This is a genomic window from Mycobacterium appelbergii, assembly GCF_032883035.1.
Taxonomy (GTDB): domain Bacteria; phylum Actinomycetota; class Actinomycetes; order Mycobacteriales; family Mycobacteriaceae; genus Mycobacterium; species Mycobacterium appelbergii.
Genome location: NZ_JAMQTH010000003.1, coordinates 346,029 through 457,262 on the forward strand (window position 1 = coordinate 346,029; position 111,234 = coordinate 457,262).

General features: G+C 66.6%; 121 protein-coding genes and 2 pseudogenes (2 of these 123 running past the window's edge). 61 read left to right on the forward strand and 62 right to left on the reverse strand.

What is annotated here, in order from left to right:
* On the forward strand, nucleotides 1-1,031 hold the 3' portion of the coding sequence (gene aftC / locus M1247_RS08930) for an arabinofuranan 3-O-arabinosyltransferase (protein WP_317155920.1). 274 nt of this gene lie to the left of the window's left edge; the window shows 1,031 of its 1,305 coding nt (coding positions 275-1,305); its start codon lies beyond the left edge, outside the window; its stop codon occupies nucleotides 1,029-1,031.
* Here aftC and M1247_RS08935 read toward each other — a convergent pair.
* Together M1247_RS08935 and M1247_RS08940 are read right to left on the reverse strand one after the other, a co-directional pair.
* Nucleotides 1,023-1,592: a class I SAM-dependent methyltransferase gene (locus tag M1247_RS08935; RefSeq protein WP_317155921.1), complete on the reverse strand. Its 570-nt coding sequence runs from the start codon at nucleotides 1,590-1,592 to the stop codon at nucleotides 1,023-1,025. The two genes, aftC and M1247_RS08935, sit on opposite strands and share 9 nt — an antisense overlap.
* A 74-nt stretch (nucleotides 1,593-1,666) precedes the next feature.
* Complete coding sequence (locus M1247_RS08940; RefSeq protein WP_317155922.1) at nucleotides 1,667-2,410, reverse strand: helix-turn-helix transcriptional regulator; 744 nt, start codon at nucleotides 2,408-2,410, stop codon at nucleotides 1,667-1,669.
* Between the two features lie 77 nt (nucleotides 2,411-2,487).
* Here M1247_RS08940 and msrB point away from each other — a divergent pair, with 77 nt between their 5' ends.
* Nucleotides 2,488-2,904 (forward strand): peptide-methionine (R)-S-oxide reductase MsrB, encoded by a 417-nt coding sequence (gene msrB / locus M1247_RS08945; protein WP_317155923.1) that lies wholly within the window; start codon nucleotides 2,488-2,490, stop codon nucleotides 2,902-2,904.
* On the opposite strand, the pseudogene M1247_RS08950 reads toward msrB, so the two are convergent.
* The 4 genes and pseudogenes from M1247_RS08950 to hemE form a co-directional block, all read right to left on the reverse strand.
* A pseudogene (locus tag M1247_RS08950) lies at nucleotides 2,901-3,530 on the reverse strand (class I SAM-dependent methyltransferase); the annotation flags it as partial. The gene msrB and the pseudogene M1247_RS08950 overlap by 4 nt on opposite strands.
* 95 nt (nucleotides 3,531-3,625) lie before the next feature.
* Nucleotides 3,626-4,321 (reverse strand): hydrogen peroxide-dependent heme synthase, encoded by a 696-nt coding sequence (hemQ, locus tag M1247_RS08955; protein WP_317155924.1) that lies wholly within the window; start codon nucleotides 4,319-4,321, stop codon nucleotides 3,626-3,628.
* 4 nt (nucleotides 4,322-4,325) lie between these two features.
* Nucleotides 4,326-5,711, reverse strand: coding sequence for a protoporphyrinogen oxidase (locus tag M1247_RS08960; protein WP_317155925.1), 1,386 nt, complete (start codon nucleotides 5,709-5,711; stop codon nucleotides 4,326-4,328).
* Nucleotides 5,708-6,769: a uroporphyrinogen decarboxylase gene (gene hemE / locus M1247_RS08965; protein WP_317155926.1), complete on the reverse strand. Its 1,062-nt coding sequence runs from the start codon at nucleotides 6,767-6,769 to the stop codon at nucleotides 5,708-5,710. Before hemE ends, M1247_RS08960 begins: the two co-directional genes overlap by 4 nt.
* 110 nt (nucleotides 6,770-6,879) lie before the next feature.
* Between hemE and M1247_RS08970 the strand changes: the two genes are divergently transcribed.
* Both M1247_RS08970 and M1247_RS08975 read left to right on the forward strand, forming a co-directional pair.
* A complete protein-coding gene (locus M1247_RS08970) occupies nucleotides 6,880-7,461 on the forward strand; it encodes a DUF3000 domain-containing protein (RefSeq protein WP_317155927.1) in 582 nt (193 codons plus the stop codon).
* A 1-nt stretch (nucleotide 7,462) separates the two neighbouring features.
* Nucleotides 7,463-8,710 carry an HRDC domain-containing protein gene (locus tag M1247_RS08975; protein WP_317155928.1) on the forward strand — a complete coding sequence of 416 codons (1,248 nt, stop codon included), beginning with the start codon at nucleotides 7,463-7,465 and terminating at the stop codon, nucleotides 8,708-8,710.
* Between the two features lie 7 nt (nucleotides 8,711-8,717).
* Here the strand turns inward: M1247_RS08975 and M1247_RS08980 are convergent, their stop codons facing one another.
* The 5 genes from M1247_RS08980 to M1247_RS09000 all read right to left on the reverse strand — a co-directional run bounded on the left by M1247_RS08980 (nucleotide 8,718) and on the right by M1247_RS09000 (nucleotide 14,812).
* Nucleotides 8,718-9,647, reverse strand: a complete 930-nt coding sequence (locus M1247_RS08980) for an RNA polymerase sigma-70 factor (protein WP_317155929.1) — start codon at nucleotides 9,645-9,647, stop codon at nucleotides 8,718-8,720.
* Complete coding sequence (locus tag M1247_RS08985; protein WP_317155930.1) at nucleotides 9,644-10,849, reverse strand: NAD(P)/FAD-dependent oxidoreductase; 1,206 nt, start codon at nucleotides 10,847-10,849, stop codon at nucleotides 9,644-9,646. The genes M1247_RS08980 and M1247_RS08985 overlap by 4 nt, the downstream gene beginning before the upstream one ends.
* Before the next feature lie 99 nt (nucleotides 10,850-10,948).
* On the reverse strand, nucleotides 10,949-12,853 hold the full coding sequence (gene dxs, locus M1247_RS08990; protein WP_317155931.1) for a 1-deoxy-D-xylulose-5-phosphate synthase: 1,905 nt from the start codon (nucleotides 12,851-12,853) through the stop codon (nucleotides 10,949-10,951).
* Between the two features lie 28 nt (nucleotides 12,854-12,881).
* A complete protein-coding gene (nhaA, locus tag M1247_RS08995; protein WP_317155932.1) occupies nucleotides 12,882-14,174 on the reverse strand; it encodes a Na+/H+ antiporter NhaA in 1,293 nt (430 codons plus the stop codon).
* Between the two features lie 62 nt (nucleotides 14,175-14,236).
* Entirely contained in the window at nucleotides 14,237-14,812 is a 576-nt protein-coding gene (locus M1247_RS09000) for a TetR/AcrR family transcriptional regulator (protein ID WP_317155933.1), read from the reverse strand.
* Nucleotides 14,813-14,947: 135 nt separating this feature from the next.
* Between M1247_RS09000 and M1247_RS09005 the strand changes: the two genes are divergently transcribed.
* A complete protein-coding gene (locus M1247_RS09005) occupies nucleotides 14,948-16,186 on the forward strand; it encodes an FAD-dependent oxidoreductase (RefSeq protein WP_317155934.1) in 1,239 nt (412 codons plus the stop codon).
* A gap of 25 nt (nucleotides 16,187-16,211) precedes the next feature.
* Here the strand turns inward: M1247_RS09005 and M1247_RS09010 are convergent, their stop codons facing one another.
* The 8 genes from M1247_RS09010 to M1247_RS09045 form a co-directional block, all read right to left on the reverse strand.
* Nucleotides 16,212-16,886, reverse strand: coding sequence for a hypothetical protein (locus M1247_RS09010; protein WP_317155935.1), 675 nt, complete (start codon nucleotides 16,884-16,886; stop codon nucleotides 16,212-16,214).
* A complete protein-coding gene (locus M1247_RS09015) occupies nucleotides 16,883-17,497 on the reverse strand; it encodes a hypothetical protein (RefSeq protein ID WP_317155936.1) in 615 nt (204 codons plus the stop codon). The genes M1247_RS09010 and M1247_RS09015 overlap by 4 nt, the downstream gene beginning before the upstream one ends.
* A gap of 45 nt (nucleotides 17,498-17,542) precedes the next feature.
* Nucleotides 17,543-18,049, reverse strand: coding sequence for a hypothetical protein (locus M1247_RS09020; protein ID WP_317155937.1), 507 nt, complete (start codon nucleotides 18,047-18,049; stop codon nucleotides 17,543-17,545).
* A 1-nt stretch (nucleotide 18,050) separates the two neighbouring features.
* The gene (locus M1247_RS09025) at nucleotides 18,051-18,839 is read right to left on the reverse strand and encodes an ABC transporter ATP-binding protein (protein ID WP_317155938.1); all 789 of its coding nucleotides are present in this window, start codon (nucleotides 18,837-18,839) and stop codon (nucleotides 18,051-18,053) included.
* A complete protein-coding gene (locus tag M1247_RS09030; RefSeq protein ID WP_317155939.1) occupies nucleotides 18,836-20,518 on the reverse strand; it encodes a dipeptide/oligopeptide/nickel ABC transporter permease/ATP-binding protein in 1,683 nt (560 codons plus the stop codon). Before M1247_RS09030 ends, M1247_RS09025 begins: the two co-directional genes overlap by 4 nt.
* Nucleotides 20,515-21,510, reverse strand: a complete 996-nt coding sequence (locus M1247_RS09035; protein WP_317155940.1) for an ABC transporter permease — start codon at nucleotides 21,508-21,510, stop codon at nucleotides 20,515-20,517. The genes M1247_RS09030 and M1247_RS09035 overlap by 4 nt, the downstream gene beginning before the upstream one ends.
* On the reverse strand, nucleotides 21,510-23,108 hold the full coding sequence (locus M1247_RS09040; RefSeq protein ID WP_317155941.1) for an ABC transporter substrate-binding protein: 1,599 nt from the start codon (nucleotides 23,106-23,108) through the stop codon (nucleotides 21,510-21,512). Before M1247_RS09040 ends, M1247_RS09035 begins: the two co-directional genes overlap by 1 nt.
* Before the next feature lie 168 nt (nucleotides 23,109-23,276).
* A complete protein-coding gene (locus M1247_RS09045) occupies nucleotides 23,277-24,437 on the reverse strand; it encodes a CdaR family transcriptional regulator (RefSeq protein WP_317155942.1) in 1,161 nt (386 codons plus the stop codon).
* Nucleotides 24,438-24,570: 133 nt separating this feature from the next.
* On the opposite strand from M1247_RS09045, the gene M1247_RS09050 reads away from it, so the two are divergent.
* The 3 genes from M1247_RS09050 to M1247_RS09060 are packed head-to-tail and all read left to right on the forward strand — an operon-like array spanning nucleotide 24,571 to nucleotide 27,505.
* Complete coding sequence (locus M1247_RS09050; RefSeq protein WP_317155943.1) at nucleotides 24,571-25,995, forward strand: sodium:solute symporter family protein; 1,425 nt, start codon at nucleotides 24,571-24,573, stop codon at nucleotides 25,993-25,995.
* On the forward strand, nucleotides 25,992-26,120 hold the full coding sequence (locus tag M1247_RS09055; RefSeq protein WP_317155944.1) for a hypothetical protein: 129 nt from the start codon (nucleotides 25,992-25,994) through the stop codon (nucleotides 26,118-26,120). The genes M1247_RS09050 and M1247_RS09055 overlap by 4 nt, the downstream gene beginning before the upstream one ends.
* On the forward strand, nucleotides 26,117-27,505 hold the full coding sequence (locus M1247_RS09060) for a D-amino acid dehydrogenase (RefSeq protein ID WP_317155945.1): 1,389 nt from the start codon (nucleotides 26,117-26,119) through the stop codon (nucleotides 27,503-27,505). Before M1247_RS09055 ends, M1247_RS09060 begins: the two co-directional genes overlap by 4 nt.
* Here the strand turns inward: M1247_RS09060 and M1247_RS09065 are convergent.
* Entirely contained in the window at nucleotides 27,386-28,585 is a 1,200-nt protein-coding gene (locus M1247_RS09065) for a class I SAM-dependent RNA methyltransferase (protein ID WP_317155946.1), read from the reverse strand. The two genes, M1247_RS09060 and M1247_RS09065, sit on opposite strands and share 120 nt — an antisense overlap.
* On the reverse strand, nucleotides 28,582-30,588 hold the full coding sequence (locus M1247_RS09070) for an APC family permease (RefSeq protein WP_458695202.1): 2,007 nt from the start codon (nucleotides 30,586-30,588) through the stop codon (nucleotides 28,582-28,584). Before M1247_RS09070 ends, M1247_RS09065 begins: the two co-directional genes overlap by 4 nt.
* Nucleotides 30,589-30,686: 98 nt before the next feature.
* Here M1247_RS09070 and M1247_RS09075 point away from each other — a divergent pair, with 98 nt between their 5' ends.
* On the forward strand, nucleotides 30,687-31,361 hold the full coding sequence (locus tag M1247_RS09075; protein WP_317155948.1) for a potassium channel family protein: 675 nt from the start codon (nucleotides 30,687-30,689) through the stop codon (nucleotides 31,359-31,361).
* Between the two features lie 34 nt (nucleotides 31,362-31,395).
* On the forward strand, nucleotides 31,396-32,064 hold the full coding sequence (locus M1247_RS09080) for a potassium channel family protein (protein ID WP_317155949.1): 669 nt from the start codon (nucleotides 31,396-31,398) through the stop codon (nucleotides 32,062-32,064).
* Nucleotides 32,065-32,068: 4 nt separating this feature from the next.
* Here M1247_RS09080 and M1247_RS09085 read toward each other — a convergent pair whose 3' ends face one another.
* Together M1247_RS09085 and M1247_RS09090 are read right to left on the reverse strand one after the other, a co-directional pair.
* Nucleotides 32,069-32,758: a DUF3159 domain-containing protein gene (locus tag M1247_RS09085; protein WP_410506840.1), complete on the reverse strand. Its 690-nt coding sequence runs from the start codon at nucleotides 32,756-32,758 to the stop codon at nucleotides 32,069-32,071.
* A complete protein-coding gene (locus tag M1247_RS09090) occupies nucleotides 32,755-33,126 on the reverse strand; it encodes an OB-fold nucleic acid binding domain-containing protein (RefSeq protein ID WP_317155950.1) in 372 nt (123 codons plus the stop codon). Before M1247_RS09090 ends, M1247_RS09085 begins: the two co-directional genes overlap by 4 nt.
* Before the next feature lie 134 nt (nucleotides 33,127-33,260).
* Here M1247_RS09090 and M1247_RS09095 point away from each other — a divergent pair, with 134 nt between their 5' ends.
* Nucleotides 33,261-33,959, forward strand: a complete 699-nt coding sequence (locus M1247_RS09095) for an alpha/beta fold hydrolase (protein WP_317155951.1) — start codon at nucleotides 33,261-33,263, stop codon at nucleotides 33,957-33,959.
* An 80-nt stretch (nucleotides 33,960-34,039) separates the two neighbouring features.
* On the opposite strand, the gene M1247_RS09100 is transcribed toward M1247_RS09095, so the two are convergent.
* Together M1247_RS09100 and dut are read right to left on the reverse strand one after the other, a co-directional pair.
* The gene (locus M1247_RS09100; RefSeq protein ID WP_317155952.1) at nucleotides 34,040-34,795 is read right to left on the reverse strand and encodes a DUF3710 domain-containing protein; all 756 of its coding nucleotides are present in this window, start codon (nucleotides 34,793-34,795) and stop codon (nucleotides 34,040-34,042) included.
* Nucleotides 34,795-35,259 carry a dUTP diphosphatase gene (dut, locus tag M1247_RS09105; RefSeq protein WP_317155953.1) on the reverse strand — a complete coding sequence of 155 codons (465 nt, stop codon included), beginning with the start codon at nucleotides 35,257-35,259 and terminating at the stop codon, nucleotides 34,795-34,797. The genes M1247_RS09100 and dut overlap by 1 nt, the downstream gene beginning before the upstream one ends.
* Nucleotides 35,260-35,284: 25 nt before the next feature.
* Between dut and M1247_RS09110 the strand changes: the two genes are divergently transcribed.
* Nucleotides 35,285-35,764, forward strand: a complete 480-nt coding sequence (locus tag M1247_RS09110) for a DUF3093 domain-containing protein (protein WP_317155954.1) — start codon at nucleotides 35,285-35,287, stop codon at nucleotides 35,762-35,764.
* Nucleotides 35,765-35,775: 11 nt separating this feature from the next.
* Here the strand turns inward: M1247_RS09110 and M1247_RS09115 are convergent, their stop codons facing one another.
* Nucleotides 35,776-36,078, reverse strand: a complete 303-nt coding sequence (locus M1247_RS09115; protein ID WP_317155955.1) for a DUF4193 domain-containing protein — start codon at nucleotides 36,076-36,078, stop codon at nucleotides 35,776-35,778.
* Between the two features lie 165 nt (nucleotides 36,079-36,243).
* Between M1247_RS09115 and cei the strand changes: the two genes are divergently transcribed.
* A complete protein-coding gene (gene cei / locus M1247_RS09120) occupies nucleotides 36,244-36,894 on the forward strand; it encodes an envelope integrity protein Cei (protein WP_317155956.1) in 651 nt (216 codons plus the stop codon).
* Here cei and M1247_RS09125 read toward each other — a convergent pair.
* On the reverse strand, nucleotides 36,868-37,719 hold the full coding sequence (locus tag M1247_RS09125) for an inositol monophosphatase family protein (protein ID WP_410506841.1): 852 nt from the start codon (nucleotides 37,717-37,719) through the stop codon (nucleotides 36,868-36,870). The two genes, cei and M1247_RS09125, sit on opposite strands and share 27 nt — an antisense overlap.
* A 126-nt stretch (nucleotides 37,720-37,845) precedes the next feature.
* Between M1247_RS09125 and ppgK the strand changes: the two genes are divergently transcribed.
* The 3 genes from ppgK (at nucleotide 37,846) to M1247_RS09140 (ending at nucleotide 41,233) form a co-directional block, all read left to right on the forward strand.
* Nucleotides 37,846-38,655 (forward strand): polyphosphate--glucose phosphotransferase, encoded by an 810-nt coding sequence (ppgK, locus tag M1247_RS09130; protein WP_317155958.1) that lies wholly within the window; start codon nucleotides 37,846-37,848, stop codon nucleotides 38,653-38,655.
* Between the two features lie 207 nt (nucleotides 38,656-38,862).
* Complete coding sequence (locus M1247_RS09135; protein WP_317156180.1) at nucleotides 38,863-40,260, forward strand: RNA polymerase sigma factor; 1,398 nt, start codon at nucleotides 38,863-38,865, stop codon at nucleotides 40,258-40,260.
* A gap of 109 nt (nucleotides 40,261-40,369) precedes the next feature.
* The gene (locus M1247_RS09140; RefSeq protein ID WP_317156181.1) at nucleotides 40,370-41,233 is read left to right on the forward strand and encodes an alpha/beta fold hydrolase; all 864 of its coding nucleotides are present in this window, start codon (nucleotides 40,370-40,372) and stop codon (nucleotides 41,231-41,233) included.
* On the opposite strand, the gene M1247_RS09145 is transcribed toward M1247_RS09140, so the two are convergent.
* From M1247_RS09145 to M1247_RS09155, 3 genes and pseudogenes are all read right to left on the reverse strand, one after another.
* A complete protein-coding gene (locus M1247_RS09145; protein WP_317155959.1) occupies nucleotides 41,214-42,074 on the reverse strand; it encodes an SDR family oxidoreductase in 861 nt (286 codons plus the stop codon). The two genes, M1247_RS09140 and M1247_RS09145, sit on opposite strands and share 20 nt — an antisense overlap.
* Nucleotides 42,075-42,083: 9 nt before the next feature.
* Nucleotides 42,084-42,956: a TIGR03619 family F420-dependent LLM class oxidoreductase gene (locus M1247_RS09150; protein ID WP_317155960.1), complete on the reverse strand. Its 873-nt coding sequence runs from the start codon at nucleotides 42,954-42,956 to the stop codon at nucleotides 42,084-42,086.
* A 1-nt stretch (nucleotide 42,957) separates the two neighbouring features.
* Nucleotides 42,958-43,191 (reverse strand): annotated as a pseudogene (locus M1247_RS09155) (SDR family NAD(P)-dependent oxidoreductase); the annotation flags it as partial.
* A gap of 223 nt (nucleotides 43,192-43,414) precedes the next feature.
* Here M1247_RS09155 and M1247_RS09160 point away from each other — a divergent pair.
* Nucleotides 43,415-44,221: an SDR family NAD(P)-dependent oxidoreductase gene (locus tag M1247_RS09160; protein WP_317155961.1), complete on the forward strand. Its 807-nt coding sequence runs from the start codon at nucleotides 43,415-43,417 to the stop codon at nucleotides 44,219-44,221.
* A 20-nt stretch (nucleotides 44,222-44,241) separates the two neighbouring features.
* Here the strand turns inward: M1247_RS09160 and M1247_RS09165 are convergent, their stop codons facing one another.
* A complete protein-coding gene (locus M1247_RS09165) occupies nucleotides 44,242-44,604 on the reverse strand; it encodes a DUF952 domain-containing protein (protein WP_317155962.1) in 363 nt (120 codons plus the stop codon).
* Nucleotides 44,605-44,763: 159 nt separating this feature from the next.
* On the opposite strand from M1247_RS09165, the gene M1247_RS09170 reads away from it, so the two are divergent.
* Entirely contained in the window at nucleotides 44,764-44,955 is a 192-nt protein-coding gene (locus M1247_RS09170; protein WP_217157451.1) for a DUF7455 domain-containing protein, read from the forward strand.
* Between the two features lie 61 nt (nucleotides 44,956-45,016).
* Complete coding sequence (locus tag M1247_RS09175) at nucleotides 45,017-45,991, forward strand: YihY/virulence factor BrkB family protein (protein WP_317155963.1); 975 nt, start codon at nucleotides 45,017-45,019, stop codon at nucleotides 45,989-45,991.
* On the opposite strand, the gene M1247_RS09180 is transcribed toward M1247_RS09175, so the two are convergent.
* Nucleotides 45,981-46,217: a DUF3039 domain-containing protein gene (locus M1247_RS09180; protein ID WP_317155964.1), complete on the reverse strand. Its 237-nt coding sequence runs from the start codon at nucleotides 46,215-46,217 to the stop codon at nucleotides 45,981-45,983. The genes M1247_RS09175 and M1247_RS09180 overlap by 11 nt on opposite strands.
* Nucleotides 46,218-46,294: 77 nt before the next feature.
* Between M1247_RS09180 and M1247_RS09185 the strand changes: the two genes are divergently transcribed.
* The 3 genes from M1247_RS09185 to M1247_RS09195 all read left to right on the forward strand — a co-directional run bounded on the left by M1247_RS09185 (nucleotide 46,295) and on the right by M1247_RS09195 (nucleotide 48,665).
* Nucleotides 46,295-46,696 carry a DUF3099 domain-containing protein gene (locus tag M1247_RS09185; RefSeq protein WP_317155965.1) on the forward strand — a complete coding sequence of 134 codons (402 nt, stop codon included), beginning with the start codon at nucleotides 46,295-46,297 and terminating at the stop codon, nucleotides 46,694-46,696.
* 117 nt (nucleotides 46,697-46,813) lie between these two features.
* Nucleotides 46,814-47,803: a sigma-70 family RNA polymerase sigma factor gene (locus M1247_RS09190; RefSeq protein WP_317155966.1), complete on the forward strand. Its 990-nt coding sequence runs from the start codon at nucleotides 46,814-46,816 to the stop codon at nucleotides 47,801-47,803.
* A gap of 166 nt (nucleotides 47,804-47,969) precedes the next feature.
* Nucleotides 47,970-48,665 carry an iron-dependent transcriptional repressor DtxR gene (locus M1247_RS09195; RefSeq protein ID WP_317155967.1) on the forward strand — a complete coding sequence of 232 codons (696 nt, stop codon included), beginning with the start codon at nucleotides 47,970-47,972 and terminating at the stop codon, nucleotides 48,663-48,665.
* Between the two features lie 17 nt (nucleotides 48,666-48,682).
* Here the strand turns inward: M1247_RS09195 and M1247_RS09200 are convergent, their stop codons facing one another.
* Nucleotides 48,683-49,744, reverse strand: a complete 1,062-nt coding sequence (locus tag M1247_RS09200) for a DUF4192 domain-containing protein (RefSeq protein ID WP_317155968.1) — start codon at nucleotides 49,742-49,744, stop codon at nucleotides 48,683-48,685.
* Nucleotides 49,745-49,932: 188 nt separating this feature from the next.
* On the opposite strand from M1247_RS09200, the gene sthA reads away from it, so the two are divergent.
* Nucleotides 49,933-51,339, forward strand: coding sequence for a Si-specific NAD(P)(+) transhydrogenase (sthA, locus tag M1247_RS09205; RefSeq protein ID WP_317156182.1), 1,407 nt, complete (start codon nucleotides 49,933-49,935; stop codon nucleotides 51,337-51,339).
* Here the strand turns inward: sthA and M1247_RS09210 are convergent.
* Nucleotides 51,336-52,166, reverse strand: coding sequence for a trypsin-like serine peptidase (locus M1247_RS09210; RefSeq protein ID WP_317155969.1), 831 nt, complete (start codon nucleotides 52,164-52,166; stop codon nucleotides 51,336-51,338). The genes sthA and M1247_RS09210 overlap by 4 nt on opposite strands.
* A gap of 172 nt (nucleotides 52,167-52,338) precedes the next feature.
* Between M1247_RS09210 and M1247_RS09215 the strand changes: the two genes are divergently transcribed.
* The 3 genes from M1247_RS09215 (at nucleotide 52,339) to M1247_RS09225 (ending at nucleotide 55,195) form a co-directional block, all read left to right on the forward strand.
* Nucleotides 52,339-53,382 carry a proteasome assembly chaperone family protein gene (locus M1247_RS09215; protein ID WP_317155970.1) on the forward strand — a complete coding sequence of 348 codons (1,044 nt, stop codon included), beginning with the start codon at nucleotides 52,339-52,341 and terminating at the stop codon, nucleotides 53,380-53,382.
* A gap of 32 nt (nucleotides 53,383-53,414) precedes the next feature.
* Nucleotides 53,415-54,437 carry an alpha/beta fold hydrolase gene (locus M1247_RS09220; RefSeq protein ID WP_317155971.1) on the forward strand — a complete coding sequence of 341 codons (1,023 nt, stop codon included), beginning with the start codon at nucleotides 53,415-53,417 and terminating at the stop codon, nucleotides 54,435-54,437.
* A 71-nt stretch (nucleotides 54,438-54,508) separates the two neighbouring features.
* Entirely contained in the window at nucleotides 54,509-55,195 is a 687-nt protein-coding gene (locus M1247_RS09225) for a PhzF family protein (RefSeq protein WP_317155972.1), read from the forward strand.
* A 6-nt stretch (nucleotides 55,196-55,201) separates the two neighbouring features.
* Here M1247_RS09225 and nrdR read toward each other — a convergent pair whose 3' ends face one another.
* A complete protein-coding gene (gene nrdR, locus M1247_RS09230; RefSeq protein WP_317155973.1) occupies nucleotides 55,202-55,651 on the reverse strand; it encodes a transcriptional regulator NrdR in 450 nt (149 codons plus the stop codon).
* Between the two features lie 161 nt (nucleotides 55,652-55,812).
* Nucleotides 55,813-56,292, reverse strand: a complete 480-nt coding sequence (locus M1247_RS09235) for a LysM peptidoglycan-binding domain-containing protein (protein ID WP_410506842.1) — start codon at nucleotides 56,290-56,292, stop codon at nucleotides 55,813-55,815.
* A gap of 207 nt (nucleotides 56,293-56,499) precedes the next feature.
* Between M1247_RS09235 and lexA the strand changes: the two genes are divergently transcribed.
* On the forward strand, nucleotides 56,500-57,222 hold the full coding sequence (lexA, locus tag M1247_RS09240) for a transcriptional repressor LexA (protein WP_317155974.1): 723 nt from the start codon (nucleotides 56,500-56,502) through the stop codon (nucleotides 57,220-57,222).
* Nucleotides 57,223-57,257: 35 nt separating this feature from the next.
* Here lexA and M1247_RS09245 read toward each other — a convergent pair whose 3' ends face one another.
* Together M1247_RS09245 and M1247_RS09250 are read right to left on the reverse strand one after the other, a co-directional pair.
* Nucleotides 57,258-59,471: an LGFP repeat-containing protein gene (locus M1247_RS09245; RefSeq protein ID WP_317155975.1), complete on the reverse strand. Its 2,214-nt coding sequence runs from the start codon at nucleotides 59,469-59,471 to the stop codon at nucleotides 57,258-57,260.
* Between the two features lie 155 nt (nucleotides 59,472-59,626).
* Complete coding sequence (locus M1247_RS09250) at nucleotides 59,627-60,787, reverse strand: acyl-CoA dehydrogenase family protein (RefSeq protein ID WP_317155976.1); 1,161 nt, start codon at nucleotides 60,785-60,787, stop codon at nucleotides 59,627-59,629.
* A gap of 130 nt (nucleotides 60,788-60,917) precedes the next feature.
* Between M1247_RS09250 and M1247_RS09255 the strand changes: the two genes are divergently transcribed.
* Together M1247_RS09255 and M1247_RS09260 are read left to right on the forward strand one after the other, a co-directional pair.
* Entirely contained in the window at nucleotides 60,918-63,206 is a 2,289-nt protein-coding gene (locus tag M1247_RS09255) for a molybdopterin-dependent oxidoreductase (RefSeq protein WP_317155977.1), read from the forward strand.
* A 112-nt stretch (nucleotides 63,207-63,318) separates the two neighbouring features.
* Nucleotides 63,319-64,818: a PE-PPE domain-containing protein gene (locus M1247_RS09260; RefSeq protein WP_317155978.1), complete on the forward strand. Its 1,500-nt coding sequence runs from the start codon at nucleotides 63,319-63,321 to the stop codon at nucleotides 64,816-64,818.
* Between the two features lie 66 nt (nucleotides 64,819-64,884).
* On the opposite strand, the gene hflX is transcribed toward M1247_RS09260, so the two are convergent.
* From hflX to M1247_RS09285, 5 genes are read right to left on the reverse strand one after another with little or no spacing between them, the layout of a single operon-like run.
* The gene (gene hflX / locus M1247_RS09265; protein ID WP_317155979.1) at nucleotides 64,885-66,294 is read right to left on the reverse strand and encodes a GTPase HflX; all 1,410 of its coding nucleotides are present in this window, start codon (nucleotides 66,292-66,294) and stop codon (nucleotides 64,885-64,887) included.
* A 45-nt stretch (nucleotides 66,295-66,339) separates the two neighbouring features.
* On the reverse strand, nucleotides 66,340-67,206 hold the full coding sequence (gene dapF / locus M1247_RS09270; RefSeq protein ID WP_317155980.1) for a diaminopimelate epimerase: 867 nt from the start codon (nucleotides 67,204-67,206) through the stop codon (nucleotides 66,340-66,342).
* A 4-nt stretch (nucleotides 67,207-67,210) separates the two neighbouring features.
* The gene (gene miaA, locus M1247_RS09275) at nucleotides 67,211-68,122 is read right to left on the reverse strand and encodes a tRNA (adenosine(37)-N6)-dimethylallyltransferase MiaA (protein ID WP_317155981.1); all 912 of its coding nucleotides are present in this window, start codon (nucleotides 68,120-68,122) and stop codon (nucleotides 67,211-67,213) included.
* Nucleotides 68,119-68,826 carry a class III extradiol ring-cleavage dioxygenase family protein gene (locus M1247_RS09280; protein ID WP_317155982.1) on the reverse strand — a complete coding sequence of 236 codons (708 nt, stop codon included), beginning with the start codon at nucleotides 68,824-68,826 and terminating at the stop codon, nucleotides 68,119-68,121. The genes miaA and M1247_RS09280 overlap by 4 nt, the downstream gene beginning before the upstream one ends.
* 9 nt (nucleotides 68,827-68,835) lie before the next feature.
* Entirely contained in the window at nucleotides 68,836-69,711 is an 876-nt protein-coding gene (locus M1247_RS09285; RefSeq protein ID WP_317155983.1) for a DMT family transporter, read from the reverse strand.
* Nucleotides 69,712-69,862: 151 nt separating this feature from the next.
* Between M1247_RS09285 and M1247_RS09290 the strand changes: the two genes are divergently transcribed.
* Complete coding sequence (locus M1247_RS09290; RefSeq protein WP_317155984.1) at nucleotides 69,863-71,182, forward strand: DUF349 domain-containing protein; 1,320 nt, start codon at nucleotides 69,863-69,865, stop codon at nucleotides 71,180-71,182.
* Here the strand turns inward: M1247_RS09290 and M1247_RS09295 are convergent.
* Both M1247_RS09295 and miaB read right to left on the reverse strand, forming a co-directional pair.
* A complete protein-coding gene (locus M1247_RS09295) occupies nucleotides 71,179-71,811 on the reverse strand; it encodes an Rv2732c family membrane protein (RefSeq protein ID WP_410506850.1) in 633 nt (210 codons plus the stop codon). The genes M1247_RS09290 and M1247_RS09295 overlap by 4 nt on opposite strands.
* A complete protein-coding gene (miaB, locus tag M1247_RS09300) occupies nucleotides 71,805-73,325 on the reverse strand; it encodes a tRNA (N6-isopentenyl adenosine(37)-C2)-methylthiotransferase MiaB (protein ID WP_317156184.1) in 1,521 nt (506 codons plus the stop codon). Before miaB ends, M1247_RS09295 begins: the two co-directional genes overlap by 7 nt.
* 205 nt (nucleotides 73,326-73,530) lie before the next feature.
* Here miaB and M1247_RS09305 point away from each other — a divergent pair, with 205 nt between their 5' ends.
* The 4 genes from M1247_RS09305 to M1247_RS09320 are packed head-to-tail and all read left to right on the forward strand — an operon-like array spanning nucleotide 73,531 to nucleotide 76,695.
* Complete coding sequence (locus tag M1247_RS09305; RefSeq protein ID WP_317156185.1) at nucleotides 73,531-74,259, forward strand: amino acid ABC transporter ATP-binding protein; 729 nt, start codon at nucleotides 73,531-73,533, stop codon at nucleotides 74,257-74,259.
* 24 nt (nucleotides 74,260-74,283) lie between these two features.
* Nucleotides 74,284-75,096 (forward strand): glutamate ABC transporter substrate-binding protein, encoded by an 813-nt coding sequence (locus M1247_RS09310; protein ID WP_317155986.1) that lies wholly within the window; start codon nucleotides 74,284-74,286, stop codon nucleotides 75,094-75,096.
* A gap of 22 nt (nucleotides 75,097-75,118) precedes the next feature.
* A complete protein-coding gene (locus tag M1247_RS09315) occupies nucleotides 75,119-75,799 on the forward strand; it encodes an amino acid ABC transporter permease (RefSeq protein WP_317155987.1) in 681 nt (226 codons plus the stop codon).
* Entirely contained in the window at nucleotides 75,799-76,695 is an 897-nt protein-coding gene (locus M1247_RS09320; protein WP_317155988.1) for an amino acid ABC transporter permease, read from the forward strand. The genes M1247_RS09315 and M1247_RS09320 overlap by 1 nt, the downstream gene beginning before the upstream one ends.
* A 25-nt stretch (nucleotides 76,696-76,720) precedes the next feature.
* Here the strand turns inward: M1247_RS09320 and M1247_RS09325 are convergent, their stop codons facing one another.
* From M1247_RS09325 to recA, 3 genes are read right to left on the reverse strand one after another with little or no spacing between them, the layout of a single operon-like run.
* Nucleotides 76,721-77,260 (reverse strand): phosphotransferase-like protein, encoded by a 540-nt coding sequence (locus M1247_RS09325; RefSeq protein WP_317155989.1) that lies wholly within the window; start codon nucleotides 77,258-77,260, stop codon nucleotides 76,721-76,723.
* Between the two features lie 31 nt (nucleotides 77,261-77,291).
* On the reverse strand, nucleotides 77,292-77,846 hold the full coding sequence (gene recX, locus M1247_RS09330; protein ID WP_317155990.1) for a recombination regulator RecX: 555 nt from the start codon (nucleotides 77,844-77,846) through the stop codon (nucleotides 77,292-77,294).
* Nucleotides 77,818-78,870 (reverse strand): recombinase RecA, encoded by a 1,053-nt coding sequence (recA, locus tag M1247_RS09335; RefSeq protein WP_317155991.1) that lies wholly within the window; start codon nucleotides 78,868-78,870, stop codon nucleotides 77,818-77,820. Before recA ends, recX begins: the two co-directional genes overlap by 29 nt.
* 190 nt (nucleotides 78,871-79,060) lie before the next feature.
* On the opposite strand from recA, the gene M1247_RS09340 reads away from it, so the two are divergent.
* From M1247_RS09340 to hypD, 19 genes are all read left to right on the forward strand, one after another.
* Nucleotides 79,061-79,390, forward strand: coding sequence for a hydrogenase maturation nickel metallochaperone HypA/HybF (locus M1247_RS09340; protein ID WP_317156186.1), 330 nt, complete (start codon nucleotides 79,061-79,063; stop codon nucleotides 79,388-79,390).
* Nucleotide 79,391: 1 nt separating this feature from the next.
* Complete coding sequence (hypB, locus tag M1247_RS09345) at nucleotides 79,392-80,162, forward strand: hydrogenase nickel incorporation protein HypB (protein WP_317155992.1); 771 nt, start codon at nucleotides 79,392-79,394, stop codon at nucleotides 80,160-80,162.
* 121 nt (nucleotides 80,163-80,283) lie between these two features.
* Complete coding sequence (locus M1247_RS09350) at nucleotides 80,284-81,339, forward strand: NADH-quinone oxidoreductase subunit B family protein (protein ID WP_317155993.1); 1,056 nt, start codon at nucleotides 80,284-80,286, stop codon at nucleotides 81,337-81,339.
* 91 nt (nucleotides 81,340-81,430) lie between these two features.
* Nucleotides 81,431-83,227, forward strand: a complete 1,797-nt coding sequence (locus M1247_RS09355) for a nickel-dependent hydrogenase large subunit (protein WP_317155994.1) — start codon at nucleotides 81,431-81,433, stop codon at nucleotides 83,225-83,227.
* 1 nt (nucleotide 83,228) lies between these two features.
* Nucleotides 83,229-84,140 (forward strand): NifU family protein, encoded by a 912-nt coding sequence (locus M1247_RS09360; RefSeq protein WP_317155995.1) that lies wholly within the window; start codon nucleotides 83,229-83,231, stop codon nucleotides 84,138-84,140.
* Nucleotides 84,140-84,772 (forward strand): DUF5947 family protein, encoded by a 633-nt coding sequence (locus tag M1247_RS09365; protein WP_317155996.1) that lies wholly within the window; start codon nucleotides 84,140-84,142, stop codon nucleotides 84,770-84,772. The genes M1247_RS09360 and M1247_RS09365 overlap by 1 nt, the downstream gene beginning before the upstream one ends.
* The gene (locus M1247_RS09370; RefSeq protein WP_317155997.1) at nucleotides 84,769-85,416 is read left to right on the forward strand and encodes a DUF6084 family protein; all 648 of its coding nucleotides are present in this window, start codon (nucleotides 84,769-84,771) and stop codon (nucleotides 85,414-85,416) included. The genes M1247_RS09365 and M1247_RS09370 overlap by 4 nt, the downstream gene beginning before the upstream one ends.
* A complete protein-coding gene (locus M1247_RS09375; RefSeq protein WP_317155998.1) occupies nucleotides 85,413-86,753 on the forward strand; it encodes a hypothetical protein in 1,341 nt (446 codons plus the stop codon). The genes M1247_RS09370 and M1247_RS09375 overlap by 4 nt, the downstream gene beginning before the upstream one ends.
* Nucleotides 86,744-86,863, forward strand: coding sequence for a DUF6893 family small protein (locus M1247_RS36410; protein ID WP_410506843.1), 120 nt, complete (start codon nucleotides 86,744-86,746; stop codon nucleotides 86,861-86,863). Before M1247_RS09375 ends, M1247_RS36410 begins: the two co-directional genes overlap by 10 nt.
* Before the next feature lie 13 nt (nucleotides 86,864-86,876).
* Complete coding sequence (locus M1247_RS09380) at nucleotides 86,877-87,353, forward strand: hydrogenase maturation protease (protein WP_317156187.1); 477 nt, start codon at nucleotides 86,877-86,879, stop codon at nucleotides 87,351-87,353.
* Between the two features lie 3 nt (nucleotides 87,354-87,356).
* Nucleotides 87,357-87,605, forward strand: coding sequence for a HypC/HybG/HupF family hydrogenase formation chaperone (locus M1247_RS09385; RefSeq protein WP_317155999.1), 249 nt, complete (start codon nucleotides 87,357-87,359; stop codon nucleotides 87,603-87,605).
* On the forward strand, nucleotides 87,602-89,887 hold the full coding sequence (hypF, locus tag M1247_RS09390) for a carbamoyltransferase HypF (RefSeq protein WP_317156000.1): 2,286 nt from the start codon (nucleotides 87,602-87,604) through the stop codon (nucleotides 89,885-89,887). Before M1247_RS09385 ends, hypF begins: the two co-directional genes overlap by 4 nt.
* A 16-nt stretch (nucleotides 89,888-89,903) precedes the next feature.
* Complete coding sequence (locus M1247_RS09395; protein WP_317156001.1) at nucleotides 89,904-90,674, forward strand: DUF6390 family protein; 771 nt, start codon at nucleotides 89,904-89,906, stop codon at nucleotides 90,672-90,674.
* A 37-nt stretch (nucleotides 90,675-90,711) separates the two neighbouring features.
* Entirely contained in the window at nucleotides 90,712-91,185 is a 474-nt protein-coding gene (locus M1247_RS09400) for a hypothetical protein (protein ID WP_317156002.1), read from the forward strand.
* A 36-nt stretch (nucleotides 91,186-91,221) separates the two neighbouring features.
* A complete protein-coding gene (locus tag M1247_RS09405; protein ID WP_317156003.1) occupies nucleotides 91,222-91,965 on the forward strand; it encodes a HypC/HybG/HupF family hydrogenase formation chaperone in 744 nt (247 codons plus the stop codon).
* On the forward strand, nucleotides 91,962-92,642 hold the full coding sequence (locus M1247_RS09410) for a D-sedoheptulose-7-phosphate isomerase (protein WP_317156004.1): 681 nt from the start codon (nucleotides 91,962-91,964) through the stop codon (nucleotides 92,640-92,642). The genes M1247_RS09405 and M1247_RS09410 overlap by 4 nt, the downstream gene beginning before the upstream one ends.
* Nucleotides 92,639-93,739: a hydrogenase expression/formation protein HypE gene (gene hypE, locus M1247_RS09415; RefSeq protein ID WP_317156005.1), complete on the forward strand. Its 1,101-nt coding sequence runs from the start codon at nucleotides 92,639-92,641 to the stop codon at nucleotides 93,737-93,739. The genes M1247_RS09410 and hypE overlap by 4 nt, the downstream gene beginning before the upstream one ends.
* Before the next feature lie 13 nt (nucleotides 93,740-93,752).
* Nucleotides 93,753-94,025 (forward strand): HypC/HybG/HupF family hydrogenase formation chaperone, encoded by a 273-nt coding sequence (locus M1247_RS09420; protein ID WP_317156006.1) that lies wholly within the window; start codon nucleotides 93,753-93,755, stop codon nucleotides 94,023-94,025.
* A 19-nt stretch (nucleotides 94,026-94,044) separates the two neighbouring features.
* Nucleotides 94,045-95,169 carry a hydrogenase formation protein HypD gene (gene hypD / locus M1247_RS09425; RefSeq protein WP_317156007.1) on the forward strand — a complete coding sequence of 375 codons (1,125 nt, stop codon included), beginning with the start codon at nucleotides 94,045-94,047 and terminating at the stop codon, nucleotides 95,167-95,169.
* Between the two features lie 18 nt (nucleotides 95,170-95,187).
* Here the strand turns inward: hypD and M1247_RS09430 are convergent, their stop codons facing one another.
* Genes M1247_RS09430 through M1247_RS09440 form a run of 3 tightly spaced genes read right to left on the reverse strand, consistent with a single transcriptional unit; the run spans nucleotide 95,188 to nucleotide 96,813 of the window.
* Entirely contained in the window at nucleotides 95,188-95,391 is a 204-nt protein-coding gene (locus M1247_RS09430; RefSeq protein ID WP_317156008.1) for a hypothetical protein, read from the reverse strand.
* Nucleotides 95,392-95,436: 45 nt separating this feature from the next.
* Nucleotides 95,437-95,631 (reverse strand): DUF3046 domain-containing protein, encoded by a 195-nt coding sequence (locus M1247_RS09435; protein WP_317156009.1) that lies wholly within the window; start codon nucleotides 95,629-95,631, stop codon nucleotides 95,437-95,439.
* 9 nt (nucleotides 95,632-95,640) lie between these two features.
* On the reverse strand, nucleotides 95,641-96,813 hold the full coding sequence (locus M1247_RS09440; protein ID WP_317156010.1) for a glycosyltransferase: 1,173 nt from the start codon (nucleotides 96,811-96,813) through the stop codon (nucleotides 95,641-95,643).
* Between the two features lie 40 nt (nucleotides 96,814-96,853).
* Here M1247_RS09440 and M1247_RS09445 point away from each other — a divergent pair, with 40 nt between their 5' ends.
* Complete coding sequence (locus M1247_RS09445; protein ID WP_317156011.1) at nucleotides 96,854-97,288, forward strand: limonene-1,2-epoxide hydrolase; 435 nt, start codon at nucleotides 96,854-96,856, stop codon at nucleotides 97,286-97,288.
* Nucleotides 97,289-97,705 (forward strand): DUF5313 domain-containing protein, encoded by a 417-nt coding sequence (locus M1247_RS09450; protein WP_317156012.1) that lies wholly within the window; start codon nucleotides 97,289-97,291, stop codon nucleotides 97,703-97,705.
* 4 nt (nucleotides 97,706-97,709) lie between these two features.
* Here M1247_RS09450 and pspM read toward each other — a convergent pair whose 3' ends face one another.
* The 5 genes from pspM to pgsA all read right to left on the reverse strand — a co-directional run bounded on the left by pspM (nucleotide 97,710) and on the right by pgsA (nucleotide 101,021).
* Nucleotides 97,710-98,525, reverse strand: coding sequence for a phage shock envelope stress response protein PspM (gene pspM / locus M1247_RS09455; RefSeq protein ID WP_317156013.1), 816 nt, complete (start codon nucleotides 98,523-98,525; stop codon nucleotides 97,710-97,712).
* 18 nt (nucleotides 98,526-98,543) lie between these two features.
* Nucleotides 98,544-99,371: a phage shock protein PspA gene (gene pspA / locus M1247_RS09460; RefSeq protein WP_317156014.1), complete on the reverse strand. Its 828-nt coding sequence runs from the start codon at nucleotides 99,369-99,371 to the stop codon at nucleotides 98,544-98,546.
* A 157-nt stretch (nucleotides 99,372-99,528) separates the two neighbouring features.
* Entirely contained in the window at nucleotides 99,529-99,864 is a 336-nt protein-coding gene (gene clgR, locus M1247_RS09465) for a transcriptional regulator ClgR (RefSeq protein WP_317156015.1), read from the reverse strand.
* Between the two features lie 85 nt (nucleotides 99,865-99,949).
* The gene (locus M1247_RS09470; protein ID WP_317156016.1) at nucleotides 99,950-100,438 is read right to left on the reverse strand and encodes a CinA family protein; all 489 of its coding nucleotides are present in this window, start codon (nucleotides 100,436-100,438) and stop codon (nucleotides 99,950-99,952) included.
* A complete protein-coding gene (gene pgsA / locus M1247_RS09475; protein WP_317156017.1) occupies nucleotides 100,416-101,021 on the reverse strand; it encodes a CDP-diacylglycerol--glycerol-3-phosphate 3-phosphatidyltransferase in 606 nt (201 codons plus the stop codon). The genes M1247_RS09470 and pgsA overlap by 23 nt, the downstream gene beginning before the upstream one ends.
* A 42-nt stretch (nucleotides 101,022-101,063) precedes the next feature.
* Between pgsA and M1247_RS09480 the strand changes: the two genes are divergently transcribed.
* On the forward strand, nucleotides 101,064-101,585 hold the full coding sequence (locus M1247_RS09480) for an amino-acid N-acetyltransferase (RefSeq protein WP_317156018.1): 522 nt from the start codon (nucleotides 101,064-101,066) through the stop codon (nucleotides 101,583-101,585).
* Between the two features lie 104 nt (nucleotides 101,586-101,689).
* Here M1247_RS09480 and M1247_RS09485 read toward each other — a convergent pair whose 3' ends face one another.
* Nucleotides 101,690-104,239, reverse strand: coding sequence for an FtsK/SpoIIIE family DNA translocase (locus M1247_RS09485; protein WP_317156019.1), 2,550 nt, complete (start codon nucleotides 104,237-104,239; stop codon nucleotides 101,690-101,692).
* Nucleotides 104,240-104,398: 159 nt separating this feature from the next.
* Between M1247_RS09485 and M1247_RS09490 the strand changes: the two genes are divergently transcribed.
* Nucleotides 104,399-104,713 (forward strand): putative quinol monooxygenase, encoded by a 315-nt coding sequence (locus M1247_RS09490; protein WP_317156020.1) that lies wholly within the window; start codon nucleotides 104,399-104,401, stop codon nucleotides 104,711-104,713.
* Nucleotides 104,713-105,540, forward strand: a complete 828-nt coding sequence (locus tag M1247_RS09495; RefSeq protein ID WP_317156021.1) for a mycofactocin-coupled SDR family oxidoreductase — start codon at nucleotides 104,713-104,715, stop codon at nucleotides 105,538-105,540. Before M1247_RS09490 ends, M1247_RS09495 begins: the two co-directional genes overlap by 1 nt.
* A 1-nt stretch (nucleotide 105,541) precedes the next feature.
* Here M1247_RS09495 and M1247_RS09500 read toward each other — a convergent pair whose 3' ends face one another.
* Nucleotides 105,542-106,141, reverse strand: coding sequence for a DUF2249 domain-containing protein (locus M1247_RS09500; RefSeq protein ID WP_317156022.1), 600 nt, complete (start codon nucleotides 106,139-106,141; stop codon nucleotides 105,542-105,544).
* Nucleotides 106,142-106,188: 47 nt separating this feature from the next.
* Between M1247_RS09500 and M1247_RS09505 the strand changes: the two genes are divergently transcribed.
* Together M1247_RS09505 and M1247_RS09510 are read left to right on the forward strand one after the other, a co-directional pair.
* Complete coding sequence (locus tag M1247_RS09505; RefSeq protein WP_317156023.1) at nucleotides 106,189-106,800, forward strand: helix-turn-helix transcriptional regulator; 612 nt, start codon at nucleotides 106,189-106,191, stop codon at nucleotides 106,798-106,800.
* Nucleotides 106,797-107,234 carry a hypothetical protein gene (locus M1247_RS09510; protein ID WP_317156024.1) on the forward strand — a complete coding sequence of 146 codons (438 nt, stop codon included), beginning with the start codon at nucleotides 106,797-106,799 and terminating at the stop codon, nucleotides 107,232-107,234. The genes M1247_RS09505 and M1247_RS09510 overlap by 4 nt, the downstream gene beginning before the upstream one ends.
* Here the strand turns inward: M1247_RS09510 and M1247_RS09515 are convergent.
* Genes M1247_RS09515 through thyX form a run of 3 tightly spaced genes read right to left on the reverse strand, consistent with a single transcriptional unit; the run spans nucleotide 107,231 to nucleotide 110,621 of the window.
* Nucleotides 107,231-108,907: a ribonuclease J gene (locus M1247_RS09515; protein WP_317156025.1), complete on the reverse strand. Its 1,677-nt coding sequence runs from the start codon at nucleotides 108,905-108,907 to the stop codon at nucleotides 107,231-107,233. The genes M1247_RS09510 and M1247_RS09515 overlap by 4 nt on opposite strands.
* Nucleotides 108,907-109,815, reverse strand: a complete 909-nt coding sequence (gene dapA, locus M1247_RS09520; RefSeq protein WP_458695208.1) for a 4-hydroxy-tetrahydrodipicolinate synthase — start codon at nucleotides 109,813-109,815, stop codon at nucleotides 108,907-108,909. The genes M1247_RS09515 and dapA overlap by 1 nt, the downstream gene beginning before the upstream one ends.
* Before the next feature lie 53 nt (nucleotides 109,816-109,868).
* Complete coding sequence (thyX, locus tag M1247_RS09525) at nucleotides 109,869-110,621, reverse strand: FAD-dependent thymidylate synthase (RefSeq protein ID WP_317156027.1); 753 nt, start codon at nucleotides 110,619-110,621, stop codon at nucleotides 109,869-109,871.
* A 313-nt stretch (nucleotides 110,622-110,934) separates the two neighbouring features.
* Here thyX and M1247_RS09530 point away from each other — a divergent pair, with 313 nt between their 5' ends.
* Nucleotides 110,935-111,213 (forward strand): hypothetical protein, encoded by a 279-nt coding sequence (locus M1247_RS09530; protein ID WP_317156028.1) that lies wholly within the window; start codon nucleotides 110,935-110,937, stop codon nucleotides 111,211-111,213.
* A gap of 16 nt (nucleotides 111,214-111,229) precedes the next feature.
* Here the strand turns inward: M1247_RS09530 and M1247_RS09535 are convergent, their stop codons facing one another.
* On the reverse strand, nucleotides 111,230-111,234 hold the end of the coding sequence (locus M1247_RS09535) for a FadR/GntR family transcriptional regulator (RefSeq protein ID WP_317156029.1). It continues 763 nt past the right edge of the window; 5 of the gene's 768 nt are visible here — the last part of the coding sequence; its start codon lies off the right edge, out of view; the stop codon is at nucleotides 111,230-111,232.

Here is a 111,234-nt window from a genome sequence, read left to right on the forward strand (position 1 = left end):
CGCACTATCTGTACCCGCCCGGCGGGACGCTGCTGCTGGCGCCGTTCGGGTACCTGCCGGTGGACGCATCGCGGTACTGGTTCATCTTCTTCAATACCGTGGCGATCATCCTGGCGGCGTATTTTCTGGTACGGCTGTTCAGGTACTCGTTCAACTCGGTCGCCATGCCCGCGCTCCTGCTGGCCATGTTCTGCACTGAATCAGTCACCAACACATTGGTGTTCACCAACATCAACGGCTGCATCCTGTTGTGCGGCGTGCTGTTCTTCCGCTGGTTGCTCGACGGCCGGGTGAGCCGCGAGCTGCTCGCCGGGGTGGCGATCGGGTTGACGCTGGTGGTCAAACCATCGTTGGCACCGCTGTTGCTGCTACCGCTGCTGAACCGGCAGTTCTACACCTTCATCACCGCGATCGGCGTGCCCCTGTTGTTCAATGCCGCCGCCTGGCCGCTGGTTTCAGATCCCATGGGCTTCGTCCGCAACACCGTGCCCTACATCTTCGCCACCCGCGACTACTTCAACAGCTCAATCGTGGGCAACGGGCTGTACTACGGCCTGCCGATGTGGCTGATTGTGTTGCTGCGCATCATATTTCTGCTCCTGACGGTGGGCAGCCTGTGGCTGCTGTACCGGTATTACCGGGAGCGCGACCCGCTGTTCTGGATGCTGACGTCCTCGGGTGTGCTGCTGATCGCCTCGTTCCTGGTGCTGTCACTGGGCCAGGGCTACTACTCGATGATGCTGTTCCCGTTCCTGATGACGGTGGTACTGCCCAACTCGGTGATCCGAAACTGGCCGGCGTGGTTGGCGATCTACGGATTCATGACCATGGACCGCTGGCTGCTCGGTCACTGGCCGACCACCGGGCGGTTCCTGGAGTACATGAAGATCACCTACGGATGGTCTCTGATGCTCGTGGTGGTGTTCTGCGTGTTGTACTTCCGCTACCTGGATGCCAAACAGGACGGCCGATTGGACGACGGTATCGACCCGCCGTGGCTGACCCGCCCACGCGACGCCGCATCAGTGTGAGGTGAATTGCATGACCTGGCCCGCGAACCGGGCCCGCGTCTGCACCTTAAGCCCATGTCGCCCGCTCACCTCGGTGAGCTCATCGGGGTTCACCAGCCGGAACGGTGACCGGTCGATCCGGTGGATCGCCGTCGCCAACGGTGTGCGGACCAGGTCGTAGCCGGTGAACACCCCGCCGGGCCGCAGCACCCGCGCGATCTCGGCGACCGCCTGCTCCCAGTCGACGATGTGATGCAACATCAGGCAACTGATCACGGCGTCAAACGAGTCGTCGTCGAACGGCAGGTTTGTGGCGTCGGCGCGGCGCACGGTGACACCGGGGTACGGACGCAGTCGGCGGACCGCGGTATCGACCATCTCCGGGTCCAGGTCGGTGGCCGTGATCGCCAGTCCCGGCTTCGCCTGCTGTAGCCGGGCGGCAATATCTCCACTGCCCGAACCGATCTCGAGAACATCGTGACCGAGTCGATCGACCGGTAGCGATCCGATGACGGCGGAGCCGCTGCCCCGCCACAACACACCCCGGCAGAACGCACGCTCGATTTGCGACATCGCGGGCATCGCGGACTCCCCTCTTCGCTGGTGCCACCAGCATTGACCACCGACGCCGGTATGGCTTGTACAGATCCGTCCAGTCAGCGCAGCGCGCGCACGACGTCACGGGGCGCGATCCCGGTCAGTTCGCGGCATACCCGGGTGGCGTGCGCACCATCGGCGAACCCCGCCAGATGCGCGGCGTCGGTGATCGATACGCCCTGTGACAGCTGGTCAAGGCCCGCCAGGAGCCGTACCCACCGGGCGGTCGCCGCGAACGACGCCCCGGTCTGCTTCTTGAACAGTCGTCCGAGGTAATCCGGCGACAGCGCCACCTCACCCGCCACCGATCCGAGATCGGCACGGCCGGGCATCCGCGCCGCGACGAGTTCGATGGCCCGGCACAGCTGCGGATGCACCGAACTGGTGTCCGGTGCCTCACAGAGCAGGTCGTCGATGACGAGGTCGGCGGCACGTGTCAGGTCTTGGGCGCGCACCGCCGCGCTCGTCGCCGCGGCCAGTGTGTCCACGTCGTCGACAGCCCACAACCCCGGCGTCGCTCCGCGGGCCATGCCGAGGGCGTGCAGCGCTGTCGCGGTGGGAGTTTCGGGGCTCAGGTAGATCGAGAACGCCCCGTTGGCGCCCCAGGAGCGCAAGGCGTGCCGGATACCGCCGGCCACCACCGCCACCAGGCACCGCTGGGCGGTGTCATCGTCCCCCACCAACTCCAGCGGACCATCGATTCCGACCACGACCTGTATGGCGGGGTGATGGTGGACCTCGATGTCACCGAACGCTCCCGCCACCACGATCTGGCCGGGCCTGCTGGTCCATGCACCGCGCATACTGCAGGCTAACCCGCTGTTCACCATGGTGACGTCGTACCTGGCGCAGTGCAACGGGCAGCACGTAACTTGGTGATATGACTACCCCGGGTCCCAAGCTGGAACTGACCGACGACGAGTGGCGGGCGAAACTCACCCCCGAGGAATTCGCCGTGCTACGCCAGGCCGGCACCGAGCGACCGTTCGTCGGCGAATACACCGATACCAAAACCGAGGGCGTGTACGAATGCCGGGCATGCGGCGCCGAGCTGTTCCGCAGCACCGAGAAGTTCGAATCCCATTGCGGCTGGCCGTCGTTCTTCGACCCGGCCGATTCGGACGCGGTGATCCTGCGATCGGACGACTCGCTGGGCATGCGACGCGTCGAGGTGCTGTGCGCCAAGTGCCACAGCCACCTCGGACACGTCTTCGAGGGCGAGGGGTACCCGACGCCCACCGACCAGCGGTACTGCATCAACTCGATCTCGCTGAAGCTGGTGCCGGGCGGGTCCTAATCGATGCGGGTGGCGTGCGCCTCCCAGAACGGCATGTGCACACGTCCCCCGACCAGCCACGGTTCGATGACCCGTAGCCGCTCGAGCATAGGGTTCATCTCGTCGGCCACATCGGGATTGCGCGCCGCCATGATCTCGAAGGTCTCGACGTTGACGTTCCCCTGGTAGGTGGTCAGACCCAGATAGGTGATCTCCCAACCACCGGCAGGGAGCACGTCGCGGAAGTCGTCAGCGGTCAACGAACGCGGCATCTTGAAGCCGTTGACGTTGTGGGCGCCGAACTCGTACATGTACAGCCGCGCGCCGGGTTTGGTGGCGCGGCGCAGCGCGCGGACGTAGGACCGCTGCAGCTCCGGTTCGCCGGCGAAGACGTGATAGAAAGCGGTGTCGACGACGGTGTCGAAGCGATCCTCCAAGCCCTCCAGCTTGGTCGCGGCGGGCGATGCATCAATGCCGGTGGCCGACATGCCTTTCGACGCGTAGTGGATGGCATGGTGGCCCGGGCCGGTGCCGGGGTCAAGGACTTCACCCTTGACGGTGCCCAGCGCGACGAGTTGCTGCACGACCGGTTGCGGGCCGCCGATGTCCCACGGCGTCGCGGCGGACAATCCGTGCGCCGTGCGCTCGTGCGCGGTACCTCAACCGCGAGACTGAACACAGGGTCGTTGACGGGCGCGATTAACGACCGGGAATGCAGTTCCGCGGGAAACCTGCGGGAAACCTACGGAAGCCGCGCGATGAGGTCCTCGACGCTGACGCGGGGCCCGGTGAAGAACGGGGTCTCCTCGCGGGTGTGCCTGCGGGCGTCGGTGGCGCGCAGGTCACGCATCAGGTCCACGATGCGGTGCAGTTCGGGCGCCTCGAACGCGAGGATCCACTCGTAATCGCCGAGGGCGAAGGCGGGCACGGTGTTGGCCCGCACGTCCTTGTACCCGCGGGCGGCCATGCCGTGTTCGGACAGCATGCGACGGCGCTCGTCATCGGGCAGCAGATACCACTCGTAGGACCGGACGAACGGGTACACGCAGATGTAGTTGCCGGGATCCTCGCCGGCCAGGAAGGCCGGGATGTGGCTCTTGTTGAATTCGGCCGGCCGGTGCACGGCCACACTGCTCCACACGGGATCGCTGGCCCGACCCAGCGCGGTGGTGCGACGCAGATCGGAATAGGTGGCCTGCAGCGCTTCGATCGTCTCGGCATGGGTCCACATCATGAAATCGGCGTCGGCCCGTAATCCGGCGACGTCGTAGAGACCACGGACCACCACACCGCGTTCCTCCTGCTGCTTGAGGAACGTCGCGGCCTCGTCGATCACATCGGCGCGGTCCTCCCCCAGTTCACCCGGGCTGACCGAGAACACGGAGAACATCAGGTAGCGGACAGTGGAGTTCAGTGCGTCGAAGTCGAGCTTGGCCATACCCCTATCGTGCCACGCCGCTGGTCATCAACGTCACGGCCGCACGCGTGGCGGCCGCCACACACGCCGGCACCCCGATGCCGTCGAGATAACCGCCCGCCACCGCCACTCCCGAGGGCAATCCGGCCCTCAGCTCGGCGATCAGATCCGCATGCCCGGGACCGTACTGCGGCATGGCGTCGATCCAGCGGTGCACATGACTGTCCACGGGATCGGTGGTGACGCCGAATACCGTGTCGAGGTCGCGCATCGCCCAGGCCAGCAGGTCCTCATCGCCCGTGTCACGGGCCACATTGTCGCCGTACCGGCCGAAGGACAAGCGCAGCAGTTCGACGTTGCCACGGTGCCCCCATTTTCGCGAGGACAGGGTTATCGCCTTGGCATGCAGACGATTTCGCTCGTCCCGTCCTTTCTGCTCCTCACGTCCGCCGGCAACCAGGACCCCCGACTGCTGCGGCAGCGGTGTGCCACCGGGCAGCGCCAACGCCACCACCGCCGCCGATGCCACCGGGATGCGTCGTGCTGCCGCCGCGGTCCTCGGGGCGATGTGCTCGACGAGCGTGGGCAACCGCGGCGCCGGAACGGCCAACACCACCGCGTCGGCCTGCCAGCGCGATCCCTCGTCGTCGAGCACCTCCCAGCCCCGGTGCCCCCGGACGACCCGTTCGGCGGTCACCTGCACCCACCGCACCCCGGCCCGGCGGTGCAACTCCTCCAGCAGCACCCGGTAGCCACCATCGATGGCGCCGAACACCGACCCTGCGATCGGCGGCGGAAGGGCCGCCCGGACGGCATCGGTCAGATTGCGTGCCCCCCGGTCCAACGCCGTGGCCAACGCCGGTGCCGCCGAGCGCAGGCCGATCGTCGCCGCCGAGCCTGCGTACACGCCGGCCAGCAGCGGGTCCACGGACCGCTCGACCACCTGTGCGCCGAACCGGTCGCCCACCAGCTCGGCGACCGACGGATCGGCACCCGTGCGCCAGTGCAGCGGCCGGGTGCGTTCGTCGAAGATACGGGCCACGGTGGCGTCATCGACCAGCCCGAGCAGCGATGACGCCTGCGCCGGAATGCCCTGCAGGGTGCCCTGTGGCAGCGGGTGCAACCGGGCGCCGCTGTAGATGAGGGGACGGGCCCCGGTCGTGGCGATCTGACGGCCCGCCAGCCCCAGCTCAGCCAGCAGAGCAGGCATTTCGGGGCGGCGCACGACGAACGCCTCGGCCCCGACATCCATGGGTTGGCCGCCCACCCGCTCGGTGCGCAGCACCCCGCCCAGCCGGTCGGCCGGATCCAGCAGGGTGATCACCGCATCGGGGCCGGCCGCAACTCTGAGCCGGTACGCCGCGACGAGTCCGGAAATGCCCCCGCCGACAACGCAATAGGACGCACTCACAGCGAGTGCACCAACCCCACCGCCTCGGTGATGACGCCGGGATCGGTCGTGGGCAGCACACCGTGGCCCAGGTTGAAGATGTGACCGGCCGCCCCGGCGGCGATCGCGCGGCGGCCGTCCTCGACCACCCGGCGTACTGCCGGTTCTGCCACCGGCCAGCCGGCCAGCAACACCACCGGGTCGAGGTTGCCCTGCAGCGCGGTGCCCGGTTTGACCCGGACGGCCGCATCGGCCAGCGACGTGCGCCAGTCCACCCCGACCACGGTGGCCGGATTGGTGCCCAGCGCCTCCGACATCGCCCCCAGCAACTCGGCGGTGCCCACGCCGAAATGTGTCATCGGCACACCGGCAGCGGCCATGGTGGCGAACACCCGGCTGCTGTGTGGCATCACATAGGTGCGGTAATCGGCCAGCGACAACGTCCCGGCCCAGGAATCGAACACCTGCAGTGCGTCCACCCCGGCGTCCACCTGCGCCTGCAGAAACGCGATGGTCAGGTCGGTGAGCGCCGACATCAACGCATGCCAGGTCGCCGGCTCGCCGAGCATCATGGCCTTGGTGCGCTCGTGATGGCGGCTTGGGCCGCCTTCCACCAGGTAAGACGCGAGCGTGAACGGCGCCCCTGCGAAACCGATGAGCGGCACGTCCCCCAGCTCCGACACCAGCATCGACACCGCCTCGGTGATCGGAGCAACCTGGGTCGGATCGAGGGGTTTCATCCCCTCCACATCGGACATGGCCCGGATCGGATGGTCGATGACGGGGCCGACGTCAGGCACGATGTCCAGCTCGATCCCCGCCGCCCGCAGCGGCACCACGATGTCGGAGAACAGAATGGCCGCGTCCACGCCATGGCGGCGCACCGGCTGCAGGGTGATCTCACAGACCAGGGCCGGGTCGAAGCAGGCCTGCAGCATCCGGTGTTGGGCACGCAGCGCCCGGTACTCGGGCAGCGACCGGCCGGCCTGCCGCATGAACCAGACCGGCACACGGTGTGGGGTGCGGCCGCTGGCGGCGGCCAAATACGGCGACTCGGGCAGCTCACGGCGGGTATTCATCGGCTCCTATGGTGCCACGAGCCCGCGGGCCCGGATATTGTGCGCTCACGGCGGCATCAATACGGCGCGCCTGCCCACACGCCTGCAGAGATGGACTAGCGTCAAACGCCGTGACGTCTGCCGAACCGGCTCAGTTCCGGACGGCGGTGGCGGCAATGAGTGCCACCACCGTGCGGCCGGAAATCGAGCTGGGCCCGATCCGTCCGCCGCAGCGGCTGGCACCGTACAGCTATGCGTTGGGCGCCGAGGTCCGACATCCGGAAACCGCGATCGTGCCGGAGCGCTCCGATGGCGATGCGTTCGGCAGGTTGATCCTGCTGCACGATCCCGAGGGCGCCGAGGCCTGGGACGGCACCATGCGGTTGGTCGCCTACATCCAGGCCGACCTGGACTCCAGCGAAGCGGTCGATCCGCTGCTGCCCGAGGTGGCCTGGAGCTGGCTGGTGGAAGCCCTGGAATCTCGCGCCGAGCAGGTGACCGCGCTGGGCGGCACGGTCACCGCGACCACGTCGGTGCGCTACGGCGACATATCCGGCCCGCCGCGGGCCCACCAGTTGGAACTGCGGGCCTCGTGGACGGCCACCAGCCTCGAATTGGGGCCCCATGTGGAGGCCTTCTGCGACGTCCTCGAACACGCAGCCGGACTGCCACCGACGGGCGTCACCGACCTGAGTTCCCGCACTCGCGCGTGAGATGACAGACGAGGACACAGAACTTCCCGAGGCACCGGAGCCCGAAGCGACACCGCTTCTGGCTCCGGCCGACGGCGTCCCCGAGTTGAGTGTCACGTCCAACGAGATTGCCTCAGCGGCAGCACTTCTCGCCCGGGGTAGCGGTCCGTTCGCAATCGACGCCGAACGCGCGTCGGGTTTCCGGTATTCCAACCGCGCCTACCTGGTGCAGATCCGGCGCGCCGGCGCGGGCACCGCGCTGATCGACCCGGTGAACCATGGCGGCTCCCCCATCGACACGCTGGCCCCGGTGGCCGAGACACTGGGCACCGGGGAATGGGTGCTGCACGCCGCCGATCAGGATCTGCCGTGTCTGTCCGAGATCGGGTTGCGCCCGGAGAAGCTCTACGACACCGAACTGGCAGGCCGCCTGGCCGGTTTCGAACGGGTGAACCTGGCCGCGATGGTGCAGCGGTTGCTCGGGTTGCAACTGATGAAGGGCCACGGTGCGGCCGACTGGTCGAAGCGCCCGCTACCGGCCGACTGGCTGAACTACGCCGCACTCGACGTCGAGGTGCTCCTGGAATTGCGAGACTCGATCGCCGAAGTGCTCGAGGAGCAAGGCAAAACCGAGTGGGCGGCACAGGAATTCGAGCATCTGCGGACCTATGTTGCCGCACCGACCCGACGGGACCGCTGGCGCCGGACATCCGGCATCCACAAGGTGCGCAGTCCGCAAGCGCTCGCGGCAGTACGGGAATTGTGGACAACTCGCGATCAGATCGCCCGCAGCCGTGACATCGCGCCGGGACGTATCCTGCCCGATTCCGCGATCATCAGCGCCGCAACCGCCGATCCGAAATCCGTCACGGAATTGACTGCACTGCCGATCTTCGGCGGATCCCGGCAGCGCCGCAGCGCGCAGGTCTGGTTCGAGGCTCTGCAGCGCGCCCGGGAAAACCCGGATCCGCCGCAGAGCGCCGATGCCGCCAACGGGCCGCCGCCGGCGGCGCGCTGGGCCAGACGCAAACCGGAAGCTGCCGCCCGCCTGGAAGCCGCCAGGGCGGGTCTGACCGAAGTCGCTGCGCGGATATCGGTGCCGTCGGAAAATCTGGTCACACCCGAGGTGGTGCGCCGCCTGTGCTGGGATTGGCAGCCGGTACCCGACGTCGGATCTGCCGTCGAAGAATTCCTGGTGCAGGCCGAAGTGCGGCCCTGGCAGCGCGAACTCACCGTTCCGGTGTTGACCGCAGCGCTCGCGACGACCTGATGCGCGGCTAGCGGCTGATGGCCCGCGAGACCGCGATCGCAGCCAGCTTGTCGGGGTTGCGCACCGCGTAGAAGTTGGAGATCTTGCCGTCGATGATCTCGATGAGAAACACCCCTTCCACGTGGTCTTCGTTGAAGATGACGACCGCGGGGGCGTTGTTGCAGTTCACCGTTTCGAATCTCAGGGCCGGCATCCGCTCGCGCGCGCGGAAGAAACCCATCAGCAGGTTGGCCACCTTCTTGGCACCCACGACAGGCCGCAGCACCGCGGTGGCCTTGCCGCCGTGGTCGGTGGTGAACGTGGCCTCCGGCGCGAGCAGTGTCAGCAGTCCCGCCATGTCCCCGGTCTGGGTCGCCGTCAGAAACTGCTCGGTGATGGCCTCGGCCTCCGCCGGGTCGACGGGATCGATCCGCTTGCGCCGCGCCTGGACATGCTCTCGGGCGCGGTGCGCCACCTGACGCACCGCCACCACTGATTTGCCTACCGCACTGCCGATTTCGTCGTAATCGAAACCGAACACCTCACGCAGGACGAACACCGCCCGCTCGTCGGGCGTGAGCGTCTCCAGCAGCACCAACATGGCCATCGACACCGACTCGGCGAGTACGACATCGGCTGACGCATCTCGATCGTCGAGCAGCAGCGGCTCGGGTAGCCAGGGGCCCACGTATTCCTCGCGACGGCGGGCACCGGCCCGCAGTGACTTCAGCGCCTGCCGGGTCACCAGTTGCGCGAGATACGACTTGGTGTCGCGTACCGTCGTGAGGTCCACCGTGGCCCAGCGCAGGTAGCTGTCCTGCAGTACATCGTCGGATTCGGTTGCCGAGCCGAGGATTTCGTACACGATCGTGAACAGCAGCGGCCGCAGGTGGGTGAACCGCTCGGCGTGTTCACCGGCAATCCTGCCCCTGTCGTCAGCCGGGCCGTGGGTGATCATTTTGTCGCGGCCACCTCGAGCGCCGGCTGCGAAGGCCGGTCGGCGCCCTTGAACCAGAACGCACTACCGGGCTTGCGGGCCTCGCGCCGCAGGCCCCACAGCGTGCCCTTGCAGACCAGTTCCTTGAACGCGGCGACCACGCGGCCACCCATGAAGACGTTCACCGCGGTGTCGTTCTTGCGGGCGAACTGCAGGGTCCCGGCCCGACGCCCCAGGCTGATGCACGATCCCAGGATGGCCACGTCGATCACCGCCGGAGCAGTGCCCGCAATGCGGCTCAGCACCGTGTCGGCGGCCTGCGCGCCGAGCGGCGTCGCGGACGCACAGCACATCCGCAGCGGCTGCCCGGACGGCGCCGCGCAGTCGCCTGCAGCGACGATCCGATCATCGTCGATACTGGTCAACGTCTCATCGGTGAGCATCCGGCCCAGCTCGTCGGTGCGCAGGCAGCTGTCGGCGGCCAGCTCGGGCACCCCGAAGCCGGCCGTCCAGATCGTGACCGCGCTCGGTCGTACAGCGCCGTCGGCGAACACCACCGCGTCCGGCCGCACCTCGGTGACCACGTCGGTCTCCAGCACCACGACCCCGAGCCTGGCGAGCCCCTTGGCAACCGACCGGCGGCCCGGGGCGGACAACGACGGCCCCAATCGGCCGCCGCAGACCAGGGTGACCTTGCGGCCCTGCTCGGCGAGCTCGCTCGCGACCTCGATACCGGTCAGACCGGCTCCGACGACAGTCACCGGCGCATCCGGGTGAACCTCGTCGACCGCTGCGCGCAGCCGCTGCGCATGCTCCAGTTCCGCGATGGGATAAGCGAATTCGACTGCGCCGGGCACCGATTCCGGCACCGCGCCGGTACTACCGACGGCATAGATCACGTAGTCGTAGGCGAGCGCACTGCCCGAGGCCAGTTGCACCGACCGTGAGGCGGTGTCGATGCGGGTGGCGGTGTCGACGACCAGCCGCACGCCGGCACCGAGCAATGTGCCGTAGTCGGCGGTGGCGTCGCCGGTCCCGGCGGCGAACTGATGCAGCCGGATGCGCTGGACGAATGTCGGACGGGGGTTGACGAGGGTGACCTCGACACCGGCGCGCTGTCGGAGGCGGTTGGCCGCCAGTGTTCCGGCATAGCCGCCGCCGATGACGACGACCCGTTGGGCTGCAGCGATCCCCGAGGTGTCTGGTGCGTTGTGATCAGTCATGCCCTTGAGATCCCGCGGCCGCCGCGTTTGTGACAGGACCACCTCAGATTGTGACCCATATCACGCCAACGACCAAGCCGCGGGGTGGCAGCGGAGGGGCTACCGGCTGACCTGCGACTCGGCGACGGCACTGCCGATGGCAGCCACCCACCCGGTGATCTGGCGGGCGATGTGCCGGTCGGTCAAACCGTTCTCGGCCAGCACCTCCCCGCGTGAGGCATGGTCCTGGAACCGCTGCGGCACACCCACGTCGCGGCACGGCACGTCGATCTCGGCCTGGCGCAACGCCGCTGACACCGAGGACCCGATGCCGCCGTGCACGCCGTTGTCCTCGACCGTGACCACCAGTTTGTGGTCGCGGGCCAGTTCGCCGATCACCGCAGGCACCGGCAGCACCCAGCGGGGATCCACCACGGTTACGCCGATGCCCTGGTTACGGAGCAGCTCGGCCACCGCCAGCGCCATCGGCGCGAACGATCCGACCGCCACCAAAAGCACGTCCTCCGACAGGCCTGCCGCCGGGACAGCGAGCACGTCGACGCCATCGCGTCGTTTGACGGCCGGGATGTCCTCGCCCACATCACCTTTGGGGAATCGGATGGCGGTGGGACCGTCGGAGACGGCCAGCGCCTCACCGAGTTCTTCGCGCAGCCTGGCATCGTCACGCGGCGCCGCGACCCGCATACCGGGCACGATGCCCAGGATCGACAGGTCCCAGACCCCGTTGTGGCTGGCACCGTCGGGCCCGGTCACCCCGGACCGGTCGAGCACCAGCGTCACCGGCAACTTGTGCAGCGCCACGTCCATCATCAGCTGGTCGAACGCCCGGTTCAGGAACGTCGAGTAGATCGCCACCACCGGATGCAACCCGCCCATGGCCAGGCCCGCCGCCGAGGTCACCGCGTGCTGCTCGGCGATACCCACGTCGAAGAAGCGGTCGGGGAAACGCTCCCGGAATGCGCTGAGGCCGGTCGGACCGGGCATCGCCGCGGTGATCGCGACGACGTCGCGGCGTTTGGCCGCGAGCTTGATCAGCTCTTCGGAGAACACCGACGTCCACCCGAGCCCTGCAATCTTGGTGGGCAACCCGGTTTCCGGATCGATCACACCACACGAGTGCATCTGGTCGGCCTCGTCGTTCTCGGCAGGCGGATAGCCCATGCCCTTACGGGTGACCACGTGCACGATCACGGGGGCGTTGTATCCGCGGGCATGGCGCAGCGCATTCTCGACCGCATGCTCGTCATGCCCGTCGATCGGACCGACGTACTTCAGGCCCAGGTCGGTGAACATCACCTGCGGGGCGATCGCATCCTTGATGCCCGCCTTGATGCTGTGCATGCACTGGTAACAGAATTCGCCCACCATCGGCACGCCGCGCACGGCCTTGCGGCCTTCCTCCAGCAGCCGCTCATAGGCCGGCTGCAGCCGCAGGCCGGCCAGATGGTCGGCGAAACCGCCGATAGTCGGCGCGTAGCTGCGGCCGTTGTCGTTGACCACCACCACGACCGGGCGGCCCCCGGCGGCGATGTTGTTGAGCGCCTCCCAGCACATACCGCCGGTGAGTGCCCCGTCGCCGACGACAGCCACCACATGCCGGTTGCGGTGCCCGTTCAGCTCAAAGGCCTTCGCGAGGCCGTCGGCGTAGGACAGGGCGGCGCTGGCATGGCTGGATTCCACCCAGTCGTGCTCGCTCTCACTGCGCGCCGGATACCCCGACAGCCCGCCCTTGGACCTCAGCGTGTCGAAATCCTGGCTCCGACCGGTCAGCATCTTGTGCACGTAGGACTGGTGCCCGGTGTCGAAGACGATCGGATCGTGGGGCGAGTCGAACACCCGGTGCAGCGCAAGCGTCAGCTCGACGACACCCAGATTCGGGCCGAGATGCCCACCGGTTGCAGCGACCTTGTGGATCAGAAACTGACGGATCTCCTGCGCCAGTTCGCTCATCTGCGACTGCGACAGGTGCTGCAGATCAGCGGGGCCGCGGACCTGTTCAAGCATCCCGCCAGTGTACGCACGCGCTGTGGCGTCAGTCCTGCCGAGGTTGGTAGACATCGGGCACACCATCGTGGTCTTCGTCACTGGTCTCCAGCAAGTGAATACGACGATATGCGGCATTGCGCGAGGCCAGCACAACGGCGGCGATCAGGCCCGAAGCGACCGATCCGGCGAGGATCGCGATTTTCACATCGACGCCGGCGACGCTGGCGTGTCCGAACGCCAATTCGCCGATCAACAGCGAAACCGTGAACCCGATCCCGGCGAGCAGTGCGACGCCGAGCACATCGCGCCACGCCAGATCGTCATCCAGCCGGGCGTGGGTGAACCGCGCCAACAGGTAGGTAGTCCCGAGCACCCCGATCGGCTTGCCCAGCACCAGGGCGGCGATCACCCCGATCGTGACCGGATGCGAGAGCGCCTCGGTGAACCCGGACCAGCCACCGACGGTCACCCCGGCGGCGAAGAACGCGAAAACCGGGACGGCGAACCCGGCCGACACCGGCCGCAGCCGATGTTCGAACTGCTCAGCGGCGGCGTGCCTGCCCAGAACCGGGACGGTGAAGCCGAGCAGCACCCCGGCGACGGTGGCGTGTACGCCGCTGGCGTGCACAAGCGCCCATGCCACCACCGCCAGCGGCACCAGGATCCACCACTGGCGGGCACCGCGGTGCATGGCCACGGCGAACAGCCCGATCGGGATCAGCGCGGCAGCCAGCGGACCGACCGACAGTTGATCGGTGTAGAACACCGCGATGACGGTGATCGCCAGCAGATCATCGACCACCGCCAACGTCAGCAGGAAGATACGCAACGCCGAAGGCAGGTGGGTGGACAACACAGCGAGCACAGCCAGCGCGAACGCGATGTCGGTGGCTATCGGCACCGCCCAGCCGTCCAGGTTCTCCGGGTGACCGGTGAACAGATTGATCGCGACGAAGATCGCCGCAGGCGCGATCATGCCACCCACGGCCGCGGCGATGGGCAATGCCGCCCGCGCCGGATCGCGCAGGTCACCCGCGACGAACTCCCGCTTGAGTTCCAGCCCGACGACGAAAAAGAAGACGGCGAGCAACCCGTCTGCCGCCCACGCGGAGATGCTGAGGTTCAGGTGCACCGATTCCGGCCCCACCACGTATGCCGACATCGCGTGATAGCTGTACGACCAGGGCGAGTTGGCCCATACCAGTGCCACGCCCGCGGCGATGAGAAGCAGCACGCCGCCGACGGTCTCTTTGCGCAGCGTCTCGGCGAACCGGCTGGCTTCCGACCACGACCCACGGGTCAGCAGTCGGCGGCGAAGTCGGTCGTTGCGGTCGGTCATCGGGGCGGCTCCTGAAGTCAGCACAAAACGGCGCCGACCAGACTTCCCGGCACACCCGTCGTTCACGCTAACAGCTGGTCTTCCTCGAGCACCCGCCTGATCGCCGCGAACTGTGCAGTGCCGAGCCGGTCGAGTTCCTCAGGGGCGAACTCGTCGAAATGCGCGATGGTCCATTCATCGAAGATCTGCAGCATGCGCAGAATGACGCTGTACTGCAACGCTTCTGGCAGGTCCTGACGGACCGCGCCGCAGCTTCGGCCGACACGCAGGAGGCCGTGCACCCAATCCTGGACGGCGGCCATCATGGTGCCTGAAGCCGTCGCGTCGCCGCCGGGGGCGTCGCTGTAGAACATCCGACCCAGCGTGAGCGCTGACGGCACCTGACCGGCCACCGCCATCAGGTCGGCGAAAAAACCCTCCACCCGCGGCCAGAATTGATCTCCGTCGAATTCTTCGAGTTGCGGCGGGCTGACCTTTCCGGCGATGTCACCGATCAATTCGCGCATCACAAACTCGAAAAGAGCTTCCTTGGATTCGATCACGTAATAAAACGAGCTTTTGCTCATGCCGCAGCTGGCGATAATCCGGTTGAGCGACGCATTTTCGTACCCGGCTGCGGCGAACTCGGCGGCAGCCACCTGGACGAGCTGTCGACGCCGCTCGGCAGGCATCCGGTTCAAGCGGCCTGCGTGCACAGGTTGAGCGTAGCACTGTGGACCGGGTGGTACAGACAATGGTAACGTCGAATCATCGCCGACCGGAAAGGGGCATTGATGTTCACTCCGGAGAATGTCGCGGACCAATACGAACGAGCCGCCGCCGACGATCTCAGAATCCTCGTGGTCGGCGCGGGGATCGCCGGTGTGACAGTGGCACAGCTGCTCCGGGCCGATGGCCGCCATCCGGTGCTGATCGAGCGGTCCTCCGACGGCGGGCACCCGGGATACATGCTCGCGCTGATGCCGATGGTGGACCGTGCTCTCGACGACCTCGGCGTGCGGGACAGCTACCGGGCGGCCAGTGTGGCGCTGGACCGGTACGGGTTGCGGTCACACACCGGGCGCATGCTTCGGGTGGACCCCATGGAAGCCCTGCTGGACCGCTTCGGTGACTACCGGGGCATCGCGCGGGGTGCGCTGATCGACGTTCTCAGCGGTACCGACTGCGCAGTGACGTGTTACTCCACCCTCACCGCGCTCACCGAGCAGTCCGGTGTGACACAGGTGCAGGTGACGACGGCCGGGGTGACGCGCGAGTTCGAGTTCGACCTCGTGATCATCGCCGACGGCATCAGGTCGAGTACCCGGGATCTGGTGTTGGGCGGCCACCGGGTCGGCGAAACCGACACCGGGTGGGCCGGATGGGTGGCGTGGGCGCCGACCGATACCGACCCGCAGCTGGGTGAAGAGCTCTGGGGTGCAGGATTTTTCGTCGGCACCTACCCGGTGCTCGAACAGATCGGCGTGTTTGTCGGCGGCCCGCGGGCGGATATGACGGTAGGGCCAGCCGCCTACGCCGACCGTATCCGTCGGGAATTGAAGACGGTGGCTCCCCGAGTGGATATCGCGCTTCGCGCGGTGGCCGAGGATCCCGATCCGTACTTCTGGTCCCTGACCGATTGCCGTGCCCCGGAGTGGCACAACGGACATACCGTGCTACTCGGTGACGCCGCAGCGGGATTCCTGCCGACCGCCGGGATCGGCGCGGGCATGGCGATGCAATCAGCGTGGGTGCTGAGCCGGCTGCTGCGGCGGGCGCCGACAACTCCGCTCGACGAACTGCTGCCGGCCTACGAAGCGATGCAGCGCCCACGCGTCGCGGCAGCGCAGGACAATTCACGCAGACTCGCCAAGATCATGTTCCGGCGCAGCTCGGGTCTGGCTGTGCTGCGCGATCTGGCCATGCGGACGGCGAGCGTCGAGTCGGTGCTCGGCCCCATTCAGCGGCTGCTGAGTGAGCAGCCCGATCCCGAGGCCGCCTGGGCCGGGCGTGCCGAATACCCACGGGGCTAGCGCTGGCGCCAACAGCGGTAACCGCTCAGGTGTGGTCGATCCAGCGCAACAGTGCGTACAGGAACCGGGTGGCGCCGGGCATGAAGTTGCTGCCGTGGTGATGCATCGGATCCAGCGTCGTGACGATGATCCGTCCGGGCGTGGTCACGGTGTCCTCGTAGAGCATCATGCCGGCGTCATGCAATGTGCCGTCGGCATCGGGCTCTTCGGAAACCAACAGCGGCACAACGTCGGCCGCGGTGCGCAGCAGCCCGTGGTGATGCCAGATGACCGATTTCGTCGTCAGGTACTGCCAGGATTCATGGTCGTGGCTCCTGGTGCGGATCAGCGGGTCCTCCCCGGTGAGCCACCACCAGAAATTCGTCGGCCGGAATTCCCACTCGATCCCCGGCAGCCAGGTGTGCACCCGGTTCTCGCCGAGCACCACCAAAGTTGCGCCCCGTTCGGCCACCGCGCGGAATTGCGCCGCGTGGCACGCGACGAGGTCAGGATGCAACCGATCGCCGATGATGACGGTGTCGTAGCCGTCGAGTCCGCCCTCGTCGAGATCGACGAGGTAGACGAAGTCCGGCTGATAGGCCAGCACCGCCGGGTCTGTCATCGCACACAGATGGGAGTACGAGCCGCCGTGCACGATGGCGAGCCTGCGGCCACGCTTCAGCGCGTCGTCGGTCCGGGCGAAAGGTTCGACGGCGCTCACCGCTGCACCAGCCAATCGATCAGTTGCGGGGTCATCCGCGCGGAGGTGTTCGGGTCGTCCCGATAACCCGTCAGGTCGTTACCGCCGTGCACCAGCACCTGGCCGGCGCCGAGCGGGTAGACGTAGTCGAGCGGTAGGGCATGCCTGCCGATGCGGGTCGTGATCAGCGCGTCTGCGGGCAGCTTGTCGGCATAGCCGCGCGCGTAGAAGCCGCTCACCCCCTTGCGGAAGCTGAGATCGGCGGGGTCGACCCCCTCCCACACCGGATGCGGGTCGGCGAGGCTGATCGTCAGATCCTTCGGTCCGGTGTAGGTGAGCTTGCGCCATACCCCCAGCCCGGGAAGGAAATCCGTGACGGCGTGACCCATCACCGCGATGCGGCCACCGGCGCGGACGAATCCGGTCAGCAGGTCCCGGTTGCGCTCGAGGAAGATCTGGTCGGCACCGGCGGCGATGATCAGCCCGCGAACTGCGGTCAGATCAGTCGCGGGAAGCCGGTAGATGTCGACCTCACCGAGTCGTGGCTCGGATCCGGTCGCGCCGGCCAGCTGGTGGGAGCCCATCGTGATGTGCAGGACGGGTGCGATTGACGGGGAATTCGTTTCTGACACGGCTTCTTTCCGGGTTGTGACGGTATGGCTGCGCTCCGGTGCGTCTCACCCGACGATGTCGTACACCTCGTCGGCGGGTGCGGCCAGCAGTCGGTCGGCCATCTCCTGCTTGAGGGCGTGGTGCCGGGCATCCTCGGCTTTGGTGCGGTCCGGCTTGCGAGCAAGCTGGATGAACTCGTCGACGACGAACCCGTCGCGGATTTCCAGGCGCACAGTCGTGCCGCGGTAGCTCAGAGCGAAGACATACCGCTCCAGGGTGGTGCCCCGGTCGGTGCGTTCAAGCACCGGGTCTACCGTGAAGTGCCCTTCGGTTACGGCTCGGGTGACGGCCTCGAAGGTGTCGCGGACGCCCTTGCCGCGATGCGCGGTGACGACGGAGATCTCGCGGCGTTCGGCCGGAGCGTCGGGACTGAGCACCGGCAGAGCCCGCTCGAGCACTTTGACGGCGTGGGCGACGCCACCGGGAAAGCCCGGCCCGTGGTATTTCATGACGTCCTCGACGGTGAAGCCGATGACCGTTCCGTTCTCGACAACCTCGAGTACTGGGGACATGTCAAACCTCCTGTGGTTGGGTGCTGGTCAACGGACGGCCGGATGCGGCCGCGACGAGCGCGGCGGTGTACCGGTGCGCGGGCTGGCCGAGGACCTGTGCGGTACGGCCGGATTCGATGATCCGTCCGTCGCACATCACGACCGTGCGCGTGCAGCTGCGTGCGGCCAATCCCAGGTCGTGGGTGATGTGCACGACCGCGAGGTTCTGCGTGGCGGCGAGTTCGGTCATCAGATCGACGATCTCGATCCGCAGCGATGCGTCGAGGCCGCTCGCCGGTTCATCGGCGAGCAGCAGCCGAGGCTGGGTCACCAGCGCTCGCGCAAACGCGACCCGTTGCCGCTGCCCACCGGACAATTCGTGTGGAAAGCGGTCCAGGTAGTCCGCGGTCGGCGTCAGGTGCACGCGCTCAAGCGCGGTGATCGCTGCGCCCCGGCGGCTGCGGGCATCGCCCTGCCTGTGGATGACCATCGGCTCGCTGACGATGTCCACCACCCGCAGGCTCGGCGGCAGCGACGCATACGGATCTTGGAACACCAGATGCATGCCGCGGCGTGCCCGCCGGCCGCGACGTCGACTCGCGGCGGTGAGGTCCACGCCGGCGAACCGGATCACGCCCGATGTCGGTCTCACCAGTCCGGCGACGGCACGGGCGAGGGTTGACTTACCGGCGCCCGACCCACCGACGAGGGCCACCGTTTCGCCCTCCTGCACCCGCAACGTCACCTCGGCAACCGCGGCCACACCATCGAACTCCACTGAGAGCGAGTCAATTTCGAGCAGCGCACTCATCGCATCACCTCCTGCACAGCAGGTTCGAGCCGCGGAGCCGAGTCGACAAGCCGTCGGGTGTAGGGATGCCGAGGCGCGGCCGTCACCTGCGCGACGGTTCCGATCTCGACGAGCACACCGTCCTTCATCACCGCGATACGATCCGCGATCCGTTCGATGACCGGCAGGTTGTGCGTGACGATCAGCAGGGCCAACGAATGCCGGGTCCGCAGTTCGTCGAGAAGCGTGAGTATCTTCGCTTCGCGGAGCACGTCGAGGCCGCTGGTGGGTTCGTCGGCGATCAGCACATCCGGCTCGTTGGCCAGGGCCATCGCGATGACCACCCGCTGCCTCATTCCGCCGGAGAACTGGTGCGGGTACGCGTTGACATCCTCGGCGGCCAGCCCCACCTGCCCGAGCAACTCGACGGTGCGCGCTCGCGCGGTGGCACGGCTGCCGCTGCGATGAGCCAGGATCGCCTCGTCGATCTGGGATCCGATGGTGCGCACCGGATTCAGCGCACTGAGTGCATCCTGCGGGATGAGCGAGATCCGGTTGCCGCGTATCGCCCGCAGCTCGGCGGCAGGCATGGCCGCGACATCATGCCCGGAGACCAGGACCCGGCCCGACGTGATGCGTCCCGCTGGCGGTAACAATCCCATCGCCGCGGCGGCGACGGTGGACTTACCGCTGCCCGATTCGCCGACCAGGCCGACGATCTCGCCGGCGGCGACGGTGAAGCTGACGTCGGCGGCACCGACATACCCCAGCTCGCCATACAGCACGGAGAGGCGCTCGACGACGAGCGGGTCGTGGCTGCCGATCGGGGCTTCCGGCACCGTGTCCTCGTGGCGGGGACGGCGGAGCCGGACCAGGATCGGCTGGGAGCGTTCTTCGATCACGTTGCCCAACAAGGCGAATGCCAGCACCGTGATCGCGATGGCCAGTCCTGGCGGCAGCACCCACCACAGCCAGGCATCGGTGAGGAAGGCGTTGCGGGCGTGCGCCATCGACAGCATCGATCCCCAACTCGCCGCCGAGATGTCACCCAGGCCGAGAAAGGCCAAGGTTGCCTCCAACAAGATCGCGGTCTTGATGGTGAGGACGAATTGCGGGACGACAAGGGGAATTACCGCCGGTGTGAGATGGCGGCGCAGTACGTACAGCGCGCCGGCACCCATCGCACGTTCGGCTTGGATGTAGTCGCGTTCCCGCAGGCTCAACACCTGAGCGCGTAGCTCACGGGCCAGTCCGGCCCACAGCACCGCGGCGATCACCATCACCTGAGTGCGCAGGCCGGGACCGGCGAATACCCCGATGACGATGGTCAGCGGCAGCACGGGCAGTGCCAGTACGACGTCGACGGCGCGCATCAGCACGGTGTCCACCGGCCCGCGCGCATAGCCGGCGAGGACGCCGACGATCGTGCCGATCGTGGTCGCGGCGACCGCGGCGACGATACCGACGAACAGCGAGATCCGCGCGCCGTGGACGAGCATGGACAGTAGATCGTGACCGACATCGTCACCGCCGAGCCAATGCGCCGCAGAGGGCCTCGCGAACGGCCTGGTGACGCGTTCGGTCGGGTCATGCGGTGCCAACCACGGCGCCGTGAGCGCGGCGATCAGCAGCACTGCGAGGATGCTCGCGCCGACCAGCGCGAGCCGTTGCGAGCGGTTTTTCACCCCCAGGAACGTCATGGGTTCACCGCCGCAGGCTTTTTCGCCTCGGTTCGGTCGCGGCGGACCCGCGGATCGAGCAGTGGATAAGTCAGGTCGGCCACCACGTTGGCCGCGACGATTCCGACGGTCGCGAACAGGAATGCACCCTGCAGCAACGGGTAGTCTCGCGCGGTCACCGCGTCGTAGATGAGCTTGCCCAGGCCCGGGTAGGCGAATACGGTCTCGACGACGACCGTTCCCGACAGCATCACCCCGAGAGCGAGGGTCAGTGTGGTGTAGACCGGCAGCAGCGCATTACGCAGGGCGTGCCCGATCGCAATGCGGTACTCGTTCAGGCCCTTGGCCCGCGCGAGTCGGACGAACGGTTCGTCGAGCACGCTGATCATCGAGGCGCGGGTCATCAGGAAGAAGGCGCCGATCCCGGCGATGGTCAGCGTCGCGATGGGCAGCACCATCCGAGAGCCGACCTCGACGAGCCAGTCGCCGCCCGTCGCGGTGATCGTCGCCGCGCCGTAGGACGGGAACCAGCCGAGGCTCACCGAGAAGACCGCGATCAGGATCATGCCGATCCAGAAGCCGGGCATCGCGTCAAGTGCGAGAACCGTGACCACGGTGCCGGTTTCCTTGGCAGTGCCGCGCCGCCACGCCGCCCAGGCGCCGAGCAGGGTTCCCAGCACGAACGCCAGCAGCGTAGCGATGCCGACGAGCGCGAGGGTCCACGGCAGCTTGTCGGCGAGTACGTCGACGACCGGACGATTGTGCTGCACCGACATCCCGAGGTCGCCGTGGAGCAGGCCGGACCAGAACGAGACGTACTGCTCGAGGATCGGCCGGTCCAGCCCGTAACCTTTGCGGATCTCCGCGAGCAACTCGGGAGCCAGCGTCTGCTCGGCTCCCCCGTACAGGTAGACGACCGGATCGCCTGGGGCCAGGTGCGGCAGCGCGAAGTTCAATGTCACCGCCGCCCACAACACCAGGGCGTATTGCCCGGCGCGCCGCACCAGGGCCATCAGTCCTGCGGTGCTTCCGCTTTGGCCGCCTCGACCACCTCCGACGGCAGGAACGACCACTTGTGCACGATGCCGTAACCGGGGGTCTCGATCCATCCGGCGAACGTGTCGGCGCGGTAGCCCCAGTGCTCCTCGGGGTAATACAGGGCGATGGCGGTCGGCTGCCGGTTGAACAGCTTCTGCATCTTCTGCATGGCGGCGATGCGCGCGTCATTGGTCTCGGTCGCCTTCCACTCCTCGTAGAGGGCATCGAACTCCGGGTACGCGATATCCGGATGTCTCCACAGGTTGCCGGAGCGGTGGGACATGATGAACTGCGTCGGATCGGCGACCGCGTGCGGCGAATTCGTTCTGATGTACAGGTCGTAGTCCATGTTCGCCGAGGCCTCGGCGAGTGACCCCGCGTCGAGTGGTTTGACCGTCACCGCGACGCCGGCCTCGGCGAAGTCCTCGACGATCAGCTCGGCGGCACGCACGTGCGGGGCGTCGCCGCCGTCGACGACGAGCGTGAAGGTCATCTGCTCACCGGCGGGGTTCTCCCGAATGCCGTCACCGTTGGTGTCGACCCAGCCGAGCTGATCGAGCAACGTCGTGGCCTGTTGGGGCTCATACGGGGTCGAGGCCTCCGGATCGGCGAACGGCGCGTCCGGGTGGACGTAGCCCTGGGTGGCGGGCCGACCCCGGCCGAGGGCGACGACGTCGAGCAACTGGTCGCGATCGACCGCGAAGTTCAGCGCCGCCCGAAAGTCCGGCTGCGCGAACGGTTCCCGGGTGTAGTTGAGTTTGACCTCGGGATAGGTCAGCGGCGCCGTGCTGACGACTCCGATCTCGTCCGACGCGCTGAACTGGTCCACGAGTTCCGGGGTGAGCGCGCGGTCGACGGCGTCGATCTGGCCCGAGCGCAACGCGGTGAAGGCCGCCGACGAATCACTGATGACCGGCATCACGAGTTCGCCGACCGTCGGGGCGCCCGCGAAGTAGTCGGCATTGGCCTCGAATCGATACCCGCTTGTCGGGCTGTAGTCGACAAGCTTGTACGGGCCGGTCCCGACCGGTAGATCGGTGACCTCCTTGGCCTTGGCCGGGTCCACCGTCGACCAGACATGCTCGGGCAGGACCGGCAGATCGGCGAGCGTCACGGTGCCGAGTTCCGGACACGCGTAGTCGCACACGAAGCGGACGGAGTTGGCGCCGGTGGCCTCGACACCGGCGATGGACGGGGTGTCGTTGACGTGGTGGGTGAACCGCCCGGTGGGCGCGGCGTGCATGAAGTGGAAACTGAAAACGACGTCGTCGGCGGTGAAAGGCTCGTCGTCGTGCCAGGTGACGTCGTCGCGCAGGTCGACGTCCCAGGTGGTCGCGTCGACCTGACGGACATCGGTGGCCAGCCATGGCTGCGGATCGGCTACGTACGGAGACGGTGCGAGGAGCTTGTCGTAGATCAATTCGGTCAGCTGATCCGTCTGGCCCGCAAAAATATTGAGCGGTCCACTGTCTTCGGACAACGCGACGGTCAGGGAGTCAGCGGAGGCCGGCCCTGCCGGTGTCGAATCGGTCGTGCCGCAGGCAGCCAGCAGGACCGCCGTTGCAAGAACCACCGCGGCGCCGCGCAGGCGCCGGCATCTAACCGTCAACTGAAACTCGTTTCCAAGGCTAAATAAGGTCTGGCTTACCTAACTTCATTAGCCCGGACCCTAGATGACCCGCACTCAGAATGCCAGCCACACTCGGCGTTACCACCCTGAGTGTTCAGATAATCGGTTGTGTTACACCACATTTCGGTCTGATGCGCCGAGCCGATCGATCACGCAGGTGACGTACAGTGCCACCGCCAGGCCCGGTTCGTCCAGTGAACGGTCCAGTAGGCGGGCAATCTTCTCCAGGCGGTAGATCAACGTATTGCGGTGCACGTGGAGGTTGTGGGCCGCACGGGTGATGTTGAAAGCGCTGTCACCCCACGCGATCAGCGTCTCACGCAGTGAAGTCCAGTCCCGATCGCCCAGCAGCGGGGCAAGCAGCCCTTCGACCAGGCGGGCGCGCGAGTCGATCGGCACCACCGACAACGCCTGATGCAACCGAACCTGCTCGATCTCGTGGATCCTCGCGCCGGGCTGCGCGATCGGCCCCACCTTGAGCGCATCGTAAGCGTCGCGCGCGGAGAGGTTGAGCGCGGCGACGCCCGAACCGGCCGACCCGATAGCCACCCGGACCAGCAGTCCGCGATCGGCAGCGGCCGCCACAAGGTCGTCACAGCGTTGCGCGATGGACGATTCACCGGCCGGCTCCTCGGGTGTCGCGACCGCAACCACCGTCCGGGACAGCGACGCGATGAGGTCCTCGCCGAGATGAAACGTCGCCTCGACGAGGCGAGGGATCTGCTCCGACTCGATCTCGAGCTGGGAACGGTCGAGATCGTCCCAGTGGACCAGCACGATGCGCCGCGGCACCGTCAGGTCGTACCCGAGAGTGCGGCCGCGTCGCGCCAGCTGCGCCTGCGGCATCCGAGACCGATGCCATTCGCAGATTTCCGCCAGCAGCTCGGTGGTGGCGCGTTCACGAGTCATCCGTGAGCCGATCCGGGCGGCCTCCTGCATCAGGATCTCGGTTTGCCGTTTGACCACCAGGCCGAACTGCTCGACCTCTTCCGGAGGACCGGACAGCCCGACGGTCCCGACCACGACATCGTCGATGACCAGCGGCGTGGTCACCCCGGGCAGCGTGCCGACCAGGTCATGGACGTCCTCGCTGGAATGCGACATGGTCCGCCTGCTGCGGATCACCTCGACGGAGGCTTCGTGGAACTGGCCGATTCGCGATTCGTCGCCGCTGCCGACCACGATCCCCGACTCGTCGGAGATCATCACGTTGTAGCCGATCACGTCGGTGATCTCGTTGGCGATCTGCTGGGCGAGAGCTCGTCCGAGCATCACCACCTCCCACCAGCGATTTAGGCAATTTGCCTAAAATTTGCACGGTATACCTCGGTAGTTTAGCCACTTCGACCAGTGACGTCGGTCACCATCTCTCCATACGATGATGCGAATACGACAAGGAGTTCGCATGGCGCCTATCGACTGGGCTTTGTTAACAGGCTATTTCGCCCTGCTCGTCGTCATCGGCATTCAGACGATGAAGCGGATCAAGAACCCCGACGACTTCGCCGTCGCCGGAAACAGAATCGTCTGGCCGGTCTTCTTCGGAAGTCTCGCTGCGGCGTTTCTCGGCGGGGGTGCGTCGATCGGCATCGCCGGTGCCACCATGCGTGACGGCTACGTGTACATGTTCGCCTTCTGCGCGTTCGGCATCCAGACGGTGCTCGTCGGACTGTTCATCGCCCCCAGGCTGAAGAACTACCGCGGTGCACACACCCTTGGCGACGTCATGGATGAGCACTACGGCAAGCCGGCCCGAATCGTCACCGGTGTTCTCTCGCTCGCGTTGTGCTCGGGAATCCTCGGCGCTCAGGCCCTGGCGATCGGCACCGTGGTCAACGCCACCCTGGATGTACCCACCGGACCCGCGGTGATCATCGGCATGGGGATCGTGGTGCTGTACTCCTCGTTCGGCGGCGCGTGGGCGGTGATCCAGACCGACATGCTGCAGTTCGTCTTCCTCGGTGTCTTCCTGCCGGTCGCACTGCTGATCGGACTGCATGCCGTCGGCGGACCGGTCGCACTGTTCGATCAGGTTCCGGTGAACCACCTCACGTTGCTCGGCGATTACACCCCGTTGAAGTTCCTCACCCTGTTCGTGGCCCTGCTGCTCGGCGAGACGCTGGTACCGCCATATGCCCAACGCACCTTCTCGACCCCCGATTCGCGGCACGCCAAGATCGGCTACACCATGGCGGGGTTCTTCTCGTTCTTCTTCTACTTCGTCTCCGCATCGATCGGCCTGATCGCCCTGGTGCTCTACCCCGATATCAAGACCGACGAGGCACTCCCGACCGTCGTGATGCGACTCATGCCGGTCGGCATTCTCGGCCTGGTCATCGCCGCCCTGCTGGCGGTGGTGATGTCCACCGCCAGTTCATATCTCAATTCGACGGCCGTGGTGCTGACCAAAGATATCTATCAGCCGACGCAGAGTGCACCGATACCACCGAAACGTCGGCTCGCGATCGAACGCACCGCCAGCGTGGTAGTCGGCGCAGCCGCAACGATATTCGCGCTCAGCGTGCCGTCGATCGTCGATGCGCTGCTCTACAGCTACGCACTCTGGGCACCTACGATCATCGTTCCCCTGTTCGGCGCAGTGCTCTTCGGGATCAGGTCTGCACCCGCCGCACTGTCCGCGATCGCCGCGGGCGCACTGGTGACCGGGGTGTGGCAGTGGGGCCTGGACGCTCCGTTCGGGCTCGATGACGGACTCATCCCCGGCGTGCTCGCCAATCTCGTGGTCTACACCGTCGTCGCGGCAGCCACTGCCAACCGCTACCCACGCCGGCGCCAACCCATACTCGCCGCACAAGGAGAATCCGCATGATCCTCAACCTGCTCTACTACGGCGTACCCGTCCTGGTCATCGCGGTGACACTGTGGGTCGGATTCCTCGGCTGGCGCTTCTACGTGCAGCAGGTGCTGCGCGACAATGGAGGAGACTCGGAATGAAAATTGCTGTGATCGGCGCCGGAGTCGTCGGTGTCGCCGCCGCGCACACCTTGGCCGAGCGTGGGCACGAAGTCCATGTCTACGATCGCCGGGCCGCCGTCGCCACTGACACCTCGGCAAGCACCGGAGGGCTGATCGCGCCGGGACATTCTTACACCTGGGCATCACCGAGCGCGCCGACGATGCTGCTGCGCTCGCTGCTCGGCGGAGAAGCCTCGATCAGGGTCAAGCCGCGCGCCGACGCCGCCCTGATGCAATGGGGGCTGCGGTTTCTGCGGGAGTGCACACCGTCGCGGTCACGGGCCAACACGCTGGCCAAGCTCGAAATCGCCCGCTACAGCCAACAATTGATGGACGAACTCGCGCTCCGCGAAGGGCTGGAGTTCTGCCACACCGACAAGGGCGTGCTGTACCTCTACCGTAGCGAGACGGAATTCGCTGACGCCGTAACAAGATCAGCACTGTTGCGCGACCACGGACGTCAACAGGCTGCCCTCGACGCCGTGCAGATCGCAGCGGTAGAGCCGGCACTGCGCCACGTCGTGTCGGAGTTCGCCGGTGCGATCCACGACACCTCCGACGCCACCGGCGACCCGCAACGGTTCGCCCGTGCGCTCGCGGAGGCCTCCGGCCGCCTCGGCGTCGAATTCCACCTGTCCACCCCGATCCTCGGCCTGAGCACCGACGGGGCAAGCATCACCGGCCTGCGCACCGCTGACGGTGAGATCCGTTCGGATGCCTTCGTACTCGCCGCCGGATCGGCCAGCCCGTTGCTCGCCCGGGACATCGGTGTGTACCTCCCGGTGTATCCGGCGAAGGGCTACAGCGTGACCGCGACGATCAAGGACCCCGACCGTGCCCCGTTACTGGGCGGCATCGACGAACGGTTCATGGTGGCGTGGTCCCGGTTCGGCTCCGAACTGCGGATGTCGGCCACCGCGGAATTCGTCGGCTATGACCGCAGTGCGGCCCCGGCCGACTACGCCGGTATCCTCGCCGCCGGTGACCGCTTGTTCCCCGGGGCCATCGACTGGGCAGGCGCGCACTACCGAACCGGGCTGCGCCCCGTAACGCCGGACGGGCCACCGCTGATCGGGCTGGGACGCCACGACAACCTGTACTACAACACGGGTCACGGGAACGTCGGTTGGACCATGGCGTGCGGCTCGGCCAGGATGCTCGCCGACCTGATGGACGGGCAACAACCAGACATCGATCCGACGCCCTACAACCCGGTGCTCAGGCGCAGGCACCAGCGGTCGGGGTCACCTCGTCAGTACGGCAACGCACTCCACATGGTGGGTGAGCGGGAACGAGTCGAACACGCGAAGCTCCTCCACCGCGTATCCGTGCCGCAGATACAGGCCGACATCACGCGCGAATGACGCTGCCTCACACCCGATATGGATGATCCGGGGCACATCCGCGGCGGCCAGGGCGTCGACGACCTCGCGGCCGGCCCCGGTGCGCGGCGGATCGAGCACCGCGACATCTGCGCGTCCGGTCTGAGCGGCCAGCGCACGCCGCACCGAGTCGGTGACCACCGACACCCAGGGCAGGTCCGACAGCGCTTCGCGGGCCGAACGGGACGCGCCACGTGAGGTGTCCACGGTGACGACACGCCCGCTCTCCCCCACCCCCTCTGCCAGGGCTGCGGCGAAAACCCCTGCACCGCCGTACAGGTCCCACGCGGTCAGGCCCGGCCGCAACTGCGCCCAGGCTGCCACCAGCTCGCTGTAGAGCGCAGCGGCATCGCGGTGTGCCTGCCAGAATGCCGTCACCGGCACCCGCCACCGGCGCCCGCCGATCTGCTGCACGGCCTCGTAGTCGCCTTCGACGACCCGGGTCGTGGCCTTGCGGGCGCCCTTGGGCCCGGACTGCACGACATGACGCCGGCCCTCGGCGTCGAGTGCCACGTGCAACTGCGCCCCGGGCTGCCAGTGCAGGGCGGACAGCCCGTCGACAAGCCCGTCCGCCAACTGCGCACAGTTCAGATCGGTGACCAACTCATCGCTGTGGTACCGGTGAAAGCCGGCCTTCCCCTCGGCCGTGGTGTCAAGGCGCACCCTGGTGCGCCACCCCGTGGCACCCGTGGCGCCAACGGCCTCGGCGGTGGCGGTTTCCTCGTCATGCCACTGGAATCCCCCGAGGCGCGCCAACTGGTTGGCCACCACGGCGCCCTTGAGCCTGCGCGCCGCGGCAGGCTCCACGAACGCCAGGTCGCAGCAGCCGGCGCCGTGCACCCCGGCGATCGCGCACAGCGATTCGACGCGATCGGGCGATGGGTCGACAACCTCGACAACGTCTGCGTGCCAATAAGATCCGCGCTCATCACGCACGCGGACCCGTACCTTCTCCCCGGGCAGGGCATAGCGGACGAATACCACCCGGCCGTCGTGCCGTGCCACACAGCTGCCACCGTTGGCCGCCGCACCGGTGGTCAGGGTCAGCTCCAGCTCCGTCATTCCAGGAATCCTCTACGTGCATCGCCCGGGGTCGCCCGAGGCTGCAGCGCCTTCAGGCGCTCCGACGAACTGAGTTGCCACGGAACCGATGTCACCATCACATTCGGCATGAACAGCAGACGGCCCTTGAGCCGTAGCGCACTCTGGTTGTGCAGCACCTGCTCCCACCAGTGGCCGACCACGTACTCGGGAATGAACACCGTGACCACCGTACGCGGCGATTCCTTGGTGACCCGCTTGACATAATCGAGTACCGGGCGGGTGATCTCCCGGTACGGGGACGCGATCACCTTGAGCGGCACGCTGATATCGCTGTCCTCCCACTGATGCACCAGGGCCCGCGTTTCAGCGTCGTCGACACTGACCGTGATCGCCTCCAGCACATCGGGCCGAGTGGCCCGGGCATAGGCCAGCGCCCGTTTGGTCGGCATGTGCAGTTTGGACACCAGCACCACGGCGTGATTGCGGCTCGGCAGCACGATGTCGCCATCCTCGCCGTCATCCTGCTCGTCGAGTTCGCGCGCGACCGTTTCGTAATGCTTGTGGATGAGTCTCATGATGACGAACAAACCGGTCATCGCCAGAATCGCGATCCAGGCCCCGGCGACGAACTTCGTCACCACCACCACCACGAGCACCGTTCCCGTCGCGGACAGACCGATCGTGTTGATCACCCGCGAACGTTGCATCTTGCCACGTACGGCGGGATCGGTCTCGGTGCGCAGCAGTCGGGTCCAGTGCCGCACCATGCCGATCTGGCTGAGGGTGAACGATACGAACACCCCGACGATGTAGAGCTGGATCAGCGCGGTCACCTCGGCGCGGAACGCCAGCACGAACGCCACCGCCGCGAAGGCCAGGAACAGGATGCCGTTGGAGAACGCCAGCCGGTCACCGCGGGTGTGCAGCTGACGCGGCAGGAAACGGTCCTGGGCCAGAATGGAACCCAGCACCGGGAAGCCGTTGAACGCGGTGTTCGCCGCGAGCATCAATATCAGTGCGGTCACCCCGGCGATCGCGTAGAGGCCGATGGGGAAATCGTGGAACACCGCGTCGGCGAGCTGGGCGATGAGCGTCTTCTGGTGATAGTCGGCCGGGGCGCCGATCAACTGCTCGTGCGGCCGTTCTGCCATCTGCACGCCGGTGGCCTTGGCCAGCATGATGATCCCCATGAACAGCGTCACCGAGATCACGCCGAGCAGCAGCAGCGTGGTGGCTGCGTTGCGCGACTTGGGTTTCCGGAACGCGGGGACGCCGTTACTGATCGCCTCCACACCGGTCAGGGCCGCCGACCCGGACGAAAACGCCCGCGCCACCAGGAACACCAGCGCGAAGCCCAGCACCTCGCCGTGTTCGGAATGCATCTCGAACCCGGCCGACTCCGCGCGCAGCGGATGCCCCAGCACATAGATCTGGAACAGACCCCAGCCGAGCATGATGAAGATGCCGATCATGAACGCGTAGGTCGGGATGGCGAACGCCGTGCCCGATTCCCTGATACCGCGCAGGTTGATCGAGGCCAACAGCAGGATCGCGATCACCGCGAACAGCACCTTGTGCTGGGCGACGAATGGCACCGCTGAACCGATGTTCGACATCGCCGACGACATCGACACAGCGACGGTCAGCACGTAGTCCACCATGAGCGCGCTGGCCACCGTCAGTCCCGCGGTGGGCCCGAGGTTTGTGGTGACCACCTCGTAGTCACCACCACCCGACGGGTAGGCATGCACGTTCTGCCGGTAGCTGGCGATCACGATGAGCATGACCCCGGCCACCGCGAGGCCGATCCACGGCGTCATCGAGTAGGCGCTGAGCCCGGCCACCGAGAGGACCAGGAAGATTTCCTCCGGGGCGTAGGCCACCGAGGACAACGCATCGGAGGCGAAGACGGGCAGTGCGATCCGTTTGGGCAACAGCGTGTGAGAGAGCTTGTCGCTGCGGAACGGCCGCCCTAGTACCAACCGGCGCGCTGCGGTCGAAAGCTTGGACACGAGAGCCAAGAGTAAGCCCGAAGGCAAATGCCCGCCGGAAAGCTGTAGCGTTCCGAGTGCACAGGTTGAACCAGAGCTTCTTTTTCGCCATCGGAAAGGACCGAAGGGTGCGTGTAGTCGTTATGGGGTGCGGCCGGGTAGGCGCGTCCCTTGCAGACAGCCTGACCCGGATCGGCCACGACGTCGCGGTCATCGACCGGGACAGCACCGCATTCCATCGCCTGTCCCCTGAGTTCACCGGCGAACGTGTGCTGGGCATGGGGTTCGACCGCGATGTGCTGCTGCGGGCAGGCATCGAGCATGCGGGCGCCTTCGCGGCGGTGTCCTCGGGCGACAACTCCAACATCATCTCGGCACGCGTGGCCAGGGAGACGTTCGGCGTCGAACGGGTGGTGGCCCGTATCTACGACGCGAAGCGTGCCGCCGTGTACGAACGGCTGGGAATCCCCACCGTGGCCACCGTGCCGTGGACCACCGACCGCCTGCTCAATGTGCTCACCAAGGAAACCGAGACCACGAAATGGCGTGATCCGTCGGGCAACGTGGGTGTCGCCGAGCTACCGCTGCACGAGGATTGGGCCGGGCACCGCGTCACCGACCTGGAGAGCGAGACCAGCGGGCGGGTGGCCTTCATCATCCGCTTCGGCGGCGGGCTGCTGCCTGACCCGAAAACCGTCATCCAAGCCGGCGATCAGGTGTACATCGCGGCGGTGGCCGGTCACATTGCCGAAGCCCTCGCCATCGCGGCACTGCCGCCCAGCGCGGACCTGGAGTCCGAATGAAACGCGCCGACGACGATTGTGAGGAGTGGCGCCGATGAAAGTCGCCATCGCGGGTGCAGGCGCCGTGGGCCGCTCCATCGCGCGGGAACTGCTCGAAAGCAACCATGACGTGACGCTGCTCGAACGCAACCCCGATCACATCGACGAGGACGCCATTCCGGCTGCGCAGTGGCACCTCGGCGATGCCTGCGAACTCACCATGCTGGAGTCGGTGCACCTGCAGGAATTCGACGTGGTGATCGCAGCGACGGGTGACGACAAGGTCAATGTGGTGGTGAGCCTGCTGGCCAAGAGCGAGTTCGCGGTGCCCCGCGTGGTCGCCAGGGTCAACGATCCCCGCAACGAGTGGTTGTTCGACGAGAGCTGGGGCGTCGACGTCGCGGTGTCCACACCGCGGATGCTGGCCTCGCTGGTCGAGGAGGCTGTCGCGGTCGGTGACCTGGTACGGCTCATGGAGTTCCGTAAGGGACAGGCGAACCTGGTCGAGATCACCCTGCCGGACGACACGCCCTGGGGCGGTAAGCCGGTCAAGCGGCTCGAACTGCCCCGCGACGTGACCCTGGTGACGATCCTGCGGGGGTCCAGGGTGATCGTGCCCGAATCCGATGAACCCCTCGAAGGTGGCGACGAATTGCTGTTCGTGGCCGTCACCGACTCCGAGGATGAATTGCGCGAACTGGTGCTGCACCCCGCGGCACGCTGAACTCTCAGTCGGCGAGTTCAGCGGCCTGCTGGGAATGCAGGGCCCGCTGGGCGGTGCGGATGGCCAGGTAGGTGACCAGTGCCGCGATGGCGGTCAAGGGCCAGCCCATCGCGATGCGGGCGAAGCCCAGCCAGCCGGTCTCGTCGGCGTCGTACAGGTACTCCTGGACGACGAACCTGGATGCGAACACCAACACCCAGGTGATCGTGGCTACATCGAAAGCCAGCACGGCCTTGCGCACCTCGCGCCAGGCCCGGTCGTGGGAGTTGACCCAGCCCCACACATAACCGACGAGGGGCCTGCGGACCAGCACCGAGATGCCGAACACCACCGCCCACAGCAGTGATGTCCAGATACCAAGCAGGAAATAACCTTTGGACTCCCCCACCGCGTACGCGATCAACGCGCTGACGCCTACTGCGAAGAAGCCGGAGATCGCGGGCTGCACGGAATCGCGCCGAATCAGCCGCCAGATCAAGATCAGGGTCGCCACGCCCAGGGCCGCGCCGATCGCCGGCATGAGGCCGAACGCCGAAGACACCGGGACGAAAACGACGACCGGCAGTGACGAGTAGATCAGACCGCTGACGCCGCCCATCTGTTCCAGCACGGCAGCCCCGCGGGCAGGGGCCAACCCCGGCTCACTCGGAGGGGGTTGAGATGCGTCGCCTGTGTTCTTGTCGGCCTGACTCACTTCTGAATTTCATAGTGCGGGTTGTAGATCGCCTTGCTGCCGTTCTCCAGCTTGCCGATCCGGCCGTGCACCCGCAAGGTGCGACCCGATTCGATGCCAGGGATGCGGCGTTGACCGAGCCACACCAGCATCACCGTGTCGGTGCCGTCGAACAGTTCGGCCTTGACACCGCCGGAACAGCCCTTGCCGTTGCACTCGACGCTGCGCAGCGTGCCCACCATCGTGACTTCCTGACCGCGTTGACAGTCGATCGCCCGCTGAGCGCCGGTGTTGGCGGCTTCATCGCTGAGCTCTTCGACGTCGAGTTGTTCGGGGTCTTCCGTCAGGCGTCGAGTGAGCCGACGCAGATACCCTTCGGCCGTAGCCATGGTCTCTCCTGACCTTCTGCGAATCCACTGTGGATCCGCCCAACCAACGCCACCGTAGACCTCTTGTAGCACGAATGCCACGTGGGGCACGCCCGGGCGCACAACGAATTTGACGAGCCAGGCACGATCATGTGATGGACGTCATTTTGCGCGGTGTCACAACGGTTCTCCTGCCCGGCACCGGCTCTGACGACGATTACGTCTACCGCGCATTTTCCGACGCATTACACGAGGTCAACGCCGTGGTGGTGACACCGTCGCCCCGCCCGGACCGACTCCTCGACGGTTACCGCGAGGCGCTGGACGCCGCTGCGCGCTCCGGCCCCATCGCGGTCGGCGGCGTCTCCATCGGCGCCGTGGCGGCCGCCACATGGGCGTTGGCGCACCCCCACCTGGCCGTCGCGGTGCTCGCCGCACTGCCGCCATGGACAGGTTCCCCACAGAATGCCCCGGCCGCATTGCTGGCACGTCAGTCCGCGCACCTGCTGCGCCGCGACGGGCTGTCGGCGACGGTTTCGCAGATGCGCGCCTCCAGCCCGCCGTGGCTGGCCGACGAACTGACCCGGTCCTGGCTGGGTCAGTGGCCCACCCTTTCCGATGCGATGGACGAAGCAGCCTGCTGTCCCGCGCCCAGCTGCGCCCAACTGGAGACGCTCGCCGTGCCCATGGGCGTCGCCGTAGCCACCGACGATCCGGTGCACCCCGCGGAGGTCGGCTTCGAATGGGTCGCCGCGGCCCCCCGAGCGGCCCTGCGCACCGTCACCCTCGAACAGCTGGGCCTCGATACCGGGGCGCTGGGCGCGGCCTGCGTGGCGGCACTTCAGGACGCCTAGACACACGCCCAGATCAACGTAATGGTCGCTGTCCGCGAGGGACAGCGACCATTACGTTGATCTGGGCGTGTATTGCAGGACTACCCACCTGTGATGGTGCGGAGCTGCTGCATCGCCGAGCCCTGGGCGCTACGGCGGGCCACCGGCTCGGGCGCCTGTTCCTGCGGCGGCTGTTCCTGGGCTTGAGGCCCTCCGGCGGCCTCGGCAGCGGCACGCAGCTGGGCCGCCATCGGTTCCGGTAGCTCCACCTGCAGCGGTGTGCGCACCGGCATCGGCGTGTCGCCGCGACGAATCACCGTGTCGGCCAGAGATGTCCGAGCTTCCTCGGTGAGTCTGTCGATGGTGTCCGGCGTGCCATTGACCACACAACGCACCATCCACCGGGAGCCGTCGACGCCGATGAACCGCACCATGCCGCCGTTACCCTCGCCGATCACCTCGCGGCCCCACGGCCCGTCCTGGATGGTGACGGAGGTGGCGTCCTTGCGCAGTGAGTCGGCCAGCTCAGTGGCCACCTCACGCCACAGCCCGGGCGTCTTGGGCGCGGCGTAAGCGGCAATGGTGAAGCGGCCGTTGGGCGTCACCACCCAGACGGCGCTGGGCGCACCCGCTTCATTGAGCTCGACCTGGACCTGGCCGCCGTCCGGCATCGGGATCAGCACCGAGCCCAGATCGAGCCTGCCCTGGACCGCCACGTCCGCATCGTCGAAGTCCTCGATGTCGAACGGGCCCTCGAGCTCGTCGTCATCTTCTGCCGCCACCACCGGCTCGTCAGCGACCGTGTCATCGGCCGTGGCGTCGCTCGTGTCGTTTTTACTGCGCTTTCCGAATGCCATCACAAACTCGCATGTCCGCCGGAGGAACCGTAGCCGCCATCGCCACGGGTGGTGTCGGCCAGGCCGGCCTCGTCGAACGAGGTCACCTCTACCAACTCGGGAAGTTCTACCCGCTGCACCAGCAGCTGGGCAATCCGGTCACCGCGGTTCACCACGATCGGTGTCTGCGGATCGAGATTGATGAGCGAAACCTTGATTTCGCCGCGATAACCGGCATCGACCGTGCCCGGGCTGTTGACGATCGAAAGACCCACTCGTGCAGCCAGACCCGAACGGGGGTGCACCAGGCCGACCATGCCGTGCGGGATTGCGACGGCAATCCCGGTCGGCACCAGCGCCCGCTGTCCAGGGGCCAGTTCGACATCGTGGGCGCTGTAAAGGTCGACGCCCGCGTCGCCATCATGGGCCCGGGTGGGCATCGGCAGTTCGCGGTCCAATCGGACGACCGCCAAAGAGTTGGACACGACGCCACAGATTACTCTGAGCCGCGTGTCGGACACGCGCGCAACCACCCAAACCCTGCGGTACCGGGAGCGGTTGTGGGTTCCCTGGTGGTGGATATTGCCCGCGGCCGGGCTGGCCGGGCTGATCGCCTTCGAGGTCGGGATGGGCATCTCAGGCATCCCGGAATGGGTGCCGTTCGCGGTGCTGCTGCCGGTGGCTGCCGCGGTCCTGATGTGGTTCAGCAAGACCGAACTGCGGGTGCTCGGCCGGCCCGGCGGCGACACCGAGGTGTGGGTCGGCGGCGCACACCTGCCGACCAGCGTGATCGCCCGCACTGCGGAGGTGCCACGGTCGGCCAAGTCCGCCGCGCTCGGACGCCAGCTGGATCCGGCGGCGTACGTGGTGCACCGGGCGTGGATCGGCCCCATGATCCTTGTGGTGCTCGACGATCCGGACGATCCCACCCCCTACTGGCTGATCAGCACGCGCCATCCGGACCGTCTCCTCGCCGCGTTGAACGAGTGAGTCGGACTGCGTCAGGCGGCGCAGTCGGTGCAGATCATCAGACCGTTCTTCTCGCTGGCGAGTCGGCTGCGGTGGTGCACCAGGAAGCAGCTCGAACACGTGAACTCGTCGGCCTGCTTCGGCACCACCCGAACCGACAGCTCCTCGCCGGAAAGATCGGCGCCGGGTAGCTCGAAAGATTCAGCGGTCTCGGTTTCATCGACGTCGACAACGGCGGACTGAGCCTCATTGCGCCGAGCCTTCAACTCCTCGAGCGAATCCTCAGAAACCTCGTCTGTCTCGGTGCGCCGCGGTGCGTCGTAGTCGGTAGCCATCGTTCCCATCCCCTCCGTAACCTTGCAGCTGAGCTTTGTACCAGCGTCGAACGCATTCCCCAAATGATTCGTGCCCGTATTGCCACACGTTTCAGTGTGATTTATGTCACACTATGGCCTGAGCTCCATCGCGGCACTCAGCGACCTTGGCTTTAGAGTGCAGGGGTGGTCGCGCAAATCACCGAAGGCACAGCGTTCGATCGGCATGGTCGCCCGTTCCGTCGGCGTCACTTCGTCCCCGGCATTGTGCTCTTCGCCGTGCTGGCCGTGGTGTCGCTCACAGTCTGGGTCGTCGCACTGAACCGACAGACCGATGTCCACGAGGCAACGGTGTGCAATGCGCCGCCCGCACCCGCCGATCCCGCCACGCCTGTGCTCGGCGAGCAGGTGGCCCGCTCTGCGATGACCGACGTCGCCCCGGCTCCACTGGCCGAGGCCAGGATTCGTGTACTCAACGCCAGCGGGCAGGGCGGACAGGCCGGCGAAGTGGCCAGCGCATTACGCGATCTCGGTTTCGCGCAGCCGGAGGCCAGCAACGACCCGATCTACTCCAGCGTCCGACTGGAGTGCCAGGGGCAGATCCGATTCGGTCCGACCGGTCGAACGGCGGCCGCGGCGGTCTGGCTGGTGGCACCGTGCACCGAACTGTTCCAGGACGAAAGGCCGGACGCCACAGTTGATCTGGCGCTCGGTACCGAGTTCAGCGAATTGGCCAGCAGCGACGACATCAATGCGGTGCTGGCCAGCCTGCGCCCCGACGCCACGGCGCCCGCCGATTCCGCGCTGCTGTCAAAGATCCACACCGGCGCCTGCTAGCGCGTCGTGCAGCGCGTCGGCGACGCCGGGGGCTGCCGCCGCCAGCACCGCCACGCCGCTCGGCGCCGGAAGCCACACGGTCGCACCGGCCTCCGCGGCGATCAGCGCTGCGGCCGCCCAGTCCCAGACCTGGACGTTGTCCTCGTAGTACGCGTCCAGCTGCCCGGCGGCGACCATGCACAGATCCAGCGCGCACGAGCCGATCCGGCGGACATCGCGCACAGCAGGCAGCAGGTGCGTCAGCAACTCGGCCTGCTGGCGCCGCTGTGCCGGATCGTAGGAGAAGCCGGTCCCCAGCAGCGCCATGCCGAGATCGTCGGCTGCGCTGCAGCGCAGTGGCGTCGTAACGTCCCCGTGGCGCACCTGGGCGCCTTGCCCGAGTGCAGCGGAGTACACCGTGCCCGCGGCCACGTTGGCCACCGCGCCTGCCACTGATCGGCCGTCGCGCTGAACGGCCACCGACACCGCGTAGGCCGGGATCCCGTAGACGAAGTTGACGGTGCCGTCGATCGGGTCGATCACCCAACTCAGGCCCGCACGGCCATCGAATTGGCCGCCCTCCTCCTCGCCCAGCACGTGCTCGCCTGGCCGCAGCTCTGCCAGGCGCTCACGCAGCCAACGCTCCGTCTCGGTGTCGACGATCGTGACCGGATCGGTGGGGCTGCTCTTCGCCCGCACCGTGCGGGCGTCGCCGCCGGTCGGGGCGGATGGGCCCGCCCCGGTGCCGAACACCTCGTTGCGACGGCGGAGGACGAACTCTGCGGCTTCGGTCGCCAACTGCTCGGCGAGAGCACGCAGGACGGCCGGGTCTGTGCTGTTTTCCATCACCTGTCCATCGCAGCACGTCTCCCGAAAAGCCGCGCACCGGGATGCAGGACCGCCCGCGTCGGCGTTCTTGAACTACTAGGGTGAGGGCGCGTCGCCATCCCCCTGTCCTGCGAGGAGCGCTCAATGACCGCAACCGATTCGACCACCACCGACCCGGCAGCCGCAGGCGCCTCCCCCCGCCGAGGATTCGGTGTCGACGTGGGTGGCAGTGGCGTCAAAGGCGGCATCGTCGACCTCGACACGGGAGCGTTGATCGGGGAACGATTCAAGATCGACACACCGCAGCCTGCGACACCGGAGGCGGTCGCCACCACGGTGGCCGCGGTGGTGCGGGAGTTCGCGTGGACCGACAAGGTGGGCGTCACCTACCCGGGCGTGGTGACCAACGGCATCGTCCGCACCGCGGCCAACGTCGATGAGGGCTGGATCGGGGTGAACGCGGCCGAAGTCATCAGCGCCGAACTCGGCGGGCAGCACGTGACAGTGCTCAACGACGCCGACGCGGCCGGCCTGGCCGAGGAACGGTTCGGCGCCGGGGCCGACAACACCGGCCTCATCGTGTTGCTGACGTTCGGCACCGGAATCGGCTCCGCGGTGATCCACAACGGTGTGCTGTTGCCCAACACGGAATTTGGCCATCTCGAGGTGGGCGGTAAGGAGGCCGAGCACCGCGCCGCCTCATCGGTGAAGGAGCGCAAGGACTGGAGCTACGCCCGCTGGACCGAGGAAGTCACCAAGGTTCTGGTGACCATCGAGAACGCGATCTGGCCCGATTTGTTCATCGCGGGCGGCGGCATCAGCCGCAAGGCCGACAAGTGGATACCGATGCTGGAAAACCGCACCCCGGTGGTCGCGGCGGCCCTGCAGAACACCGCCGGGATCGTCGGGGCCGCGATGGCCGCAGCGGTCGACGTCACAGTTACTCCGCAGTAACCAACGCCGGCACCACGCGGTGTGGCATCGAGATTTGCCGCTCGGCACGGTGTTAGCACACACTGTCGTTACAATGGTCTACGGCGGCCGCCTACCGGATAGCGGCGAGTATCCCAGCCGATAACAAACGCCAATATTCGACACAGCCGACGCTTTCGGTGGAGCATGCCCATGCCCACCGGATTACGCAAGACCGAAAGGGTGTACGTGGCAGCGACAAAAGCAAGCCCGGCAACCGATGAGCCGGTGAAGCACACCGCTACCAAGACCCCCGCGAAGAAGGCCCCCGCGAAGCGGGCCGCCAAAGCTCCCGCGGCGAAGGCCGAGGGCAGCACCGCGACCAAGACCCGAGGCCCAGCGGCCAAGAAGGCTCCGGCCAAGCGGGCCGCCAAGGGCACCGCGACCAAGCCTGAGGACGCTTCCGATGATCTCGAGTCGACCGATGACGTCGAGGCGGAGCCCGGCGAGGATCTTGAAGTAGAGGACACCGATATCGAGCTCGAAGAGCTCGACACCGACGACGCCGAGGCGAGCACGCCTGCCGTGGTCAAGCCGACAAGTGCGGTCGCCGAGGACGAGGAGATCGCCGAACCGTCCGAGAAGGACAAGGCGTCCGGCGACTTCGTCTGGGACGAGGAGGAGTCCGAGGCGCTGCGCCAGGCGCGCAAGGACGCCGAGCTCACGGCCTCCGCCGACTCGGTTCGCGCCTATCTCAAGCAGATCGGCAAGGTGGCGCTGCTCAACGCCGAAGAAGAGGTTGAGCTCGCCAAGCGCATCGAGGCAGGCCTGTACTGCACCCAGCTGATGTCCGAATTCGCCGCGAAGGGCGAGAAGCTCACGACGGCGCAGCGCCGCGATTATCAGTGGATCTGCCGCGATGGCGACCGCGCCAAGAACCACCTGTTGGAGGCCAACCTGCGCCTGGTGGTGTCACTGGCCAAGCGCTACACCGGCCGCGGCATGGCGTTCCTGGACCTCATCCAGGAGGGCAACCTCGGTCTGATCCGCGCGGTCGAGAAGTTCGACTACACCAAGGGCTACAAGTTCTCCACGTACGCCACCTGGTGGATCCGCCAGGCCATCACCCGCGCCATGGCCGACCAGGCCCGCACCATCCGCATCCCGGTGCACATGGTCGAGGTCATCAACAAGCTCGGCCGCATCCAGCGTGAGCTGCTCCAGGACCTGGGCCGCGAGCCCACGCCAGAAGAGCTGGCCAAGGAAATGGACATCACGCCCGAGAAGGTGCTGGAGATCCAGCAGTACGCGCGTGAGCCGATCTCGCTCGACCAGACCATCGGTGACGAGGGTGACTCACAGCTCGGTGACTTCATCGAGGACAGCGAGGCCGTCGTGGCCGTGGACGCGGTGTCGTTCACCCTGCTGCAGGATCAGCTGCAATCGGTGCTGGAGACGCTGTCGGAGCGCGAGGCAGGCGTGGTGCGGCTGCGGTTCGGCCTGACCGACGGTCAGCCCCGCACCCTTGACGAGATCGGCCAGGTCTACGGCGTCACCCGCGAGCGGATCCGTCAGATCGAGTCCAAGACCATGTCGAAGCTGCGCCATCCCAGCCGCTCGCAGGTGTTGCGCGACTACCTGGATTGAGAGTCGACACCCTCGGGTGCCGTCAGACCGACGAAAGGGTTGCTCCGCCACGGGCTGAGCAACCCTTTCGTCGTTTTCGCCGCCGGGCCTGGCGCGAGAAAGGACCGATATTCCGGTGTTCGAGTATCAGGAGACACTGCGCGAAGTGAGCACGCCCGCGGGTGTGCTGCGCTATCACGAGGCGGGCGACGGCCCGCCGCTGCTCCTGCTGCACGGCTCGGGCCCCGGTGTGACCGGCTGGCGTAACTTTCGCGGCAACCTCGGAGTGTTCGCCGAGCATTTTCGCTGCCTGATCCTGGAGTTTCCGGGTTTCGGGGTGAGCGACGATTTCGGTGGTCATCCCATGGTGGACGCGCAGGGGGCGGCGGTGGCCTTCGCCGATGCGCTCGGCCTGGACCGCGTCGACGTGGTCGGTAATTCGATGGGCGGCGGGGTCGGCATCAACTTCGCGATCAACCACCCCCACCGGGTGAACCGTCTGGTGACAATAGGCGGTATCGGCACCAGCATCTTCAGCCCGGGTCCCAGTGAAGGCATCCGGCTACTGCAGGAGTTCACCGAGGAACCCACCCGGGCCCGGCTGATCGATTGGCTGAACTCTATGGTGTACGACCGGAAGCTGGTCACCGAGGAGCTCATCGAGGAACGCTGGGCGCTGGCCACCGATCCGACGACGCTGGAATCGGCCCGCCGGATGTACGGCAAGGCGGCGTTCGCGGCCATGATGGCCATGATGCGCAAGTCCGACGCCCCCATGCCGTGGGCGGTCATGCACAAGGTGCAGGCGCCAACGCTACTGACCTGGGGCCGCGACGACCGGGTGAGCCCATTGGACATGTCGCTGATCCCGATGCGCAGCATTCCCAACGCCGAACTGCACGTGTTCCCCAACTGCGGTCATTGGGTGATGATCGAGGCCAAGGCGGCCTTCGAGCGCACTGTGCTGGGGTTTCTCACCGGGGCCGGCGAGTAGCACGATGATGCCGTAGGAACCGCAGCAGATAGCGGGGCACGCCCCTCGCCGGAACGGCGGCAGGCCAGGCGTCGGCGCGGAAGTACGCATCGGATCCACCGTCGACGAAAATGACGCTCCCACACAAGAAGTCGGCAGCATCCGACAGCATGAACATCATCCAGTCGGCCAGCTGCCCGGCGTCCCCGAAACCACCGACCGGCACCGGAAATGCCTTGACCGCCTTGGATTCCCTCGGGTCGGCCAGCTGCTCTTCCAACAACGGTGTCAGAATCGCGCCGGGGGCAAGCGCATTGAGTCGGATGCCTGCTCCGGCCCAGTCGTCACCGACCGCCTCGCGGCGTACCCACCGGGACACCGCAATCTTGGACGCGGCATAGATCATCGGGGGCGCACCCCTGCCGTGGAAGCGGACCGACCGAACGGCCTTGTCACCGTCACCGGCCAAGAATGCACGGACCGCACGTTTCGGCACGGCCGGTGTGGTCGTGGTCGAATTGCTGGCTATCACCACCACTTTCGCGCGACCGGCACGGGCAAAGGCCGGCCGCCAGGCGCGCAACAGGTCGACCACACCAAAATAGTTGACCTGCGCGATCTGGCGTTCACGTCCGGGAACCGGTCCGAGGCCCGCCGCCAGCACCGCGCCGTCGAGGACCCCGCCGCCGGCGGTCAGTACCGCCTCGGCCGCAGCGTGGCGCCCGGCCGCGGTGGACAGGTCGGCGACCACGTCAGCTTCCTTGATGTCCACGCCGATGACGGAATGGCCGGCAGCGCGCAGCCGATCGGCTGCTGCGTAGCCCATTCCCGACGCCGAACCGGTGACGACGTATGTGCCCATCAAGCGCTCCTAGTGCGATTCGTCGGTACTGATGCTCTCGGCGATCTCGGCAAGTCGCTCCAACTGAACGCAGTAATCCTCGGCTGAACGGGCGGCGACAGTGCAGGACACCGCGGTCGCCCCAGCGCGGGCAAGGTCGGTGAGCCGCTGCCGGGTGTCTGCCGCATCGGCGCCGGGATCGACGGCCCGACCGGTCGCGAGCACAATCTCGAATCCCGTTGGGAGTTCGGTGTTGTCGAGCATGTTGCGGATATCCGCCGGCCCGAGCCCGAACGGTATCCAGCCGTCGGCCAACCGCACTGCACGATCCAGCGATGCCATGGTCCGTCCGCCGACCCAGATGGGCACATGCGCCTGCACGGCATGCGGCTGCACGGTCATCCCCGAGTACGAGTAGAACGGCCCGGCATATTCCGGTTCGGCCTGCCCCAGCGAAGCCCGCAACGCTGCGATGGCATCGTCGGCACGCTGCGCTCGTTGTCGCCACGGCGCCTCGATGAGGTCGAATTCCTCGGTCAGCGAACCGATCCCGACCCCGAGGACGACCCGTCCCCCACTGATGCGGTCCAAGGTGCCGTACCGTTTCGCGATCTCCAACGGGTGGTGGTAAGCCAGCACGAGCACCGCGGTCGTCAGCCGGATGCGTTGTGTGCCCGCAGCGATAAAACCTAAGGTGGACAACGGGTCCCAGTACACTGCGCCCCGCCGCGGCGCCTCGGTGCTGGGCACTGCGACGTGCTCGGCACAGGTCAGGAAGTCGAGTCCGAGCCGGTCGGCGGTGCGGGCGATCTCGGCGAGATCCTCGTGCGTTCCGGTGGCTTCCCAGGGTGAGGCCACCCCTGGAATCTGCATGACGATAGGTGTCGACAATCCGATCCGCATGTTATGGCCTGCGCCCGATCAGCGAGAGGATCCTCTTGTGCGCTCCGAGGACCACCGCGGCCCGGTCCGGGGCGCTGTTGGCCGCGGCGGTCGCCGCGTTGCCGCCCGCGACATGCACGGGCCCGTCGGCAAGATGGGCGAGGCCTTCGGCGGCGACGTCGGCAGGCTCGTTGACGATCATGCCGGGCACATCGAAATTGAGGCCGGCCCGTTCCATCGCCGGGGTGCGGGTGACCGCCCATGGGCCGTACTTGCTCAGTTCGGTCATCGGCTACTCCTGTCGTTGAACGGCGCCCGCCGAGCATATTCACCCGCCGAGAGCGACCTCACCCGGCGCAGAACTCCATTACGATCCGGCCGTAAACCATTGGCAATCTGTCTGGACCTCGGGCGCCGTCGATGCGCAGTTGCGTTGAGGTCCTCAAACCGGCCGTCATTCAACGAATTGGAGTTGTCCGATGCCTGATCTGTCGCGGTTCGCCGACCGGAGGGTGTTGATCACCGGCGGTGGCTCCGGAATCGGCCAGGCCTGCGTGCTGCGGATCCTTGCCGAAGGCGGCCACGTGGTCGCCGCGGACATCAGCCCGGCCGGGCTCGCCGAGACTGTCGACAAAGCCGGAGAATCACGCACGCGACTGGCCACCGTGACCATGGACGTCGGCGACGAGGCGTCCGTGCGTGCCGGTGTCGCCGATGCAGTCTCAAAACTCGGTGGGCTCGACACCCTGGTGAACGCCGCGGGCATCCTGCGCTCGAGCCATCTGTCACAGACCGCGCTCGCGGATTTCGAACAGGTTTTGCGGATCAACCTGACGGGCACGTTCTTGGTCACCCGCGAGGCGATCGGCGCGCTGCATGAGGGCCGGGGACCCGCGGTGGTGAACTTCAGCTCGACCTCCGCGCACTTCGCGCACCCCTACATGGCGGCGTACGCAGCCTCCAAGGGCGGCGTCCTGGCGATGACACACGCCTGGGCGTCGGAGTTCGCCAAGGCCGGGATCCGGTTCAACTGCGTTCAACCGGGCTCGATTTCGTCGGGCATGACCGACGGCTCCGGTGCATCGCGCCAGAGTGTCGGGCCGGGTCTGCCCGAGGACGCCGACTACACCCTCTTCGGCAAGGTCGCCCCGATGCTGCCCTTGGACGGCGGCGCGATCTTCGCGGGCCCGGACGCCGTGGCGGGTGTGGTTGCGATGCTCGGCAGCCACGACGCGTATTTCATCACCGGCACCGAGGTCCGCATCGACGGCGGCTCCCACATGTAGGTCGAGAACAAGGGCAGGCGCTACCCCTTGGACAACGGCGGGAACATGCCATCGGCCCCTGGGACATAGCCGGTGGTGCTTGTCACAGCCGCCACCGGCAGCGGTCCGTAGAGGTGCGGGAACAACATCGCGGTCGGATCCGTTGGTAGACCAAGCTCCCAACGAAGCGGAGCCGACAACTTCGCCGGATCGATGTACAGCAACACCAGGTCCGTGCGGCCCGCGTAGAGCCGGTTGGCCGGCAGATGCACCTGCTCAGGTGCAGAAAGGTGAACGAACCCCTGCGTGCCCAGCGAATCAGGGCGATGCTCGCCGGATTCCTGAGCACGTTGCCATTCGGCTGCACTGCACATGTGGACCAGGACGGACGGCGACGATTGCATACCGCCAGCTTGCCCGTCGAGCAACACGGCCGCGAAGTGAGACACGACACACCGGTAAACCCCTAGGGAACAAGGCCGGAACCGAAAACGTCTGAGACAGTAGAGATACGCACAGCCGGCCAACTGCCGGTGGCGTGCAGAGGAGAAGACGGAGGAGCCATGAACGCAACTCTGACCAGCCCCGAGCTAACCAGAGCAGACCGTTGCGACCGTTGCGGAGCAGCCGCGCGGGTACGTGCGAAGTTGCCTTCGGGTGCCGAGCTGCTCTTCTGCCAACACCACGCCAACGAGCACGAGGCCAAACTCGTCGAGCTTGCTGCGGTGCTGGAAACCAGTCCGGTCGACGCATAACGCCTGCACAGACCGACCCGCCTGGGCACGAGCACGTTTCGTCAGTAATGCTGGTCTGGTCATGACTGGCCAGCCGCTCCCAGTACCACCGTCACGCCACCACATCCGGCACATCACTCGACGCACGTTGTCGAAAAGTTGGGACGACTCGATTTTCTCGGAGTCGGCTCAGGCCGCGTTCTGGTGCGCGCTGTCGTTGCCGCCATTGCTCTTGGGCATGCTGGGCAGCCTGGCCTATATCGCTCCACTGTTCGGGCCGGAGACATTGCCGACGATCCAGAGTCAGCTGATCAACGCGGCGAACAGTTTCTTCTCGCCGAACGTCGTCAACGAGATCATCGAACCGACCATTCGCGACATCGTGAAGGGTGCCCGCGGTGAGGTGGTCTCGTTGGGGTTCGTGATCTCGCTGTGGGCGGGGTCGTCGGCGGTGTCGGCCTTCGTGGATTCGACGGTGGAGGCACACGACCAGACCCTGTTGCGGCATCCGGTGCGTCAACGGTTCTTCGCGTTGGGCCTGTATGTGGTCATGCTGGTCTCGGTGATTGCCGCGGCCCCGTTCGTGGCACTCGGCCCGCGCACGATCGCCGAGAATATCCCGCAGAGCTGGGCCAACGTGCTGCATTACGGCTATTACCCGGCGCTGTTCCTCGCGGTGATCGCGGGGGTGACGGTGCTCTACCGGGTATCGCTGCCGAACCCGTTGCCATCGCACCGGTTGGTGCTCGGTTCCGTGTTGGCGACCGTGGTGTTTCTGGTTGCCACCATCGGGTTGCGGCTGTACCTGGGCTGGATCACCAGCACGGGCTACACGTACGGTGCCCTGGCGACGCCGATCGCGTTCCTGCTGTTCGCATTTTTCCTGGGCTTCGCGGTGATGCTCGGCGCCGAACTCAACGCGGCGATCCAGGAGGAATGGCCGGCTTCTGAGACCCACGCCCGGCGACTACGCGGCTGGATTGAAGAGAAAACCATCAATCAGAACGCGGCGGCGCCCAAGAGGACCGGCGCCGCCGACGAACCGACTACTTCTTGAGCGCCTCGTAGATCCGCTTGCAGTCGGGGCAGACCGGGGAGCCGGGTTTAGCGGACTTCGTCACCGGAAACACCTCGCCGCACAACGCCACCACGTGCGTTCCCATGACCGCGCTCTCGGCGATCTTGTCCTTCTTCACATAGTGGAAATACTTCGGAATATCGCTATCGGTGCCGTCGTCGACGCGTTCGTCGGTGTCGGTGCGCTCGATCGTCTGAGTCTGCATAACCACATTGTGCCCGCCGCCGATGTCAGAGGAAATCCAACTGCCGCGATGGGTCCGAGATGTGAAACAGTGGAGGTATGAAACAAAGCTCCGAGCTGAGTTTCGACGACGAGGGTCGCCCCGTTCTCATCACTCGGGCTGCCCCGGCATACGAGGAGCAGCACCGCCAGCGCGTCCGCAAGTATCTGACGCTGATGTCGATCCGCATCCCCGCGCTGATCCTGGCCGCCGTGGCTTACAACATCTGGGAAAACGGACTGATCTCGTTGGCGATCATCCTGGTGTCCGTACCGCTGCCGTGGATGGCCGTGCTGATCGCGAACGATCGTCCGCCCCGGCGCGCCGAAGAACCTCGGCGGTATCAGCGTCGCGGGGAACGGGTACCTCTGTTCCCGACCGCCGAACGTCCGGCCCTGCAGCGCAGCCCGGTGCCACCGCAACCGGACTCCGGCCGGCCCAGCGGCGACGTTCCCGGCTGAGCGGCTTCTGCCGGATTTCTCAGCACATTCTCAGGTCATCGCCGAAAAAACGCAGGTCAATCGGCATGAATCTGACGGCGAGTGGGAACTCTTAGGACGTCCGATGCGTTGTACATCGTGACAGTTCGAGCCGATCAGGAGGCCGTCATGGCAAATGCCACCACAAGCCGCGTTGACAGCGATCTGGACACCCAGAGTCCGGCAGCGGACCTCGTGCGCGTGTACTTGAATGGCATCGGCAAAACGGCACTGCTCAATGCCGCCGATGAGGTAGAGCTCGCAAAGCGCATCGAGGCGGGCCTTTACGCGCAGCATCTGTTAGCCACCAAGAAGCGACTGGGCGAAACCCGCAAACGCGATCTGGCGTCCGTGGTGCGCGACGGTGAGGCCGCCAGGCGGCACCTGCTGGAAGCCAACCTGCGCCTGGTGGTGTCGCTGGCGAAGCGCTACACCGGCCGCGGTATGCCACTGCTGGACCTCATCCAGGAGGGCAACCTGGGATTGATCCGGGCGATGGAGAAGTTCGACTACGCCAAGGGCTTCAAGTTCTCCACCTATGCCACCTGGTGGATCCGCCAGGCCATCACCCGCGGCATGGCCGACCAGAGCCGCACCATCCGCCTGCCCGTCCATCTGGTCGAGCAGGTCAACAAGCTGGCCCGCATCAAGCGGGAGATGCATCAGAATCTGGGCCGGGAAGCCACTGATGAGGAACTGGCCGAGGAGTCGGGCATCCCGGTGGAGAAGATCAACGATCTGCTGGAGCACAGCCGCGACCCGGTGAGCCTGGACATGCCGGTCGGCAGCGATGAGGAAGCCCCGCTGGGCGACTTCATCGAGGATTCCGAGGCCATGTCGGCGGAGAACGCCGTGATCTCGGAGCTGCTGCACACCGACATCCGGCATGTGCTGGCCACCCTCGACGAACGCGAGCAGCAGGTGATCCGGCTGCGGTTCGGCCTGGACGACGGCCAGCCGCGCACCCTCGATCAGATCGGCAAGCTGTTCGGGTTGTCCCGGGAACGGGTCCGCCAGATCGAGCGTGAGGTCATGGCCAAGCTCCGCAACGGCGACCGGGCAGATCGTCTCCGCTCGTACGCCAGCTGAGCTCCTCCGATGTGCCCGCCGGTGACGGCGGGCACATCGCTTTCTGCGTCGCGGCACCGCGCAAACGCCGTTGACTTCGCGCTTGACCGGCCCCCCGATGTTGTACCGCAGTTCAAGCCGCACAAACGGTAGACTGTGCAGTGACTTTGGGCTGGGGAAGGCGCGCATGAACGATCTTGTCGATACCACCGAGATGTACCTCCGGACGATCTACGACCTCGAGGAGGAGGGCGTGGTGCCGCTGCGGGCCCGCATTGCCGAGCGCCTGGATCAAAGTGGCCCCACGGTCAGTCAGACGGTGTCCCGGATGGAACGCGACGGCCTCCTGCATGTCGCGGGTGACCGGCACCTGGAGCTGACCGACAAAGGGCGCTCGCTGGCAGTCGCGGTGATGCGCAAGCACCGCCTCGCCGAGCGGCTGCTCGTCGACGTGATCGGCCTGCCCTGGGAAGACGTCCACGCCGAGGCGTGCCGCTGGGAACACGTGATGAGCGAAGAGGTCGAGCGGCGTCTCGTCCAGGTGCTCGACAATCCCACCACCTCGCCGTTCGGCAATCCGATTCCTGGCCTGTCCCAACTCGGCCTCGGCACACTGGGCTTCGGCGCCGACGAGGTCAGCCTGGTCCGGCTCACAGAGCTGCCGGTCGGGATGCCCGTCGCTGTGGTGGTCCGCCAACTCACCGAACACGTCCAGGGTGACACCGAACTGATCGGACGGCTCAAGGACGCCGGGGTGGTCCCCAACGCTCGTGTCACCGTTGAGGTCAATGACCACGGCGGTGTGATGATCCTGATTCCCGGCCACGAACAGGTCGAATTGCCACACCACATGGCACACGCGGTCAAGGTTGAGAAGGTTTAGCCCGGGACATTGCACGGCTAGGCGCCCGCTCGGCGCTGTCCCCCGCTGAACCCGCGCCTGGGCGGTAACTGGACTCCGATGCGTTCCGCCTGCCGGTAGCCACTGAGCCCCAGCTCGCGGATCTGTTCCGGCCGCATACCCGCCTGCAGGGCCCTGTCGAGCATGCCGGCCATCCGGTGGTCCGGAGCGCAGCGCAGGGCCGCATCCAGCGATACCCCGGCCAGCGGCCCGTCGCCACGGACATAGGCCGAGAACGCGAGCAGCACCAGTGCCTCCACTCGCCACGGCACGGGCAGTGTGCGGGCAAGCTCGGCCCACAGCGACTCGGCCGGCCCCGCGTCCTCCCCGACCGCCAGCGCGTACAACGTGTCGCGCACCTGCGGGTCGGTCAGCGCCACGGCCAGGCGCGCCTGGTGGTCATCCGAGGGACACTCACCGGCGGCCAACTGTGCCGCCGCCGTGATCGCGGCCTCGACGCCCTCGCGGCTCCGCGCATTCCCGGTTACCGCCGGCCGGGCGGGCAGGTCGGCGATCACGCGCTCGAGTCGGTCGGCACGGACAGGATCCGCCACGACGACCTGCTGCAGGTCGGCTCGCCGCCGATAGAGCCTGCGACCGTCCAGCACGGCCGCAGCGGCCAACGGCGAGGCCGACGGGTCCTCGATGATGCCGTGGTTGCCGCACCCGTCGGCGCAGTGCCAGCGCCCGCCGACCTCCACCCGGTCCACCACGTGAACGGCCAGTAATTCGATACGGTGGCCGGCCAGCCGGTCAGCCAGCACCGCCGCCAGTTCCAGGTGCTCCTCGCTGCACTGCCTGCAGGCCACGCCTTTCTCATCGACGATCACCGCGATCGCCGAATGCGGGGCCGCAGCGGCGGCCACGTCGGCCAGGTGGTCGATGCCCTCCGTCCGCGCGAGATCGAGATCGACCCGCATCACGCATCCCATCTGTCCCGCATCGAACGTCAACAGAACCAGGGAATCTTCGGGGACGAATCCGAGGACCGCGGGTATGGCCGCAATGAGCGCGCCCGGCCGGTCGAGGTGGAAATCAGGGAGTTCCGGTGAAGGTGTCATGGGCCAGACGGTGGCAGCAGGCACTGTCGCCGATCACCCGTCGAACCGCGGAAACGCGGGTGACCGCAACCGGCTGTGGATGAAATCCAGACTGTGGATAACGCTGATCAGCGAATGTTCACGCGCAATTCGGCGTCGTCGGCATGCGCGACATCGGCAACCGGCGTAGACACTGACCCATGGGTTCCATGCAGGAGTACGACCTCGTCGTCATCGGTTCGGGGCCCGGCGGCCAGCGGGCCGCCATCGCCGCCGCCAAGCTGGGCAAATCGGTCGCGGTCGTCGAACGCGGGATGATGCTGGGCGGGGTCTGCGTCAACACCGGCACCATCCCCTCGAAGACCTTGCGCGAGGCCGTCGTCTACCTCACCGGGATGAGCCAGCGCGAACTGTATGGCAGCAGCTACCGGGTCAAGGAGAAGATCACCCCCGCCGACCTGATGTCGCGCACCCAGCACGTGATCGGCAAGGAGATCGACGTCGTGCGGTCACAGCTGATGCGCAACCGCATCGAGCTCTACACCGGCCACGGCAGGTTCATCGACGAGCACACCATCGTCGTCGACGACCCCAACCGTGCCGAACGCATCACGGTCCGGGGCCGCTACATCGTGCTCGCCACCGGCACCAAACCGGCACGCCCGCCCGGAGTCGAGTTCGACGAGGAACGCGTGCTGGACTCCGACGGCATCCTCGATCTCAAAGTGCTGCCCACCTCGATGGTGGTGGTGGGCGCCGGAGTCATCGGGATCGAATACGCGTCGATGTTCGCTGCGCTCGGCACCAAGGTGACCGTGGTCGAGAAGCGCGACAGCATGCTGGACTTCTGCGACCCCGAGATCGTCGAGGCGCTGCGCTTCCACCTGCGCGACCTGGCGGTGACGTTCCGGTTCGGCGAAGAAGTGACCGCCGTCGACGTCGGTTCGGCCGGCACGGTGACCACCCTGGCCAGCGGCAAGCAGATCCCCGCCGAAACGGTCATGTACTCGGCCGGCCGCCAGGGCCAGACCGATCACCTGGAACTGGGCAATGCCGGCCTGGAAGCCGACAACCGGGGTCGCATATTCGTCGACGACAACTTCTGCACGAAGGTCGACCACATCTACGCCGTCGGCGACGTCATCGGATTCCCGGCGCTGGCCGCGACCTCGATGGAGCAGGGCCGGCTCGCGGCTTATCACGCGTTCGGCGAGCCCACCAAAGGCATGATGGACCTGCAACCGATCGGGATCTACTCGATCCCCGAGGCGTCCTACGTCGGGGCCACCGAGGTCGATCTGACCAAGGACTCGATCCCCTACGAGGTCGGGGTGTCGCGGTACCGAGAGCTGGCCCGCGGGCAGATCGCAGGCGACTCCTACGGCATGCTCAAGCTGCTGGTGTCCACCGAGGACCTGAAGCTGCTGGGCGTACACATCTTCGGCACCAATGCCACCGAGATGGTGCACATCGGCCAGGCCGTGATGGGTTGCGGCGGCACCGTCGAATACCTGGTCGACGCGGTGTTCAACTATCCGACTTTCTCGGAGGCGTACAAGGTCGCGGCATTGGACGTGATGAACAAACTGCGGGCGCTGAGCCAGTTCCGCGCTTAGCAGTCGGTCGCGAACGCCGCCGGTGCCGCGTCCCCGTCACCGCCGGCCTCCGCACGCGCCAACAGCCGGCCGACCGAATCGTCGAACACCGGTGAATACGAGACGTCGTCGTCACATCCGCCGCCATCGGGACCACCGACCAACCCGGTCACCGTGGCCCCGATCACCCACGGTGCACCGCTGAAACCGTCGGTGAGCCCGGCGCACTGCAGCGACGGAAACCCTTCCGGCGACAACCCGGTCACCCCCCGGCAGCCCAGCGCGCCGCCGCCGACACCCATCGGATAACCGGTCACGCTCACCGCGCTGCCCGCCGCGGGTGCAGAGCCGAGTGACAGGCCTTCGCCTGTCTCGGACTGGACCAAACCCCGTCCATCGCGGCTGACCCGGGCGATCGCGAAATCAGCGTGGGGGTCCTGCTCGGCGATCCAGCGCGAATCCAGGTAGACCGTACCCACCTGCCAGACGTCGTCCGCCCCTTCCTGAAAACCGGGGATGAATGCGGTGTCGACGCCGTCGGCAAGGCAGTGCGCCGCCGTCAGGATCAGATCGCCGCCGGGGGTGTCGAGGACGGCGGCGCTGCACGTGTGCAGTGAGTCCGCACCCACTCCCCCCAGAAACAGCGCCCCCACCCTCGGGTCGGGTGTGACAGCCACGGCGACGGCGTCGGCCTGCACCTGGTTTTCGGGCTCGGCGGCAGCCGAGGTGGCCGGACGTGTTTGGGCGCCCGCCGCCCGCTGGTGTGCAGCGGGGGCACATGAGCCGACGACGACAGTGACCGCGACGGCGACCATCGCGCTCAGCACCGCACACCGGTCGGGCCGCATACCCATCAATCTTGCCTGATATTCGTGAGTGAACCGGAATGTCAGCCCGGACCCCTACGTTCCACGGGGCAGGGCGAACGAGCGCCGCCGGAATGCGCGACACTAGATGGCATGGGTACGACGGTGCCGGCACAGCCGGCGACTTCAGTGCCATGGCGAGGAGGCAGGACGAATGGACGATAGCGGCGACAATTCCGAGCAGCATTACCAGCCCGACCAGAGCGGTATGTACGAACTCGAGTTTCCGGCACCGCAGTTGTCCACCTCCGATGGACGCGGCCCGGTGCTGATCCACGCGCTGGAGGGCTTCTCCGACGCGGGCCACGCGATCCGGCTCGCCGCCGAACACCTCAAGAACACGCTGGACACCGAGTTGGTGGCGTCGTTCGCCATCGACGAACTCCTGGACTACCGGTCGCGGCGGCCGCTGATGACGTTCAAGACCGATCATTTCACCGGCTACGAAGATCCCGAGCTCAATCTCTATGCGCTCCACGACAGTGTCGGGACACCGTTTCTTCTGCTCGCCGGCCTGGAGCCGGACCTGCGTTGGGAACGGTTCATCACCGCGGTTCGGCTGTTGGCCGAACAACTCGGCGTTCGCCGGGTGATCGGCCTCGGCACCATCCCGATGGCCGTTCCGCACACCCGACCGACCACCCTGACCGCACATGCCAACGACAAGGAACTGATCGCCGAGCACACCCCATGGGTCAGTGAGGTGCAGGTTCCGGCCAGCGTGTCCAACCTGCTGGAGTTCCGGATGGCGCAGCACGGTCACGAGGTCGTGGGCTACACCGTCCACGTTCCGCACTATCTTGCTCAGACTGCATACCCGCCTGCCGCCGAGGCGCTGCTGGCCGAGGTCGCCAGAACCGGTTCGCTCCAGCTACCGCTGGGCGCACTGTCGGAGGCCGGAGCGGAGGTGTACGGCAAAATCAACGAGCAGGTGGAAGCCAGCACCGAAGTCGCTCAGGTGGTGGCCGCGCTGGAGCGCCAGTACGATGCATTCGTTGCTGCACAGGAGAATCGGTCACTGTTGGCGCGCGACGAGGAATTGCCCAGTGGTGACGAGCTCGGCGCCGAGTTCGAGCGTTTCCTTGCCCAGCAGAGCGGTGAGAAGTTCAAGGACCAGGGGTACAAAGAGGGCCATCCGGACGGGTTCGGCGACGGTTTCACCGACGGCGGTTTTCCCGACGATCAGGACCACCCGTAGCGCAGCACGACACCGATAGCGAGATTGGGACCATGACGGAACGCAAAACCAATCTGCGCCCTGTGCACGAACGCACCCCGACAGTGGAGTTCCGCACCATCCACGGCTACCGGCGGGCCTTCCGCATCGCCGGATCCGGTCCGGTCATCCTGTTGATCCACGGCATCGGTGACAACTCGACGACCTGGAACACCGTCCAGACCAAGCTCGCGCAACGATTCACCGTGATCGCCCCGGATCTGCTCGGCCACGGTAGATCCGATAAGCCGCGCGCGGACTACTCGGTCGCGGCGTACGCCAACGGCATGCGCGACCTGCTCAGCGTGCTCGGCGTCGACCGGGTGACGGTGGTCGGCCATTCGCTCGGCGGCGGGGTCGCGATGCAATTCGCTTACCAGTTCCCACAGTTGGTGGAGCGGTTGATTCTGGTCGGTGCCGGCGGCGTCACCAAGGACGTCAATTTCGCGCTGCGGATCGCCTCGCTGCCCATGGGCAGTGAGGCGTTGGCGCTGCTCCGACTGCCGCTGGTGCTACCCACGGTGCAACTCGCCGGCCGCGTCGCAGGCGCGCTGTTCGGCTCGACCGGCCCCGGCCGGGACATCCCGAACATGCTGCGCATCCTGGCCGATCTGCCCGAACCGACCGCATCGTCGGCGTTTGCCAGGACGTTGCGCGCGGTGGTGGATCGCCGCGGCCAGGTGGTCACCATGCTGGACCGCTGTTACTTGACTGAATCCGTTCCCGTGCAGTTGATCTGGGGAGAATCCGATTCGGTGATCCCGGTCAGCCACGCACATATGGCGCACGCGGCAATGCCCGGTTCCCAGCTGGAGATCTTCGAGGGATCCGGGCATTTTCCGTTCCACGACGACCCTGACCGCTTCGTTGCGGTGGTCGGGCAGTTCATCGACACCACCGAGCCTGCGGTCTACGACCAGGATCTGCTGCGCAGCCTGCTGCGCGTCGGAATCAGCGAGTCCGGCATCTCGGGACCACCCGATACGCAGGTCGCGGTGCGGGATGCGATGGGCGCCGACGAACGCAGTGCGACCTGAGCTGTCGGCGCTCTTGCTACCGCATGCGCGCCCCACGCGATCGGGCCGAAGGCACCACGTAGCATCGGCGTATGGCCATCGACGTGACCGTGCTGCGCGTTTTCAGCGACCCCGACGGCAAGTTCGGTAACCCTCTCGGTGTGATCGACAACAACAGTGTCGACCCCGCCGATCGGCAGCGCATCGCCGCCGAATTGGGTTACAGCGAAACGATATTCATCGACCTTCCGGAACCGGGCGCCAACTCGGCGCGGGCCCGCATCTTCACGCCCGCCGCCGAGTTGCCGTTTGCCGGCCATCCAACCGTCGGGGCGTCGTGGTGGCTGCGCGAGAACGGGCTTCCGGTCAAGACGCTGCAGGTGCCCGCCGGAATCGTGCAGGTCTCCTACGACGGTGATCTCACGGCGGTGAGCGCCCGCTCAGAATGGGCACCCGAGCTGGCCATCCACCGGCTGGACTCCCCCGAAGAAGTGCTGACCGCAGATTTGGACGACTATTCCGATGACGTCGAAAACTATCTTTGGGCGTGGGTCGACAAAGACGGCGGAGTTTTACGGTCCCGGGTGTTCGCCGCGCATATCGGTATCCCCGAGGACGAGGCGACCGGCTCGGCAGCGGTGCGGATGACCGACTACCTCAGCAGTGACCTGACCATCATCCAGGGCAAGGGGTCGGTGATCTACACGCGCTGGAGTCCTGAAGGATGGGTACGCGTCGCCGGCCGGGTCGTCAGCGACGGCGTCGCGCAGCTCGACTGACGTCGGCTAGCCGCGGTGCGCCCGCAGGGCCTCAATTTCTCTTTCGAAATCCTCTGCAGACGAGAACGACCGGTACACCGACGCGAAGCGGAGATACGCCACTTCGTCGAGCTCGCGCAGCGGACCCAGAATCGCCAACCCGACCTCGTGCGAGGGAACTTCGGGTGATCCCAGGCCGCGCACTGCGTCCTCGACCTTCTGGGCCAGCAGGTTGAGCGCGTCGTCGTCGACCTGTCTGCCCTGACATGAGCGACGCACGCCCCGCACCACCTTCTCGCGGCTGAACGGTTCGGTCACCCCGCTACGTTTGACCACGGCCAGCACGGCCGTCTCCACGGTGGTGAACCGGCGGCCACACTCCGGGCAGGATCGGCGGCGTCGGATGGCCTGACCCTCGTCGGTTTCCCTGGAGTCCACGACCCGCGAATCGGGATGGCGGCAGAACGGACAGTGCATCACCGCTCCTTCGTCACGCCGCCAGACAATTAGTTCGAGCGCCCTTGAGCGTACTCGCGGGACCCCAGCAAAAGTCACCGCCGGGTCCAGTGGGGCGTACCGGGCGGCAACGCCGGCCACTGACGTTGGCCGCCAGCACGTTTCACTGCCCATGACTCAGGTCAGCCGACGGGTGCGATCAGCGTCTGACCGGCGTCAACCGCCGCAGACTCGAGCTGGTTCAGGTCACGGATCTGCTCGACCACCTGCGCGACCGGGGCATCGGGCGCCACCCGCCGAGCTACATGCTGCAGCGTCTCCCCGGACTGCACCTGGACCACTGCCAACTCGGTGGGCACCGGCTCGGGCTGCCCCATGACCCCGCCGAACTGCGCCACCAAGCCCAGCCACACCGTGATGCCGGCAGCCACCAGCGCCAGCAGCACCGTGGTGGCCGGGGTGATCGGAGGACGGCGATGAGAGGCGCGCGACATCAGTACGCCGGTACCGCGGTGCTGCAGTGCGGCGCCGGCGGGCCGGACCGGCCCTGGCCTGCGGGTCGGACGCCCACGGACCGGGCGACGGACCGGCCGGCGGTCCTGATCGGGAAGGACCCGCACACCGGAAAAACGGCTATCGACTCGGGTATCGAGGAGGACCATCTGACTGCCTTTCGTTCTGGCGTGTTCGCTCTTGTGTTCGAATATAGTCGCTCAAGTGTTCGATTGATAGAACGTGTGATCGAACTGTTGCCAAACGCTAGACCCGGCCACCGACAAGTTCTCGGTCCCGGCTCGGCGACCCGGGTAGCCACGACACGCCTCGAACACATGTTTGATTAATGCGCGGCCGACGATTACATTCAGCGCATGAGCGACGACAGCAGCGACACCACGGCCGCGACCGACAGCGCTGGCACTGGCGCTGGACGACGACGCACACAGGACAACGGCCTCACCGAGCGTCAGCGGACGATTCTCGATGTCATCCGTGCGTCGGTGACCAGTCGCGGATACCCGCCGAGCATCCGGGAGATCGGTGACGCGGTCGGGCTGACCTCGACGTCTTCGGTCGCCCACCAGTTGCGCACCCTGGAGCGCAAAGGCTATCTACGCCGCGACGCCAACCGGCCGCGTGCGGTCGATGTGCGCCCGTCCGACGAACCGGCCGCCACACCGCTGGTCACCACCGATGTGGCCGGGTCCGATGCACTGCCGGAGCCCACATTCGTTCCGGTACTGGGGCGGATCGCCGCCGGTGGGCCCATCCTGGCCGAGGAGGCCGTCGAAGACGTCTTCCCGCTTCCCCGCGAACTCGTCGGGGAGGGCTCGCTGTTTCTGCTCAAGGTGGTCGGTGACTCGATGGTCGACGCGGCCATCTGCGACGGCGACTGGGTGGTGGTGCGTCAACAGAATGTGGCCGACAACGGCGACATCGTCGCGGCGATGATCGACGGCGAAGCGACCGTGAAGACGTTCAAGCGGACCAAGGGCCAGGTCTGGCTCATGCCGCACAACCCGGCCTACGACCCCATTCCCGGAAACGACGCGGCGGTGCTGGGCAAGATCGTCACGGTCATTCGGAAGATCTGAGGCCGCGGGCCGACCACGGCCTCAGATCTTGACACTCAGTCAGCCCGGACGAAGCCATTCGTCCGGGCGAACTCCTCACTGGCGAACCAGATCTCAGCGACCGCGTCGTCATACTCGGCGCTGTCGGGTGACCAGTACTGCCCCGACTTCGTATCCGCCTTGATCGGGTATCCCTCAGGCGCCCGATGCGGATCCTCCAGCGGCAGGTGAATCGCGGTGGCACTGGGTACCGGCTCGTCGAATTCGATCGCAGCATGGCGGCCACTGTGGGTTTCGGTGTCCGTCTCATACCGGGGCAGTGCCTCGATACGGGTCGGTGCGGTATCGACGTTGTCGGGATCGTCGAAGTCGGCCGCGGCGAACCCGAGGCCCTGTTGCGGAGTCTCGAGCTCGGCCTCGACCTCGTCATCGTCGTCAAGGTCGGCCTCGACGTCGACCTGGTCCGGCGCATCGAGATAGTCCGCGTCGTCAATCTGATCGTCGTCGAACTCATCGTCGAATTCGGTGGCGAACTCGGCATCGGACCGCCCCCGCGCGCTGGACAATTCACCCGCTTCTTCGTCGTCGTCCTCGGGATCATGGGTAGCCATACCGGCACCGGCCGGGGACGCCCACTGGCTGACCGGCATCGCGATGTCAGTGGGACCGTCGAAGGGGGACGCTCCCTGCGTCTGGTGATAACTGTCGGTGAAACGGGACGTGGCCGCGTCGCCGCTCTCGTAGTCGGCGGCGGGCTGATACGGGTCCGGGCTGTCAATGCCAGACCTCTCGGTGTACTGCCCCTCGTCGTAGGGGCGGTCTTCTTGATGCCCCTGGTCATAGCGGCCCTCGTCGTAACCGCCGTATTGATCGTCGTCGAACGGGTCATGGTCGAACTCGTCGTCGTCCCGGCCACGGCGGCGGTGCCACAGCGCGGCGCCGACGATGAGCCCCGCGAGCAGCAGCACCGGGATCAACGCGAGCAGCCACCACCAGTTCCAGTGCCACGAGAAGGGCTTTGTGTCATCGGTATCCGCCGCCTGGGGCCCACCAGGCGCCGGCGGCTGATCCAGTCCGGGGACCTGCAACCCGGCCAGCTCCGAGGAGAGGTTCGACGGCTCGGTGGTGAAGGTGTTGTCCGAACGGTCCCAGGAGATTGCTCCCCCGCTGAACCGCTGGGTGATGACAGTGCCGTCTTCGGTCTGATCGGCCATCGGCGCGCCGAGCTCCCCCTGCGCCCCGCCCAACTTGTCCCACGCCGCATTCATGGCACCGCGGACGATCACCGCACCGTAGTCGGGTGTCAGGAAGATGACCGGCTTGTCGGCGGCGGCGAAGGTGGCCACCCTGCTGTTCTGACCGAATCCGCCGTCGGTTTCACCGCTGATCGGGAATCCCAGGTCGCCCTCCGGACCGCCGACACTTTCGTACTTGTCCAGCAGCTGGCCGGTGATGGCGTTGGCGCCGGTGTCGGGGGTGTAGAAAACCTTGCCGCGGGCATAGTTCTGGCCGATGCCGCCCGTGTTGCCGATCGGGTATTGATCGCCGTCCTTGGCACCCAGCGGACCCATGTCGCCACCGGCGGCGCGGCTGGCCGCAGCGATCGCCGAGGCCGGATCGTCGGGAACCGCCAGGCCGGCGAGCTGATCGGCCAATTCCGGCGGCACCGTGGTGAAAGCCTTGGTCTTGCGATTCCAGGACACCTCGCCACCGGTGAACTTCTGCGAGATGGCGTCGCCGCGATAGGCCTCGTCCTCGGACGGCACGCCCAGGACACCGGAGGATCCACCGAGCTTGTCCCAGGCGGCGTTGATGGCGCCGCGCACCACCCTGGCGCCGGTTGCCGGGGTCCAGAAAATGACCGGGTTGTCGGGTCCGCTCAGGGTCGAGTTGCGACTGTCGGGCGCCAGCCCGGCACCCTCGTCGATGGTGGGAAATCCGAGATCGCCCTCCGGACCGCCCTGGGCCTCGTACTTCTCCAGGATCGCGCCCTGCATGTAGTGGGCGCCCGTGGCCGCAGTGAAGAACATCTTGCCGCCGGCGAAGTCCTGGACGAATCCCGGACCCGCGGCATAGACATCTCCTTGGCGCGGGCCCAGCGGACCGCCGTCACCGCCACTGGCATCCCAGGCGGCGGTCACCGCGGCATCGGCATCCGATTCCGGAGTCGCTGCGGCCACCGGCGCCAGCAAGCCGGTCACCGCTACCGCAAGCAGGCCGACCGTCATCCGCCGAACGACTGTGTTCAGCCTCGCTCCCGGCCTCGTCATGCACCCTCCCCAGGTGTTCGGCAAAGTTCCACGGGAAATCTCCCGCCCGACAACTCTGCGTCAGCAGGCAACGATAACCAAGGCACATCGCCGATCATGAGCGAAAAACCCCCGAAATTGGCTCCTGGAAGCACCAAAACAGGGTGTTGCGGCGGCTAGACGCCCAGGCTGCGACCGATGATTTCCTTCATGATCTCGGTGGTGCCGCCGTAAATCGTCTGCACTCGCGCGTCCAGATAGGCCCGCGCGATCGGGTACTCGCGCATGTAGCCGTAGCCGCCGTGCAGCTGCAGACACCGGTCGATCAGGTCCACCTGCTTCTCGGTGGAATACCACTTCGCCATGGCCGCCTGCTCCACCGTGAGCTCTTCGGTGAGGTGCAACCGGATGAACTCGTCGACCATCATCCGCACCACCGTGGCCTCCGTGGCCAACTCCGCCAACACGAACCGGCTGTTCTGGAAACTGCCGATCGGCTTGCCGAACGCTCTGCGCTCCTTCGTGTACTGCAAGGTCTGCTCCAGCACCGTCTCCATCGCCGCGGCGGCCATGATGGCGATCGAGATGCGTTCTTGTGGCAGGTTCTGCATCAGGTAGACGAAGCCCTGGCCTTCTTCGCCGAGCAGATTCTCGGCGGGCACGTGCACGTCGGTGAACGACAGTTCGGCGGTGTCCTGGGCTTCCAGCCCGATCTTGTCCAGGTGACGGCCGCGTTCGAAACCGTCCATGCCGCGTTCCACCACGACCAGCGAGAACCCGAGCGCACCTTTGTCGGGATCCGTCTGGGCCACCACGATCACCAGGTCGGCGTGGATGCCGTTGGTGATGAACGTCTTCGATCCATTGAGGATGTAGTGGTCACCGTCGCGGACCGCGCGGGTCTTGATGCCCTGCAGATCACTGCCGGTGCCGGGCTCGGTCATCGCGATCGCCGTGATCAGTTCGCCGGTGCAGAACTTCGGCAGCCAGCGCTGCTTCTGTTCCTCGGTGGCCAGGCGCAGCAGGTAGGGCGCGACGACGTCGTTGTGCAAGCTGAAACCGAGGCCGCTGTACCGCCCGGCGACGGTCTCCTCGCAGACGATGGTGTTGTAACGGAAGTCGGGGTTTCCGCCACCGCCGTACTCCTCCGGCACCGCCATGCCCAGAAAGCCCTGCTTACCGGCCTCCAGCCAGATGCCGCGGTCGACGATCTTGTCCTTTTCCCACTGATCGTGGTGCGGTGCGACATGACGCTCCAGAAATGCCCGGTAGGACTCGCGGAACAATTCGTGCTCGGGCTCGAACAGTGTGCGTGCGTACTTCACGGCACCGCCCATGGTGTGACCTCCGGTACTGGATTGTGGATTCGGGGGCCAACTTATACCAACCGGGCGGTTGGTCGTACCGGAGGTACGCGGGCGAACTGGAGCACCGGAGGTACGCGGGGCAGGGCCGTAAACTGCCGCTATGCCTCAGTCCCCCGCGAGCCTCGCGCACTGGGGTGCCTTCACCGCCGATGTCACCCACGGTGAGATCGCCGCCGTCACACCGCTGACCGGCGACGTCGATCCTTCCCCCCTGTTGGGCAATCTGCCCGGCTCGATCCGGCACCGCTCGCGCGTCGCCACTCCGGCGGTGCGGCGTGGTTGGTTGCGCGACGGGCCGGGACCGAGCCGCATGCGCGGGGCCGACGAGTTCGTCGCGGTGTCCTGGGATGAACTCACCGATCTGTTGGCCGGCGAGCTGAAGCGCGTCGTCGACACCTACGGCAACGAGGCCATCTACGGCGGTTCGTACGGCTGGGCCAGCGCAGGCAGGTTTCACCATGCCCAGAGCCAGGTGCACCGCTTCCTGAAACTTCTTGGCGGGTACACGTCTTCGCGTCATTCCTACAGCCTGGGCGCCACGGGCGTGATCATGCCGCGGGTGGTCGGCACGCACGACGATCTGTTCAAGCGGTCCACCGACTGGGAGGTGATCGTCGAGCACACGGACCTGCTGGTGTGTTTCGGCGGGCTGGCGTTGAAGAACACCGGCACCAATCATGGTGGCACCACTGCACATCCGACACGTGATGCGCTGCGCCGGTTCCGGGATCGCGGCGGGCGGATCGTCTCTTTCAGCCCGCTGCGCGACGATGTCGACGGCGAGTGCGAGTGGCATGCGCCGAGACCCGGTACCGACGTGGCGGTCATGCTCGCGCTGGCCTATGTGCTGGCCACCGAAGGTCTCGCCGATCGCGGCTTCCTGGACCGCTACTGCACCGGTTACGAGCGCTTCGAGCGGTACCTGCTCGGCACGGATGACGGAGTTGCGAAATCCCCGGAGTGGGCGGCACGCATCAGCGGGTTGGCCGCCGACGACCTCGTCTCGTTGGCCCGCCGGATGACGACGGCCCGCACCATCGTCACCGTCAGTTGGTCGCTGCAGCGCATCCGCCACGGCGAACAAGCGCCGTGGATGGGACTGACGCTGGCCGCGATGCTCGGCCAGATCGGTGTGCCCGGTGGCGGTTTCGGCCACGGGTACGGATCGATGAACGAGCCCGGCCTGCCGCCGCTGCGGTGCGGACTGCCCACGCTGCCCCAGGGACCCAACCCTGTCCAGACGTTCATTCCGGTGGCCGCGATCACCGACATGCTGCTGCACCCGGGCGAGCCGTTCGACTTCAACGGCATGAAGCTGACCTATCCCGACATCAGGTGCGTGTACTGGGCGGGCGGGAACCCGTTTCACCACCACCAGAACCTGCCCCGGCTGCGCCGTGCGCTGGCCCGGGTGGACACGGTCGTCGTCCACGATCCGTACTGGACCGCGATGGCCAAGCACGCCGACATCGTGGTGCCGTCGACCACCGCCTACGAACGCGAGGATTTCTCCGGATCCCGCAACGACCCGCTGCTGGTCGCCATGCGCGCACTGACCGAATCGTATGAGAGTTCGGCCGACGACTACACCACTTTCGCCGCCGTTGCTGACCGGCTCGGCTTCGGCGACCAGTTCACCGAGGGCCGCACCGCCCGCCAGTGGTTGGTCCACATGTACGAGAAGTGGTCTGCCGGGCTCGATTTCGCGGTTCCGACGTTCGACGAATTCTGGGCGGCCGGTCAGCTGCGGCTGCCGACCGAGCCAGGGCTGACGCTGCTCGGCGACTTCCGCGCCGACCCGCAGAACCACCGCCTGGCGACGCCGAGCGGACGCATCGAGATCTTCTCCGAGACCATCGCCGGCTTCGGCTACACCGACTGCGCCGGGCATCCCACCTGGTATGAGCCCGCGGAATGGCTCGGCGGGTCCCGCGCATCGCAGTACCCGCTGCACCTGCTGGCCAATCAGCCCGCCACGCGGTTGCACAGCCAACTGGACGGCGGCGCGACCAGTATGAAGTCGAAAGTGCATGGGCGTGAACCGATCCGGATGCACTCCCGGGACGCAGCGGCGCGCGGCCTGGCCGACGGCGACGTGGTGCGGGTGTTCAACGACCGCGGGGCCTGCCTGGCCGGTGTCGTGGTCGATGATCGACTGCGGCCCGAGGTGGTGCAGCTCTCGACCGGGGCGTGGTTCGACCCGGCCGATCCTGCCGACCCCGACTCGATGTGCGTACACGGCAATCCGAACGTGCTGACCGACGACGTCGGCACCTCATCACTGGCGCGCGGCTGCACCGGAGCACACGTCCTGGTGCAGATCGAGAAGTTCGATCAACCCCTGCCACCGATACGTGCCCATGAACCGCCGGTGATCCGCACTCACTAGCGCGGACGCACACCCACAGCAACGAGTTCGGCCGTTTGCCCGATGGGCGCCGCCGCGCAGTGTAAAGATGCCTTTGCGCTGACGGCCGCGTCAGCAGAAGGAGATACAGCCGATGCGCTTCTCGCCTCGTTCTGCAGCCCGGTCGGTCCTGGTAGCCGCGGTCGCGGTGTCCGGCTCGATTGCCATCAGCATGTCGCCGACCTTCACCGCCGCGGTCGGCCTGGTGGTGGCGACGACGCCGTTGATCGTGCCGGGCACCGGAACACCGATACCCCAGGACGACGAGAACTACATGGAAAACGCCGTGGCCTACTACGTCGCGCCGGGCGGGACCTGCGGCACCGACGGTTGCACGAATCCGGTTGCGGTGCCGTACATCGCACAGTTCTGGCCGTTCCCGTTCCCCGGCTGGGGCGGCCTTGACGGCGCGAAGTGGAACGTCTCGGTACAGAGCGGCGTCACCCGGCTGACCGGCGAACTCGTGGGTACGAACAATCCCTCTGCGGACCATCCCGTCATCGTGTTCGGCTATTCGCAGGGCGCAACGGTGTCCAGCATCGTCAAACGCAACCTGGCCGATCTGCCCGACGAGCAGAAGCAGTACCTGTCGTTCGTGTTGATCGGCAACCCGAACCGGCCGAACGGCGGGCTGTTCGAGCGGCTGGCCATCCTGGGCACCGTGCCGATCCTGGATGCCACGTTCGGCCAGCCGACACCCACCGACACCGACATCGACACCGTCGACATCGCACTGCAGTACGACGGTGTCTCCGATGCCCCGTCGTGGGTGCTCAACCCGTTGGCGCTGGCCAACGCGCTCGCCGGGTTCGAGTACGTCCACGGCACCTACCTGGCTCCCGACGACGGTGAACCGGTCACCTCGACGCCGTACGGCTACACCCCCGAACAGGTGAAGGCCGCAGTCGAGCAAGCCACGGAGAGCTGCACGGCGGCCACGCACTGCCAGGTGCACGGCGACACCACCTACGTCACGCTACCGGCGAAGTACCTGCCGATCATGCAGCCGCTGTTGGACCTCGGCGCGGCCACCGGTACGTCGGCTCTGGTGATACCGGTCGTCGACCTGGTCTCGCCGCTGACCCAGACACTGATCGAAACCGGTTACGACCGTGCTGATTACGGGACACCGACCCCGTTCCGGTTGATCCCGAAAATCAACCCCGTCAAACTGGCGAGCGACCTGATCAACGACATTCCGGAGGGCATCAAGGCTGCGCGCGAACCGGGGCTGGCGCCGCTGCCCGGCTGGACCGATCCGACGGAGTCCGCCGATACCGCGCCGGAGCCCGACGTCGAGGACCTGACCACCAAGACGCTGGCTGCGCCCAGTAATACGAAAGCGCTCGCCGTCAAACCCGATCGCAAGCCACTGATCCGGCTGAGCCCGATCGCCAAGCCGAAGACCGGCCTGACGCTGCCAGGTGGTGACGACGACACCGACGCCCCGCAGCGGCCGTCGTTGCAAAAGGCGTTGGGCATCAAGAACCATCCGGTCCGTGACTTCGCCAAATCGGTCGGCACCTCGGTGCGCAAGGTGTTGAGGCAGGACCGTGACGACGCCAAGTCCAAGGAATCCGCACCTGCGGCCTGACCGCGAGCAGACGCTGAGGTCCCCGACACGCCGGGCGCGCGGGGACCTCAGCGTCTGTTCGCGGGCTCAGAAGGTGGCAAATTCGCGCAAGTTGGCGGCCAGCGGCGCCGGTACCCGCGCTTTGATCCGGGTGCCGTCGGCGGTGTGCTCGGTGGCATCCACCCGTCCCTCGGTGTGCACCCGCGCGACGAGGTCGCCGCGGTCGTAGGGAATCGTCACGTCGACCGTGGCGTCGGTGGGGGGTACCAACTCGCTCATCCGCGTACGCAACCGGTCGAGGCCGTCCCCGGTGCGCGCCGACACGAACACCGCGTCCGGCAGCGCGCGTCGCAACTGAGCCAGTCCGAGGTCCGTCGCCGCATCGATCTTGTTGACGACCAACAGTTCCGGCGGCGACGGCACATCGTATTCGGCGACCACGTCGTTGACGACCTGTCGCACCGCGTTGATCTGAGCGAGCGGGTTGACGTCGGAGCCGTCCACCACGTGCACCAGCAGGTCGGCGTCGACGACCTCCTCCAGTGTGGACCGGAACGCCTCCACCAACTGGGTGGGCAGGTGCCGGACGAATCCCACCGTGTCGGTCAACACGAACGGCCTGCCATCGTCGAATTCGCCGCGGCGCGTGGTGGGTTCGAGGGTGGCGAACAGCGCGTTCTCCACCAGGACGCCTGCCCCGGTCAACGCGTTGAGGAGACTGGACTTACCGGCGTTGGTGTAGCCGACGATGGCCACCGATGCGACATCGGCGGACAGCCGGCGGTTGCGCTGGGTGTCGCGAATCTTCTTCATATCGCGGATCTCACGGCGCAGCTTGGCCATCCGCTCGCGGATCCGGCGACGATCGGTCTCGATCTTGGTCTCGCCAGGCCCGCGGGTTCCCACACCGCCGCCCTCGCCGCCGGCCCGGCCACCGGCCTGCCGCGACATCGACTCACCCCAGCCGCGCAGCCGGGGCAGCATGTACTCCATCTGCGCCAGCGACACCTGCGCCTTGCCTTCCCGGCTGGTGGCGTGCTGGGCGAAGATGTCCAGGATCAGCGCGGTGCGGTCGATGACCTTGACCTTGACCACTTTCTCCAGCGAGTTCAGCTGGGCCGGTGACAACTCACCGTCACAGATCACGGTGTCCGCACCGGTAGCCGTGACCACCTCACGCAACTCGGCGGCCTTACCCGAACCGATGTAGGTCGACGGGTCGGGCTTGTCGCGGCGCTGGATCAGGCCCTCGAGCACCTCGGAGCCCGCGGTCTCGGCCAGCGCTGCCAGCTCGGCCAGGCTCGCGTCGGCATCAGCGGCGCTGCCTTCGGTCCACACCCCCGCCAGCACCACGCGTTCCAGTCGCAGCTGGCGGTACTCGACCTCGGAGACGTCGGCCAATTCGGTGGAGAGTCCGGCGACGCGGCGCAGGGAGGCGCGGTCTTCAAGGGCCAACTCGCCCGTGCTGGGGGTGGCGGGATTCTCTGAATACGTCATGTCTGCTTCCAGGTTGGCACGTATGTCAGTGGTCGCGCACCCCAATTACGCGTGCGCAGTGTTCCACCACTGTTCGGACAGCTCGCCGCGCGCCACCAGGACCGACGGTCCGCGCAGGTAACTGGTGGATTCGGTGATCGTCACGGTCACCTCACCGCCCGGGATGCGCACCTGCAGGGCGCCGGTGTCCGCGCCCTGATGTTTCAGGGCGGCCACCGCCGCGGCGACGGTGCCCGTGCCGCAGGACCGGGTCTCGCCGACGCCGCGTTCATGCACGCGCATCGACACCGCGCCGTTGGCCGGTGCAGTCAGAATCTCGATGTTCACCCCATCGGGGAACTGCGTCGGATCGAACGAGACAGGCGCACCGACGTCCAGGGTCTCCAGTTCCTCGCCGGTCACTGCGACACAGGCCAGGTGCGGGTTGCCGACGTCGACCGCCAGCCCGGTGAAACTGCGGCCGCCGACCACAGCAGACCCGGTACCGAACTGGTTGGCCTTGCCCATCTCCACAGTCACGTCCGCGGTGGCGGCGTCGGCCCGATTGAGCACCACCGGCCGGGGGCCGGCCAGCGAGCCGACCGTGAACTCGTCGGCCGATTCCAGTCCGGATGCCCGCAGATAGTGTGCGAAGACCCGCACCCCGTTGCCGCACATCTGCGCGATCGAACCGTCGGCGTTGCGGTAATCCATGTACCAGTCCCCCGCCGCGACGCCGTCGGGCAGCCGGTCGAACACACCTGCGTCCCGCGCGGCACCGGCCGTCGTCACCCGCAGGACGCCGTCGGCGCCCAGTCCCCGGCGGCGGTCGCACAGCGCGGCCACCGTGGCAGGCGCCAGCACCAACCGGGCATCCAGGTCGGGCAGCACCACGAAGGCGTTCTCGGTGCCGTGCCCTTTGGCAAAGATCACCTGCTCAGGATACGTGGCGCCAGGCGTGCACCGTGGACTCCACCAGGCCGTCGTCGGATCCGTCCAGCCAGCGGACCCGGTGATCACGTCGAAACCAGGACCGCTGCCGACGCACGTAGCGGCGGGTGCCGATGAACGTCGCCTCCCGAGCCTCGTCGAAATCCGGGTCGTCGCCGGCGTCGAGGGCGGCGAGCACCTGTGCGTAACCCAGCGCCCGCGCCGCGGTCACCCCGTCGCGCAAGCCGCGTTCCAGCAGTAGCCGCACCTCGTCGACCAGGCCGTCGGCGAACATCTTGTCGGTGCGCCGCGCCAGCCGCGCATCGAGAGCTGTGGTCTCCCGATCCAGTCCGACGATCGCAGTGTCCCAGCGGGGTTCGCCGATACGGGGCGCCGACGCCGCGAACGGCTGCCCGGTCAGCTCGACCACCTCAAGGGCCCGCACCACGCGCCTGCCGTCGGTGGGCAGGATCGACGCCCCCGCGGCCGGGTCCACGCGCGTCAGTTCGGCGTGCAGGGCGGCCACCCCCACCTCGGCCAGCTCGGCCTCCCACCGTGCCCGCACCACCGGATCGGTGGCCGGGAACGACCATTCGTCCAACAACGACTGGATGTACAGCATGGAGCCGCCGACGACGATCGGGACCGCACCTCGAGCCGCGATGGCTTCGATGTCAGCCGCGGCCGCCTGCTGGTAGCGGGCGACGGTCGCGGTTTCGGTGACCTCAAGCACGTCCAGCTGGTGATGCGGGATCCCGCGGCGTTCGGCCACCGTCAGCTTGGCCGTCCCGATGTCCATCCCCCGGTACAGCTGCATCGCGTCGGCGTTCACGATCTCGCCGCCCAGGTGCTCGGCGAGCGCCAGGCCCAATGCGGATTTGCCGGTGCCGGTGGGTCCGATCACCGCGATCGGCCTCACGGCGCCGATCCCCCGGTCACCGGGCTCCACGTTCCCGCGAAATACCCGACACCGTATGGTGCCGCCCGATAAATCTCATGTGTCGCGACCGGGTCCGACCCGGTCAGACCGGCCAACACCTGGTAGGCCACCCGGCCCACGACGGCATCCGGCAGTGCGGTCAGAGCCGCCACGTCACCGCAGGCGAGGGCATCGTCGAGAGCCTGCTGAACCCCGAGCGAATCGGGCTCGTATCCGCCGGGCGCCGGGGGGCTCAGGGTGTTCGCGCCGTCGGCGACGATGAGCACGCCCACCGGCTCGTCCGACTCGTCGATCTGGTCGCGCAACCGTCTGCCGACCGCGACCGCCACCTCGACCGGGTGCGTCGTCGCACAGACCCGTACCTCGACGCCGGCCGACGGATCGGCCGCACCGCGGATCCATCCCGCGATGAGCGCACACAGCGGTAGGTCGGCGGCGGGACCGGATGACGTCGGACTCAACCGCACCGGCACGTCGACGCCGAAGCCGGCGAAAGTTCCGGCCGCCTCTGGACCGAACACCGCATCGTCCGGCCCGACGCCGACTGCGATCCACCGCTGCGGCAGGATGCTCGCCGCAGCGAGCACGGCGGCACGCAACTCACTGGTCTCGGCAGCGGCCGAACCCACCAATTGGGGCACCATCACCGGTGCAGAAGGGACGATCGCGATGGCGCTGAGCACGTCACCAAACTAGTGCGCACCCGAGGCGGACTGTTCGCTGACGGCCTCCCCGCGAGCCAGTGCCACGGTGGCGAGGACCATCGCGGCCACCGCCACGATCAGCGTGAACCATCCGGCTTCTCCGGGGTGCAGCGTTTCACCGAGCACGACGACGCCGAGCACCGATCCGACCGTCGGTTCCGCGACGGTCATGGTCGGCAGGGACGCGGTCAGCGCGCCTGCCCGGAACGAGGACTGCTGGACCGCGGTCCCCGCGACCGCCACCGCCGCCCACGCATAAAGCTCCGGGGTGGCCAGGACCGCCCAGAGGCCGTCGTCGAGGTGATCCACCACGCCCTTGGTGAGCACCGCGAACACACCCCACAGCGCACCGGACACCACGGCGAGCAGCACGGCTCTGACGGCGCCGGAGGCCAGCCGTGATCCCAGCAGACACAGCGCGAGCACCGGCCCAAGCACCGCGACGACGAGAACCCAGGTTTCCAACGGGGCCCGGGTGTGGCCCGCGGTCGGATTTCCGACAGTGACGATGACGGCGACCGCACCGGCCAGCAGCGCCGCCCACAACCATTCCCAGCGCGTCACCCGGCGGTGCGTCAGCCGGGCGTTGATCGGCAACGCGAACAGCAGGGAGGTGACCAGCAATGCCTGCACCAGCAACACCGAGCCGAGGCCGAGGGCGGCGGCCTGCAACCCGAACCCGACCGCCGCCACCAGGCTGCCCAGCCACCATCGGCGATCCCGCAGTAGCCGGGCGAACAGTCCCAGGTGGCCGACTGGTTCATCGGTCACACGCTGCGCGGAGTGCTGGTGAATGACGTCGCCGAAGGCGATGAACAAGGCGGCGCCCAGGGCGAGCAGTGCCGCGATATCGGCCTTGGCCACCGGCGTCCTCCAGAGTTTGTGGGGCCATTGAGCCTAAAGCCATGGGCATGACACAACGCGACCTGCTTGAATAGCGGTCGAAACTGACAGCTATCGGCGCCGCGTCGCGCGGCAGGTGCGCGGGTAACCGCGCGGAGCACGAGGAGCGGATATGACAACCAGCGAGCCAGGCCGGCCCACCCCGAAGCCTGCCCCCAGGCCCGGACCCCGTCCCATCCCCCATCCCGGCCCGGCCACCGCCCCCGTGGTTCCCGTCGCGCCGGCAAGCGATCCCCACCGCTTCGGCCGGGTCGAACCCGATGGAACGGTGTGGCTGACCACCGCATCCGGCGAACGAGTCATCGGTTCATGGCAGGCAGGCGACACCGAGTCCGCGTATGCGCATTTCGGTCGGCGCTTCGACGATCTGCACACCGAGGTGGCCCTGTTGGAGCGACGCCTCACCACCGGCACCGGAGACGCCCGCAAGATCAAGTCGGCGGCTACCTCGCTGGCCGAAACTCTGCCCACCGCAGCGGTTCTCGGCGATGTCGACGCATTGAGCGCGCGGCTTGCCACGATCGTCGATCAGGCCGACGCGGCCGCGCAGACCGAACGGGCCCAGCGTGATGAGCAGCGCGCCGCGCAGACCGCGCGCAAGGAGGAACTCGCCGCCGAGGCCGAGGATCTGGCTGCCAACGCCACCCAGTGGAAGGCCGCCGGGGATCGCCTCCGCGAGATCCTCGACGAGTGGCGCACGATCACCGGTCTGGACCGCAAGACCGACGACGCGCTGTGGAAGCGCTACTCGGCGGCGCGCGAAACGTTCAACCGTCGCCGCGGCTCCCATTTCGCCGAACTCGACCGTGGACGGGTGGGCGCCCGGCAGGCCAAAGAAGCGCTGTGTGAGCGTGCTGAGGAGCTGTCCGGCTCCACCGACTGGGGCGCCACCGCGGCCGCATTCCGCGACCTGCTCACCGAGTGGAAATCGGTGGGTCGTGCGGCCAAAGATGTCGACGACGCGCTGTGGCACCGGTTCAAGGGCGCCCAGGACACCTTCTTTTCGGCACGCAACGCCGCCCACGCCGAACGCGATGCCGAATTCAAGGCGAACGCCGCCGCCAAAGAGGCGCTGCTGGCAGAGGCCGAGAAGCTCGACACCAGCGATCTGGATGCGGCCAGGGCCGCTCTGCGGCTGATCGGTGACAAATGGGATGCCATCGGCAAGGTCCCCCGGGAACGCAGTGCCGATCTCGAGCGCAGGCTACGCGCCGTCGAGAAGAAGGTGCGCGACGCTCCGACCAGCGGCGTAGATCCTGAGGCGCAGGCCCGTGCCGACCAGTTCCGGGTCCGCGCCGAGCAATTCGAGCGTCAGGCAGAGAAGGCACAGGCCGCGGGCCGCGCCAAGGATGCCGAAGAGGCCAGGGCAAGCGCCGAGCAATGGCGCCAGTGGGCCGACGCGGCGGCCGAAGCGCTGGGTAAACGCCGCTAGGGCGTTTCGGGCTTCCCTGGCTCCTCAGGAGAGTCAGGGTTGTCCGTGCCGGGTTTTTCGACGTCGGGCTTGTCGATCTCGTCGAGCAGGCCGCGGTGGTTTCGCTGCGCTGCGGAACGACGGCGTTCGTCCTCCGCGGCCAACTGCACGGCGGTGCGCGACCAGACCACCCGCGCCCAGTGGAACGTCAGCACGATGACCGCGAGCCACGCGATCACCAATCCGAAACCCGGTCCGGGATGCGGCTCGGGCGCGGTCTGCCGGGACCACACCGCCAGCATGCCCAGCACGCTGGCCACCGCCGATCCGGCCAGCGCCACCCAGGCCAATGCCCAGCGGCGGGTCAGCAACGCAGCGGTGGAGAAGCCGACCGAGAACACGAGGGCCAGCCAGACGAACACCCGGGACGGCAGCGAGATCCCGTCCCGGATCGCGATGTCGTCACCGACGAGCGCATCGAAACCCTTGGTGTCACCGGTATGCGGCAGGACAAATGAGATCAGCACCACGAACACCAGGATCGCGACCACCATGGCCCGCACTCCCGGGTCGAACTCGCGAGCGATCTTGCGTTCGACGGCGTCGAGGTCGCCCTTGAACTGGTCGAAGTCTCCCTCGTGGGTCAACAGTCACATCCTCCAGAAGGCGCCGGCTGCACCGGTGCGCCGATTCGCGGCATCCCCAGGCCCACGCCGGTGCGTGGCCGTTGCCCCGCCGCGTGTGCGTCGCCGGCCCGCGTCCGCCGGTGCTCTGTCAGCACGGCGTCGGCGATCAAATGGTGCGGCGCGGCCCCGGTGACGGTGGTCGTCACGACGTCACCCGGCCGGATATCGGCGTCGCCCGGGGCGAAATGCACGAGCCTGCCGTCGCGGGCACGTCCGGACATCCTGGCGGTGCTGGCGTCCTTGCGGCCCTCGCCGGTGGCGACGAGCAGTTCGACGACGCGGCCCACCTGTGCCTGGTTCTCGTGCAGCGAGATGCGCTCCTGCAACTCGATCAGGCGCTGATAGCGTTCGGTCACAACGGCCTTGGGCAGCTGGTCGGGCATGTCTGCAGCCGGCGTGCCGGGCCGCTTGGAGTACTGGAAGGTGAACGCGGTGGCGAACCGCGACTGCTCGACCACGTCCAGGGTGGCCTGGAAGTCGGCCTCGGTTTCGCCGGGGAACCCGACGATCAGGTCGGTGGTGATGGCGGCATGCGGGATTGCGGACCGCACCTTCTCGATGATGCCCAGGTAGCGCTCGGCCCGGTAGGACCGCCGCATCGCCTTGAGCAGACGGTCGGATCCGGATTGCAACGGCATGTGCAGCGTCGGGCACACGTTGGGTGTCGCCGCCATCGCCTCGATCACGTCGTCGGTGAACTCCGCCGGATGCGGTGAGGTGAACCGCACCCGCTCCAACCCGTCGATGCCGCCGCAGGCCCGGAGCAGTTTCGCGAATGCACTGCGGTCCCGTGGAATCTCGGGGTCGGCGAACGACACACCATAGGCATTCACGTTCTGACCCAGCAGCGTGACCTCGAGCACACCCTGGTCCACCAGTGACTGCACCTCGGCGAGGATGTCGCCCGGCCTGCGGTCGACCTCCTTGCCGCGCAGCGACGGCACAATGCAGAACGTGCAGGTGTTGTTGCAGCCCACCGAAATCGAAACCCAAGCGGCATAAGAGGACTCCCGCGCCGCGGGCAGGGTGGAGGGAAACTCCTGCAACGATTCGACGATCTCAACCTGGGCCGCCTGGTTGTGTCGGGCCCGCTCCAGCAGCGTCGGCAGGGACCCGATGTTGTGGGTCCCGAAGACCACATCCACCCAGGGGGCCCGGCGGAGCACCGCGTCACGATCCTTCTGCGCCAGGCAGCCGCCCACGGCGATCTGCATGTTCGGATCGGCCTGTTTCCGCGGTGCCAGGTGGCTGAGGTTGCCGTAAAGCTTGTTGTCGGCGTTCTCCCGCACCGCGCAGGTGTTGAAGACCACCACGTCGGCGTCCCCGCCCTCGGGCACACGCTGGTAACCGGCCGTTTCCAGCAGCCCCGACAACCGCTCCGAATCGTGCACGTTCATCTGGCAGCCGTAGGTACGGACCTGATAGGTGCGCGTACCGGCCGGCGCGGCATGGGCTGCCGTCGCCTCGCGGGTTGCCATCGAAGTCACGGCCCTATGGTACGGACGGGCGAGCGACACCGACCCGGCAGGATGTCGCCGCCGCTGCGGCTCCGGGCAGGATGTCGCCGCCACGGCGGATTCACAAGATACCGGCACGCTCGGCGTCGGCTGGGTAAGGTCACCTGCCATGGGAAGCCCCGGCACGCAGCCGCAGGTCGACGATTCGGCCCCGCCAGACGTCCCGATGATTTCGCTTCAGGGTGTCAACAAGCATTTCGGCGATTTACATGTGCTCAAGGACATCAACCTGGATGTGGGCCGGGGCCAGGTGGTCGTGGTGCTCGGACCATCGGGGTCTGGCAAATCGACGTTGTGCCGCACCGTCAATCGACTCGAAACCATCGACTCGGGCACGATCTCGGTCGACGGTCAACTCCTACCCGCCGAGGGCCGCAAGCTCGCGCAGCTGCGCTCCGATGTCGGGATGGTCTTTCAATCGTTCAACCTGTTCGCGCACAAGACAATTCTGGAGAATGTCGCGCTGGCGCCGATGAAGGTGCGTAAGTCGTCGAAGGACAAGGCCCGGGAAACCGCGATGGCGCTGCTGGAGCGCGTCGGAGTGGCCAACCAGGCCGACAAGTACCCCGCACAGCTGTCGGGCGGGCAGCAGCAACGGGTGGCGATCGCGCGTTCGCTCGCGATGAACCCGAAAGTGATGCTGTTCGACGAGCCGACCAGCGCGCTGGACCCGGAGATGATCAACGAGGTGCTGGCGGTGATGACCGCACTGGCCGGTGACGGTATGACGATGATCGTGGTGACCCATGAGATGGGGTTCGCCCGTCGGGCCTCAGACCGGGTGGTGTTCATGGCCGACGGCGCCATCGTCGAGGACGCCGAGCCCGCCGAATTCTTCGACAACCCGAAATCTGAACGCGCGAAAGATTTTCTCGGCAAGATCCTGCATCACTAACGCTCCGCCGAAAGGAACACATCCATGCCCGTTGTGCCGTTCAAGTTTGTCGGCGCCGTTGCGCTCGCCATCGCCCTTCCGCTCGCTGTGACCGCCTGTGGCGGTAGCGGCGACGACGGCAACAAGATCGTGATCGGAACCAAATATGACCAGCCCGGTCTGGGTCAGAAGAATCCGGACGGCACCCTGGCAGGTTTCGATGTCGACGTGGCCAAGTACGTGGCCAACGAACTCGGCTACAGCGAAGACCAGATCGAATGGCGGGAGTCCCCCTCCCCTCAGCGGGAGACGATGATCCAGAACGACCAGGTCGACTACATCGTCGCGACGTACTCGATCACCCCCGAGCGTCAGCAGAAGGTCGATTTCGCCGGGCCCTACCTGATCACCGGACAGAGCCTGTTGGTGCGTGCGGACAACAACGACATCACCGGGGCCGCGTCGCTGGAGAACAACAAGAAGCTGTGCTCAGTGGCCGGTTCAACACCGGCACAACGGATCAAGGACAAGTATCCGAAGGTCCAGTTGCAGCAGTACGACACGTACACGCTGTGCATCGACGCGCTCAAGAACGGCGGTGTCGACGCGGTGACCACCGACGAGGTCATCCTGGCCGGGTACGCCGCGCAAAGCCCGGGAACCTTCAAGGTCGTCGGCGACACGTTCTCCGAGGAGCGGTACGGCATCGGGCTGAAGAAGGGCGACAGCGAGCAGCGCAACAAGATCAACGACGCGATCGAGAAGATGATCTCCAGCGGCGCCTGGGCAGAGGCGTTCGAGAAGAATCTGGGGCCGGCCGGTATCAAGACACCGGCACCGCCGACCGTCGACCGCTGACCCGCCAGGAGCCACCCCGCCCGTGGAGATTTTCACCGAGTATCGCGATCAGATTTTCGCGGCATTCTGGACCACCATCCAACTGACGATCTACTCCGGTATCGGGGCGCTCATCCTGGGCACGGTGCTGGCCGCCATGCGGCTGGCGCCCGTGCCGGTGCTGAACTGGCTCGGCACGATGTACGTCAACGTCATCCGCAACACGCCGCTGACGCTGATCATCGTGTTCTGCTCACTCGGCGTGGGACAGACCCTGCGAATCACCCTGACCGATCCGGACTCGCCCACCTTCATCGTGGACACCAATTTCAGGCTGGCGGTCCTCGGACTGACGGTCTACACCGCGTCGTTCGTGTGTGAGACGGTGCGCTCGGGGGTCAATACGGTGCCGCTGGGCCAGGCCGAGGCCGCCCGGTCACTGGGATTCTCCTTCGGGCAGAACCTGCGGTTGATCCTGTTGCCGCAGGCTTTTCGCGCGGTGATCCTGCCGCTGGGCTCGGTGCTGATCGCGCTGACCAAGAACACGACGATCGCCTCGGCGATCGGCGTGGCGGAGGCCGCACTGCTGATGAAGGAAATGACCGAGAACACCGCGGCGCTGCTGACGGTCGGCACGATTTTCGCCGCCGGGTTCGTGATCCTCACCCTGCCGCTGGGCTTGTTGTTCAGCTGGCTCGGCAAGAGACTGGCGGTGCAACGGTAATGGCGGGCACGTCGGTTCTCTTCGATGCGCCCGGTCCTCGCGGCCGGATCCGCAATCAGATCGCGGCCTATGTCACCGGTGCGCTCGCGGTGCTCATCGCCGCCGCTGTGCTGTGGCGGTTCGCCGAGAAGGGGCAGTTCACCTGGGCCAAGTGGGAGCCGTTCCTGACGGCCAACCTGTGGCAGACCTATCTGCTGCCTGGGCTGCAGGGCACGCTGACCGCCGCCGCGCTGTCCATCGTGTTAGCGCTGGTGCTGGGACTCCTGCTCGGGGTCGGGCGGCTGTCGCAGCTCTGGCTGCTCCGCTGGCCGTGTGCGGTACTCGTGGAATTCTTCCGCGCCGTGCCGGTGCTGATCATGATGATCTTCAGCTTCTCGGTGTTCGGGCTCTACGACGTGGTCCCGTCGAAGTACCAGGCCCTGGCCGGGGTCGTGACCGGTCTGACGCTGTACAACGGCGCGGTGATCGCCGAGATCGTGCGGGCCGGGGTGCACGCACTGCCGCGCGGACAGTCCGAGGCCGCCGCCTCGCTCGGTCTGAGTTCGGGGCAGACGATGCGGGCGATCCTGTTGCCCCAGGCCATCACGTCGATGCTGCCGGTCCTGGTCTCCCAGATGGTGGTGGTGCTCAAGGACACCGCGATCGGTTACCAGATCCTATTCCTCGAAGTCGTGCGCCAGAGCACGAACCTGGGGTCCGCCTACGGCAATTACATTCCGGCACTGATTGTGGTGGCGGTGCTGCTCATCACGATCAACTTCGCGCTCTCGACGTTTGCCACCTGGCTCGAACGTCGGCTGCGCCGATCTCGTCGGGGTCCGGCTCCGCTGGATGCCGAGGCAGCCGAACAGGAAGGCGCGCCGGGGGCGCAGGTGCTGCCGTCACAACGGGACTGATCCCGGCATCGCGTCCCTGCTCCCGTCAGGTCAAGCGGTACCCGCCGGAAGCGATCGCGCGGCGCACCAGCTCGGCGGTGGCGCCGGCATCGAGTGCACCGTTGTCGATCACGTGACTCTCCAGCTCGGAGAGCTCGGCGAAGGCGCGATGCAAACCGGTGATGGCATCGGGATCCTTCAGATCCAGGCCGCTACGTGTCTGCGCACGCTGCAGCGCCGTGTCGAGGGCCGGCCGTAGCACGATGTAGGACGCCACCAGATCGTGCTGGCTGACCAGCGTGCGGAACGGTGCGAGGAACCACGGCCCGACGATGCCGTCGACGACGACATCGAACCCACCGCAGGCATAGGCAGCGACGGCGGCGACGATCGCATCGACGACTACTTCGTTCTGGCGTTGCGCCGCAGGCAGATACGGTGCGATATATCCGGTTCGGATGGCACGGTAGAACTGGTCTGTCGTCATATGCACCGTCGGCTTGTCGGCGCCGCCGGCAATGAGCCCCGCCACCGTGGTCTTCCCGACTGCGGGAGGACCGGACAGGATCACCACTTCACCTTTCACGGTGATGAACCTAGTGGGACGGCCTGCCCTGCTAAACCCGACGTCGCTCCCGCTCACCGGCGAGCTCGACGCGGACCACGTCGAGCGCCATCGACTGGCCGTAACCACGCCGGGCCAGCATGCCGACCAGCCGGCGCGTCACCTTCATCTCGTCGTCATCGTTGAGGCGCTCACGCCGCAGCTTGTCGCGCACCAACTGCTCGGCCCGTTGCCGCTCGGCCGCCGGATCCAAGTCGGCCAGCGCCGCGTCGATCACCTCGTTGTCGACACCCTTTTTGCGTAGCTCGACCGCCAACGCCCGCTTGCCTTTTCCGGCGTTGGCGTGCCGTGAGCGCACCCACTGCTCGGCGAAGTCCTCATCATCAACGAGTCCGACGTCGGTGAGCCGGTCGAGCACTGTCGCACTGACCTCATCGGGGTATCCGCGCTTGGTCAACTGCTCCTCAAGTTCAGCACGCGTGCGCGCCCGCACGGTGAGCAGACGCAGGCACACATTCTTTGCCTGCTCCTCGCGTTTGCGAGGGTCCTGCGTCTGCTCGTCGCCCTGGTCCGACGGCTCAGAAGTCGACTGGGGCGGGCAGAACATCTTCGGCCACCTCGGCGGTCACAACGGCGCCGATACCGAGTTTCTCTTTGATCTTCTTCTCGATCTCGTTGGCGGCGTCGCCGTTCTCCAGCAGGAACTTGCGAGCGTTCTCCTTGCCCTGGCCCAACTGCTCCCCCTCGTAGGTGAACCAGGACCCGGACTTGCGGATGAAGCCGTGCTCGACACCCATGTCGATGAGCGAGCCTTCGCGGCTGATGCCGTGGCCGTAGAGGATGTCGAACTCGGCCTGCTTGAACGGCGGCGACACCTTGTTCTTGACGACCTTGACCCGGGTGCGGTTACCGACCGCGTCGGTGCCGTCCTTGAGCGTCTCGATCCGCCTGACATCCAGGCGAACCGAAGAGTAGAACTTCAAAGCCTTACCGCCCGTGGTCGTCTCGGGCGAGCCGAACATCACACCGATCTTCTCGCGGAGCTGGTTGATGAAGATCGCGGTGGTGCCCGAATTGTTCAATGCACCGGTCATCTTTCGCAACGCCTGGCTCATCAGGCGGGCCTGCAGGCCGACGTGGCTGTCGCCCATCTCGCCCTCGATCTCGGCGCGGGGCACCAGCGCGGCAACCGAGTCGATCACCAGGATGTCCAGCGCGCCGGACCGAACCAACATGTCGGCGATCTCCAGGGCCTGCTCACCGGTGTCGGGCTGGGACACCAGCAGCGCATCCGTGTCCACGCCGAGCTTCTTGGCGTACTCCGGGTCCAGCGCGTGCTCGGCGTCGATGAAGGCCGCGATGCCGCCTGCGGCCTGGGCGTTGGCCACCGCGTGCAGCGCGACCGTGGTCTTACCCGAGGATTCCGGGCCGTAGATCTCGACGACCCGGCCACGTGGCAGGCCGCCGATGCCGAGTGCCACGTCCAGCGCGATCGACCCGGTGGGGATGACAGAGATCGGCTGCCGCACCTCCTCACCGAGGCGCATCACCGAGCCTTTGCCGTAGTTCTTGTCGATCTGCGCCATCGCGAGTTCGAGTGCTTTTTCGCGGTCAGGGGCCTGTTGCGCCATGATGGTGCCTCTCCAAGTAGTCGTGTTGACCGGTGTTCCGATCGGTTGGCCGTGACGCTAAACGAGGCCACCGACAAGTCGGTCGAACACCGCCCACAGTAGACGAACACCTGTTCGACTCAAGTGGACACGCCGTATCTGTGGCGAATCAGGCATATCGTGGATGGGTCCGGCCCGAAACGGGGCAGCAATGCACGAGTTGGCGATAACCCAGAGTGTGGTCGATGCGGTGTGCGAGCACGCCGCCGGTCGCCGTGTGCACAGCGTGAAACTTGAGGTCGGCGCACTGTGCGCGGTTGTCCCGGATTCGATGCTCTTCTGCTTCGACATGATCACCGAGGGCACCGCGGCCGATGGCGCTCGACTCGACCTCGACATCCATCCGGGTACAGCGCACTGCCGTGTGTGCGGCACCGACTTCGAACTCACCGATCTGATCCTGCTGTGCGGATGCGGGAGTGCCGACGTCGAGGTGACCGCCGGCCGGGATCTGCGAATTCTCTCCATGGAAGTGAGCTGATATGTGCGCAACTTGCGGCTGCGGTCAGGACGGTGCCGTCATCACCCTCGCCGGCCACGACCACGGGGGCCACGACCACCACAGCCACGAACATCCCCATGAACACGAACACACCGAGACCATCTCGCTGGAGCAGAAGGTACTCGCCAAGAATGATCTCCTCGCCGCGAAGAACCGACAGTGGCTGGCCGAGCACAACATCCTGGCGCTCAACGTCACCAGTTCACCGGGAGCGGGCAAGACCACACTGCTCGAACGGACCATCCGTGACCTCGGGCAGGTACGTCCGATCGCGGTGATCGAAGGAGACCAGGAGACATTGCTCGACGCCGACCGGATCAAAGCGGCGGGTGCGCGCGCGGTTCAGGTCAACACCGGCGCCGGCTGCCATCTCGACGCGGCGATGGTGCACCGCGCGCTCGACGCCCTCGATCCCGAACCGGGCACCCTGCTGTTCATCGAGAACGTCGGCAACCTGGTCTGCCCGGCACTATTCGATCTTGGAGAACATCGCAAGATAGTCGTCGTCTCAGTCACCGAAGGTGCCGACAAGCCACTGAAATACCCGCACATGTTCGCCGCCGCAGGCCTGGTGGTCCTCAACAAGATCGACTTACTCCCCTACGTGGACTTCGATCTTGAAACCTGTTGTAGCAGTGCGCACTCGGTCAACCCGGAGGTGACGATCCTGCCGCTCTCCGCAACGCGTGGAGATGGGCTCGACACCTGGTACGGCTGGATTGACGCGCTCGCTGACAACGGAACATCATGATCAGCTGTTGACAAGACAAATACCCCCGAGTAGACCCAGTATTCACGCGCCAACCAATGCGCACGCGTCTAGCATCAAAGACGTTGGGGCTCTCAGCCCGGGCCCCGGAAAGCTGTGACACATGCCAACAGAGGCAGCAGTCAAAGCGGAAGAGGCATTGATTCACGTGCTGTGGATCAATGCCGGTTTGAGTTGTGACGGCGATTCGGTGGCGTTGACTGCCGCCACCCAACCGAGCATCGAAGAGATTGCCCTCGGGGCACTTCCCGGCCTGCCCAAGATCGCCGTCCACTGGCCCCTAATCGATTTCGAATGCGGGCCCAACGGTGGCGCCGACGATTTCCTGGAGTGGTTCTTCAAGGCCGATCGTGGCGAACTGGAGCCCTTCGTACTGGTTGTCGAAGGATCCATTCCCAATGAACAGATCAAAAACGAAGGATATTGGTGCGGGTTCGGCAACAACCCGGCGACCGGTCAGCCGATGACCACCAGCGAGTGGCTCGACCGGCTCACTCCGAAAGCGACCGCCGTTGTCGCCGTGGGCACCTGCGCCACTTACGGCGGGATTCACGCGATGGCCGGTAATCCGACCGGCGCAATGGGTGTGCCCGACTATCTCGGCTGGGACTGGAAGAGCAAGGCAGGCATTCCGATCGTGTGTGTGCCGGGCTGCCCGATCCAACCGGACAATCTGTCCGAAACCTTGACGTATCTGCTCTACATGGCCACCGATCAGGCTCCGATGATCCCGCTGGACGACGCCTTGCGACCGAAGTGGCTGTTCGGCAGCACCGTGCACGAAGGGTGTGACCGGGCCGGCTACTACGAACAAGGCGACTTCGCGACCGAGTACGGCTCCCCGAAATGCATTGTGAAGCTTGGGTGTTGGGGTCCAGTTGTCAAATGCAACGTTCCCAAGCGCGGATGGATGAACGGTATCGGCGGCTGTCCGAACGTCGGTGGGATCTGCATCGGCTGCACCATGCCGGGGTTTCCGGACAAGTTCATGCCGTTCATGGATGAGCCGCCCGGCGGCAAGGTGTCGACGACGGCATCCGGCATGTACGGCTCGGTGATCCGCAGCCTGCGCCAGATCACCGGCCGCACGGTCGACAAGGAACCCAAGTGGCGGCATCGCGGTACCAAGCTCGATACGGGAGCGTCCCGCACCTGGTAGGTGCCTCGCCCAAATCCCCGTATCTTGTAATCGACGCGATGGGGTGTCGAAACATTTTCAATTGCAGAGCAATTCACGGAAGAAGATTCTGATGACAACCACCATCCCCGAGCCGTCACAAGCGAAACGCGAACCGGGCCAGCTGGTGGAGATGGCGTGGGATCCCATCACCCGCATCGTCGGCAGTCTCGGCATCTACACCAAGATCGACTTCGACAACCGCGAGGTCGTCGAATGCCACAGCACCTCATCGATCTTCCGTGGTTATTCGATATTCATGAAGGGCAAGGATCCGCGCGACGCACACTTCATCACCAGCCGCATCTGCGGAATCTGCGGCGACAACCACGCCACCTGCTCCTGCTATGCCCAGAACATGGCCTATGGTGTGCAGCCACCGCACGTGGCCGAATGGATCGTCAACTTGGGCGAAGCTGCCGAGTACATGTTCGATCACAACATCTTTCAGGAAAACCTGGTCGGCGTGGACTACTGCGAGAAGATGGTCGCCGAGACCAACCCGAGCGTGCTGGCCAAGGCTGAGAACACCGAGGCACCGCACGCCGGTATGCATGGCCACCGGACCATCGCCGACATCATGCGGGCACTGAACCCTTTCACCGGTGAGTTCTACCGGGAGGCACTACAGGTCAGCCGGACAACGCGAGAGATGTTCTGCCTCATGGAGGGTCGGCACGTGCACCCGTCGACTTTGTATCCCGGCGGGGTCGGCACCGTGGCGACCATTCAGCTGATGACCGACTATATGACCCGGCTGATGCGCTACGTGGAGTTCATGAAGAAGGTCGTCCCAATGCACGACGACCTTTTCGACTTCTTCTACGAAGCGCTTCCCGGTTACGACCAGGTCGGTCTGCGCCGCACGCTGCTGGGCTGCTGGGGCTCGTTCCAGGACCCCGAACACTGCAACTTCAGCTATAAGGACATGGAGGCGTGGGGACGCAAAATGTTCGTCACCCCGGGTGTTGTCGTGGACGGCAAGCTGGTCACCACGTCGTTGGTGGACATCAACCTCGGCATCCGGATCATGCTCGGCAGTTCCTATTACGACGACTGGGAAGACCAGGAGATGTTCGTCAAGACCGACCCGTTGGGCAATCCGGTTGATCGGCGCCATCCCTGGAACCAGCACACCAACCCCCGGCCGCAGAAGCGTGATATGGACGACAAGTACAGCTGGGTGATGTCGCCGCGCTGGTTCGACGGCACGGACAATCTCGCGCTGGACACCGGGGGCGGTCCGCTGGCGCGGCTGTGGTCGACCGCGTTGGCCGGCCTTGTCGACACCGGATACGTGACGTCGACCGGGCACAGTGTGCAGATCAACCTGCCGAAGACCGCGCTGAAGGGCCCGGTTGAATTTGAGTGGAAGATCCCGCAGTACGGCAGCAACACCATCGAACGCAACCGGGCCCGCACGTACTTCCAGGCCTATGCTGCCGCATCCGCACTGCACTTCGCGGAGAAGGCGCTAACGGAGATCCGCGCAGGCCGAACACAGACCTGGGAGAAGTTCGAGGTGCCCGACGAGGGCATCGGCTGCGGGTTCACCGAGGCGGTCCGCGGGGTGCTCAGCCACCACATGGTGATCCGGGACGGCAAGATCGCCAACTACCACCCCTATCCGCCGACCCCGTGGAACGCGAGTCCTCGGGACAGCTATGGCACCCCTGGGCCGTATGAGGATGCGGTGCAGGGCCAACCCATCTTCGAGGAGAACGACAGAGAACACTTCAAGGGCATCGACATCATGCGCACCGTGCGCAGCTTCGACCCGTGTCTGCCGTGCGGCGTACACATGTACCTCGGCCAGGGTAAGAGCCTCGACCTCTTGCACTCCCCCACTCAATCCGTCACCGGGGACTAGCGTGCCCCCGCCCGCACCATCAAGCCCCGACTTACCCGAGGATGACGCGCGGTGGCGTACCGCGGGCGACCGGATTCAGACGCTGCTCGATGCCAGCTCAGCCGGCGGGGCAGCCGCGCGTGAACGCGCCGAGCAGTTGGCCGCTGAGGTCACCGACCTCTACGGCGCCGCCCTGCAACGGATCGCGGGATTGGCCTTGAGCGCCAATGCCGATCTGGCCGACGCGTTCGCCGCTGACGATCTGGTGGCGAGTCTGCTGCTGGTGCACGGCCTGCACCCCCACACCGTCGAGCGGCGTATCGCCGATGCACTCGACGGTGTGCGTCCATATCTCGGTTCCCACGGTGGTGACGTGCACCTGCTGGGGGTTGACGGCGGGATCGTCCGGTTGCAGTTCGTGGGTAGCTGCAAGAGCTGTCCATCCTCGGCAGTCACCCTGGAGTTGGCCGTTGAGGATGCCGTGCGTACGGCAGCTCCCGAAGTAACGTCCATCAAAGTGGTTTCTGCTGCAGAGGATCCAGCTCTCGACGTCATCCCTGCGGAGGAACTGCTGCGCCGTGTGCACCGCGATGGGCATGGATCGCCCGGATGGCATGCGGTGCCGGAACTCGCCGAGCTGTCGCCAGGAGAGGTCGGTGGATTCCTGGTGGCGGGCACCGTGGTGCTGGCGTGCCGAATCGGCAGTGACATCCTCGGCTATCGCGACCGATGCCCGGCCTGCACCGACTCGATGGCAGGCGCGGCACTGCACGACAACGTTTTGACATGCCCACAGTGCGATACCGACTTCGATGTGGTGCACGCGGGTCACCAGGTCGACGGAGATCTACACCTCGAGCCGATACCCGTGCTGCTGCGGGCCGGTGTGCTGTCGATGGCCCTGCCCAAATCAGCGGCCCAAGAGGTCGCCTGATGGAGGGCTCGCTCGATGTCCTGACCAGAATCCGGGCCAATCGAGCCACGCCACAGGCAGTCGGTGAGCGTTGTGAGATGTGTTCGGAGCCGATCGCTGACTCCCACCAGCATGTAGTGAACGTCGAAGGCAGACAACTGCTGTGCGTGTGCCGCGGCTGCTATCTGTTGTTCACCGACCCGCACGCCGAGCTGCACTACCGTGCCGTACCCGACCGCTACCTGAGCTTCGCCGATTTCGCGCTCGACCGACGCCGCTGGGCAGCCCTGCAGATTCCGGTCGGGCTGGCCTTCTTCTTCCGCAACTCGGCCCTCGACCGTACGGTCGCCTTCTATCCCGGCCCGGCCGGAGCGACCGAATCCGAACTCGAGCTGGCTGCCTGGAATGAGATCCGCGCCGCCGACCCCCGGGTGGAGTTGCCGGCCGAGGACACCGAAGCGCTGCTGGTCCGAGTTCCCGACGAGGAGACCGGGCCGCCGGTGTGCCACCTGGTGCCGATCGACGCCTGCTACGAATTCGTGGGCCGGTTGCGGATGCTGTGGCGGGGCTTCGACGGCGGCCAGGACGTGCGCAACTACATCGATGAATTCTTCCGGCACATCGATGACCGCAGCAAGGTCGTGACCCGGTGAACGGTACAGAGGTGACGTTCGCGATCCTCGACATCGCGCCCGAACCCTATGCGGTGACACCGATCCTGAATGCACGAGTGGGCATCGCGGCCGTCGGTGACGATCCGGTACACGCGATCGCCCTGCGCGCTCAGGTCCGCATCGACCCGCTGCGGCGCAGCTACTCCGATGCCGAAGCCGAAGGCCTGATCGACCTGTTCGGGCCACGGCAACGCTGGGCCGGCAGCCAACACACCTTCCTGTGGCAGCAGACCGCCACGATGGTGCCCGGCTTCAGCGGCACCACGCAGGTCGAGTTGCCGCTGGAATGCACCTACGACTTCGAGGTCGCATCGGCCAAGTACCTGCACGCCCTACGCGAGGGCACCATCGCACTGCAGTTTTTGTTCAGCGGAACAGTTTTCGTCGCAGGCACCCGGGGCTTCGCCGTCCAACAGGTGCCGTGGGATCGAGAGGACCGCTACGACCTGCCGGTGTCGGTGTGGCGCGACCTGATCCGCCAGCACTACCCCAACACCGGCTGGGTGCGGCTCGACACAGACACCCTTGAGGCATTGGCCGGCTACCGCTCGGCGCATGGTCTGCTCTCGCTGGACGAAGCGGTGACCACGCTGCTTGACCGCGCCGCCGAGGGGGTCCGATGAGCAGCCACTGGGTCCGGGCCCGCACCGTGGCCGACGCCGTCCTCTACGAGGGTTATCTGCTGTACCCGTACCGCGCGACCTCCCGGAAGAACCAGTCCCGCTGGCAATTCGGTGTGCTCGGCCCGCAGGGTGCAGACCAAGCCGGGATCGGCGAGAACAACACCCTCTCGACACAGTTCTGTGTCCAGCCGCATGGCGACCCGTCGCTCACCCTGGTGGTCCGCTTTCTCCAGTTGCAGCATCGCGGTGCCGAGCGTGACGTCGGCGGCGGCTACGCACCGGTCGACGAACTCGTCGCCGCCGGGCAGGCATGGCTGAGTTGGGACGAGGCCACCGAACGCGAGGTGACATTCGGGCCCTTGCATCCGAGCGGCCTTGACCAGGAACGGCGCATACCGATTGTTGTCGACGGTGGCACCGACGTCGAGACGGTCGACGGCGGCCGGCTGGTCCGCAGCCGGTGTGAACTGCACGGCGAGTTGACGGTCGTCGCCGAGCAGGACGGCGGCTTATGGCGGATCGCTGTCACGGTGTGCAACACCGGCGGACCGGCCACCGGCAAAGAGGCTGCGATCGCCACGTCGTTCATCGGCACCCACGTCATCGTCGAAGCGATACATGGCGAGTTCATCTCTCTGCTGGAACCGCCGCCCGCGGCGGCCGACGCGGTGGCGCGTTGTCGTCAGCACCGGTGCTTCCCGGTGCTGGCCGGACCCCCGGGCGCGCACGACCTGATGCTGATCTCGCCGATCATCCTCTACGACCATCCCGAGATCGCCGAGCAGAGCGATGGTGCGCTCTACGACTCCACCGAGATCGACGAGATCCTCACGCTGCGGATCATGGCCATGACCGACGAGGAGAAGTCGGCGGCCCGAGCGACAGATCCACTGGCCGCGGGGATCATCGACCGCTGCGACTCGATGTCGCCGGAGGCCATGATGAATCTGCATGGCGTGCTGCGTGATCCACATGCCTACGATCAGGGTCCGGGTTTGATACCCGAGGTTCCCGACGGTGTCGGGTGGTGGGATCCGTCAGCCGACAGCGCCGTTGATCCTCGCAATGACGCCGTGTTGGTCAACGGCATCCGCATCAGTTGCGGGAGCCGGGTTCGGCTGCACCCGTCGCGCCGTGCGGACGCACAGGATCTGTTTTTCGCCGAGCGGATCGCCCGGGTCACCTCCGTGCACGAGGACGTCGACGGCGAACAGCACATCGGCGTCGTCATCGAGGACGACCCCGCCGCCGACCTGCACGACTGGTACGGCCGGTATCTGTACTTCGCGCCCGACGAAGTCGAGCCGCTCGAGGAAAGGAGTCCATCATGGAAGTAGTGGGTTGGATTGCCGTCGTCCTGGCGGCCGCGGTCGCCGTGTTTGCCGTCGCGGTGGGGGTCAGGTCGATTCCGGATGCTCGACGCTACATGAAGATTCGACGGATGTGATCCCACGTCCGAAATCCTGGTAGCCGGTATCGGCAACATTTTCCTCGGCGACGACGGGTTCGGTCCCGAGGTGCTCCGCCATGTCCCACCACTGCTCGGCGGTGGACGGGTCCGCGTGCTCGACTACGGCATCCGCGGCATGCATCTGGCTTATGACCTGCTTGACGGCTGGGATGCGCTGATACTCGTCGACGCCCTGCCCGGACAGGGCTCTCCCGGACGACTACATGTTTTCGGAGCCGACCATGAAACGCTGACCGGCTCAGTTGGTCTCGACGCACACGCCATGGACCCGGCCGCCGTGTTCGCCGGCCTGGCTGCACTGGGGGGCGCACCGCCGCACACCGTGGTCGTGGGATGTGAGGTACAGAGTGTCGATGAATGGCTCGGCCTGTCCGATGCCGTCGCCGCGGCCGTGCCCGAGGCGGTACAGGCGATCGAAGCCGTGATTGCGCAGCTGCTGACGAGGGCTGCGGCGGGGGGTGGTTGAACCATGTGCCTCGGGATTCCCGGTCGGGTGGTGCACCTGCTCGACGGTTACGGCGGCCAGCTTGCCCTCGTGGATGTCGTCGGTGAGCACCGCAAGGTGAACGTCGGCATGCTGGCCGAGGAGACGATCACCGCCGGCGACTGGGTCATGATCCATATGGGCTTCGCCGTTGAGAAGACCGACGAGGCGGGCGCCGAGGCTGCACTGGCGGGACTCAAACTGTTGGGCCGCAACGATGAAGTGTCATCGTGAGCGGCCGGCTGCGGTTGCGCATCTGCGTACGCGGCGTGGTGCAGGGGGTCGGCTTCCGGCCGTACGTCTACACCACCGCCGCCACGCTCGGCCTGTCCGGTTCGGTGCGCAACGACAGCGCCGGGGCGCTCATCGAGGTCGAAGGCGACCGCGCCCAAATCGATGAGTTCCTGATTCGGCTACATACCGAGCCGCCGCCCTTGGCCGTGATCGAAAGTGTTGACTGCGAGGTTGTTCCCGCCGCCGGTGCCACCGGATTCACCATCGCCGATACCTCGTCATCAGCCGGAGGTCGTACGTTGGTCTCCCCCGACGTCGCGATGTGCGCACAGTGCGCCGGCGAACAACGCGACCCAGCCGACCGTCGTTACCGCCACCCGTTCGTCAACTGCACCAACTGTGGTCCACGGTTCACCATCATCGCTTCACTGCCGTACGACCGCGCCGCCACCACGATGTCGGACTTCCCGATGTGCGCCGAATGCGCCCGCGAATACGCCGATCCGACCGACCGACGCTTCCATGCCCAGCCGGTGTGCTGCCCGAACTGTGGCCCGCGCCTGCACTACCGCGACCGCGCCGGCCACACCCACCGCGGTGAACGCGCCATGGAGCGGGCCCGCAGGCTGCTGCGCGATGGCGGCATCCTCGCCGTCAAAGGCATCGGCGGCTACCACCTGGCCTGCGACGCCGCCAACGAACGCGCGGTCGAGGCACTGCGCAGCCGAAAACGCCGCGGTGCCAAGCCGTTCGCCGTCATGGTCGCCGACCTCGCCACCGCCGGCCTGATCGCCGATGTCGACGGCGCGGCGCAACGGGTGCTGTGCGGACCGCAGCGCCCGATCGTGCTGCTGCCGCGACTGGCCCGAGCGCCGGTGGCAGCGGCGGTGGCACCGCACAATCCGGATCTGGGTGTGCTGATGGCCTACACGCCGCTGCACACTCTGCTGTTCGGGCTCCCCGGTGACGAGCCGGGCCCGCGCGTGCTGGTGATGACCTCAGGCAATCTGGGCGGGGAACCGATCTGCTTCGCCGACGACGATGCCGTGGACCGGCTGGCCGGCCTGGCCGACGGTTGGCTGATGCACGACCGCGCTATTTTGGTGCCATGTGACGATTCGGTAGTGCGCGTCATGGACGGCACCGAGTTGCCGATCCGGCGTTCCCGCGGCTATGCACCGCTGCCGGTCGCGCTACCGATTTCGGTACCGGCGACACTGGCAACCGGGGGCGATCTGAAGAACAGCTTCGCCGTGGCTGAGGGAAAGTACGCCTGGCTCAGCCAGCACATCGGCGACATGGACGATTTGGCGACCCTGACGGCATTCGGCTCGTCGGTGAAACACCAGTGCGCACTGACCGGCGTGCAACCACAGGTGTTGGTCGCCGACGCGCATCCCGGATACCGCTCCGCCGAGTGGGCGCGTCGCAACGCGGACAACCGACCGGTCCGCCTCGTACAGCACCACCACGCGCACATCGCCGCGGTGATGGCCGAACACGGCTTGGACGGCTCAGAGCCGGTCCTTGGAATCGCCTTCGACGGAACCGGGTACGGGCCGGACGGCGCGGTATGGGGCGGCGAGGTCCTGCTCGCGGACTACAAGGGCTTCCAGCGGCTGGCCTATCTGAAGTACGTACCGCTACCCGGTGGTGAGGTCAGCGTTCAGCGGCCCTACCGAATGGCGCTGGCCCATCTGTGGGCGGCCGGTGTCCCGTGGGATGACGACCTGCCGCCGGTGCGCGCCTGCCCGGAGGCCGAGCGACGGCTGCTCGCCGCGCAGCTGACTTCCGGGCTGCACTGCGTTTCCACGTCCAGCATGGGCAGGCTGTTCGACGCCGTTTCGGCGCTGATCGGTGTCCGCCAGGTAATCGCCTACGAGGCTCAGGCCGCAATAGAGTTGGAGGGCCTGTCCCGCGACGCCGACGGTGGCACCACCACATACGGCTTCGCGGTACACACCGACACGATGCCCGCAGTCATCGATCCCGCGCCGGTACTGCGGGACATCGTCGCCGATTTCCGGCGCGGTGTTGCCGCCGCGGTGATCGGCGCGCGCTTCCACCGCGCCGTCGCCGAGCTGATCGCCCGTGCCGCCACCGCCGAGCCGATGGCCAGAACCGTTGCCCTCTCCGGCGGTGTGATGCAGAACTGTCTGCTGTTGCGGCTGACACTGCAGGCTTTGCGGAGTAGTGGGCTGGAAGTTCTCACCCATCGACGGGTGCCACCCAACGACGGCGGCATTGGGCTGGGCCAATTGCTGGTCGGGAATTCTCAATAGAAGGAGGTGGATAACAATGCCCACACTGGCCGCACACGGCTTGCCTGCGGGGCACGCACTATTCGTGCGGTATGCATATCCGCCCAATGAGCTCGGATACTGCGGCCCCAGTGACACCGATGCGCTGTTGAATGGGGAAAGCGTCGAGGAGATCGAATCATACGCAAGGGAATTCGACGGTACCTGGCCGTATCTGCGCGCAATTGCCAAGACGGCCGCCATCGCCGATCCACTCGATGCCGACGTGGTGCGCAGCTACTGGATCGGCGGTCCCCTACTCGACCGTGTCGATGCCGCAGCGTTGCTGGCGACCCTACGCGCGGCGTTCGCCGGGCAGCGCACCGGCCTGCTCACCGAACTGCAAGGCCCCACAGGCGTGTTGGCTCATCACAGCTTTCACGTCTTCCTGGTCTACCCATGGGTCCGTTTCCTCGACAAGGACTCCACAACCGCGCTGAATATCCTGCAGAACTGCCGGATCCGTTGGGGCATAGTTGAATCGGTGCGGAGCGATCACGCATTGGTATGCTCGCGACCACTGACCTTCGAGGGAGGCGTTCTGACTCTCGCCGAGCCCGCCACCGAGCGGATCCGGTGGCGCAGTAACGACGTATCGCTGATCGCCAGGCCGGCGCCCGGCCGTGCCGTCGCGGCGCACTGGGACTGGGTCTGCGACACCCTCACCGATGCTGACACGGCGGCACTGGCCGCCGCGACACAGACCACGCTCGACGTCGTCAACGCAGCACGAAACCGGCGCAGAACTGGTCCGGGGTCCGACCAATAACTCGACGCCGCGACGCGGCGAGGTGAAGGAGAATCTCATGAACACCCCAGACAAGCATCTGTCCGAAGAGCCACAAGACGTACGCGGAGCACCGGGATCCCGGGACACCGGGTCATATCAACCCTCCGGCGGGCCCACCGACCGACCGGCGGGCACCTACGAGGGTGACGAGTCTGTGCCCGCGCACGGCGGTGCGCGGGGGTCGGCAGACAAGACAACGCAGCCACCAGGCGACGCCGAACCTGCTGTGCCGCCCTACGAAGGGCGTCAAAGGACCGCCAAACCGGAGGGTCAACAGACCGAAGACCGGGGCGCGCGCACCGGTGGTGCGGTCAAGCCCACGACCGACAACGACTACAAGTCAGCCCCGCCCGATGATACGGCTGGTGGCGCGACCACAGCACCAGCCGAAGAGCAGCCGGCGTCGCGGGCATCCGAGTCCGAGCGGGACGATGACCGGACCGGACCCTCACATGTCCCCGGAGTCGGCAAAGCCGAACGCAAACGCTGAGCTGCTCAAGAATTCCCACCGGAAGGGGTCCTGTCCATGACCGTCACCTCAGCACCGATCGAGCCGTTCGTCGACGAAAACCTGTCCGCGGACCTGGCGGCGACATCGCTGGATATGGCCCGCAGATTTCACGACGGCGCGACGCTGTGGGTGATTGCGCCGCAATGGGAACCACACGCCCATCATGTCGCCGTGGAGTTCGTTCACCCGGTGGTCATGGGCAAACGGGCGCTGCCCTCGGTCGCACTCGTGGAGCCGGACCCGGTGGCCCAGGCCAGAGTGGCCGGCCAGCCCGGTGATCTGCTGTTGGCGGTGGCCTCGGCCGACCAGCCCGCGGTGATCGACGCCATGCGCCGGGCGCCCGCGTGGGGGGTCACCACGGTGTGGATCGGTTCGGGGCCGCGACCACCGGCGGGTGCTGCACATCACGTGTTGTGGGTCGACTCGCAGGATCCGATGGTTCCGGCCACCGGACGCTTCGTGCTGATGTATCACCTGCTGTGGGAACTCACCCACGTCTGCTTCGAGCACCCGGGGCTGCTGAACCCGCCTGCCGAGGAGTGCACCGAGGAAGTCTGCGTCACCTGCAGCGATGACGGGCGCATGGCGGAAATCATTCTGCGAGAGGATGGTTCAAGCGGCCAGGCCCTGGTCCGTACCGCCGCGGGCGAAGAGTGGGTGGATGTCACGCTGCTCGGCGACGTGGCGGTCAACGACCTAATTCTGGTGCATGCCGGGGCGGCTATCACCCGCTTGCGCGAAGAGGAGGCGACCACATGACCACCCGCGAGTCGGAAAGCACCGGCTTTCTCTACCCGTTCATCGACTCCGAGGAGACCGATACTACGACGCTACTCGACGACCTGGCCGCGTCCGCACGGAGTAAAGCCGCCGAAAGTGCCCGCCTGCAGCGAGAATCGTTGCAGGAGTTCGACTTGGCTCTCATCGCGGCGGGCACCGCGATGGCCGGACGGTTCCTGCGGGGCGGCCGCTTGTACACGCTGGGCAACGGCGGCAGTTCCACCGACGCGGCCACGCTGGCTACGCTGTTCAGCCGCCCTGCCGTGGGCCGCCCCGTCGCGGCCTGGTCACTGGCCGCCGACGAGGCCGTGGTCACCGCGCTCGGCAACGACGTGGGTTTCGAACTTATCTTCAAACGCCAGATCATCGCCCACGCCCGTGACCGCGACATCGCCATCGCATTGTCGACATCGGGCAACTCCGACGACCTGATGGCGGCACTCACCGAGGCCAAGCGGCGTGGCCTGCTGACGGTCGGATTCGCCGGCCACGACGGCGGACGCATGGCTGCCACCGATGATCTGGACTTCTGTTTCACGGTGCACAGCCAGAGCATCCATCGCATTCAGGAGAGTCACGCCATTCTCGGCTACCAGCTCTGGTCGGTGGCCCAGGAGCGCATGTCAAGAACCAGGAATGGAGAGCACAGGTCATGAGCACCGTCGCGGCGTCGACCGCAGCGCAGCGTGAAGACCGGGTACTGGAACGGATCGACAAGTTCCGCCAGCGGCGTCCTCGGCTGCTCGACGATGTGGTGACCCTGGCCCACGGCGCCGGCGGAAAATCCTCGGCTGCGCTGGTCGATGCGGTATTCGTGGAGGCGTTCCGCAACGCCGAACTCGAGCAACTCGGCGACGCAGCTGTGCTGACCACGCCGTCCGGAGATCGACTCGCATTCTCCACTGATTCTTATGTGGTTGCACCACATCGGTTCCCGGGAGGTTCGATCGGCCATGTCGCGGTCCACGGCACCATCAACGACCTCGCGGTCTCGGGGGCACGTCCACAGTGGCTGTCGGCAGGCTTCGTCATCGAGGAGGGCTTTGGTATCGCAGAACTCCGCGAGATCGTCGCCGATATGGGCGAAGCCGCGGCCCGCGCCGGTGTCCAGATCGTCACCGGTGACACCAAAGTGGTCGGCAAAGGAGCCGCCGATGGTATGTACATCTGCACGGCAGGTGTCGGCGTGATCCCTGCGGGCAGACGGCTCGCCCGCGAGCGCGTACAGCCCGGTGACAAGGTCCTACTGTCCGGGACGATCGGTGAACACGGGATGGCGGTCATGCTCGCCCGCGGCGATCTCGCCATTGACGCCGACATCGCATCGGACACCGCGCCCGTGCACGAGTTGGTGGAAATCCTGCTGGAGGTCGCGCCGTCGACCCGCTGGATGCGAGACGCCACTCGCGGGGGCGTCGGCACGGTGTGCAACGAACTCGCCAAGGATTCCGCCTTCGCGGTGATCCTCGACGAAGCCCGGCTGCCCGTCACGCCACCGGTGCTCGGCGCCTGCGACATGCTCGGCATCGATCCGCTGTACGTGGCGAACGAGGGAAAGTTCCTCGCGGTCGTCGCGCCCGACGAGGCAGATGCGGCCGTCGCCGCGCTGCGGTGTCACCCCCAGGGGGAGAATGCCACCCTTGTTGGCGAAATCATGCCCGAACCGCACGGGATCGTGGCGCTGCGAACCGCTTTCGGGGGCAGCCGGATTGTCGACATGCTCGTCGGCGACCCCCTTCCCCGGATCTGTTGAGAGGAGAAACGCCATGTGTCTGGGTATCCCCGGTCAGGTGGTCGACGTCGTCGACGCCGAAGCACACCTCGCCAGAGTCGACGTCAACGGTGTGCGGCGGACCATCAGTGTGCGCCTGCTTGCCGATGACAACCTGCAGGTCGGCGACTGGGTGCTGGTGCATGTCGGATTCGCCATGGCAAAGATCGACGAAAACGAGGCGAAGCTGACGCTCGACCAGGTGCAGAAAATGGGCGCCGACTACGTCACCGAGATCGACGCCTTCAACTCATCTGAAATCGCCTGAAAAGAAGAAGGTTCCGCACATGAAGTTCGTCGACGAATTCCGCGATCCGGCTGCCGCGCGTGCCCTGGTCAAATCCATAACCGAACTGGCCGGCAACGATGAGTTCAAGTTCATGGAGGTGTGCGGCGGGCATACCCACACCATCTACCGGCACGGGATCGAACACCTGCTGCCCGAATCGATCGAGTTGGTGCACGGCCCGGGGTGCCCGGTATGTGTGATCCCGATGGGCCGCGTGGACGACGCGATGTGGCTCGCCGAGCAGCCGGGCATGATCTTCACCACCTTCGGCGACATGATGCGAGTGCCCGGCTCCGCCGGCAATCTGATCGAGGCCAAGGCCCGCGGCGCCGACGTGCGGTTCGTCTACTCCCCCCTTGACGCACTCAAAATCGCCCGTGACAACCCGGACCGCCAGGTGGTGTTCTTCGCGGTCGGATTCGAGACCACGGCGCCGTCAACGGCGGTCACACTGGTACGCGCCCGGATGCTGGGGGTGCAGAACTTCAGCGTGTTCTGCAACCACGTCACCATCGTTCCGCCGATCAAGGCGATCCTTGAGTCCCCCGATCTGCGGCTCTCCGGGTTCCTCGGGCCCGGTCACGTCTCCACCGTGGTCGGGCTGCGCCCATACCGGTTCGTACCCGCGGTCTACGGGAAACCGATTGTGGTCGCCGGCTTCGAGCCGCTCGACATCCTCGCGTCGGTGCACATGCTGCTGCGGCAGATCCGCGACGGCCGGTGTCAGGTGGAGAATCAGTACACCCGGGTGGTTCGGCCCGAGGGCAACACCCAGGCACTCAAACTGATGGCAGAGACCTTCGAATTACGGCCTCATTTTGAGTGGCGTGGGCTCGGATTCATCTCGCAGAGCGCATTGAAGATCCACCCTGATTACGCGCAGTACGACGCCGAAGTGAAATTCAACATGCCCGGAGTACGCGTCGCCGATCCCAAGGCATGCCAGTGCGGCGAAGTCCTCAAAGGGGTTATCAAGCCGTGGGAATGCAAGGTGTTCGGGACAGCGTGCACACCGGAAACACCGATCGGCACCTGCATGGTGTCACCCGAGGGCGCCTGCGCGGCCTACTACAACTTCGGCAGGCTGCACCGGGAGACAGCAAGACTGCTCGTACGGCGCTGAAAAATCAACGCTGAGGAATCAACGGCGCCAGTGCGGAAAGTCGTCGTAATCCCGCAGCGTCATGACGAAACCGATGGCGCCGACGGCGACCGCCAGAAGGTATCCCGTGATCGACTGCCAACCGGGCGGGATGGATGCGGCCACCCAACACAACAGAACGGCGGCGATCACCAGCAACACACCGTAGAACGGTGTCCGCCGGGGATGATCACCCAGACCCATACCACCGGTATACGCCGAAAACCCGAACAGGCAAAGCCGCCGGGCTCACCATTGATCGCGGGGGACGTCGAAGTCCGCGCACAACGCCCGCCACACCTCCCGCGGGTCCACACCGTCCTCGATCGCCTGCGTGGCGGTGCGCCCACCGATGGCGGCAAGCACATGGTCGACCAGCAGCGACCGTCCGCGCATCGACCCGAACTGTCCCTCCACGAGTACATGGAATTCCGTCAACCGCACAGGCACAACCTACCCAGCGTGCAAGAGGGCGTCATGGCACACCCGTACCGGATCCGCGACGTCGGCCACCGACGCGCCCGCCCGCCGCGCAGCGTCCCGGTAGCCGGCCGAACCGAGTACCTCGCCCACCGCAGCGATCAACGCCGGAACCGTCAGCGGCCGCACCAGCTGCGCACTGCCTTGACGCACAACACGATTGGCGATCTCCCATTGATCGCCGCCGCCGGGTAGCACCACCATCGGCACACCCGCCATCAACGTTTTGGACACCATGCCGTGCCCGCCGCCGCAGATCACCACATCGGCATGGGTCAGCAGTTCGTCCTGGCGGCCCAGCCCGACCGCCGCCCACGGCGGCACCTCGACGTCGGTTCCGCCCAGCCGCGACACCACCAACCGGGATCCCGGCGGCAGGGTGTCACCGGGTCGCAACGATTCCAGCACCAGCTCCGTCATTCCCTGAGTTCCGATGGTGGCTGTCGACGGCGCCACCATGATGACCGGACCGGAGCCCGGCGGCACCTCCAGCAAAGCCGCGGTCGGCTCGAAATGCAGCGGGCCCACCACAACGGCCTCCTCGGGCCAGTCGGGGCGCGGCACCTCAAGGGCGGGCAGCGTCGCGATCAAGCGGCGCACCGGCCCCGGATCCTCGGCGGGCAGCCCGATCTCGACACGCACCCGCGAGCGTTGCCGCAGCCCGGCCCGCCAGGACCGCGCGGTCAGTGCCCGCATCACCGAGTCCCGCAGCCTGCCACCGACGCCGACCCCCGGCGCCAGCCCGCTGCCCAGCGGTGGCAGGCCCTTCGACGGCCGGAACAGCGGATGAGGATTCAGTTCGATCCACGGCAGCCCCAGCAACTCGGCGGCCATCCCACCGCAGGCCGTGATCACATCGGAGACCACCAGATCCGGCGCGATCTCCCGCAGTCGCGGCACGTTGAGCACCGCCATCCGGGCCGCACGCTGATGAATCTTCGCCCCGGCGTCGGTGTCGTCGTCGAGTTCGGTGACTCCGAGTCCGTCGAGTTCGACCGCGTCAACGCCGGCAGCCCGCGCCGTATCGAGCCATTCCACCCCGGTCAGCAGCGTCGGGCTGTCCCCCGCGGCCAGGAACTTCAAGCACAACGCAATAGCCGGGAACGAATGGCCGGGATCGGGCCCGGCAACCACAGCTACGCGCACCGGCCTACCCTGCCACAGCCGGGACATCTAGGATTCGGCCATGGCTGACCAATCATCCACCGCGGTGCAGAGCCCGACCGGCACGGTCGAGGTCTTTCTCAACGCACTGCAGGACCAGGACTTCGACACGGCCGAACACGCCCTTGCCCAGAACCTGGTGTACCAGAACGTCGGGTTGCCCACCATCTACGGACGTAACCGCGCCATGAAGCTGTTCCGGTCGATGCAGGGCCGCGCGGGCTTCGAGGTGAAGATCCACCGGATCGCCGCCGACGGAGCGGCCGTGCTCACCGAACGCACCGACGCGCTGACCATGGGACCGCTGCGGTTGCAGTTCTGGGTGTGCGGGGTGTTCGAGGTCCACGAGGGCCGGATCACGTTGTGGCGGGACTACTTCGACTTCCTCGACATGTTCAAGGCCACCGTCCGCGGCGTCGTGGGCATCGCCGTTCCGTCACTGCGTGCATCGCTCTGAATGAATAGCCAGGCCGCCCGCGCCAAACCCAACGCACTCCAGTTCCTGCGCTACTGCGCGGGACGCCGGTTACCCGACTCGATGCTGGACTGGGTGCGGGAGGACCTCACCGGAAAAGGCGCGACCCGCCGGATGATGCTGCGGGTGCTGGTCCCCGCCGTGCTCATCCTGGCCCCGTTCTGGTTGATCCCCACGACGCTGTACGTGCACCTGAGCATGACGGTGCCGATCCTGATCCCGTTCATCTACTTCTCACACGCGCTCAACAAGATCTGGCGCCGCCACATGTTGCGGGTGCACGGCCTGGACCCGGGCCTGCTGGACAAGATCGCCCGGGAGAAGAACGCGCACATCCACCAGGCCTACGTGGATAAGTACGGCCCGCGGTCGGGGCCGCCCAGCAGCAGCGCCGTATAACGCCTCAGGCCCGGCGCAGCTGCCCGAGCTCGTCGAAGGCCTGCGCCCAGCCGACCAGTCGATCGGTGGCGTTGGCCAATTCGTTGCGGTACCGCTGCTGCGACAACGGCGAGGTCGCCGCCGTCCCGTTGTTGGCAGCCGACACCAGTTGCGCCGCGGCGGTGACCATGTCGTTGTACTGGCGCACACCCTGACTCAGTTGCGCGGTGAACGCATGGATCGTCGGCACCAGGTGGGGCTGCGACTGCGGAGCATGACTGACGGCGCGCTCCATCGAGACCACCTCGTTGGCCGTCGCCGCCATCGTCACCGCGGTCTGGTTGGCTGCCGCCGTCAATTCCCGCAGTTCGTCGGGAGGCAGCATCCGGCCCCGCTCCATCACACCCAGCAACGAGAACATGCCCCGCTCGGAGGCCACCAGGGCCGCCATCGGCTGCCGTGCCGCCGAGCCCCACGGCGGCAGCCTGCGCCCTGACCGCCGTTCCGCGGGCAATGGCGCGGACCGCAGCCACCGGTACCGCAGCCACAGCAGCGTCGCCGGGAATGCGGCACCCGCGGCAACGGCGCCGGTGATGATCAGGCCCCACACCGGAGTGCTCCAGGACGCCAACAGCCCGGTCACCAGCACCCAGAACAGGCTCGACAGCGTGAAGAACACCGCGAGGCGCAGCGCCCACCGCCGTTTACGCAGCATCTTGGCCCGTGGATCGGCGGCGGCACCGAGCTTGTCGGCCAGGGCTCCGGACACCTCGGCGGCGGTGTCGACACCGCGTTGCAGCAGTGACCGCCACGCTTCGGGCCGACTGGATTTGGTAGCCATGATCACCACACTCGAGCGCTACTGGCCGAGCGGATTCTCGGGCGTGGCCGTGTTCGGCGTGGCCTGGTTCGGGTTGGGCGCCGGGGTGGCAGGCGTCGCAGTGGTGTCACCGCTGGGTAGGGCATCACCGCGCATCGAGGCGCGGATCTGCTCCAACCGGGAGTGGCCCGCCATCTGAACGCTGGCCTGCTGCACCTCCATCATGCGGCCCTGCACCGAATTCTGGGCCAGCTCGGCCTGGCCGATCGCGTTGGCGTAGCGACGCTCGATTTTGTCGCGCACCTCGTCGAGGCTCGGGGTGTTGCCCGGCGCGGCGAGCTCGCTCATCGACCGCAGTGACGAGCTGACCTGTTCCTGCATCTTGGCCTGCTCCAACTGGCTGAGCAGCTTGGTGCGTTCGGCGATCTTCTGTTGCAGCATCATCGCGTTCTGCTCGACGGCCTTCTTGGCCTGCGCGGCGGCCTGCAGCGCCTGGTCGTGCAGACCCTTGAGGTCCTCGACGCTCTGCTCGGAGGTCACCAGCTGCGCGGCGAACGCTTCGGCGGCGTTGTTGTACTCGGTGGCCTTCGCGGCGTCGCCGGCCGCGGTGGCCTGGTCGGCAAGGGTCAACGCCTGACGGGTATTGACCTGCAGCTTCTCGATGTCCGCCAGCTGACGGTTGAGCCGCATCTCCAGCTGCCGCTGGTTACCGATCACCTGCGCCGCCTGCTGGGTCAATGCCTGATGCTGGCGCTGCGCGTCCTCGATGGCCTGCTGGATCTGCACCTTCGGATCGGCGTACTCGTCGACCTTGGAGCTGAACAGCGCCATCAGGTACTTCCACGCCTTGGTGAACGGGTTGGCCATGAGTTCGTTCCGCCTTGTTGTTCGGGCCGTATGGGTGCGGGCCATCTGGTTCGGTCATCTCAACTGCTCTGGTGCCAACTTATCGGTTCCGGGCATGCCGCCACAGTCCCGCGGCGTGTTACCGAGGCTTTTTCGCCGAAACCGGCCGAGCCAGTGCTCAGGCAACCGCCATCGAGACGACCTGTGGGATGACCACTTTGGTCGCGGCGTCGATCCGCGCCACACCTGCGGCGGGCTGGACGGCATCGGCGGCCTGTTCACGGCGGGCCATGCTCTCCCCGGCGTCGGTCAGCACCCGCGACAGTGGCACGTCGAGGGCGTCGCAGATCGCGCTGAGCAGCTCGCTGGAGGCCTCCTTGCGGCCACGTTCGACCTCGGACAGGTAGCCCAGGCTGACCCGGGCCGAATCGGACACCTGACGCAGGGTGCGTCCCTGCCCGGTGCGGGTGTTGCGCAGCACGTCGCCAACCACCTCGCGCAGCAAAGCCGTCATCTGTGCCCTCCTTCGGTTGTCGGATCGGCGGGTCATTACCTGACGAACGCGCAGGACCACCGCGAAGGTTCCCGACAGGACAAAATCACTGCGCTTCGACGAGGGCACGCAGCCGTGCGATCGCCGCATTGACCGCGGCCACCCGGATGTCCCAGCGCGAGCCGGATAAGGACAACTCGACAACCTCGGTGTCGACCGGTCCGGCCAATCCCAGGAATACCGTTCCCGGCGGGTGTCCGCTGTGCGCATCGGGTCCTGCCACCCCGGTCAGGCTGACGCCCCAGGTGGCGGCGCACCGCTGCCGGGCGCCCACGGCAAGAGCCCGCGCGGTCGGCCCGGCGACCGGACCGACGGCGTCGAGCACCTGCGGCGCAACGCCGGCCAGCCAGATCTTCGTGTCCTCGGTGTAGGTGATCAGCCCGCCGTGCAGCACCGCACTGGAGCCCGGGACTCCGGCCAGCGTGGCCGCCAGCAGGCCGGCGGTCAACGATTCCGCGGTGGCCACACTCTGGCCGTGAACGGTCAGGTCGGCGACGAGTGCCCGCGCGTCGTCAGTTACCAGCGGGTCGTCCACGGGAATCCCTGATCGCCGAAATCACATAGTCGGCGCCGGTGAGGATGGTCAGCGCGACCGCCGCCCACATGATCACCCACGCAACCGTCAGCCAGGTGTCCGGCCAGGCGTGCAGCGGCAGCACGAACAATCCGATCGCGACCGCCTGCACCAGCGTCTTGAGCTTGCCGCCGCGGCTGGCCGGGATGACACCGTGACGCAGCACCGCGAAGCGCAGCACCGTGATTCCGATCTCACGCAGCAGCACCACTGCGGTGATCCACCACGGCAGATCCCCCAGCATGGACAGGCCGATGAGCGCCGCCCCGATCAGTGCCTTGTCGGCGATCGGGTCGGCCAAGGTGCCGAATTCGGTCACCATGCCGTAGCTGCGCGCCAGGGCCCCGTCGAACCGGTCGGTGATCACCGCCACCGCAAACACGGTGAAAGCAGCAATCCGCCAGAACGTTTCATGACCGTCGCCGACAAAGAGGAGCACCAGAAAAACAGGGACGAGCACCATGCGCACACCCGTGAGCACATTGGCGAGATTCGCTATCCGGGCACGAGGCACCACCGGATCGGTAGAAGGGTGGCCCGGCACCGCAACAGAATATAGGTTGCCGAAACCGATATTCTTCCAGCTGTGAACCCAGGCAGTGCGCCGGCGGAGAAACGGCCCGTGGTGCGCCGCGCCAGAACCTCCGACGTCCCCGACATCAAGCGACTGGTGGACATCTACGCCGGCCGAATCCTGCTCGAGAAGAATCTGGTGACTCTGTACGAAGCCGTCCAGGAATTCTGGGTGGTCGAGCTCGACGGCGAACTCGTCGGGTGCGGCGCGCTGCACGTGCTGTGGGCCGACCTCGGCGAGGTGCGCACGGTGGCGGTGCATCCCAAGGTCAGGGGCTCGGGTGTGGGGCATGTACTCGTCGAACAGTTACTGGATGTGGCACGTGATCTGCGCCTGGAGCGGATCTTCGTGCTCACCTTCGAGATCGACTTCTTCAGCCGTCACGGTTTCGACGAAATCGACGGCACGCCGGTGACGGCCGAGGTGTTCGAGGAGATGTGCCGCTCCTACGACACCGGCGTGGCCGAATTCCTCGACCTGTCCTTCGTCAAACCCAACACTCTGGGCAACACCCGAATGCTGTTGACCCTCTAACCGCCCTAACCGCGCCCTAACCGCCGAAATGGCATTCCAGCAGGCGGCTACTCGTAAAACCGCTGCCGGAATGCCGTTTCGGCGCTGGAACTCGCTGGAACTCGCTAAAAGTCAGGCTCCTCGTCGTCATCGGTGTCAGCGCCGTTGGCGTCGGCCCCGCCGCGGATCAGCGCCAGCGTGCCCGCCAGCTCGTCGGGTTTGACGAGCACCTCGCGCGCCTTGGACCCTTCGGACGGCCCGACGATCTGACGGGTCTCCATCAGGTCCATCAACCGGCCCGCCTTGGCGAAACCGACCCGCAATTTGCGCTGCAGCATCGAGGTCGAGCCGAACTGTGAGGACACCACGAGCTCGACGGCTTGCAGGAACACGTCCATGTCGTCACCGATATCGGGGTCGACGTCGGTGCGCTCCCCGCTCGGCTTGGCCTTGGTGACGCCTTCGACGAACTCCGGCTCGGCTTGGGACTTGGTGGCCTCGACGACGGCGTGGATCTCCTCGTCGGTGATGAACGCGCCCTGCATACGCAACGGCTTGTTCGCACCCATCGGCAGGAACAACCCGTCGCCCATACCGATCAGCTTCTCTGCGCCCGGCTGGTCCAAGATGACGCGACTGTCGGTCAGCGACGAGGTGGCGAACGCCAGCCGCGACGGCACGTTGGTCTTGATGAGACCGGTGACCACGTCCACGGACGGACGCTGGGTGGCCAGCACCAGGTGAATGCCTGCGGCACGGGCCTTCTGGGTGATCCGGACGATCGCGTCCTCGACGTCGCGGGGCGCGGTCATCATCAGGTCGGCGAGCTCGTCGACGATGGCCAGGATGTAGGGGTAGGGCTTGTAGACCCGTTCGCTCCCGAGCGGTGTGGAGATTTCACCGGAGCGCACCTTCTCGTTGAACACGTCGATGTGACGCACCCGGGAGGCCTGCATGTCCTGGTAGCGCTGTTCCATCTCTTCGACGAGCCAGGCCAGCGCGGCGGCGGCCTTCTTCGGCTGAGTGATGATCGGCGTGATCAGGTGCGGGATGCCCTCGTACGGCGTGAGTTCCACCATTTTCGGGTCGATCAGGATCATCCTGACCTCCTCCGGGGTGGCGCGGGCCAGCAGCGAGACGAGCATCGAGTTGACGAAGCTGGACTTACCCGAACCGGTGGAACCGGCCACCAGCAGGTGCGGCATCTTGGCCAGGTTCGCCGAGACGAAGTCGCCTTCGATGTCCTTGCCCAACCCGATCACGAGCGGGTGATGATCACGACGGGTGCTCGGTGCGGTGAGCACGTCGGCAAGGCGCACCATCTCGCGGTCGGTGTTGGGCACCTCGATGCCGACGGCGGACTTGCCCGGGATGGGCGCCAGCATGCGCACGCTCTCGGTGGCCACCGCGTAGGCGATGTTGCGCTGCAGGGCGGTGATCTTCTCGACCTTGACGCCGGGTCCCAGTTCCACTTCGTAGCGGGTGACGGTCGGTCCGCGGGTGCAGCCGGTGACGGCGGCATCGACCTTGAACTGCTGCAGCACCGAGTTGATGGAATCGGTCATCGCGTCGTTGGCGGCGGTGCGCATCTTCGGCGGGTCACCGGCAACGAGCAGGTCCAGCGGGGGCAGCACGTAGGGACCCTCGACCACGCGGTCCATGACCATGGTGTCGTCGGGCTTCTTGGGCTCCGCGGCTTTCTTGCGGCGCGCCTTGACGGCCGGTTCCGGCACGGTCGGCGCATCTTCGGCGAGCGGATAGTTGTCCATCGGCGTGCCGGCCGGCGCCTTGGGCGCCTCGATCGCGGCGGTGGGCCAGGTCTTCGCCTGGTCGTCGGCGGAGGTGGCGTCGTCGTAGTAGCCGTCGGACAGGTCGTCGTAGTCGTCGGCCGCCGCGTAGTCGTCGTCGTAGTCGTCGTCGTACTCGTCGTCGTCGCGGAACACGCGGGTGGTGAACATCGCATGCACGGTCGAGGGGACCTCGCGGATCGTCGTCCCGGTGATCAGGAGCACGCCGAACAACACGCCGATGAACAGCAACGGGGCGGCGATCCAGGGGGTGAGCCCGTCCGAAAGCGGTCCGCCGATCGCGAATCCGATGAAGCCGGCACCGTGCTGGCGTTCGACCGGCCCCTCGGGCGAGCCGGACCACAGGTGCCACAGGCCCAAGGCGGGCAGCGTGATCATGGCCGTTCCGAGGACCATCCGCGGACGTGATTCCGGGTCGGGTTCGGTCCGCATCAGCACCACCGCGACGGCAGCCAACACGATCGGCACCAACACCACCGGCCCACCGATGAGCGTGCGCAGCGCACCGTCGATCCACTGCCCGACCGGGCGGGCGGCGTCGAACCATGAACTTGCGGCCACCACGACGGCGATGCCGAGCAGCGCCAGGGCCAGCCCGTCACGCCGGTGCCCCGGCTCGATATCGCGGGCCCGACCGACCGAACGGGCCGTCGAACCGGCACCCCTGGCGACCATCAGCCAGCCGGCGCGGGCTCCTCGGCCGAGTTTCTGGCCGGCCAGGGCCACCGGCGAGGCGTGCCTGCGGCCGGCCGGCTTGCGCCGTGGCGCGGCGGGCTTCGCCGACGATCCCCGCCGGGATCCGCCCCGCGAGCTGGCCTGTGACCTGCTCGAACGCGCTCCAGATCGGGCAGCGGTCTTGTTAGCCATGCATGCAAGCCTAGTCGCAACAGCCCCACATTCACCATCTGCCACACGGGTCACAGAGTGGTATCGAATAACAACTTAGGCATACGAACCGAATCGAGGTATTTGTCGCTAGGGTGGACAACCGTCCAGCTTTGGCACTCACCGAGGAGTTCTGCACGTATGCCTGTTGTTGTCGTCGCCACCATGAAGGCCAAGCCCGAATCCGTCGACGCGGTGCGGAATGCCTGTACAGAGGCCATCGAAGCGGTGCACGACGAGCCGGGCTGCCAGCTGTATTCGCTGCACGAAGCCGACGGCACATTCGTCTTCATCGAGCAGTGGGCCGATGCCGACGCGCTCAAGACGCACAGCTCCGCGCCCGCGATCGGCGCCCTGTTCGGCACTGTCGGCGAACTCCTCGACGGGGCGCCCGACATCAAGATGCTGCAGCCCGTTGTCGCCGGAGACCCTGCCAAGGGTCAGCTCCGGTCCTGATGACCGCCAACCGCCCACTGGCAGGCAAGGTCGCGTTCATCACCGGTGCCGCGCGCGGCCAGGGGCGGGCCGAGGCGGTCCGCCTCGCCGCCGACGGCGCCGACATCATCGCGGTGGACCTGTGCGAGCAGATCGCCTCGGTCCCCTATCCCCTGGCCAGTGCCGAGGATCTGGCCGCGACGGTCAAACTCGTCGAGGACACCGGCGCCAGAATCGTGGCCCGCCAGGCCGACGTCCGCGACGAGAAGGCGCTGTCGAGCGCGCTGCAGGCCGGAGTCGATGCACTCGGCCGGCTCGACATCGTCGTCGCCAACGCCGGCATCGCGCCCATGCAGTCCGGCCCGGACGGCTGGCGCGACGTGATCGAGGTGAACCTGACCGGCGTGCACCACACCGTGGAGGCAGCGGTACCGACGATGGTCGACCAGGGTGAGGGCGGGTCGATCGTGCTGATCAGTTCGGCAGCAGGCCTGATCGGTGTCGGTGGCGGCGATCGCGGCTCGATCGGCTACACCGCCGCCAAGCACGGCGTGGTGGGCCTGATGCGCGCTTACGCCAATTACCTTGCTCCACACAGCATTCGGGTGAACTCCATTCATCCGACCGGCGTCGACACCCCGATGATCAACAACGACTTCACCCGTGCGTGGCTCAAGCATGTCGCCGAGACATCCGACGCGCCGACGGATTTCGGCAACGCCCTGCCGGTGCAGGTGGTGCAGGTCGAGGACGTCGCCAATGCGGTGGCGTGGCTGGTCTGCGATCAGGCGCGTTACGTCACCGGCGTGACCCTGCCGGTGGACGCGGGAATCGTCAACAAGGTCTGAACTAGTGCCGCTTCGGCATCGCGGCTTCCAGCACCAGCGCGCTGCGACGTTGGTGCACCGTGAGGTAGCGCAGACCGTCGGGCCCGGCGCCGAACTGCCTGCGCGAACGCTTCGGCAGCCACACCAGATCCCCAGGGGTGAGCTCCAGTTCGCCCAGCTCGGTGGTGAGCCGCCCCGATCCGTCGAGCACATGGATCAACACGTCGAGGTCCGGACCGGCGTGGGCATCGATACCCGCGTCCGGGGCCAACGCGATGATGTTGGAGTCCAGACCCCGATCACGCATCTGCAGTTTCCACACCGCACCGGTGAGGTCGGCGGCTTCCGGGTTCCGGGTGGCGGTATTGGTCAGCACCCGCGGCAGCGGGGTACCGGCCAGCTTGCCGATCCGGATGCGCCAGACCCGCGGACCCGACTCCACGTAGTCCCAGCCGTAGCTGCCCGGGTGGTCCAGTTCGAATTCGTCGCGGAGGTGCTTCGGATCGTGATTGTTGACCAATACAAAGGCACCACCGACGGGCAGGCTTTCGTAGGCCGCGAAGATCGCCGGGTGTTTGTCGGGCTTGGGTAGCGACCTGACATCGAGTTCCTGCTGCGTCATGCGCTAAAGTTTATACAAGCCATATTTGTAATAACTAGGGAGGCTGGATGAGCCGCCGCACCGACGTCCTCGATGCGCTACGGGCGAGCTCCGCACCGGTGACGATCACGCAGCTCGCCCGGTCGCTCGACGTGCATCCCAACACCGTCCGCTTTCACCTCGACGCACTGGTCGGCACCGGTCAGGTCGAGCGCGTGGAATCCGGCCCGCACCGGCCCGGGCGGCCGCCGCAACTCTTCCGTGCGGTCCACCGGATGGATCCCGGCGGACCGACCCGCTACCGGATGCTCGCCGAGATCCTCACCCGCGCGCTGGCCGATGATGCCGATCCCGAAGCCAGAGCCCTCGACATCGGACGCGGCTGGGGCCGTACCGTGGAGGCTCCCCCCGCAGACTCCGCGGTCGATTCTCTGGTGACGGTCCTCGATGAGTTCGGCTTCGCCCCAGAGCGACCCGTGACGGAACAGCTCCGCCTGCGCCACTGCCCGTTTCTCGGAATCGCCGAAAACAACTCGGCGGTGGTGTGTCCCATCCACCTGGGGCTCATGCAGGGGGCGCTGGAAAACTGGCAGGCCCCGGTCACCGTCGATCGCCTGGAGCCGTTCGTCGAACCCGACCTGTGCCTGGCGCATCTCACCGCCACCGAAGACAACTCATGAGCGCTGCCCCGGCCGTCGTCGTCGCCATCACGTTCTGCTGGCTCGGCATGGTGCTGGCGATCTCGTTTCTCGAGGCTCCGCTCAAGTTCCGCGCGCCCGGCGTCACGCTGCAGATCGGTCTCGGCATCGGCCGGCTGGTGTTCCGTGCCCTGAATGCCACCGAAGTCGTCTTCGCCGCCGTCATTGTCGTCGCCCTCGCGCTCGGCGGCACATCGGTGGGAGTGGTGGTGGCGTTCGCTGTGGCCATCGTTGCGTTGGTGGTGCAATTGCTGACCGTGCGACCGCGGTTGACCCGTCGCTCCAATGCGGTGCTGTCCGGAATCCCTGATGACGGAACAGCGAAACGCTCCCGCGTGCACTACGTCTACATCGCCCTTGAGGGTGTCAAGATCATCGCCCTCTTGGTGGGCGGGATCCTGGTGCTCGCCGGTTAGATCTCGATGACGGTCGGCACGATCATCGGCTGACGCCGGTAGGTCTCCCCCACCCACTTGCCGATCGTGCGGCGCACCGCCTGGGCGATCCTGGTCGGGTCGGTGATGTTGTCGGCAGCAAGGCTTTCCAGCTCCCGCTCCACTTTCTGCGCAACCGGCTCCAACGCCTTCGCATCCTCGGAGAACCCGCGGGAATGCAGGTGGGCGGGGCCGGCGGGCCTGCCGGTGCCCCGATGCACGACCACCGTCACGGCGATGAAACCCGAAGACAGGATGAGCCTTTCGCCCAACGTGGCGTCGCCGACGTCACCGGTGATCAGCCCGTCGACGAACATCTTGCCGACCGTCACAGCCCCGGAGATCGACGCCTTGCCCGCGATCAGGTCGACGCTGACACCGTTCTCGGCAAGCACGATGTTCTCCGCCGGCACTCCGGTGCGCTCGGCCAGCGCGGCGTTGGCGCGCAGATGCCGCCAGGTGCCGTGCACCGGCATCACATTGCGCGGCCGCACCCCGTTGTAGAGGAACAGCAGCTCACCGGAGTAGGCGTGGCCGGAAACGTGCACGCGCGCCTGGGCATTGGTGACGACGCGGGCCCCGATCTTGGCCAGCGCGTCGATCACCCCGTAGACGGCTTCTTCGTTGCCCGGAATCAGCGACGAGGACAGGATGATCAGGTCACCGGCGGTCAGCGTGATGCTGCGGTGCTCACCGCGCGACATCCGCGACAGCGCGGCCATCGGCTCGCCCTGCGTCCCGGTGGTGATCAACACCACCCGATCGGCCGGCATCATCTCAGCCGCCCCGATATCGAGGATGTCGGAGTCGTCGACCCGCAGGTAGCCCAATTCGCGGGCGATGCCCATGTTGCGCACCATGGACCGGCCGACGAACGAAACCCGCCGGCCCAGCGCCACCGCCGCGTCGATGATCTGTTGCACCCGGTCGACATTCGAGGCGAAGCAGGCCACGATCACGCGGCCGTCGGCCCCGCGGATCAGCCGGTGCAACGTCGGGCCGACCTCGCTTTCGGACGGGCTGACGCCGGGATGCTCGGCGTTGGTCGAGTCACACAGGAACAGGTCCACCCCGGCATCGCCGAGCCGCGACATGCCGGGCAGGTCGGTGGGCCTGCCGTCGAGTGGCATCTGGTCGAGCTTGATGTCCCCCGTGTGCAGCACCGTGCCCGCACCGGTGTGGATCGCCACGGCCAGGCACCCGGGAATGGAGTGGTTGACCGCGAAGTACTCACATTCGAAAACACCGTGGGTGCTGCTCTGACGTTCGCCCACCTCGACGAACACCGGTTTGATGCGGTGTTCGCGACATTTCTCGCGGACCAGCGCGATGGTGAACTTCGATCCCACCACCGGGATGTCGGGCCGCAGCTTGAGCAGGAACGGGATGGCGCCGATGTGGTCCTCGTGCGCGTGGGTGATGACGAGCGCCTCGACGTCGTCCAATCGGTGCTCGACATGGCGGAGGTCGGGCAGGATCAGGTCGACGCCGGGCTCATCGTGGCCCGGGAAAAGCACGCCGCAATCGACGATGAGCAGTCGGCCGAGATGCTCGAAAACCGTCATGTTGCGACCGATTTCGCTGATACCACCCAGCGCGGTGACCCGCAGACCACCGGGAGGCAGCGGTGCGGGCGGCGCGAGGTCGGTACTCACTATCGCAGCACCGTCGCTGCGCGCATATCGGCGGCGAGCGCGTCGATCTCGTCGGCCGAGGCAGGTAGCTGCGGCAGCCGCGGTTCACCGGCGTCGAAGCCCTGCAACCGCAGCCCCGCCTTCGACATCGTGACCCCGCCGATGCGGGTCTGCGCGGCGGCCAGCGGGCCCAGCGTGACGTTGATCTTGCGGGCGGTGGCGATGTCGCCCGAGTTGAAGGCCGTCAACATGTCGCGCAATTGGCCGGCGGCCAGATGGCCCCACACGCTGACGAACCCGACCGCGCCCATGGCCAGCCACGGCAGGTTCAGCGCGTCGTCACCGGAGTAGTACGCCAGCCCGGTCTCGGCGATGATCTGCCCGCCGCCGGGCAGGTCGCCCTTGGCGTCCTTGATCGCGACGATGTTGGGGTGGCCCGACAACGCGCGGATGGTGTCCCACGCGATCGGCACCGACGAACGCGCCGGGATGTCGTAGAGCACCACCGGCACGTCGGTGGCGTCGGCGACGGTGGTGAAGTGCGCGACCAGGCCGCGTTGCGAGGGTCGCGAGTAGTACGGGGTTACCACGAGCAGGCCGTGCGCGCCCTCGGCAGCGCAGGCCTTGGCCAGGTGCACGCTGTGCGCGGTGTCGTAGCTGCCTGCCCCGGCGATGATGCGAGCCCGGTCGCCGACGGCTTCCAGGACGACGCGCAGCAGCGTCAGCTTCTCGTCGTCGGTGGTGGTCGGCGACTCACCCGTGGTGCCCGACAGCACCAGGCCGTCACAGCCGGAGTCCACCAGCTGGCTGGCGAGCCGGCCCGCAGCGACAGTGTCGAGCGAGCCGTCCTGCTTGAACGGCGTCACCATGGCGGTCAGCATGGTGCCCAATCGGGCGGTGACGTCGATTCCGCTGGTGCTCACGGGCAACAAGATTACCTGCTCGGTCCGCGCTTCTGTCGCTGTGGCCAATGGCCGCTCCGTCACGCCTCCGTGGCCAACGGCGACGTCGCCACTTCCGTGCCGTCAGCCAGGGTCGCGATGTCGAAATCGGAGAACACCGCGGGGGCGACTTCGACGAGTTGACGCAGGCAGGCGATGGCCAGCCGGCGGATCTCGACATCGGCATGCTCACTGGCCCGCATCGCGACGAAATGCCGCCACGCCCGGTAGTTGCCGGTGACGACGATGCGGGTTTCGGTGGCATTGGGCAGCACCGCGCGGGCGGCCTGACGGGCCTGCTTGCGACGCAGCACCGCATTGGGTTGGTCGGCGAATTTCGCCTCGAGGCGGTCCAGCAACGCGGTGTACGCGGCCCGGCTGGCGTCGGCGGCCGTGGTGAAGATCTCGACAAGCTCGGGATCGTCCTCCAGGCCGGGCGGTATCACCACCTCGGAATCGCGCTCGGGCACGTAACGCTGCGAAAGCTGCGAGTAGGAGAAGTGCCGGTGCCGGATCAGCTCGTGGGTGGCCGACCGGGAGAGCCCGGTGAGGTAGAACGACACCGAGGCGTGTTCGAGCACCGAGAAGTGTCCGACATCGATGATGTGGCGAATGTAGCCGTCGTTGGTCGCCGTCCTCGGGTTGGGCTTGGACCAGCTCTGGTAACACGCCCGCCCGGCGAACTCGGTCAGTGCCTGCCCGCCGTCGGCATCGGTTTCCCACGGCACGTCGGGCGGGGCCAGGAACTCTGTCCTGGCAATCAGTTGCACGCGCAGCGGCGCGATCTCGGCCACGGGCCAACCCTACTGTTGCCTGATCAAAGAGCAGCAGGAACGTCGGTGCGGACGAAATCGTCGCCGCATCGGACCACACCGACACACCGATGTGGGATGCCGGACTGACGTCGTCATCGACGCCTTCCCCGGCGGCATTCCCACCCACGGCGGCCAACTTCACCGTCGATGGCGACCCGGCCGAGTCGCCGGCGACAACCGGGTATCCCCCAGTCGGACGACACGCGGTTCATCCCGTCAGCAGGCCGATCGGGGGACAGCATCCCGACATCAGTTGGGCGAGGCTTGGAACCATCAACAGAGGAGCAACCAAATGAGCTATCACGTAATGGATCTGGTGCGCGAGCGGGCAAACGAGCGCGACTGGGAATTGATCTTCGACAGTGGCCCGAACAACGACCAGCGCACGATCGTGTGGGAGCACCCGTGCCCGTCAGGCGCCGGGGAACCTTTCGAGTTGGAGGTCACGTTCAACGTCGACGGCCGAGTCGTACAGACCGAGAAGCGCAAGAACGGCAAATGGTGCCAGCGCACCGCGACCGCCGAGTTCGCCTCCACCAAGGTGCATCTGGAAACCCTCAGCATGATCTGAGGAATCCGCCTCGGCGTCAGT

Coding starts and splice junctions, on each gene's coding strand:
- M1247_RS08935 (WP_317155921.1), bottom strand. CDS start 1,592: ATGCCCGCGATGTCGCAAATCGAGCGTGCGTTCTGCCGGGGTGTGTTG.
- M1247_RS08940 (WP_317155922.1), bottom strand. CDS start 2,410: ATGCGCGGTGCATGGACCAGCAGGCCCGGCCAGATCGTGGTGGCGGGA.
- msrB (WP_317155923.1), top strand. CDS start 2,488: ATGACTACCCCGGGTCCCAAGCTGGAACTGACCGACGACGAGTGGCGG.
- hemQ (WP_317155924.1), bottom strand. CDS start 4,321: ATGGCCAAGCTCGACTTCGACGCACTGAACTCCACTGTCCGCTACCTG.
- hemE (WP_317155926.1), bottom strand. CDS start 6,769: ATGAATACCCGCCGTGAGCTGCCCGAGTCGCCGTATTTGGCCGCCGCC.
- M1247_RS08975 (WP_317155928.1), top strand. CDS start 7,463: ATGACAGACGAGGACACAGAACTTCCCGAGGCACCGGAGCCCGAAGCG.
- M1247_RS08980 (WP_317155929.1), bottom strand. CDS start 9,647: ATGATCACCCACGGCCCGGCTGACGACAGGGGCAGGATTGCCGGTGAA.
- M1247_RS08985 (WP_317155930.1), bottom strand. CDS start 10,849: ATGACTGATCACAACGCACCAGACACCTCGGGGATCGCTGCAGCCCAA.
- dxs (WP_317155931.1), bottom strand. CDS start 12,853: ATGCTTGAACAGGTCCGCGGCCCCGCTGATCTGCAGCACCTGTCGCAG.
- nhaA (WP_317155932.1), bottom strand. CDS start 14,174: ATGACCGACCGCAACGACCGACTTCGCCGCCGACTGCTGACCCGTGGG.
- M1247_RS09005 (WP_317155934.1), top strand. CDS start 14,948: ATGTTCACTCCGGAGAATGTCGCGGACCAATACGAACGAGCCGCCGCC.
- M1247_RS09020 (WP_317155937.1), bottom strand. CDS start 18,049: ATGTCCCCAGTACTCGAGGTTGTCGAGAACGGAACGGTCATCGGCTTC.
- M1247_RS09025 (WP_317155938.1), bottom strand. CDS start 18,839: ATGAGTGCGCTGCTCGAAATTGACTCGCTCTCAGTGGAGTTCGATGGT.
- M1247_RS09030 (WP_317155939.1), bottom strand. CDS start 20,518: ATGACGTTCCTGGGGGTGAAAAACCGCTCGCAACGGCTCGCGCTGGTC.
- M1247_RS09035 (WP_317155940.1), bottom strand. CDS start 21,510: ATGGCCCTGGTGCGGCGCGCCGGGCAATACGCCCTGGTGTTGTGGGCG.
- M1247_RS09045 (WP_317155942.1), bottom strand. CDS start 24,437: ATGCTCGGACGAGCTCTCGCCCAGCAGATCGCCAACGAGATCACCGAC.
- M1247_RS09050 (WP_317155943.1), top strand. CDS start 24,571: ATGGCGCCTATCGACTGGGCTTTGTTAACAGGCTATTTCGCCCTGCTC.
- M1247_RS09055 (WP_317155944.1), top strand. CDS start 25,992: ATGATCCTCAACCTGCTCTACTACGGCGTACCCGTCCTGGTCATCGCG.
- M1247_RS09060 (WP_317155945.1), top strand. CDS start 26,117: ATGAAAATTGCTGTGATCGGCGCCGGAGTCGTCGGTGTCGCCGCCGCG.
- M1247_RS09065 (WP_317155946.1), bottom strand. CDS start 28,585: ATGACGGAGCTGGAGCTGACCCTGACCACCGGTGCGGCGGCCAACGGT.
- M1247_RS09080 (WP_317155949.1), top strand. CDS start 31,396: ATGAAAGTCGCCATCGCGGGTGCAGGCGCCGTGGGCCGCTCCATCGCG.
- M1247_RS09090 (WP_317155950.1), bottom strand. CDS start 33,126: ATGGCTACGGCCGAAGGGTATCTGCGTCGGCTCACTCGACGCCTGACG.
- M1247_RS09095 (WP_317155951.1), top strand. CDS start 33,261: ATGGACGTCATTTTGCGCGGTGTCACAACGGTTCTCCTGCCCGGCACC.
- M1247_RS09100 (WP_317155952.1), bottom strand. CDS start 34,795: ATGGCATTCGGAAAGCGCAGTAAAAACGACACGAGCGACGCCACGGCC.
- M1247_RS09115 (WP_317155955.1), bottom strand. CDS start 36,078: ATGGCTACCGACTACGACGCACCGCGGCGCACCGAGACAGACGAGGTT.
- M1247_RS09125 (WP_410506841.1), bottom strand. CDS start 37,719: ATGGAAAACAGCACAGACCCGGCCGTCCTGCGTGCTCTCGCCGAGCAG.
- ppgK (WP_317155958.1), top strand. CDS start 37,846: ATGACCGCAACCGATTCGACCACCACCGACCCGGCAGCCGCAGGCGCC.
- M1247_RS09145 (WP_317155959.1), bottom strand. CDS start 42,074: ATGGGCACATACGTCGTCACCGGTTCGGCGTCGGGAATGGGCTACGCA.
- M1247_RS09150 (WP_317155960.1), bottom strand. CDS start 42,956: ATGCGGATCGGATTGTCGACACCTATCGTCATGCAGATTCCAGGGGTG.
- M1247_RS09160 (WP_317155961.1), top strand. CDS start 43,415: ATGCCTGATCTGTCGCGGTTCGCCGACCGGAGGGTGTTGATCACCGGC.
- M1247_RS09165 (WP_317155962.1), bottom strand. CDS start 44,604: ATGCAATCGTCGCCGTCCGTCCTGGTCCACATGTGCAGTGCAGCCGAA.
- M1247_RS09170 (WP_217157451.1), top strand. CDS start 44,764: ATGAACGCAACTCTGACCAGCCCCGAGCTAACCAGAGCAGACCGTTGC.
- M1247_RS09175 (WP_317155963.1), top strand. CDS start 45,017: ATGACTGGCCAGCCGCTCCCAGTACCACCGTCACGCCACCACATCCGG.
- M1247_RS09180 (WP_317155964.1), bottom strand. CDS start 46,217: ATGCAGACTCAGACGATCGAGCGCACCGACACCGACGAACGCGTCGAC.
- M1247_RS09185 (WP_317155965.1), top strand. CDS start 46,295: ATGAAACAAAGCTCCGAGCTGAGTTTCGACGACGAGGGTCGCCCCGTT.
- M1247_RS09195 (WP_317155967.1), top strand. CDS start 47,970: ATGAACGATCTTGTCGATACCACCGAGATGTACCTCCGGACGATCTAC.
- M1247_RS09200 (WP_317155968.1), bottom strand. CDS start 49,744: ATGACACCTTCACCGGAACTCCCTGATTTCCACCTCGACCGGCCGGGC.
- sthA (WP_317156182.1), top strand. CDS start 49,933: ATGCAGGAGTACGACCTCGTCGTCATCGGTTCGGGGCCCGGCGGCCAG.
- M1247_RS09210 (WP_317155969.1), bottom strand. CDS start 52,166: ATGCGGCCCGACCGGTGTGCGGTGCTGAGCGCGATGGTCGCCGTCGCG.
- M1247_RS09215 (WP_317155970.1), top strand. CDS start 52,339: ATGGACGATAGCGGCGACAATTCCGAGCAGCATTACCAGCCCGACCAG.
- M1247_RS09220 (WP_317155971.1), top strand. CDS start 53,415: ATGACGGAACGCAAAACCAATCTGCGCCCTGTGCACGAACGCACCCCG.
- M1247_RS09225 (WP_317155972.1), top strand. CDS start 54,509: ATGGCCATCGACGTGACCGTGCTGCGCGTTTTCAGCGACCCCGACGGC.
- nrdR (WP_317155973.1), bottom strand. CDS start 55,651: ATGCACTGTCCGTTCTGCCGCCATCCCGATTCGCGGGTCGTGGACTCC.
- M1247_RS09235 (WP_410506842.1), bottom strand. CDS start 56,292: ATGGTCCTCCTCGATACCCGAGTCGATAGCCGTTTTTCCGGTGTGCGG.
- lexA (WP_317155974.1), top strand. CDS start 56,500: ATGAGCGACGACAGCAGCGACACCACGGCCGCGACCGACAGCGCTGGC.
- M1247_RS09245 (WP_317155975.1), bottom strand. CDS start 59,471: ATGACGAGGCCGGGAGCGAGGCTGAACACAGTCGTTCGGCGGATGACG.
- M1247_RS09250 (WP_317155976.1), bottom strand. CDS start 60,787: ATGGGCGGTGCCGTGAAGTACGCACGCACACTGTTCGAGCCCGAGCAC.
- M1247_RS09255 (WP_317155977.1), top strand. CDS start 60,918: ATGCCTCAGTCCCCCGCGAGCCTCGCGCACTGGGGTGCCTTCACCGCC.
- M1247_RS09260 (WP_317155978.1), top strand. CDS start 63,319: ATGCGCTTCTCGCCTCGTTCTGCAGCCCGGTCGGTCCTGGTAGCCGCG.
- hflX (WP_317155979.1), bottom strand. CDS start 66,294: ATGACGTATTCAGAGAATCCCGCCACCCCCAGCACGGGCGAGTTGGCC.
- M1247_RS09290 (WP_317155984.1), top strand. CDS start 69,863: ATGACAACCAGCGAGCCAGGCCGGCCCACCCCGAAGCCTGCCCCCAGG.
- miaB (WP_317156184.1), bottom strand. CDS start 73,325: ATGGCAACCCGCGAGGCGACGGCAGCCCATGCCGCGCCGGCCGGTACG.
- M1247_RS09305 (WP_317156185.1), top strand. CDS start 73,531: ATGATTTCGCTTCAGGGTGTCAACAAGCATTTCGGCGATTTACATGTG.
- M1247_RS09310 (WP_317155986.1), top strand. CDS start 74,284: ATGCCCGTTGTGCCGTTCAAGTTTGTCGGCGCCGTTGCGCTCGCCATC.
- M1247_RS09320 (WP_317155988.1), top strand. CDS start 75,799: ATGGCGGGCACGTCGGTTCTCTTCGATGCGCCCGGTCCTCGCGGCCGG.
- recX (WP_317155990.1), bottom strand. CDS start 77,846: ATGTTCTGCCCGCCCCAGTCGACTTCTGAGCCGTCGGACCAGGGCGAC.
- recA (WP_317155991.1), bottom strand. CDS start 78,870: ATGGCGCAACAGGCCCCTGACCGCGAAAAAGCACTCGAACTCGCGATG.
- M1247_RS09340 (WP_317156186.1), top strand. CDS start 79,061: ATGCACGAGTTGGCGATAACCCAGAGTGTGGTCGATGCGGTGTGCGAG.
- hypB (WP_317155992.1), top strand. CDS start 79,392: ATGTGCGCAACTTGCGGCTGCGGTCAGGACGGTGCCGTCATCACCCTC.
- M1247_RS09350 (WP_317155993.1), top strand. CDS start 80,284: ATGCCAACAGAGGCAGCAGTCAAAGCGGAAGAGGCATTGATTCACGTG.
- M1247_RS09355 (WP_317155994.1), top strand. CDS start 81,431: ATGACAACCACCATCCCCGAGCCGTCACAAGCGAAACGCGAACCGGGC.
- M1247_RS09365 (WP_317155996.1), top strand. CDS start 84,140: ATGGAGGGCTCGCTCGATGTCCTGACCAGAATCCGGGCCAATCGAGCC.
- M1247_RS09375 (WP_317155998.1), top strand. CDS start 85,413: ATGAGCAGCCACTGGGTCCGGGCCCGCACCGTGGCCGACGCCGTCCTC.
- M1247_RS36410 (WP_410506843.1), top strand. CDS start 86,744: ATGGAAGTAGTGGGTTGGATTGCCGTCGTCCTGGCGGCCGCGGTCGCC.
- M1247_RS09385 (WP_317155999.1), top strand. CDS start 87,357: ATGTGCCTCGGGATTCCCGGTCGGGTGGTGCACCTGCTCGACGGTTAC.
- M1247_RS09395 (WP_317156001.1), top strand. CDS start 89,904: ATGCCCACACTGGCCGCACACGGCTTGCCTGCGGGGCACGCACTATTC.
- M1247_RS09400 (WP_317156002.1), top strand. CDS start 90,712: ATGAACACCCCAGACAAGCATCTGTCCGAAGAGCCACAAGACGTACGC.
- M1247_RS09405 (WP_317156003.1), top strand. CDS start 91,222: ATGACCGTCACCTCAGCACCGATCGAGCCGTTCGTCGACGAAAACCTG.
- M1247_RS09410 (WP_317156004.1), top strand. CDS start 91,962: ATGACCACCCGCGAGTCGGAAAGCACCGGCTTTCTCTACCCGTTCATC.
- hypE (WP_317156005.1), top strand. CDS start 92,639: ATGAGCACCGTCGCGGCGTCGACCGCAGCGCAGCGTGAAGACCGGGTA.
- M1247_RS09420 (WP_317156006.1), top strand. CDS start 93,753: ATGTGTCTGGGTATCCCCGGTCAGGTGGTCGACGTCGTCGACGCCGAA.
- hypD (WP_317156007.1), top strand. CDS start 94,045: ATGAAGTTCGTCGACGAATTCCGCGATCCGGCTGCCGCGCGTGCCCTG.
- M1247_RS09430 (WP_317156008.1), bottom strand. CDS start 95,391: ATGGGTCTGGGTGATCATCCCCGGCGGACACCGTTCTACGGTGTGTTG.
- M1247_RS09445 (WP_317156011.1), top strand. CDS start 96,854: ATGGCTGACCAATCATCCACCGCGGTGCAGAGCCCGACCGGCACGGTC.
- M1247_RS09450 (WP_317156012.1), top strand. CDS start 97,289: ATGAATAGCCAGGCCGCCCGCGCCAAACCCAACGCACTCCAGTTCCTG.
- pspM (WP_317156013.1), bottom strand. CDS start 98,525: ATGGCTACCAAATCCAGTCGGCCCGAAGCGTGGCGGTCACTGCTGCAA.
- pspA (WP_317156014.1), bottom strand. CDS start 99,371: ATGGCCAACCCGTTCACCAAGGCGTGGAAGTACCTGATGGCGCTGTTC.
- clgR (WP_317156015.1), bottom strand. CDS start 99,864: ATGACGGCTTTGCTGCGCGAGGTGGTTGGCGACGTGCTGCGCAACACC.
- M1247_RS09485 (WP_317156019.1), bottom strand. CDS start 104,239: ATGGCTAACAAGACCGCTGCCCGATCTGGAGCGCGTTCGAGCAGGTCA.
- M1247_RS09490 (WP_317156020.1), top strand. CDS start 104,399: ATGCCTGTTGTTGTCGTCGCCACCATGAAGGCCAAGCCCGAATCCGTC.
- M1247_RS09495 (WP_317156021.1), top strand. CDS start 104,713: ATGACCGCCAACCGCCCACTGGCAGGCAAGGTCGCGTTCATCACCGGT.
- M1247_RS09500 (WP_317156022.1), bottom strand. CDS start 106,141: ATGACGCAGCAGGAACTCGATGTCAGGTCGCTACCCAAGCCCGACAAA.
- M1247_RS09505 (WP_317156023.1), top strand. CDS start 106,189: ATGAGCCGCCGCACCGACGTCCTCGATGCGCTACGGGCGAGCTCCGCA.
- M1247_RS09510 (WP_317156024.1), top strand. CDS start 106,797: ATGAGCGCTGCCCCGGCCGTCGTCGTCGCCATCACGTTCTGCTGGCTC.
- M1247_RS09530 (WP_317156028.1), top strand. CDS start 110,935: ATGAGCTATCACGTAATGGATCTGGTGCGCGAGCGGGCAAACGAGCGC.